The organism is Gordonia sp. DT101 (assembly GCF_049844895.1).
GTDB lineage: Bacteria > Actinomycetota > Actinomycetes > Mycobacteriales > Mycobacteriaceae > Gordonia.
Map to the genome: position 1 here is coordinate 288,120 of NZ_JBNCLX010000004.1, position 111,946 is coordinate 400,065.

Sequence of the window (111,946 nt, forward strand, 5' to 3'; positions counted from 1 at the left end):
TCCTTAGCTCAGTGGTAGAGCACTCGCCTTGTAAGCGAGCGGTCGTCAGTTCAATCCTGACAGGGGGCTCCATCGGATTTCCCGGCGCCGAGCCCGAAGGAAAACGCTTCCCGCGAGCGGTCTCGTTCCCGGTTGTGACGAGACTCATGTATCGCGGATCGCAGATATCAGATCACGCACCGAAACCCCATGTGCGAGGGCGCGGAATCGTCGGATTGGGCCGACCTCGCGGTCGGCCGATACGGCCGCCGGTCGCCCAGGTCCACCGGGACCGTTGTCGGGGTGAAGGCCGGTGATCCGGGTACCGGTTCGGCCGGATCGGCTCCCGGGAAGTCGGCGGGATCGATGGGCTTCTCGGGGTGGTCGTGGTCCGAGCCCATCCGGAACGTACCGCCGGGCAGCGGGACCACATCGGTGAGCGGCACACCCCGACAATAGGACGTGTCTCGGACGTCCGGCGGTCTCGTGGGCGAAGTTCCGTGCGGTCCCGGGAGCAGCGTGCCCCGAATGGGGACACCATGGACGGATGCCGACAGCGGAAAGACCAGTCGTCCCCACCGGCCACGGGCCTGTCCGCGGGACCGCGGGCCCTGCGGTCGATGTCTGGAAGGGCATCCGGTACGCAGCACCGCCGCTCGGTGATCTCCGATGGCGTCGTGCGCGTCCGCCGGAGCCCCACGACGGCGTCGTCGATGCGGATGCGTTCGGCGCCGTCTGTCCGCAGGAACGGAATCCGGCGATCCTGCTCCGCAAGGACGTCCGGATGGACGAGGACTGTCTGTTCCTCGACGTCTGGTCGCCGAGCGGCGCAGCAGCCGACGCGGCCCGGTTCCCGGTGATGGTCTGGCTGCACGGCGGTGCGTATGTGTTCGGGAGTGGCAGTCAAGCGCTCTACGACGCAACCGACCTCGTATCGGGAGGTGACGTTGTGGTGGTCACCCTCAACTACCGGATCGGTGCGCTCGGCTTCGCCGATCTGACCTCGCTCAACCATCCCGACGCCGACCCGCGCTTCGAGTCGAACGCCGCGCTCAGCGACGTCCTGCTCGCGATGAGCTGGGTCCGCGACAACATCGCAGGCTTCGGCGGTGATCCCGACAACGTCACCGTGTTCGGGGAGTCGGCCGGCGCCGGTCTGGTCACCACGCTGCTGACGATGCCAGCCGCCGACGGCCTGTTCCACAAGGCGATCGCGGAGAGCTCGCCGGCCACCTCGATGTACGACCACGAGCGTTCGGCCGGCATCGCACAGCGATTCCTCGACGCGATCGGTATCGGATCGGATGACGCCACCGAGTTGGACACCGTCGGCGTCGACCGCATCACGTCGGCCACCATGGCGGCTTTCACGGCCGTTCCCCTCGACAACCCCGGCACCATCGCGTTCGCGCCGGTCATCGACAGCGATCTGGTACCTCGTCACCCGATGGACGTGTTCCGGGCGGGTGAGTCCTTGTCGGTTCCCCTGCTGATCGGCACCAACAAGGACGAGGCGTCCGCGTTCAAGTGGATGAAATCGCCGTTGATGCCGATCACGCCCGCCGACATCGAGCGCATGTTCGCGGCGATGATGACCGAGTACCCGGAGATCGCGTTGCCGGAACGTGCACAGATCACCTCGGCCTACTCCGGGATGCGTCCCAAGGTCGCCGGCCTCGGGGTCGCGCGCGACATCGCCTTCCGGATGCCGACCCTCTGGCTCGCCGAGTCGCACAGCCGCCACGCGCCGGTCTTCCTGTATCGATTCGACTGGGCGACGCGGATGCTCCGGGCACTCCGGGTGGGGGCGACGCACGCAACCGAACTGCCCTATGTGTGGGGCAACCTGGTGTTGGGTCCGGCCGACATCACGTTCAAACTCGGCGGCCGCAAGACCGGGGAGGAGATCTCGGCGCGCATGCAGAGCCGATGGACGTCGTTCGCCCATCACGGCGATCCGGGTACCGGTGCGGCGCCGGCCTGGCCCGCGTTCGACGAACACACCAGGTCGACACTCGTCATCGACGAGACCGACCGCGTCGTCGACGACCTCGACGCCGAGATCCGCCGCGCCTGGGGCGACGAGGTGCTCAGCTTTCGCTAGGGCGGTCGGCGGTCAGACTGCCGTTCGCCCGCCGTCGACGGGTACCACGGCGCCATGGATGAGAGCCGCCGCCGGACCGGCCAGGTAGCAGATGGTCTCGGCGATGTCGTCGGGTGCGGCCACCCGACGGGCCGGTGCGGTGCGCGCGAGTTTCTCGAGTCCGGCCTCGCCCCAGACCTCGACGGTTCCCTCGGTGAGGGTGGGACCGGGTGCCACCGCGTTGACCCGTACACCTCGGGGGCCGAATTCGGCCGCCCACGACTTGGTCAACAGGTTGAGGGCGGCCTTGCTGGACCCGTAGACCGCGCTGCCGGCGCTGCCGAACGACGCGACCATGGTGCTCACGTTGACGATGACGCCGTCGCCGCGTTCGGCCATCGCCGGTGCGAGGGCGCCGACGAGGTAGAACGGGGCCTTGACGTTGGTGGCGAAGCACGCGTCGAACACGTCCTCGGTGATGGACGTCGTCGGTCCCAGTGGTCCGACGGCGGCATTGTTGATCAGGATGTCCACCCGGCCCGCGGTCGCGATCGCCTGCTCGGCGAGGGCCTGACAACCAGCCGCATCCGAGAGGTCGGCAGCCGCGAAGTCGGCCGTTCCGCCATCGTCGCGGATCGCGTCGACCACCGACCGGCCCCGCCGGACGCCTCGACCGGTCACCACGACCCGGGCCCCGCGCGCCGCGAGCAGCATCGCCGTCGCCCGCCCGATGCCGCTCGTCGCTCCGGTGACCAGCGCCACCTGACCCTGAAATGTCATGTGTCTCACCGTATAGCGGGACGCGGGCGCTGGGAACTGACCATGCGCATCGCAGCTGTCGAATCGGAGATGTGCGTTCGTGACGACGATTAGGTGCGTCGTGGCGACGGATGTTGTGAATTGACCATGTCGACGCGTGCCGACCGTCGCCGACCGCATACATTGGAGCACTGCAGACATTCATCACGACTTCCGCGTGGTGCGGGGGAAAGGCGGTCGACGACATGGACCGGAATATCAACAAGGGGTCACGGCGGCGTTCGGCTCGGGTCACACGGCGGGTGATCGGCGCGAGCATCGCCGGAGCGGCGATGGCGGGTGCGCTCGCGTTTGCCGCGGCACCCGCGAACGCGGCACCGCTGCCGAAGGTCGAGCCGACGGTCGAGAATGCCGCGCCGACCCTCGACAACATCAAGCTGGGGATCGACCGCGCGGTCGCCACCAATCCGAAGCTGGCCCCGGCAGGCGAACTGGCGCTGTCCTTCTTCCCCAAGTACTGACCACCGGCCTCCAGACGGTCGACGACTTCGAGCCCTGCCGGACAGATCCGGCGGGGCTCGACGTCTCTCGGGGCCGTCGGATCGCCGACGTAGGATCGGCCCATGTCGCGAGTTCGCCTGAACGGTTCGTCCGCTCTGCACGACGGGGGTTTCGCCTACAGCGCGACCGTCGCGCCCGGTCCGCTGCTGTTCACCGCCGGGATCAGTCCACTCACCACCGACGGTGCCGTGGACGCCCCGGGTGACGTCGTCGGTCAGACACGGAAGTGCCTGCAGAACCTGGCGGTGGTCCTCACCGAGCAGGGCGCATCGATGTCGGACGTCGCCAAGCTGACCATCTACGTCGCGGAGCAGTTGCAGGCTGATCTCATGGTCGCCTGGGACGCGGTCGTCGAGCAGTTCGGCGACGCGGTCCCACCGGCGATGATGTTGGGCGCCACCGTCCTGCCCTACGACGGACAGGTGGTCGAGATCGAGGCGATCGCCGCACTGCCAGCCTGATGGGCGCTCGTCCCGCGATCAGTGACGTGCAACGGCGCGCCCGGCTGGTCCACCGGCATCGTCTCGCCGCCGGAGACCACGCCTCATCGGTGGCCGAACTCGCGGACTCCCTTGTCGGCTATCACGCGACCACTCCCTCGACCGTCTATCTCTCGGCCTGGGCCCGTATCGCGGGATTCCGGCCGGACCAGATGGACGCCGCCCTGTATCGGGACCGCAGCCTGATCAAGCAGCTCGCGATGCGCCGCACCCTGTTCGTGTTCACCCGACCGGTCCTCGCCGACGCCGTCGGGGCGGTGGGTCCGCGAGTCACGGCCTCGGAGCGCACCAACATGCTGCGCGATCTCCGGCGCAGTCCCGGCTTCGACGATCCGGACCGATGGATCGACACCGCACGCGCCGCCGTTCGCGACGATCTCGCCGACGGCTCGCTGCGCACCTCCACGCAGCTCCGCGAACGTCTGCCGGCCCTCGACGGTTACGTGGTCCACGGCGTCGGCACCAAGTGGGAGGCGCGAGCCCCGATGGGACCGAGGGTGCTCAACATGATGAGCGCGGCCGGCGACATCGTGCGCGGGCCCAATTCCGCCGGCTGGCATCTTTCGAGGCCGTCGTGGTCGTCGATGAGCACGTGGCTCGGTGAGCCGTTGCCGGGCGTGACGGTCGAGGACGGGCACCGCGCGATGATCGAACGCTGGCTGCGTTCGTTCGGGCCGGGCACCGAGACCGACCTCGTCTGGTGGCTGGGCTCGACGAAGCGCGCGGTGCGTACGGCCCTTGCCGCGCTCGCCGTCGTCGAGGTCGACCTCGACGACGGGAACGTCGGCTACGTCCTCGTCGACGACGTGCCCGGCGACGGATCCGTCGATGACCCGGCCGAACCGGCAGCTTTTCTTCTGCCCGAACTCGACCCGACGACGATGGGCTGGAAACAGCGCGACTTCTATCTGGGGCCGCATGTCGGGCACGTCTTCGACAGCAACGGCAACGGCGGTCAGACCGCGTGGTGGGACGGCCGGATCGTGGGCGGTTGGCGACAACACAAGGACGACGGCCGGATCGAGATCCACCCGCTCGAGAAATTGCCGCGGGCCGCGACACGCGCCCTGGCGGAACGGGCGGCGCAATTGGAGGCGTGGCTCGGCGAGGTACGCCCCTCACCCGGATATCCCGCCCCGTTCATGCGCGCCTGACCGCCGACAGCAACCCGTTTCTCGCCGACGGCAACCGGTTTTCCGCCGACAGCAACCCGTTTCTCGCCGACAGCAACCGATTTTTCGCCGGCAGCAACCATCACCGCAGGTCGGCACTCACAGAAATCTCACAGCAATGATCCAGACTCATGGCAGCCTGGTGGGAGAAGGTGATTCCATGAGCGAAGCTGTGAAGGGTCAGGGAGCCGGTCAGGGCGCCAAGGTGCTCGTCGTCGACGACGAGGAGAACATTCGCGAACTGCTGTCGGTCTCCCTCAAGTTCCAGGGCTACGAGGTCTCGACCGCAGAGAACGGCCCCGCGGCGATCGACCGCTGCCGCACCTTCAAGCCCGATGTGCTGATCCTCGACGTCATGATGCCCGGCATGGACGGCTTCGGTCTGCTCCGCCGTCTGCGCGCCGACGGTGTCGCCGCCCCGGCGCTGTTCCTCTCGGCGCGCGACTCGATCGAGGACAAGATCAACGGACTGACCATCGGCGGCGACGACTACGTCACCAAGCCGTTCTCCCTCGAAGAGGTGGTCGCGCGTCTGCAGGTGCTGTTGCGACGCAGCGGATTCGACGAGCAGGCCAAAGAGTCGGCGCGGATCACCTTCGCCGACATCGAGCTCGACGACGAGACCCATGAGGTGTGGAAGGCAGGCGAACTAGTGTCGCTCTCGCCGACCGAATTCACGTTGCTCCGGTATTTCATGGTGAACGCGGGCACCGTCCTGTCCAAGCCACGCATTCTCGACCACGTGTGGAACTACGACTTCGGCGGCGAGGTCAATGTGGTCGAATCGTATGTGTCCTACCTGCGGCGCAAGCTCGACACCGGCGACAAGCGGCTCATCCACACCCTGCGGGGTGTGGGCTACGTGATGCGCGAGCCCCGCGGGTGACCAGCCCACCCACCACCGCACCTTCCGACCGACGGCCTGCGCCGCCGGCGCCGGACACAGGTCACACGCCCAAGAGGGGCATACCACTGCGGTTGTCCCTGGTCGGGCTGACTCTCGTGCTGGTCGTGCTGGGGCTGCTCGCTTCGGGCCTCGCGGTGACCTCGGCGATGAAGCAGGATCTGCTCTCCCGCACCGACGACGGGCTCACGAACGCCGTCCAGACCTGGGCGCGCCCACGCGACCCGGCGAGCGCCCCAACGCAGGGGATGCCGCCCGGTCCCCGGCGCCCACCGTCGCAGTACTACTCGATGATCACCATCGGTAGCGGCGACACGATCGTCAACAACGACTTCTCGGACGAGCCGGACATCGACGGTCTCCCGCCGGGGAACACCGGGCCGACCACCGTCGGGTCGGCCGACGGTGACGGCCCCGACTGGCGGGTGGTCAAGGCCTCGACGCCGTTCGGCGAATCCGTCGTCGCGACCCCGCTCGGAGACGTGCACGCCACGTTGTCGCGCCTGATGTGGTTGCAACTCGCGATCGGGGCCATCGTCGTGGTGGCCATCGGGGTGCTGAGCTATCTGCTGGTGCGGTCCAGTCTGCGGCCGCTGCGTCGCGTCGAGGAGACCGCTCACGCGATTGCGGCCGGCAATCTGAACATGCGGGTGCCGCCCGCGCCGCCCAACACCGAGGTCGGGAGTCTGTCCGGTTCGCTGAACGCGATGCTCGGTCAGATCCAGCGGGCCTTCGCGCGGACCGCGGCGTCCGAGCAGCAGGCACGCGCCTCCGAGGAGAAGATGCGGCGGTTCATCGCCGACGCCAGCCATGAGCTGCGTACGCCGCTCACCTCGATCAAGGGTTTCGCCGAGCTGTACAAGCAGGGAGGTGTCCCCGATGCGACCGACGCGATGGGACGCATCGACGCGGAGGCCGGCCGGATGGGCCTGCTCGTCGAAGACCTGCTGATGCTCGCCCGTCTCGATGCACACCGGCCGATCTCTCATCAGCCGGTCGACCTGCTGACCCTGGCCGCCGATGCGGTCCACAGCGCGAAAGCGGCTGCGCCGCAACGAGCGATCCGCATCGAGGTCGGGGACGCGGCGGAACCGCCGGTGGTCTCGGGTGACTCGCCGCGTCTGCTGCAGGTGCTGCGGAATCTGATCAACAATGCGATCGCCCACACGCCTGCCGAGGCGTCGATCACCATCGGCGTCGGGGTCGACCAGACCAACGGCCGTGACGACGTGCTGCTCACCGTCACCGACACGGGGCAGGGGCTCACTCCCGAGGAGGCCTCACACGTCTTCGAGCGCTTCTACCGCGGCGACACGTCTCGTCACCGAGGGGACGGCGGCGGCGGTAGCGGCCTGGGGCTCTCGATCGTGGCGGCGCTGGTCGACGCTCATCAGGGCACGGTCGGGGTGGACTCGACACCAGGGGAGGGCTCGACCTTCTGGGTGCGGCTCCCGCGACTGGCCGGCTGAGCCGGAACGCAGCGGGAACCCGCCGGGAACCCAGCCGAACCGATGATTACCCGGCGCCGGGGCGGTCAGTATGGGGAGAGGACGAAAGGAACTCCCCATGTCTGATGCCCTGCCACCCGTGGTCGATGACCAAACCTGGCGCGATGCGCTGTCCGACCTGCGAGTCCGGGAGAAGGCCGCCACCCGCGAACTCGACGCCATCGCCGCTCAGCGCCGACGACTGCCCATGGTCGAGATGCCGGACTACACGCTGACCGGGCCGGAGGGGCAGACCCGGCTGGTCGACATCTTCGCCGGCCGGTCCCAGCTCATCGTCTACAACCACATGTGGTCGAACGGCGCCGAGTTCCAATGCGGCGGTTGCACGAGCTTCACCGCGCAGTTCACCCGGCTCGACTTCCTCGACAACTACGACGCCCGGTTCGTGATCGTCACCAACGGGCCGATCGACGAGGCGTTGGCGTACAAGGCGAGAGTCGGCAACGCGATGGAGTGGTACTCGTCGGCCGAGAGCGCGTTCGGCACCGACGTCGACGCCGCTCCCGGTGAGGGATTCGGTCTCAATGTCTTTTTGCGCCAGGGTGATACCGTCTACCGCACCTGGCACACGTCGGGCCGCGGAGTGGAACAGCTTTCGCATACGTTCCCGTTGATCGACACCCTGCCGCGAGGTCGTCGCGAGGAATGGCAGGACATGCCCGACGGATGGCCGACCACACCGACATACGCGGGCTGGCTCGATTCACCGGACGTCGCGCGGCTCTACGGGGAGTGACCTGACCTGGCAGCCGCGACGGTTCCCGACATCCGCGACCCCGAAAACCCGTCGCGGATGTCGGGAACCGTCGCGGCTGCGTCAGATCAGGCGTCGCAGAGCCGCGAACTCGCGGACGTCGTCGCGGAAGCGGTCGAGGCTGACCAGCGTGTACATCCCGTCGATCTGACGATCCGCCCACAGTTGATGAATACGGCGGAGATCGGATTGGCGTGACTTCCAGCCGATGCCGTCGATCACCGCGAGCACCAGTTGTTTCGGTAGACGCACCTCGGCCATCTCCTCGATCTCACGGACGGCATCGGTGAGTTTGCTGCCCGTCGAATCGAAACCCTTTGCTGCGACGACGATGTCGGCTGTCTCGGGGTCGCCGATGATCAGATCCGCCGGCGCGGTGCGACCATTGCGCCCGGTGAACCGGGATCGGGTGACGTAGTCGAGGCCGAGATCGTGTGCGATGGCCTCGATCTCGTCTTCGATGTGGCGCCCCGACGCCCCCGCCCGGGTGGCGGTCACCCGACTACCGGCGCGTGCCACCAGGATGTCGGCGAAGGTGTAGGTGCGTTCCAGCTGGGTCCGGAGCATCCGCACCAGATCGAATTCGGTGTCCAGCCAGGTGATCAGATCGACCGGCTGGGAGCGCGCGACGCCGTGCCAGCCGGTGGTGCCGAAGCGGTCGCGCAGCACGTTCTTCAACTTCTCCTGCGAGAGCCCGACTGCCAGGCCGAGCACCGGGACGTCCGCGGGGTGGTCACGTACCCAGGCCGCCAGCCCCGCGACATCGGTGTCGAGCATGTCGCCCAGAGTGCCGGTGGCCTGGATGATGCGTTCCGCCTCCGGTGTCGACGCGGTCGGGTCGACATGAGAGGTCAACCGGCCCAGCGTCTTCAGATATTCGTCGAATGATCCGGCGTCACTCATCGTGCTGAGCACATCTGTCGTTCAGTCCCGCCCGATGAACAGGTACTCGCTCACGTCGCGCCGAGTCGCGGCGACGTGCGTGCCGAAGCTGTACTTGTGATCGATGGCCACCACCTCCACCGACGGTTTGACCTTGCCGAGCAGGTCGACGATCCGATCGGCGCCGGGCAGCGCGTTGGACGAGTACGACAACACGATCGCGCCCGACGCCTCGAAGTGCTCGAAGGTCCGGACCAGCGCGTCCTCGATGGTGTGCTTGTAGGCGAACGGCGTGTAGCGCTTGGTCAGCTTCTTGGTCTTGGTGTGTTCCATGATCGTCATACCGCGCCAGTATGCGCTGAGCCCCTCCAGGAAGTGATAGCGCTTGATGTAGTCGTTGTCGTCGGTGGGCGGCGCGTAGGGCGGGTCGAGGTAGACGAGATCGGGAGCAGTACCCAGGCCGCTGATGTCGAGATCGAAGATGTCGCCGCTGACGCTGCGGTTCGACTGCCCGTTGCTGAACACGGTGGAGTTGTACTCGTCCACCGCGCGCAGCCGGAAGTGGTCGCGCAGCGACATCCGTAGGTCACGGCGTCCATCGGCGTACCGGGACGAATCGGTGAAGGTGAACACCCCGCGCGGCTGCTTGCGTGCGGCCGACAACACGAGTGCGGAGATGGCGAGGTCGCGCCGATATCCGCGCAGCCGGTCGATGTGCGACCACGCCGAGTCCAGGAAGGCGCGGTCCTCGGCGGTGAAGTACAGACCGTCGAAGGTGGTCTGGATGAAGTCCCGGTCGTCGGCGGGCGGCCCGCAGATCTCCTCGACGAGGTCGGGTTCGAGGTGCACGCTCGAGTTGGCGACCGTCGCCCTGGTGATGATGTGCGGGAAGTTCAGGAAATCGTTGCTGATGACCTGGAAACCCTGTCGCTTGAGCAGATACGACACCACGCCGGACCCGGAGAACGCATCGACCGCCGTGGTACCGCCGATCTCGGCGAAGGTCCGTTCGAGGTGGGGGAGGAGCCGGTACTTGGAACCCATGTACCGCAACCGCGGAAATCGCTGGGCCATCGCGACGACGTCCGTCGACACGACGGTCCTGGTGAACTCTGGGCGACTCACACGAAAAGAATGTCATGGACCCCCGACAGCCACCGCGACAACACGTCGGGCGGTGTCATGTCAGCACCTACACTGACTGCCATGGCATCGGTCTTCAGCATGATCATCAACGGAGAACTGCCCGGACGGTTCGTGTGGCAGGACGGTCAGGCCGTCGCATTCCTCACCATCAACCCGGTGACCCCGGGGCACGTGCTCGTCGTGCCCCGCAAGGAGGTCGATCACTGGGAGCAGATGGACACCGCGTCCTACGCGCACCTCGCCGACGTCTCGCAGAAGATCGGTCGCGCGGTCAAGCAGGCGTTCGGGGTGTCGAGGGTCGGCACGATGATCGCCGGGCTCGAGGTCCCGCATGTGCACCTCCACGTCTTCCCGCTCGAGAGCATGGACGCCTTTGACCTCGGCAACGCGGAGAAGGATCCCGACCCGGCCGAACTCGATGCCGTCGCCGAGAAGATCCGCACCGCCCTGCGTGACACCGGCTACGGCGAGTACGTCGCCGACGCCTGACCTCCCCGATTTGTAGCAACAATCCGCGCCCACCGCGGATTGTTGCTACGTCCTCGGGCTACACCGTGCGATGGATGAGCAGCGGGAGGACGGTGTCGGCGCCTGCCTCGCGCAGCGCCGCGGCCGCGAGGGTGATCGGCCACCCCGACGACGTCTCGTCGACGACCAGCAATACGTTCTGACCTGTGACGTCGGGCATCTCGCCGAGATGATCACGCCAGTACACCGCTTCGGTGGCTCCGGTCGCGTCGCGGCCCGGGCCGTGTTGATTCGGCCCGCTCGCTGCGCTCCCGGCGCCGTGTTGATTCGGCCCGCTCGCTGCGCTCCCGGCGCCGTGTTGATTCGGCCCGCTCGCTGCGCTCCCGGCGCCGTCGCCTGACCTCACCGGGACGGTCAGCCGAGGTCGTCGCCCGACCTCGCAGAGGTGATCGGCGACCTTGTCGGCGAGCACGGTCCCGGTCAGCCGCAGGGACGCGATGACGTCCGGCCGGATACCGCTCTCGCGCACCCACGACGACAACGTGGCCACGGCGGCATCACCGAGATCTGTCAGCGCCTGCCCATCACCGCGCCGAGCGGCGGCGAGCAGATCGGTCCATTCCGGGGCGTCGGCGTGCGCCAGGACGCGTCCAGGCTCGGCGGCAAGGCCGGCGGGAATGCGGCCGCGGGTCCCGAATGCGCCGCCCGGCCACATCTTTCGCGGTTCCAGGGTCAGCGCGGATCGGCGGAGCGACCCGGTGATCGTGCGGACGAGTTCCGGTGACACCTCCGACGACAACGGCTCGGTGAGCTTGCCGCGACACACCGAGCAGCGACCACACGGTTCTGCGGCCGGATCGTCGAGCGACGACGTCAACAGCTGCATGAGGCATTCGCGGCCCGCCACGTAGGCGCGCATGATGTCGGCCTCGCGGCGCCGGACGGCCAACACCCCGTCGTAGTGCTCCTGGTCGTAGGTCCAGGGCCTGCCGGTCGACTCCCAGCCGTCGGGACCGCGTTCGGTCGCACCGTCGACGGCGAGCTGCTTCAACATCAATTCGACTCGGCCCCTGCGGAATCCGGTCGAAGATTCCAGCTGCGGCACCGACACCGGGCCGTCGGCGGCACCCAGTGTGTCGAGCAGAACCTGCATCCGATCCGGGTCCGGGATGGTCGCGGTGGCGAAATGCTCCCAGATCGCGTCGTCGGCCCGCGAGGCCAGCAGCATCACCACCGCGTCGTCGAGCGCACGGCCGGCGCGACCGACCTGCTGGTAGTAAGAGACCGGTGACGGCGGAGAACCGACGTGCACCACGAACCCGAGATCCGGTTTGTCGTAGCCCATGCCCAGTGCCGACGTCGCCACCAGGGCCTTGACCTCGTTGCGCAGCAAGGCATCCTCGAGTCGATGACGACTGTCGCCGTCCAGTTGCCCGGTGTAGGCGGCGATCGGGTAGTCGGCGCCGTGTACCGCACGAATCGCATCCACCAGCCGGTCGGCATCCGCGACCGTGAGCACGTAGACGATGCCCGACCCGGGCAGGCTCGGCAGATACTGTGCCACCCAGCCGTATCGTTCGATCGGCGACAGGTCGTCGATCACGTTGAGGTGCAGTGATTTCCGCGCCAACGAACCGCGTAGCACGAGGGTATCGTCCCCCAGCTGCGCCGCCACGTCCTCGGTCACCCGCGCATTCGCGGTCGCGGTGGTCGCGAGCACCGGCGTCTGCGGATTCAGCGTCTGCAACACATCCGATACCCGGCGATAGTCGGGCCGGAAGTCGTGACCCCAGTCCGAGATCGCATGCGCCTCGTCGATCACCAGCAGGCCCAGCTGACCGGCCAGCGCGTCCAGCACACGCCGTCCGAACCCGGGATTGGCCAGCCGTTCCGGCGAGACGAGCAAGACGTCGAGCTCACCCGACCGAAGCTCACCCTCGACCGCCGACCACTCGTCGAAGTTCGACGAGTTCAACGTCGCGGCCCGCAGCCCGGCCCGTTCGGCCGCGCTGACCTGATCGCGCATCAACGAGAGCAGCGGAGACACGATCAGGGTCGGCCCGCCGCCACCTTCTCGGCGGATCGCGGTCGCAGACCAGTAGACCGCCGACTTCCCCCAGCCGGTCGCCTGCACCACCAGGACTCGTGCGGCGGGAGTCACCAGCGCCGACACCGCCGTCAGCTGGTCGTCGCGCAGGTGCGCGCCGGGCCCGGCGAGACTCTCGATCACCCGGTCGGCGGCCTCCCGCTGCTCGGTGGACAGGGCGGCCGATGTGGATGAAGAGGACATGACGCCAACCTATCGGGCCGCGGTGACACCGGCACGTCGTCGTCCACAGGCTCGAAATCGCTCACAGGAACCTGACAGCGTCGACGCAGAGTGGGTGAAGTTTGACACCCGATTCTTGGATCATGACAACAGACGCCCTCCCGATGGCCGCCTCGCCGTCGACGATCGTCGCCGACAGTTCGACGCCGGCGCCCGTCCTCGACATCGTCGTGCCGGTCTACAACGAACAGGCCGACATCGCCGGTTCGGTCCGTCGCCTGCGCGACCATCTCCGCACCCATGTGCCCTACCCGTCGCGCATCACCGTCGCCGACAACGCCAGCACCGACTCCACGCTGGCGATCGCCGCTCAGCTCGCCGGCGAGATCGACGGAGTGCGCGTGGTGCATCTCGATCAGAAGGGTCGCGGGCGTGCCCTCAACGCGGTGTGGCGGGCCAGCGATGCCGAGATCGTCGCCTACTGCGACGTCGACCTCTCCACCGACCTCAATGCGTTGATGCCCCTGATCGCGCCGCTCATCTCCGGGCACTCCGACATCGCCATCGGCACGAGGCTCTCGCGGGCGTCGCGGGTGGTCCGGGGTCCGAAGCGCGAGTTCATCTCCCGTTCCTACAACCTGATCCTGCGGACCACGATGCGTGCGAAGTTCTCCGACGCGCAGTGCGGGTTCAAGGCGATGCGCACCGGGATCGCCCGGCAGGTGCTGCCGTACGTCGAGGACACCGGCTGGTTCTTCGACACCGAGCTCCTGGTGCTCGCCGAGCGGATCGGGCTGCGGATCGCCGAGGTCCCGGTCGACTGGGTCGACGATCCGAACAGCACGGTCGACATCGTGTCGACCGCCGTCGCAGACCTGAAGGGCTGCGCCCGCGTCGGGTATGCGCTGACCACCGGACGGTTGCCCATCGCCGAACTGCGCGACACGATCGGACGGGACCGGGCTCCCGGTCCGCAGCTCGAGGGTGTGCCGTTCGGCCTGGTCGGCCAGTTGGCCCGGTTCTGCGTCATCGGCGTCGCGTCCACCATCGCCTACGCGGTGCTCTACCTGTTGCTGCACTCGTTCCTGGGAGCGCAGGTGTCGAACTTCGTCGCGTTGGCCGTCACCGCGGTGCTCAACACCGCGGCCAACCGTCGCTTCAGCTTCGGCATAGAGGGTCGGGAGGGCGCCGTCCGGCACCAGTTGTTCGGACTCGGGGTCTTCGTGTTCGGCTGGCTGGTCACCTCGGGAGCCCTGGTCGCGCTCCACGCCTTCGCCCCCGAATCCACGAAGCATCTGGAACTGGTGGTGCTCGTGGTCGCCAACCTGGTCGCCACGATGACCCGCTTCGTCGGGCTACGGTGGGTCTTCCGCGGACACCTGGCCGCAGCCAACCCCAAACCCATCGCCGAAGGGGCAGCCGAATGAGTACTGTCGTCGACAGTCCCGCATCCGCCTCCGTTCCGCCCGACGCTCCCGCGTCCGGGCGGAACGCCCATGTGTGGCAGCGTGTCTCGCTCGCGCTGCTGCTCGTCGGCACCGGGGTGCTCTACATCGTGAACCTGTCGGCCAACGGCTGGGCGAACTCATTCTACTCGGCGGCCATCCAGGCCGGATCCGAATCCTGGAAGGCCTGGTTCTTCGGGTCGTCGGACATGGCCAACTCCATCACCGTCGACAAACCCCCCGCCGCACTGTGGATTCCGGGGATCTCGGTGCGGATCTTCGGGCTCAACTCGTGGTCGATCCTGATCCCCGAGGCCCTGATGGGTGTCGCGTCGGTCGCGCTTCTCTACGTCATCACCAAGAAGTACTTCGGGCATTGGGCCGGCATCCTGGCCGGTGCGACGCTGGCGGTCACACCTGTCGCGGCGCTCATGTTCCGCTTCGACAACCCGGAGGCATTGCTGATCCTGCTGATGGTCGCGGCCGTCTGGGCGACTCTCAAGGCCGTCGAGGACGGCCGGCTCCGGTGGATGATCCTGACCGGTGTGTTCATCGGGTTCGGCTTCCTCACCAAGCAACTACAGGTGATGCTGATCGTGCCGCCGCTGGCGATCACGTATCTCGCGTTCGGACAACACTCCTGGGTGAAGCGCCTCGGGCATCTCTTCGCGGCGCTGGGCGCGATGATCGTCAGTGCCGGGTGGTGGATTCTCACCGTCGAACTGTGGCCGGTGTCGTCGCGCCCGTGGATCGGTGGCTCGCAGAACAATTCGATTCTCGAACTCACCTTCGGTTACAACGGTTTCGGGCGACTCAGCGGCAACGAGACCGGCAGTGTCGTCCCCGGCGGCGGGCGCGGAGACGGCGCCGGTGCCGGCCTGAACGCCTACGCGGGCGCGATGGGCGGGCCGCCCGGCGGCGGCCCGGGTGGTGGTCCCGGCGGAGGCGGCGGCATGTGGGGTGAGACGGGGTGGCTCCGGATGTTCGAGCCGGCCCAGGGCGGTCAGATCGCGTGGCTGATCCCGACCGGCCTGGTGCTGGCCATCGCCGCGCTGTTCGTGATCGGCAAGGCCCGCCGCACCGACCTGCGGCGCGCCTATCTCGTCGTGTGGGGACTGTGGCTGCTGGTCACCATGATGGTGTTCAGCTTCATGGCGGGTATCTTCCACAGCTACTACACCGCTGCGCTGGCACCGGCGGTCGCGGCGGTGGTGGCCGGCGGCGCCGCGGTGTGCTGGTCGGCCCGTGATCGGCTCTGGGTGCGCGTCGTGCTCGCCGCCGCGGTGTGGATCGCGGCGATCTGGGGCTTCGCGCTGCTCGCTCGGTCGCCCGAATTCGTGCCGTGGTTGCGCTGGATGGTGCTGATCGTGGGCATCGTCGGCGGTGCCGCGATGCTGGTCGCGCATCGGCCGTACCTGTCGGCACTGGCGGTGATCACCGCGCTCGCCGCGGCACTCGCCGGCCCCGTCGCCTACACGATCGACACGGTGTCGACACCCAAAGAGGGGTCGATCATCTCGGCCGGCCCGCGCGTCAGCGGTGAATTCGGTCCCGGTGGCGGTGGACCGGGCGGTCACCATCGGTGGGGTGCGATGCGCGGCGGCATGCAGGCCGGCGGCGGGGGTGCGCCGGGCATGATGCCCGGTGGCGCGGCGAACAGGCCCGGCGGGATGCCGGGAGGCGGCGGCATGGGCATGCCGGGCGCTATGGCGGGCCCCGGCGGCATGGGCGCCGAGGGCGGACCCGGCGGCATGGGCGGACCCGGCGGCCTGCTGAACGGCTCGAAGCCGAGCGAAGAACTCGTCGCGATGCTGCGGACCGACGCCGACCAGTTCACCTGGGTGGCCGCGGCGGTCGGCTCGAACGAGGCGTCGGGTTATCAGCTCGAGTCCGGTCACTCGGTGATGCCGATCGGCGGGTTCAACGGCACGGATCCGTCGCCGACCCTCGAGCAGTTCCAGAAGCTGGTGGCAGAGAAGAAGATCCACTACTTCATCGGGGGTGGGCGCGGTTTCGGCAGCTCGGACACGACGCAACCGTCCGCCCAGATCGCCGCGTGGGTGCAGGAGAACTACACCGCGACGACGGTCGATGGCACCACGGTGTACGACCTGACGGCGGCGCCGGACTGACCCTGACCCGACAGCGCCGCTGATGGACCTCACCCGTCGTCGGAGACCTCTGTCCCGCAGAAGGTCTCTGACGGTGGGTGAGGTCTCTGCGTCCACGCGGTGCGCACGTCGCCCGATGCGCCCCCAAATGTCGTTAGAGTTCCGATCGTGAGCTTCACGATCGGACACCCCATACGGCGGATGACCGGACGCGACCCCCATGAGGAGGGCCGCGCCGCCACCAGTCTCGAGCTGTTCTACGACCTGGTCTTCGTGGTCGCCTTCTCCACAGCGGGGACGCAGGTCGCCCATCAGCTCGCCGAGGGGCACTATCAGGTCGCCATCTTCGGCTACCTGCTGTGCACGTTCGCGGCGATCTGGGCGTGGATCAACTTCGCCTGGTTCGCTTCGGCATTCGACACCGACGACTGGTTCTTTCGTCTGGTGACCCTGGTCCAGATGATCGGCGTCGCCATCATCGCGCTCGGCATCCCGCCGATCTTCGAGTCACTCGGCCATCACGAGCACGTCGACAACCGGGTCCTGGTCATCGGATACATCGTGATGCGCGTCGGGATGGTCGCGCAGTGGCTGCGTGTCGCGGTGCAGAGCGAGCAGCATCGGCGCGTAGCTCTGATCTACGCCGCGATGACCCTGCTCGCACAGATCGGGTGGGTCGGCGTGCTGATCGCCGACATGCGGCCGCTGGCGACCCTGTTCGCGATGATCGGCTGCATCCTGGTCGAACTCCTCGGGCCCTACCTCGGCGAGCGCAAAGGCGGTGGAACACCCTGGCATCCCCATCACATCGCCGAGCGCTACTCGTTGCTGACGATCATCACCCTCGGCGAGGGTGTGGTCGGCACGGTTGCGGTCCTCGGGGCGCTCATCGAGGTCGAGGGTTGGTCCGTGGAGACAGCGGTTCTCGGCCTGGCCGCCATGGGTGTCACCTTCGCGATGTGGTGGATGTACTTCATCATCCCGGTCGGCGATGCGCTACATGCGCATCGGGAGAAGAGCTTCGTCTGGGGGTACGGGCACATCGTGATCTTCATGGCTGCCGCCGCGGTCGGAGCCGGTCTGCATGTCGCGGCCCTCTACATCGAGCACGAGGCCCACATCGGCCCGGGTGCGGTGGTCGCCACGCTCGCCGTGCCGCTGGGGATCTACTGTGTCGGTCTGCTCGCGCTGTACGACTACCTGCTTCCGTTCGACCCGCTGAGCGTGATCCTCGCCCTGGGAGCGGGCATCTGCCTCGTCGCCGGTGTCTGGCTCGCCGCCGCCGGAGTGTCGGTGGTGGTCGCGGTGGTCGTGACGACCCTGGCGCCCGTGCTGATCGTCGTCATCGACGAGGTCATGGGTGTGCCGAGACGTGCCGAGGTGTTGGCGTCGATGGGGGTCGAGGTGGTTCAGTGAGCGGATCCGCGGCAGGGCGTCATTTGGTCGGCGTACTTCCAGCGCACCCGACTGCGGCCGGCCTGGATCTCGACGCCGTCGCCTGAATCAGAGACGAGAATCTGGGCCGACGCCATTGATATGACAAGCGGGGGAATCATGGGTGATTTGTGGGTCGATCGGGGGATCTTGCGCGCGTTCGCAGGGTGCGTGGACGAGTGTGCGTCGACGATCGAATCGTCAGATCTGCCCGCCACATTTGGCCGACTGGCAGCGTTGATGCCCGGCTCATCGACAGCCTTTGTTGCTGCAGCGGCGGACCCCGTGCTGCAGAAGTCTGTTGACGAGATGGCAGCGGGGTACCACTCGATGGGCTCGGCCGTCCGCGTCGGCGCTGACACCTATCAGGCGCGCGACGACGAACTGGCAAGCGAGCTGGATGCGATAGTTCCGGAATCGCGATGATCCCGAATCGATCAACACTGGCATCGTGGCGGGTCGACGGGTTGCTCGCGGCAGGCGATGAGATTGCCAAAGCTGGGAAGCGCATCAGTGCAACCTCGTGGGATGCGGGAGCCAGGTTGCTGAAGCTGACAAACGCCAAGGAGTGGTCGGGATCTGCAGCCACGGCGGCCAACGACGCTTTCAGTCGAGCGGACACGGTTGGTAGCCATTTTGATTTGCTGGGCGAAACGACAAACGAATCCGTCCAGCAGGGATCGAGCAGCTTGACTGTGTCCAAACACGCGATAGACCGGCTCGTGGCGACGATCGAGTCAGGCCCGTTATATGTTGACAACGAGTGGGTGGTCTTGCTCCGCCCTCAGGCTATGTCGCGTGCGATGGCACGACTCATGGCGCTTGCCGCACAAGGGTTTCAAGACCAACTCAATCCATTGGTCACGGCAGTGGGGCGCGCAGATCATGACTTGGCGATTGAGCTGTCGAAACATCTGGAAGGTGTCTCGCTGTGGCTCAGCGCCGCAGATCTCGAGAGCACCGCTGCTCCGAGAGACCAAGTGATCGATCCGTCCACAACCGAGGGTGGCGATCACCAGAGACTCGTTCGGTCGGTGACGATGTCGGAGACCGTGGCCGAGAAGACGGTCTCCGACGAAGGTGGCAAGAGAATCACAACGGTCACCATGCAGGATGGCACGACTCAAGTGTTCACCCATTGGGAGAAATACGACGCCCAGTGGCGTACTTTGCCAAGCGGAGTGCAGATGCCCGTTTTTGGCGGGCCTCCGAACGGGGTGCCTGCCGACCAGGTCGAGATGTTTGACTCCGACGGACAAAGGATCTCCACCTTCACCTCGTGGCACGGCGGATACGATCTCGGCATCCGGAGCGACAAGGGTTGGGTAAACATCGCTCGCGGAAGCGGCGGTGAGACACTGGTTTTCGAGAATGGGCGCAGTGACAATTCCCGAAAGGTGCCTGACTTCTTTTCCCATCCATATCTAGCAACCGTTGGAGGTGGGCTTTCGGCGCTTGAAACCGGCGCCAAAGAGGGCGGTGTGATTCCGCATGTCAGCCAAGATGCTGTGGCGAATATTCATGCTGGTGCAAAGTTCGCCGGGCCTGCTCTGACGCTGGCGACTGCCGCCTACGATGTCATGGCGGCACAAGACGCGCATGACCGGTGCGTGGCAGGAGTGTCGGCCGGCGTGGGTGCGGTCGGTGGATACGCGTCGGGGGCCCTGGCCGCTGCCGGCGGAACAGCGCTCGCCGGGCCCGCGGGCGCGGCGGCCGGCGCTGCGACAGGATCTACCTTCGGTGGCTTTTACTTCGGATACGTGGGCTCCAGAATCGGTGAAGCGGTGTGCAATTGACGGGCGAAAACCTGCGAGTCGCCCGTTATCCGGTGCCGACATCAGAACTCGGCGCGACTGATTGGCGGACCATTCTGTCCGCCGGATTTGTCATACCGGTGATACTCGGTGTCGGGGTATGGCTGACGGTCGGGGGTCTCTTCAAGGGCGACTATTACCGATGTGCGCTCGGTGTGTGCGCGATGATCTCGTTCTCCGCGCTGGGTGTCCAACTGTTCGAAGTGTCCAGACGGTGCACTGTGCCAACTCCGGACATGGGCAGTGTGAGCGTGGATGGCCGAGGCGTCGCAATTCGTGTATATCGTCCAATGGTGATCTCCGGTTCGTTGGCGATGGGATTCATGGGGCTGGGCTCTATCATGCTCGGACTCGGTCTGAGGACCGGATGGGGTCAGCTCGCTCCGACGGCAGGGCAAGTGCTGATCTTTTCTATTGTGTTGCTACCGTTCGGATTTGCTCTGCTGGTTATTGTCCTCACGGCGATGATCCGATCGATGGGCGAGGCTGTCCTCATTACTTCCCGAGCTATCAGGGTTATGGGTGTGTTCAGCAGTTTCGAGATCGATTGGGCGAGTGTTGACCGTGTTGTGATCCCCCATCGCGCCGGATCGTCGAGGCGGGGGTATATCGAGGTTGTGCGTAAGCACGTCGGTTCCCGTATGGTTCGCGCGGATCGGTTGGGCCTCGGGTTGCCCGCGATGTTCTGGCTCCTTGACTTCTATTCGCGAAACCCAGAACTTCGGGAGGAGCTCGCCGACCAGCGAGTTCTGGGACGACTTCGCGACGGCAGTCTCATCGATCGCCCAGGCTGGATCAGTCGTGCGTGACGAGATCCGTGGATTGCCCCGCGAGTATCTGTGTTTGCTGCGTTACTTGTCTCAGGACCCGGAAATGGTTGGGAACTTCCCCGCGGGGGCGATCGAGGAGATCGCAAGGAAGATCGCCGGTGACCAGGCGCCCGCCGACCCAATCGACATGTCGTACCAGCGGTGCTGCGCGGATCGAATTGCACGAAACCGTGAGATCGAGCGCCGAGTCCAGAACTCCGTAGATGAATGGTTTGCAGAGCCGCACAACTCAGTGGGCAGGATCCACGGCACGCCCAGATCGGTGTACGCAGATATCCGTGCATACGAAGAGCATGCGTTTCTCGCTGAACTGACAGAATGGCGGCGTCGGCACCCGCACGTGCCATTCGACGTCTGAGTTGAAGCGAATGATCAAGGACGGGTTCGATGACGGTGCCACCGGGGAACTAGAGTCGACACCGTGCGCGTACTCGTGATCGGCTCGGGCGGCCGCGAACATGCCCTGCTCATCGGACTGTCGGCGGACCCGTCGGTGACCGCCCTGCATGTCGCGCCCGGCAATGCCGGGACCTCCGCGATCGCCACCAATCACGACGTCGACGTCGCGGCCGCAGAGGCGGTGGTGGCGCTGGCGACGAGCATCGCTGCCGACCTCGTGGTCATCGGCCCGGAGGTGCCACTGGTCCTCGGAATCGCGGATGCGTTGCGCGACGCCGGTTTCGCCACCTTCGGCCCGGGTGCGGAGGCGGCTCAGATCGAGGGATCGAAGGCTTTCGCCAAGGACGTCATGGCGGCCGCGGGGGTGCGGACCGCGCACAGCGAGATCGTCGACAACCCGGCCAAGCTCGATGCGGCCCTCAACCGATTCGGCCCGACCTGGGTGGTCAAGGACGACGGACTGGCGGCCGGCAAAGGCGTAGTGGTGACCACCGATCGGCTGACCGCGCGCGACCATGCGGCCGAACTACTGGAGAATGGCCATCCGGTCCTGTTGGAGAGCTTCCTCGACGGCCCCGAGGTGTCGCTCTTCTCTCTGGTGGATGGAGACACGGTGGTGCCACTCATCCCCGCGCAAGACCACAAGCGGGTCGGCGACGACGACGCCGGGCCCAACACCGGCGGGATGGGCGCGTACACGCCGCTGCCGTGGCTGCCCGACGAGGTGACCCAGCAGATCGTCGACGACGTGGTGAAGCCCGTCGCCGCGGAACTCGCCAAGCGTGGGACCCCGTTCTCCGGTCTGCTCTATGCCGGCCTGGCGATCGGCAAGGATGGCCCGGCCGTCGTCGAGTTCAACTGCCGGTTCGGTGATCCCGAGACCCAAGCCGTCCTCGCATTGCTGAAATCCCCACTGGGGCAGGCGCTCAACGCGACCGCCACCGGAGCGCTGGACAAGTTGCCGCCGCTGGAATGGGCCGATGGTGCCGCCGTGACGGTGGTCGTCGCGGCCGAGAACTACCCGGGTAAGCCGCGCACCGGCGACGTGATCGCCGGCGCCGAGGGCGACGGGGTGCTGCACGCGGGTACCGCGCGCAACGATGATGGCGCGGTGGTCTCCGCCGGCGGGCGGGTACTCGCCGTCGTCGGGACGGGTGCCGACCTCGCCGAGGCCCGCGCTCAGGCCTACGATCGCATCGCGAACATCAAACTCCCCGGCTCGCACTACCGCACCGACATCGGGAAAGCCGCCCTCGACGGCCGCATCACCCTCTGACCCACCCAACTCTCCCTCCCACCCCAGCCCCCTTCCCGCCAGCCGCGACGGTTCCCGTCATCCGCGACGGCATTCAGGGGGCGCGGATGACGGAAACCGTCGCGGCTGGCGGGGCGGGGCTGGGGTGGGAGGTGCGCGCGGGGGTGCGGAGTGAGGGTGCGGGAGGGGGAGTGGGGGTGTGCGGTTACCGGGCGAGGTTGCGGCCGAGGAACTCGACCTGTTCGGGGAGCGCGCTGCGCCAGTAGCGATTGGTATGCCCGCCCGCAGACGTGCCGAACGCCGCCGGCGGATGGAGTCCGGCCGCCCATTGACGCGTGTAGGTGAAGAACTGGTCGGACGAACCGATATCGATCAGCAGGGGGATCCTGGCGAACGCGGCCTGCTGGCCGAAGAGAGAATTGGCCTGGTAGTCCTCGAGCGAGTCGAAGGCGCGGGGCGGATAGTTGCGCGGGTCTGCCCACAACGCCGGAGAACACACGGCGACGGCGGCCACGCGTGGAGCTCCCAGGAGCGCGGCCAGCCGCAACGCGCCGTATCCGCCCATGGACCAGCCGAACAGTCCGATTCGCTCGGTCGACAGATCGAGTTGCGGGTTCGACGCCAGCATCGGCAGGAATTCGTCGAGGATCATCGCCGCAGCATCGGTGCCGTCGGCGCGGGGGTGATAGTAGTTGCGCGCGGCGTCGGCAGCGGCCAGCGCGAACGGTGCATTGCCGGCGTCCACGTACTTCTGCAGCACGTTCTGCATCTCGAGCTTCGAGGAGAAAATGGACTTCTCGTTCGTGTTCAGCGCGTGCAGCACGACGACGACGGGGAGTCGGCCCGAGACACCGCTCGGCCGGGCGACGGCCCATCGGGTCTGCCGTCCGCCCATCTTCGCCGAGACGAAACTGCCGGTGACCAGCGGGGGGCCGCTCGCAATATTTTGTGGGCTGGTCTCCGACGGCAGCTCGTCGTCGGCGGCGCGAGTCTCCAGCTTGCGGGGCTGGACCTTGGTGGGTTGCTCACCTGAGCACGCCGCGAGGCCGCCGATCAGGGCGGCACCGAAGCCCCCGGCCAGCACCGAACGCCGAGTGACCCGGCCGAGACGGAGCTCGGTCGGGTCAGTCGGACGTCTCGGTGAGTCGCGTTGGGGCTTCATCGACTCCACAGATTACTGGTGCGGGGCGACCGGATCGAAACACGCCGGATCCGCCACGCCGAGGTGTGTGACGGATGTGGCGCAACAAGACTCGGTGATGCGTACTGCCCCGGGTGATGCGCATCACCCGGGGCAGTTGCGTCGCATCCGGATCAGGCGACGCGACGACGGTCGTAGGTCCGGAGAGCGGCAACGCAGCAGACGGCGGCGATCCCGAAGCTCCACGCCAGCGCGGCGACGGCGGTGCCGGTTCCGATCGCGGTGCCGGTGAGCAGGCCGCGCAGGGTCTCCGCGACCGGCGTGAACGGCTGATACTCCGCGAACTGACGCAGACCGGGTGGCATCGACTCGGTCGGCACGAAGCCGCTACCCAGGAATGGCAGCAGGGTAAGGAACATCGGGGTGTTGCTGGCGGTCTCCACACTCTTCGCCGAGAGCCCGAGATACACCGCGAGCCAGATCAACGCCACCGAGAAGAGGGTCAGCAGGCCGAATGCTGCCAGCCACTCGACCACTGTCCCCGACGGGCGGAAGCCCAGCGCGAGGGCGACGGCGAGTACCACGACCAGACTGGCCAGGGTCTGGAGCAGGCTCCCGATCACGTGCCCGGTGAGCACCGACGACCGACTGATGGCCATCGTCCGGAACCGGGCGATGATCCCGGAGGTCATGTCCATGGCAACGGAGATCGATGTGCCCTGCACCGCCGCTGCGACCGTGATCAGCAGGACGCCGGGTACCACGTAATCGAGGTAGGCGGCGCGTCCTGTGTTGCCCGATGGCGTGACCATGTCGGCGCCCAACTGCCCGCCGAACACATAGACGAACAGCAACAGGAACACGACCGGCATGCCGATGAGCAGCACCGTCATCGACGGGTAGCGGATGATGCGACGCAGACTACGGCGCAACATCGTCGTCGAGTCCTCGACGGCGTAGGTGAGCGTGGACATCAGGCGGCTCCTTCGTGCGGGGTGGGTGCGTCATCGGCTCGCGGTTCGGCGCGGCCCGTCAAGGCGAAGAAGACGTCGTCGAGGCTGGCGGTGTGCACCGAGACGTCGATGAGGTCGAGCTGCTCGGATTCGATGCGCCCCAGTGCTTCTCGTAGGGAACGGACGGTGTCGTCGGTGGACAGGTCCAGTCGGCGTGCGGTGGGAACGGCGGCGGCGTCGGCAAACACTGTCTGAGCGCGGTGGAAGGTCTCGTCGTCGGCGAAGACCAGGTGGATCGACGATCCGGGGACGAGGCCCTTCAGCTCGGACGGCGTCCCCTGGGCGACGATCGAGCCCTGGTCGAGGACGGCGACGCGGTCGGCGAGACGATCGGCCTCTTCGAGGTATTGCGTCGTCAAGAAGACCGTCACCCCGTTGCGCGCCAACCCGCTGATGGTGTCCCACAAGGTCCGCCGGCTGCGCGGGTCGAGTCCGGTGGTCGGCTCGTCGAGGAAGATCACCTCCGGTGTCGACACCAGGGTCATGGCGAGATCGAGGCGTCGGCGCATGCCGCCGGAGTAGGTGGACACCGCGCGGTCGGCGGCGTCCACCAGGTCGAATTCGGCGAGCAGTTCATCGACGCGGGCACGGCCGGGGCCGCGGCCGAGATGATTCAGATCGGCCATCAGCTGCAGGTTCTCGCGTCCGGTCAGCAGGTCGTCGAGGGCGGCGAACTGCCCGGTGACGCCGATGACGGATCGGATGCCATTGGGGTTGTCGGCCAGGTCGTGGCCGCCGACGACGACACGTCCGGCATCGGCGTCTATCAGGGTCGACAGAATGTTCACCGTCGTCGTCTTGCCCGACCCGTTGGGCCCCAGCAGCGCGAAGACCTCGCCCCGCGGGATCGTCAGGTCGAGCCCGTCGAGGACGACCTTGTCGTCGTAGCGTTTCACGAGTCCCCGGGCCTCGATCGCCGTGTCGTGCACACTTCGTGGATTCATTTCCGGTCTCCGTCCTCGTCGGATGTGCTGTCGGCGTTCGGGTCGTAGAGGTCACCCGACATGACCAGAGCTGCCCGGTGTTTCTTCCATTCCTCGTAGAGCGCAGGAATCCGGTCGACGAGGAAGTCGGCGAGCGCCGCTGTCTCGGACAGCGCTGCTCGACGTTCTGCGGGCGCGTCCCCGACGATCTCGAGGCCTTCGCGGGCGAGGTCGGCCAACTCCTCGTACTCGGTCATGTCGAAACCCAGCGATCGCGGTGTGGACAGGTCGATGGCGATGCGGTCCATACGTTCGCCTGCCGTCCGGGTGCGTTTGACGACGCCGAGGTTCTCGAGGTTCTCGATGGCGCCGGTGATCGCGCTGCGGCTGGCGAGCAGTGCCTCGCTCAGTTCGGCGATGCTCTGTCCCGGCGCGTCGCATACGGACAGATAGCCGATGACCCGTCCGACCATGGGCGGAAAGCTGAATCGTCGTGCGTAGTAGCGGGCCATGTGGTCGGCGAAGGTGAGCTGTGCGTCATCGGGCATGAACCAACTATGCACCGATGACTGAGATAACACAAATTTGTGTCATTTCAGTCATCGGTGCACTCGTCAGGCGGACCTGCGCGGAAGTCGGGTCTCGGTCAGCTGGTCAGTGCCGCGATGGCGGCCTGCAATTTCTCCGCTGCGGCGGCGGCGACGTCCCCCAGGCCCGGTGCATCGGTGACCTGGACCATGATGTCGGGGTTCATCGCCTCGACGATTACGGTGCCCGCGTTGTCGGTGTCGTCGCGGACGACGACGTTGCACGGCAGGAGCAGCCCGATCTGCCGGTCGACGTCGAGGGCACCATGGGCCAGGGACGGGTTGCATGCGCCGAGGATGAGGTACTTCTCCATGTCGGCGTCGAGCTTCTGCTTGAGGGTGGCCGTCACGTCGATCTCGGTGAGAACGCCGAATCCCTGTTCGGCCAGTGCATCTCGTGTTCGGGAGACTGCGTCGTCGAAGGTGGTGGTGAGGGTTGTCGAGTATCCGAGCTGCATGAGCATTCCTTTTCGATGGCGGTTGTCAGGCGAGTGCGAGAAACAGCTTCTCGAGCTGCTCCTCGGTCATCGGTTCGCTGTTCCCGGCGTCCTCGCCGGTCAGGCACTCCCGCAGGCCGGTCGCCACGATCTTGAAGCCGGCGCGATCGAGCGCACGAGACACGGCAGCGAGTTGGGTGACCACATCCTTGCAGTCGCGGCCCTGTTCGATCATCGAGATCACGCCGGCCAACTGGCCGTGTGCGCGGCGTAAACGGTTGAGTACCACCGTGATCGATTCCTCATCGCCGACCATGCGTCCGCCCCTTCAGCTGCTGTGCGCGATACCCGCAGGGGTATCCTCATTCGAGGATACCCCTGGGGGTATAGGTCGGCAAGCAAGCGTCCGGACCGCAGGGTGTCGACCTGGCGGTGGTGAGGGGTCAGTGTGCTGCGACGTCTCGCATCTCGTCGAGACAGGTGCGGATCAGGTCTGCCAGCGAGCGGTCGTTGGCTCGGTCGATCCAGCTGCCGAAGGCCACCTTGAATGCGGCGACGGCCATCTCGGCCGCGAGTCGGGCCGCGATATCGGGGGTGTCCCGGGATTCCAGAGAGTCACGGATGGCATCGACGAGCGACGCCATCTTGAGCAGCTCGCGCTCCTGGAGTTCTGGGTTCGCGTCGATCACGGATTGTCGCTGTCTGGCGAAAGGTAGTCTGCCGGAGAAGAATTCGGTGGCGGCGTGCACAAGGGCGTGCTCGGCGGCCTCAAGTGGCCGCTCCTCGGCGGGTGATGTGGAAAGGTGCTCGGTGATGGTGAGCTCCAGTGACTTCCCGCCATCGAAGAGCACTTCGCGCTTCTCGCCGAACTGACGGTAGAAGGTTCGTTCGGTCACGCCGGCCCGTGACGAGATGTCGGCGACCGAGGTCTGATCGAAGCCCTTCTCCACGAACAGGGTCAACGCCGCCCGCTGCAGCCGCTCGCGTGAGCCCGTCGGCCATCGTCCCATGCGTCCGAGGATACGTGATGACACAACCTGACATCAGGCGTAGAGTCAGTGATGTCAGAACATGACATCACGGCACGTGGGTCACGAACTCACGAAACGAGGGCCTAGGAGGGTCTCATGCGGGTATTCATCACCGGCGCGTCCGGGCACATCGGATCTGCGGTCATCCCGGAGTTGTTGCAGGCCGGGCACCAGGTCGTCGGCCTCGCGCGCTCGGATGCCGCTGCCGCCGCGGTGGCCGAACAGGGCGCCGTCGTTCGTCGCGGCGACCTCGACGACCTCGAGGGTCTGGCCGACGCCGCACGCGACGCCGACGGGGTCATTCACCTGGCGTTCAAGCACGACGCGATGGCAGCGGGGGACCTGGCGTCGGCGGCGGCCGCGGACCTGGCGGCTCTCGACGCACTGGGGAACGCGCTGATCGGAACGGGCAAGCCGCTGGTCGGGACATCGGGAACCGCGATGATCCCGATGATGGGCGTCACCGGCCGGCCGGGAACGGAGTCGGATGCGTTCGACGGCGGCTATCGCATCGACGCCGAGAATGCACTCGTCGGCTTGGCGGAACGCGGCGTCAGGTCGTCGGTTCTCCGGCTGCCGCCATCGGTGCACAGCGATCTCGACCACCACGGTTTCGTGCCGTCGCTGATCGGATTCGCGCGCGAGAACGGGTTTTCCGGATATCCGGGTACCGGGGACAACCGCTGGCCGGCCGTCCACACCCGCGATGCCGCACGTCTTTATCGGCTCGCGCTGGAGGGTGCCCCGGCGGGGACTCGGTTGCACGCGGTGGGCGATGAGGGTGTCCCGTTCCGGGAGATCGCCGAAGCCATCGGTCGCGGTGCCGGAATTCCTACGCGCACAGTGAGATCCGAGGACAACGAAGAGGTGTTCCGGTTCCTGGCCGCCTTCGTCTCGGTGGACAACCCGACATCGGCGGCGATCACCCGCGAACTGATGGACTGGAAGCCGGAACTGCCCGGCCTGATCGAGGACCTCGATGCGGGGCACTACTTCGCCTAGAGCGTGTCTCCTCCGATTCGGAGCTGCCTCACATCACGATGCTCGCCAGAATCCCGCATGGACCTCACGTGCGGCCGGGATGTCGAACGGGCCGCGTACCGAGGTCGGGCGGGCGCCGCGTGCGAACACCTCCCGGCACGGCAGGTCCAGCGACGGGTTCTTGGGGTCGTCGCCGGTCATCGACCGTAGATCGGCCTCACTCAGCGCGAACACGACTGTCGGGATCGAGGCCCAATAGATCGCGCCGGCACACATCGCACATGGTTCGGTACTGGTGTACAGGGTCATCGAGCGCCGCTCGTCGGAGGTGAATCGGCGGCCGGCGGCACGCACCAGGTTCGTCTCGGCGTGGGCCGTCGGATCGTCGTCGGTCTCGATACTGTTCTGTGCGGTCAGGATCACCTCGCCGGTGGTGTCGGTGAGCAACGCCCCGAACGGGTGGTCGCCGCGGGCGCGGGCGGCGGCGGCGAGATCGATCGCGTGGTGGAGGAGTGCATCGTCGTCCATCAGGCCATCGTCCCAGGGAGCGGTGCGGGCGGCGCATGTTCAAGCCTCCGGCAGCGTCCACCCGTTCGTCCGGCGTTCTCGAATTCGTTGACCGCGTTACGGCTTTTGCCAAAGCAACCCGTGGCAGGTTACGCCTTTGGCAGCATGATTCCATGACGTCGGCGGCAACCCCGAAGGGACTGCGACGGCGGTCCCGACTGATCGAGGCCGCCGGCGAGTTGCTGCTCGACGGCGGATTCGATGCGGTCCGTCATCGGGCCGTCGCCGACCGTGCGAAGTTGCCGCTCGCCTCGACCACTTACTACTTCGGGTCGCTGGAGGATCTGATGGCGGAGGCGGCCGCCTATGTGTGCCGCAACGACGAAGAGTGCATCGCCGCGCGCCGCGATGCCCTACCGCGACGACGACGCGGTGGGCAGGCAACCGCCGACGCGCTCGCCGAGGTCTTCATCGGGCCCGACACGACCATCCAGACACTCGCCGCGCGGTACGAGACCATCGCTCTGGCGGCACGGTATCCGCGGTTGCGTGAGGTGGTGATCGACCGCCGGGTCCTACTGGCAGAGATGCATTCGGACGTTCTGCAGAAATCATTCCGGCTGGCCGAGCCGATGCACGTCCGTCAACTGATCGCCGTGGAGGATGGCGCCGTCGTCGGTGCGCTCGGTCAGCGGCAGGTCAGCCCGTATGCCGCCGCACGGGAAGCGCTGCACGAGGTCATCGACGTCCTCGCGCCGCGGGAATGACGATCGAAGCCACCAGTGGAGAGGGAGCCGTGTCGACGCAGCACACAGTGAGGCGACGCAGGAAGACTGTGCTGTCCGGGGCTCTCGCAACGGGTCTCGCGACAATCGGGTTGACGATGGTGTCACCGGGGTCGGCCGGGGCCGTCCCGGTCGGCAAGATCGACGCGGGCGTACCGTTCTCGTCGGTGGTGTACGGCACCGGATGTCTTTACGACCTGACCGTCGACGTCAACGCGTCGGGACCCGTCACCTTCTGGGAACGCAAGCAGGGGTACCCGGAGCGGTTCATCGGTGCCGCGCAGGCCGACGGGGCCATCGCGACGATCCGATGGGTGCCCCGACGGATCGGCGATCGCTTGCTGTACGCCAAACAGGCCGGGGTTCAGGGGCCGGTCGCGGTGATGCGTGTGCACCAGGGATACGGCTCCGGATGGGCGTGTTTCGCGCTCTGACCTGCGGCTTTCACCAGGCGGGGGCGGCGTTGTCGGTCGCGCCCGCGAGCTCGATCCCTTCCGAGAGATTCGAGAGCCGTTCGTCTAGCGTGTCGCCTGCCGGATAGAGCCTCACAGTGGTGACGCCTGTCGCAGCCCAGTCGCGTAACCGCTCGGCCACCATGGGGCGTGTTCCGATCAGCGTTGTCGCCAGGACCATCTCGTCGGAGACGAGTTTCACCGCACCCTCGCGATCGCCGCCCTGCCAACGACTCTGGATCTCACCGGTCACCTCGGACCATCCCTGCCGTGCGTAGGCGGCGTTGTAGAAGTTGGTGTCGGCGTTACCCATGCCGCCGATGCTGAATGCAAGTTCTTTTTTCCGACCGTTGACGTGCTCCGCCAGGCGGTCGGCATCGTCGAAGATGGCAATCTCGGCGCCCTGACACACATCGATGTCGGCTCTGGTCCGTCCGGCTGTACGTAATCCTGCGTCGAGATGGTCGAAGTAGGCGGCGGACCCTTCGGGCACGAAGCTCGTGCCGAGCCAGCCGTCGGCGATCTGGCCGGTGAGTTCGAGCATCTTCGGCGACATCGATGCCAGGTAGATGGGTATGTCGTCGCGGCCCGGGATCGACAGTCTCATCGGTTTGGAGTCCTCTGTGCGCGGTATGCGCACAGTCTCGCCGGCATAGGAGATCCGTGCCCCGGAGAACGCCTCCCGGATGACGTCGACGGTCTCCCGCATCCGGGTCATCGGGCGCCGGAACTCGACTCCGTGCAGGCCCTCCATGACCTGTGGTCCCGACGGTCCGAGACCGAGCAGGAAGCGACCCTCCGACAGTTCGGCGACCGTCAGCGCCGCCTGTGCAATCGACACCGGAGTGCGCGTGCCGATCTGAATGATCCCGGAGCCCAGCAGGATTCGGTTGGTTCGAGCAGCCAGGTAGCCGAGGTAGGAGGGCGCGTCGGAGCCCCACGCCTCGGCGACCCAACAGATGTCGAGTCCGAGGCGCTCGGCCTCCAGCACGAAAGTGGTCGTCTCGGCGGCGTCCCGGGAGACCTCGACGGTTGTCGCCGTCCTCATGGCCGCGCCTCCGGCGTCGTCGTCGCGCCGGCGGCGTCCTGTGCGAGACGTTCGGCGCGGTCCTTGATCTGGTCGAGGGTCGCGGTCATGTTCGTCTCGAACTCACGCATCCGTACGAAGACGATCTTCTGCTCCTTGTCCGGCATGGCGTCGATGGCGGCGGAGAGCCCGGACCTGCCGGGTCCCATCTGCACCCACTGGGTCAGCACCGTTTCGTCACCGTCGGGATCGAGGGTGAACCGCCAGGTGGCAGACGGGGAGTCCACATCCTCGACGGCCCACGCGAATGACGTGGGGGGATTCCATTCGACGACGTGGGAGGTGGTCGACCATTCGCCCATCGCCGGATGCCGGCTCGCGCCGATGAAGGTGACCCCGACCCCCGGCTCGGCAGCCGGGTCGGTCCAGCGGACCGACTGCAACTCCGAGCTCATCTCGGCCATCGACTCGACATCGGTGACGACCTGCCACACAACGGCGGGCGGCGCCGCCACCCTGATGTGCACCTCTGCGGTCGGCCCGTCGGCGTACCGGGCTCCTGTCCACTCCATGTTGCCGGTCCCATCTCTCGCGATCACTTCTAACACAACAGATGGTTGCATGATGAGACCGTGGAGTTCAAGACGTTGAGAGTGCGGATCCCTCGAGAGCATGGATCCGAGTGTCAGTCGCGGGACATGCGGTCGAATCGGGCCTTGACGTCGGGACGCTCCCGCAGCCGCACCGGGTAGCCGGGGCCGAAGGACATCCGGGTCTCCTCGATCGGCATCGCCTCGCCGCAGTGTTCGCAGACCACCCGCGCTCGGGTCTCGTGCCCGCAGGCGGTGTGACGCATTGTCACCGGCGGGCCGGCGTCGTCGGCCAGCCAGCGGTCACCCCACGCGGACATGGCCAGCAGGACGTTCCAGAAGTCGGCGCCTTTGTCGGTCAGGACGTACTCGTGGCGGATCGGTTCGTTTGCATAGAGGTGGCGCTCCAGCATGCCCTCGTCGACCAGGCGTCGGAGGCGGTCCGTCAGGGTGTTGCGGGCGATGCCGAGCTCACGGCGGAACTCGTCGAACCGTCGGGTTCCGTAGAAGGCCTCACGGAGAACCAGTGAGGTCCAGGGATCGCCGACGAGGTCGGCGGTCCGAGCCATTGAGCAGGGCCAGTGCGAGAAAGACGCGCGACGCATTGCGCGATTGTACGTCTCATCACGAGACCGAGCCGATCAGCCGCCGTTCCGGTTACCGCGATTCCAGGGGTCCACGCACTCGCGACTACACTGTGCACGTGTCGAAGCCTGCCATCTCCAACGTTCTGGCCAGTCGTTATGCCTCCGCTGACCTCGCGGAGCTCTGGTCCTCGCGCCACAAGATCGCTCTCGAGCGCCAGCTGTGGATCGCCGTCCTCAAGGCCCAGCGCGACCTGGGCATCGACGTCCCCGACGGTGCGATCGCCGACTACGAGAAGGTCGTCGGTCAGATCGATCTCGAGTCCATCGCCGAGCGTGAACGGGTCACCCGCCACGACGTGAAGGCGCGGATCGAGGAGTTCAATGCCCTCGCCGGGCATGAGCAGATCCACAAGGGTATGACCAGTCGAGACCTCACCGAGAACGTCGAGCAGCTGCAGATCCTGCGGTCGCTCGAGCATGTGCACGCGCACGGTGTCGCGGTGCTCGCGCGCATCGTCGAGCGGGCCGCGCAGTATTCGAGCGTGGTGATGGCCGGGCGCAGCCACAACGTGGCCGCCCAGGCCACCACGCTCGGCAAGCGGTTCGCGAGTGCCGCCGACGAACTGATGATCGCGCTCACCCGGTTGCGTGAGCTCATCGATCGTTATCCGCTGCGGGGCATCAAGGGGCCGATGGGAACCTCGCAGGACATGCTCGACCTTCTCGGCGGCGACGCCACGAAGCTCGCCGATCTCGAGGCCCGTGTCGCTGGTCATCTCGGTTTCGCGCGTTCCCTGACCTCGGTGGGCCAGATCTACCCGCGCTCGCTCGACCACGACGTGGTGTCGGCCCTGGTGCAGGTTGCCGCCGGGCCGTCGTCGCTGGCCCACACCATCCGCCTGATGGCCGGCCATGAATTGGTGACCGAGGGCTTCCAGCCGGGTCAGGTCGGCAGCTCGGCGATGCCCCACAAGATGAACACGCGCAGCTGCGAACGGGTCAACGGACTGCAGGTGATCCTCCGTGGCTACGGTTCGATGGCCGCGGAACTCGCCGGCGCGCAGTGGAACGAGGGCGACGTCTTCTGTTCGGTCGTGCGTCGGGTCGCGTTACCGGATGCCTTCTTCGCGATCGACGGCCTCATGGAGACCTTCCTGACCGTGCTCGCCGAGTTCGGCGCCTACCCGGCCGTGATCGCCAACGAGCTCGATCGCTACCTGCCGTTCCTGGCCACCACCAAGGTGTTGATGGCGTCGGTGCGGGCGGGCGTCGGCCGCGAGACCGCGCACGAGGCGATCAAGGAGAACGCCGTCGCGGTCGCCCTCGCCATGCGTGAGCAGGGTCGGGAGCCCGATCTGCTCGACCGGTTGGCGGGCGATGACCGCATCCCGCTCGATCGTGCGCAGCTCGACGAGCTCCTCGCCGACAAAACGGTGTTCGTCGGTGCCGCGGAGCAGCAGGTGGCCGACGTTGTCGCCGCCGCCGAGAAGATCATCGCCGATTACCCGGACGCCGCCGGTTACGGGCCTGCGCCGATTCTCTGACGGTTCGCCGCGCTGCGTTCCTCAGGGACCGCGATGCGAGCGCTGCGCCCTGAGGAGCGAGCTTGCGAGCGTCTCGAAGGGTCTCGAACGGTCACGATGGGCCCGCCGACCGATCCGCGTGCCCCAGATTCCAGTCCGGTAGCGCGCTGTCGCGGACGAGGCGCTTGAGCGTCACCACATCGGGGAACCCGCCATCGCGTTTGCGTTCCCAGACCTGCTGTCCATCGACGTCGATGTGGAACACACCCCCGGTGCCCGGAACCAGCGTCACCGAGCCCAACTCGGTGCCGAACGTGTTGAGCAACTCGCTGGCCATCCACGACGCCCGCAGCAGCCAGTTGCATTGCGTGCAGTAGGTGATGGAGATCAACGGACCGGACATGCGATGCAGGATGTCATACCTCTAGGGTCGAAGCCATGCGTCCTGAACTGCAGTCGTACATGCACCTGGCGTCAGGGAAGGTCCGTGAGATCTACGAGATCGACGCGAACACTCTTCTCCTCGTCGCCTCCGACCGGATCTCGGCGTACGACCACATCCTCAGTCCGGCGATACCGGACAAGGGCCGCATCCTGACCGCGATGAGCTTCTACTGGTTCGACGTGCTCGGGGTCCCGAACCATCTCGCCGGCGGACCGACCGACGAGCGGATCCCGGCCGAGTGCGTCGGGCGTTCGATGGTGGTCCGCAAGCTGCCGATGGTGCAGGTCGAGTGCGTGGCGCGCGGATACCTCACCGGCTCCGGTCTGCTCGACTACCGTGCGACCGGCGCCGTGTGCGGGGTCGAATTGCCGACGGGGCTCGATGAGGCGAGCGAGCTGCCCGAGCCGATCTTCACCCCGGCCACCAAGGCTGCGCAGGGCGACCACGACGAGAACATCAGCTTCGGGCGGGTGGTGGAACAAGAAGGTGCCGAACGCGCGGAGCGATTGCGTGCGACGACGCTCGACATCTACGGACGCGGCGCCGGCATTGCTGCCGAGCGTGGAATCATCTTGGCCGACACCAAGTTCGAATTCGGTCTCGGCGGCAGCGGTGAGCTCGTGCTGGCCGACGAGGTGCTGACCCCGGATTCGTCACGGTACTGGGAGGCGGCATCGTATCGGCCCGGTGAGGTGCAGCCGAGTTTCGACAAGCAGATCGTCCGGAATTGGCTGACGGGACCGGAATCCGGCTGGGATCGGGTGGCCGATCAGCCGCCACCGTCGTTGCCGGATTCCGTGGTGGATCGAACCCGAGAACGCTATATCGAGGCCTACGAGTGGATTTCGCAGAAGTCCTTCGCCGACTGGCCGGATCACGAGTAGGAGATGATTGTGAAGTCCGACGTCGCCGCCCCGGTGGCCAAGAAAGTGCCGAGCGAACGTGTGCACCATGGTGACACCTTCGTCGACGAGTATGAATGGCTGCGGGACAAGGAAGATCCCGAGGTCGTGGCCTACCTCGAGGCGCAGAACGTGTTCACCGAGTCGCACACCGCGCAACTCGACGGCTTGCGCAAGCAGATTTTCGGCGAGATCAAGAGTCGCACACAGGAAACCGACATGTCGGTGCCGAGTCGCCGTGGTCGGTATTGGTATTACGCCCGGACCGAAGAGGGCAAGCAGTACGCGATCCGGTGTCGCTGCCCGATAGCCGCCGACGACGACTGGACTCCGCCGGAGATCGTCGCGGATGCGACGCTCACCGGTGAAGAGGTACTTCTCGACGCCAATGTCGAGGCTGAGGGTCACGACTTCTTCAGCCTCGGTGGACTCTCCGTCAGCGACGACGGCGACTGGCTGGCCTACAGCACCGACACCGTCGGTGACGAGCGGTATCTGTTGCGGTTCAAGAACCTTCGCACCGGCGAACTCCTCGACGACCAGATCGCCGATACCGCGGGCGGCGCGGTGTGGTCGTCGGATGCCCAGCACGTCTTCTATCAGACTGTCGACGACGCATGGCGCCCGGACACGGTGTGGCGTCACGACATGGGCGCCGGCACCGACGACGTGCGCGTGTTCCACGAGCCGGACGAGCGCTATTGGGTCGGAATGGGTTCCACTCGGAGTGACAAATACCTGATGATCGGCGTGGGGTCCAAGATCACGTCCGAGGTGTACGTGCTCCCCGCCGACGACCCGACCGGCGAGTTCCGCAGTGTGGCACCGCGGGTCGAGGGTGTCGAGTACAGCGTCGAGCACGTCGTGATCTCCGGCGACGACTATTACGTGATCGTGCACAACGACATTCGCGACGGGGTGAAGGCGGAGAACTTCGCCATCGACATCGCTCCGGTCGACGACCCGTCGGACCGACGCGAGTTCATCGCGCACGATCCGGAACGCCGGATCGAGGATCTCGACGCGTTTCGTGACTACCTCGTGCTGTCGTACCGGTATGCGGCACTTCCGAAGCTCGCCATTGCCGATCTGCGCGGCCTCGACGGAATCCCCGCGCCTGCAGACTTTCACGAGGTCGAGTTCGACCAGGAACTGTCGTCGTCAGGGCTCGGCGGCAATCCTGAGTGGGTCACGCCGAAACTGCGCATCGGATACGCCAGTTTCATCGAGCCCACCGAATTGCTCGATCTCGATGTCGCCACCGGCGACCGCACCCTGCTGAAGCGGCAACCGGTTCTCGGCGGGTATGACCCGGCCGATTACGTGCAATCACGCGAGTGGGCGACCGCGGCAGATGGCACCAAGATCCCGTTGTCGATCGTGCGGCGCAAGGGTGTCGACGACAACCGTCCCGCCCCCCTCCTGTTGTACGGCTACGGGTCGTACGAGACGAGCATCGATCCCGGGTTCTCGGTGTCGAGGCTGTCGATGCTCGACCGCGGGGTGGTGTTCGTTCTCGCCCACATCCGTGGTGGCGGCGAGATGGGTCGATACTGGTACGACAACGGAAAGACCCTGACCAAGAAGAACACCTTCACCGACTTCGTCGATGCGGCCGGGTACCTGGTCGATACCGGCTGGACCACGCCGAAACAGATGGTGGCCGAGGGTGGTTCGGCAGGTGGCCTGCTGATGGGTGCGGTCGCGAACCTGGCGCCGGAGCTCTTCAACGGCATCCTCGCCTCGGTGCCGTTCGTCGACGCTCTGACGTCGATCCTCGACCCGTCGTTGCCGCTCACGGTGATCGAATGGGACGAGTGGGGAGATCCCCTGCACGACCCGGACGTCTACGCCTACATGAAGACGTACTCACCGTACGAGAACGTCGGTGCCAAGCCCTATCCGCCGATCCTGGCCCTCACCTCGCTGAACGACACCCGCGTGCTGTTCACCGAGGCGGCGAAATGGGTGGCACGTCTTCAGGAACTGAGCACCTCCGACAACCTGGTGCTGCTCAAGACGGAGATGTCGGCAGGCCATGGCGGTGTCAGCGGCCGCTACAAGCAGTGGGAAGAGGTTGCCTTCGAGTTGGCATGGATTCTCCAGCAGACAGGCGCCTACGTCCCCGACTGACTCAGCACCACACGCAAAACTCCCACAAACACCGGATGCATTCCGGGTTTGTGGGAGTTCTGCGTGTGGGAGTGACGAGTTAGTGCATGACGATCGGCGCGCGATCCATGTCTTCTTCGGTCAGCGACGATGCGATCTTCTTGCGGGGCAGGAAGAACGCGGGGATCAGCGTGAGCGCGATCAGGACCGCGCCGACGACGAAGGTCGAACCGAAGGCGTTCGCTGCGGACTCGAAGAACGAAGTCGGGACCGGTGCGCCCTGCATGTTCGCGGGGAGCTTGTCCGGTGCCGTGTTGGACACGATGGCGAGCATTCCCTCTGGTGCGTTCTTGAGATTCGTCGCCAGGATCACTGCGATGACGGCCGAACCGATCGAGGAGGCGGTCTGCTGGACCACGTTCACCAGCGTGGAGCCGTCGGGCACCTGCGAATTGGTCAGGGTCGCCAGGGCGGCGGTCATGATCGGCATCATCGTCATGCCCATACCCAGGCCCTGGACGAACAGCGCGCCGCACAGGATCAGGTAGGAGGTCTCCGCACCGACGAACACGAATGTACCCATGCCGAGGAACATCAGGACGATTCCGGACAGCACGAACTTTCCGGGACCGATCTTGTCGGTCATCCGCCCGGCGATCGGCATGGTCAGCATCGCACCGATACCCTGCGGGGCCAGCAGCAGACCGGCGGAGAGTGTCGTCTCACCGCGGACGCCGATGAAGTACTGCGGGAACAAGAGTGACGCGCCGAAGAACGCGATCATGAACAGCGTCATCGAGATCACCGCGACGGTGAGCGTGCGGTTGCGGAACAGACGCAGGTCCAGGAGCGGGTTCTTGGCACGCAGTGCGTGAAAGACGAACGCGACGATCAGGACCGCGCCGACGATCGCGGGGATCAGCACCTTGGCCGTGATGAATGTGCCTGCCTCGTTGCTCGACGAGATGCCGTAGAGGAACAACGCCAGTCCTGGTGACAGCAAGAGCAGACCGATGAAGTCGAATGATGGACGCGAGGTCGTCTCGTTGTCGCCACGCAGGGCGAACCACGAGTAGATGATCGCGACGACGCCGATCGGCACGTTGATCAGGAACACCCAATGCCAGGAGGCCTTCTCGATGAGCAGGCCGCCCAGGATCGGGCCGGCGATCGGGCCCAGCAGCATCGGGATACCGAGAACAGCCATCACCGAACCGACACGTTCCGGTCCGGCGGCCTTTGTCAGGATCATCATGCCGATCGGCATGAGCATTCCGCCGCCGAGGCCCTGGATGACGCGGAACGCCACCAGCGAACCGATGTTCCAGGCCAGCGCGCACAGTGCCGAACCGACCACGAACAGCACCAGTGAGGTGAGATAGACCTTCTTGGTGCCGAAACGGGCTGCAGCCCAGCTGGACAGCGGTATGACTGCGGCGAGCGCCAGCGTGTAGCCGGTCATCGTCCAGGCGGCGCCGGCCGCGTCCGTGCCGAACTCCTGCTGGAAGGTGTTCTGCGCCACCGACACAACGGTGACGTCGAGGATGGACATGATCGCACCGAGCACGACGACGCCGGCGACGATCAGGACGTGTCGGTCGAGCTTGGTGTCCGGCGGGCCCGCGTGGGCGTGCGCCGGCGTTGACGAGGAGGTCATGAATTGGCTTTCTGTGAACTGTCCGATGAGGGGGCGGGATCGGAGGCCGGGGGCGGATCGCCGATACCGGAGAAGTAGTCGACCTCGTTGTCGACGATGGGGTTCAGGGCGCCGCACAGGCCCCGTCGTAGCGGCTCGGGGAGTCGACCGATGAAACCGCGGATCAGATCCTGTTTGATGCTCAGCTGGGAGTCGACGATCTGCCGGCCCTCGGTGGTCAGTGATACCCGCTTGACCCGACGGTCGGTCGCGTCCTCGCGACGATCGACGAGCCCGGTACCGACGAGTTTGTCGACCGTCCGGCCGGCTGCCGCGAGCGAGAGATTGACCTGATCGGCGATCTCGTGGACCGACATGCTCTCGACACCGACACCGTGCGCTCCGAGCGCGAACAGAACGCGTAGTTGGGAGAACGTCAGCTCGGTGGCGGCGAGGGTGTCCATGGTGTGCGCCTTGCCCATGCAGGCTAGCCGGTCGAGGAAGCCCGTGAGCATGTCGCAACCGACGTCGACGGAACCCGCGGGAGCGGGGGACGAGTCGTGGTTCTGCGTCTGGGTTTCGGCCACGGGTATAAAAGTAACGCCTACGCAACTATTTCGGAAACGCAAGTAATGGTGAGATCCGGCATAACGGGTGCCGCACAGTGACGGCGGTCATACCGGGGGTGATCTCCGCCTCCGATCTCCGGGCTGCGATAGCGTCGAAGGGGTGAGCAACGTCAAAGACATCCCAGTCAAGGCGCTCGATGGCAGCGCGCTCGATCTCTCCGCCCTCCCCGGACCGATGCTGGTCGTCAACGTGGCGAGCAAATGTGGCCTGACCCCGCAGTACACGGGGCTCGAGGAGATCGCGAAGAGCTACGGTGACCGCGGTCTGACCGTCGTCGGCATGCCGTGCAACCAGTTCATGGGCCAGGAGCCGGGCACCGCCGAGGAGATCGCGACCTTCTGCTCGACCAGCTATGGCGTCTCCTTTCCCCTCCTGGAGAAGGCCGACGTCAAGGGCGACGGCCAGCACCCGCTGTATGCGGAGCTGACCAAGACGGCCGACGCGGACGGCGAGGCGGGCGACGTGCAGTGGAACTTCGAGAAGTTCCTCGTCGGCGCCGACGGCACGGTGATCAACCGTTTCCGTCCCCGCACCGAGCCGAATGACCCCGCGGTTATCTCCGCCATCGAAGCGGCGCTCTGACGCAACACCAGGCAGGGTCACCGACCTCGCCGACCGGGTGCAACTTCCCGCCGAGCGGGCGCAGTTCCTCGTCGACCGTGCACATGAGTGCACGGTCGACGAATTTCTGTGCCCGGTCGACGCGGTCGAGGGCCCGATCGATGAATCTGTGCGCCCGGTCGGTGCAGTACGGGTGGAGTGATCCGGACACCGTGTGGGCGGCGACCACCCGGTAAGGTGATCGCTGAACAGCGCACCAGCGAGAACGGAGCAAGTGCCCATGGCGCGAGTGGTGGTCGACGTGATGCCGAAGGCCGAGATCCTCGACCCGCAAGGGCAGGCGATCGTGGGAGCTCTGGGTCGGCTGGGATTCTCCGGGGTTGCCGACGTCCGACAGGGCAAGCGATTCGAACTCGAGGTCGACGACTCGGTCGACGACGTGGCGCTCGAACGTATCGCGGAGGAATTGCTCACCAACACGGTGATCGAGAACTTCAACGTCTCGCGCGTCGCGGACTGAGGGCCGACTCATGACTGCTCGTATCGGGGTCATCACCTTCCCCGGGACGCTCGATGACATCGACGCCGTCCGCGCTGCGCGACTGGCCGGTGCCGAGCCGGTGGAACTGTGGCACGGCGACGCCGACCTCAAGAATGTCGACGCGGTGATCGTGCCGGGAGGCTTCTCCTACGGCGACTACCTGCGTGCCGGCGCCATCGCCCGATTCGCGCCGGTGATGGGTTCGGTTCTGGAGGCGGCCACCAAGGGGTTGCCGGTCCTCGGGATCTGCAACGGTTTCCAGGTGCTGTGCGAGGCGGGCCTGCTGCCGGGCGCGCTGACCCGCAACGAGGGCTTGCATTTCGTCTGCCGCGACGAGTGGCTGAAGGTCGAATCGAACACCACGACGTGGACGAGCCGCTTCGAGCGGGGCGCCGAGATCCTCATCCCGCTCAAGTCCGGCGAAGGCCGCTATGTCGCCCCGCAGGCCAAACTCGAGGAGCTCGGGGGCGAGGGCCGCATCGTGTTCACCTATTCCGGTGGCAACCCGAACGGCTCGGCACTCGACATCGCCGGGATCTCCAGCGCCGACGGCCGCATCGTCGGCCTGATGCCGCACCCCGAGCATGCGACCGAAGCGCTGACCGGACCCAGCGACGACGGTCTGGGACTCTTCTATTCGGTGATCGATTCCGTGCTCGCCGCCGCCTGATGACCTCTCTGATCATGGTGGCCACCGGGGTCGCCATGCTCGGGTTGTGCAACGTCTCGCTCCGTCCGCGAGCGCGGGTCGGCGGGATCGCGGTGGCCGTCGCGATCGGTGTGGTCGAGGAGATCGTCCGGGGCAGGCTGCCGCTGACATCCGCAACTGTAGGAGGTGCCCGTTGATCACGACCACTGCCACCGCCGAGGGGCTCGGCGAATTCATCGACGCTTCACCGTCGCCGTTCCACGTGTGCGCCACCGTCGCAGCGGAATTGGAGGCGGCGGGTTACGTTCGACTGCACGAGCACGAGGAGTGGTCGACCGCCTCGAGCCGGAACTACGTCATCAGGGGTGGTTCGCTGGTCGCGTGGGATACCGGCGACGGCAACGCTTTTCGTATCATCGGCGGACACACCGACAGCCCGAACCTGCGGGTCAAGCAGCATCCGGACCGGACGTCGGCCGGCGTGGGGATGGTGGCACTCGAGCCGTATGGCGGGGCGTGGCTGAATTCGTGGCTGGACCGCGACCTCGGGCTGTCCGGTCGGTTGGCCCATCGCGTCGGTTCCGCCGTCGAACATGTGCTGGTCCACGTGACCGAGCCGGTGGTCCGGGTGCCGCAGTTGGCAATTCATTTGTCCGAGGATCGCAAAGGGGTCACCCTCGACCCGCAGCGGCACGTGGACGGGCTCTGGTCGGCGAGCCCGGAGGAGCCCGGTGTCCTCGAGTGGGTGGCTTCGTACGCAGGCATCGAGCCGTCGTCATTGCTGGGCTGGGAGTTGATGACCCACGACGTCACGCCGTCTCGACTCATCGGTCCACGCGACGATCTGCTCAGCGCTCCGCGCCTCGACAATCAGGGGACGTGCTACGCCGGGTTGCGCGCGCTGCTCGATTCGGAGCCCTCGATCGAGACCCGGATGGTGGCGCTGTTCGATCATGAGGAGGTGGGCAGCGGATCCGAACGCGGCGCCGCCTCCGACTTACTGGCGACCATCTGTGAGCGGATCGTGTTGGCCCGCGGTGGTTCTCGATCCGAATACCTACAGGCGATGGCGGCAAGTGTCTGTGTGTCCGGTGACATGGCGCACGCCACCCATCCCAACTACCCGGACCGGCACGAGCCTTCGCACCGGATCGACATCAACGGCGGCCCGGTACTGAAGGTCAACCAGAACCTGAGGTACGCCTCGGATGCGGTGGGCGAGGCCGTGTTCGCGATCGCGTGCGATTCGGCGGGCGTGCCGATGCAGCGCTACACCCACCGCGCCGACCTGCCGTGCGGGTCGACCATCGGCCCCATCACGGCCGCGCGGACGGGTCTGACGACCATTGATGTCGGGGCGCCGCAGTTGGCCATGCACAGCGCACGCGAACTCATGGGCGCCGACGACGTACCGATGTATTCAGCTGCGCTGCAGGCGTTCCTGAGCGGATCGTGACGGCCCGGCGTTGGTGATGGCGTCGCAGTCGGGTCAGTAGCTCCGAGCGAAGCCCAGCACGTTGTCGACGTAGGTCATCGAGTTGTTGTATCGGAGGATCGCGGATACCTGTTCGGCGGTACTGCGAAGGTTTTTGTGCCCGTCGCAGAGATAGCGACCGGTGGTGAGCGCGGCGTCGTAGATGTTCTGCGGGTCGCTCTTGCCGTCGCCGTTGCCGTCGGCGCCGTAGTGCTCCCAGGTCGAGGGCAGGAACTGCATCGGGCCAACAGCACGGTCATAGGTGGAGTCGCCGTCTAGACGCCCGCCGTCGGTGTCGGTGATGACCTCGTTGGCTGCCAGGCTGCCGTCCAGTGTCGGACCGTAGATAGGAGTGCGTAGCTCGCCCGTGGCGGGGTCGACGTCGCCGTTGTTGGCGTGATGGGACTCGACCTTGCCGATACCCGCGATGACCGACCAGGGAATCCCGCAGCTGGGGTTGGTCTTGGCCAGGATGTCGGCGGCCCTCTGGTAGGCGTCGTAATTCGGAGCGGGCACCTCGCCGTCGGCCACCACGGCCGGTGGGCGAGGCGGGGGTGGCGGCGGGAGTGGAGCCGGCAAGCGGAAGGTTGCTGCGGCCCGTCGGACCGTGGCCTCTGCGTCTCCGGTGAGCGGCTGCGCGGAGACCTCCGACGACGAGGCGGTCGCCTTCGGGGTGGTGGAGTGCCCGGCACCGGTGGCGCTCGCGGCGATGACGCCGATGGGGACGATGGCGGCCGCCAGGATGGGGGCGCGCACCTTCCAGACCTCCCGGCGCGCGTGCCTGGTCGGAACTCTCGGTGTCTTCGGTGTCTTGGGGCCGGTGAGTGTGATCGGTTCGCTGGGCCAGAGCGGATTGGTCTGCTCGAACGGATTCCACTCGATCGACGGCCTGACAGGGTCCCAGTCGACCGGCGGTGGGGGCGGGGGAGCCAAGGTGAACGACGTTGCACCCAGCGTGGATGCGGAATGCTTCCCCAAGACGAATCAACCTCGCGAACAACACATCGGTGGACTGCTTACCCGGTGTGGTCCCCCCCCCAGAGCGACCATCGACCGTCGCCGACCGTACACCAATTCTTGGGTGCACCGTTATCTTGCTGTTATCAAATCTGAGATATTCCTGAAGGCGTTCGGAGTGGCGCAGTTCAGCGCTCTGGAACCGGATTCGGTGTGACGCCACGCACAGTCGCGGCCGACGATTCAGTGGGGCCGCAGGACCGTGATCGAGGTGCCTTCGTGAAGGACGAGGTAGCCTTCCACGGCCTCGGTGGTGCCGATCACCGACCGCGTCCAGGAGATCTGTCCGGTCGTGGTGTCGATGGCCGTGACCTGGTCGGGGTCGGCGAAGATCATGGTCGTGCCCGACGAGCCGACGCACGACAGGTGGTCGATGTTGCTCTCCGGTCTGTCGAACGCGGGAGGGTCCATCCGGCCGATCCGCTTGCCGTCCGCGAGGGTGTAGAAGAGCCGGGTCCGATCCTTGAGGGCGAACGCCACCTCGGTGCCGCAGGGCTTGGTGTTCGCCTTCGACAGTTCCGGGTCGGTGATCTGCCAGAGCGCATCCTCTCGCGCCGGGTCGCGGATCTCGTATCGGCCTTGGGTGGCCTGGACCTGACCGTCACCGGTGCCGGTCAGGACGGGCAGCGTCGACTTACCTCCGAGAACCCGGAGTCCGTCGGAGACGGCGACCGGGGGAGTCTGTACGTCACCCTCGGTGACCGCGTACGTGGCAACCCGCTCGCGGCCGAACTCGTTGTACTGCACGGTGATACCGGTGTCGAACGAGGTGATGTCGCACTGGCTGCACGAGAGGCGGTCGGCCCCGGTGGCCGGGTCGAGGACGAATCGTGTGCCGTCCGCGGTGCTGACGATCAGAACGCCGTCGGGTCGGGTCCTCGCCTGAGCCGAGGCGGCGAAGGTGCGCGACCAGATCTCGCGGCCCGTCGGGTCGCGGAGGGTCGCGCGATATCCGGCCTGGTCGATGCGGAGATAGTCCGTGCCCACACCGACGACGTGCTCGGTGTCGTCGAGGTCGGTACCCGAAGTGGGAGTGCCGGTGTCGTCGATCAGATAGAAGCCGTCGGGGACCCCGCCGAGCTTGATGGCGCAGCCGACCTGCCCGAGATCGTTGAGTCCGCAGCCGCCGAGTCCGGCGACCACGGGATCTTTCCACAGCGGTGAGCCGGACCTCGCGTTCACCAGGACGAAGGCGCGGCCGAGTCCCGACGGATACGCGAGGAGCCATTCGTCGCGCCACGTGTCGACCACCTCGACGCCGGAGTCGGCGCGATAGCCGGGCAACGTGTCGCTCGACTGTGTCCACGCGACGTCGGGCTCGGTGGCGTAGCCGCGCAGGTGGCCGTCGCGGTACTCGGTCGAGTTGTCCGCCGGTGTACCGATGGCGAGGATCGCCGCGACCGACGCGACCATCGCAGCTACGAGAAGCATCGTCACCGTGCCGATGCCGAAGGGCATGCGCCGCACGAGACCGGCGAGCGACGAGCGGATGGACATGGCCATCAGTGAACCATGAGCCCCGCTGCTGTCGCGTCGTCGCCGTCGGTCATCTGTGCACGGTAGGCGGCCGGGCTCACCCCGCGCCGACGTTTGAAGGCGGCGCTGAACGCGAACGGGCTGCCGTAGCCGACGTGGCGGGCAATCGAACTCAGGGATGTGGTGCGGTCTGCCAGGAGATCTGCGGCCAGCGACAGCCGCCACTCCGTGAGGTAGGTCATCGGCGGCTCGCCGACGAGGTCGGTGAATCGCCGGGCCAGCACCGCGCGCGACACCCCGGTTGCCGAGGCCAGGGAGGCGACCGTCCACTGTTGGTCGATGTTGTTGTGGAGCAACCGAAGTGCATGTCCAATCACTGGATCTGTGTGCGCGCGGTACCACTGCGCGGCCCGAACCCGACCCGATTCCATCGATTGACGCAGGCCGGTGATCAGCACCAGATCGAGGAGGCGGTTCAACACGGCTTCCTGTGCGGGGGAATCGCGGACGATCTCGGTTTCCATCATCGACACCAACGGGTGATCGTGCATGGGAATCACCGTGAACCTGTCGAGGGCGGCGAGCAGGCGCTGGCTGACCTCCCCGCTCGCGTAGGTGCCGATGAGCATGATGGCGTCGGCAGCCGAGTCGTCGGCGCAGTTGCCCCACGACCGGACGCCGAAGCACATGTCCTCGGCGACGCTGTGCGTGCCGGTGGGATCGAAACAGTCGCCGTTGGCGTCGATCCGGGCGACCCAATGGTGTGCAGGGTCGTGGGCGATCGTGTACGGGTGGGTGCCGCGGATGAGCGCGACGTCGCCGGCCGCGACGGGGTGTTCGGTGCCGTCGTCATAGGTGAGCGTCGAGGTTCCGCGGGTGACCGCGACGACGGTCAGTGGGGCGGTGTCCTCGATGCGCACCGACCATGGCGCCCTCATCGCCATCCGCAACAGCATCGGGCTCTGGGCTCGAGGTCCGTTGAGGAGACTGCCGAGTGCATCCATGGCCTCGAGCATACGACCCGACGAGACGATCTCGTATGTATCTGAGCCAATCAGCTATGGAACGTCTCGATCCGACGCTGTGAACTGAACGCATGAACCACCACACGACCCAACCCGAATCAGTACCCGTTCTCGTCATCGGGGCGACCGGCAAGACCGGCCGCCACGTCGCCGACCAACTCGAGAGGCGGGGCCGGCTCGTGCGCAGGGCCGGCCGGTCCAGCGCGACGAGATTCGATTGGTCCGAACGCTCCACGTGGGCACCGGCGCTCGCCGGAGTCGGGGCCGTCTACATCGCGTATCAACCCGACCTCATCGTGCCCGGCGCCATCGACGACATCGCGGAGCTGGTCCGTCTCGCCGATGCCGCCGGGGTGGGGCGGCTGGTTCTGCTCGCCGGACGGGGTGAGGGGGAAGCGCAGGAGGCCGGACGCATCGTGCACGCCGCTCGCGCGGAGTCGACAGTCCTCTCATGCGCCTGGTTCGATCAGAATTTCTCGGAGGGCGGCTTTGCGCCGGAGATCGCCGAGGGCTCACTGACTCTGCCGGTCGGCGAGGTGGGTGAGCCGTTCGTGGACACCCGTGACATCGCCGAGGTGGCGGTGGCCGCCCTGCTCGACGAGACGTCGCAGGGTGTCAGTCCTCACGCCGGGCAGACCTACGAGCTGACCGGACCGCGCCTGCTGACCTTCGCCGAGGCGGCCGCCGAGATCGGTGCCGCGCGTGGCCGGGCCGTCTCGTTCAATCATGTCGGTGCACAGGATTATCGCGATCTGCTCCGCGACGTCGGCGTGGCCGACGATGAGGTCGATCTGTTGTCGTCGTTGTTCGGCACGTTGTTCGATGGGCGCAACGCGCGCTTGTCGGGCGACGTCGCCCGCGTCCTCGGTCGCCCGCCGACGGACTTCGCCGACTACGTGAGTTCCCTTGTCGGTGAGTCGGTGTCGCGATGAACCAGCTCCGTGACGGAATTCTCGTCCTGACGGTCACGACCATGGGCCTGAGCGCGGGCCTGTTGTCGGCGTTCGCGTACGCGGTGATGCCCGGGCTGAATCGTGCCGGCGCACAGGTCGCGGTGGTCGCGATGGCGCGCATCAATGCCGCGATCCTCAATCCTGTGTTCGCGCTGATCTTCTTCGGCGGGCTGGTATTCGGTGCGCTCGGTATCGCGATGTGGTGGCGGGAGACGTTGCGATGGTGGCTGATCGTCGCGGTCGTCCTCTACGTCGTGGCCCTCGTCATCACCATGGGTGTCAACGTTCCGCTCAACACTCGGCTCGACGATGCCGGATCGGTGTCGCCTGCCGACGCACCCACGGTCTGGGAGGATTTCGTGCGACCGTGGGTGCGGTGGAACATCGTCCGGGCGTTCGCGGCGGTGGCCGGATTCGTGGTCATGCTCGTGGGTCTGGTGCAGACCCGTGGCTGATCGGTCCTCAGACGCGAACGGCGAGCCCGGCATTCAGGACGTCGGCGAGCGGCACCAACGGTCGTCCGAGCAGCTCGGTTAGGTCGGTCGAGTCGGAATCGAGTGCGCCGACCCCGATGCCCGCATCGGAGTTCGCCAGGATGCCCGCGAACGGCGCCGGGATTCCGTTCCCCTCGAGCGCGGCCGCGTACGCCTGCTCGGGCAGGTTCTCGTAGCGGACCGGTGTGCCCGAGATCTTCGCGATCGTCGCGGCGATCTCGGTGTAATCGAGCCGCTGGGAACCGGCGAGTTCATAGATCGGGCGCGGGTCGTCGCTCAGGAGTACGGCAGCGGCTGCCGCGGCGTAGTCGTCGCGGGCGGCTCCGGCCACCTTGCCGTCGCCGGCCGCACCGTAGAGGATGCCGGATTCGATGGCAGCGCCGGCACCGGCGACGTAATTGTCCCAGTACCAGTTGTTGCGTAGGAATGAGTACCGCAGTCCACTGTCGGCGATCAGCTTCTCCGTCTCCAGATGCTCGGCCGCCAACGCCAACGGGTTGGTGTCCGCGTCGAGGATGCTGCTGTATGCGACGAAGCCGACTCCGGCCGTTTTCGCTGCGGCGATCACGTTGGTGTGCTGCGGAGTTCGCTGTCCCACCTCGGAGCCGGATACGAAGAAGAGCCGGTCCACGCCGGTGAGGGCACTGGTCAGCGCATCGACGTCACCGTAGTCGGCGACGCGGACGGTGACGCCGGCGTCGCGCAGGGCCTCCGCCTTCTCGGGCGAACGCACGATCGCCACGACGTCAGCTGGGGCAGCGCCCCGCTCGAGCAGGGAGCGGACGGCGCTTCCGCCGAGTCCGCCGGTCGCGCCGGTTACCGCGTATGTGGTCATCGAGTTTCCTCCTGGGATTGTGGTGGTTCCGTGACAGCATGCACTTACTATTCGTATGGTGCAAGCGTGAGAAGAAGCACACGCTCTCACGTGGCCTACACTGGCGGTATGGCTGCCACCGAACCCGCGTCTTCGATCAAGGAGGTCGCGGGCGATCCGACCCTCGAGGCGGATGTGTTCGCCCGCGATTGTCAGTCCCGCGACGTCTTGCAGAACGTGACGAGCCGATGGGGGTTGCTCGCGCTGGCGGCGCTCAACGAGGGCGACCTGCGTTTCAACGCACTACGACGCCGGGTCGACGGGGTCAGTGAGCGGATGCTGTCGGTCACCCTGCAGACGCTGGAGCGCGATGGATTCGTGAACCGTGCTGTGCTGCAGACGATCCCGCCGAAAGTGGAGTACTCGCTCACCGACCTCGGGGCCGACGTCGCGGCCCGCCTGATGGGCATCATCGAACTCGTCGAGTCACGCGTTCCCGACGTTGCCGTCTCCCGGACCGCCTACGACGCCGCCCGAGATCAGAACAGCTGACCCAGGTAGAACTCGGTGCCCTGATCATCGGCACACAGGGCCATCAGGCCGTACGCCTGGCCAGCGGGTTCGGTGATGACCCGGCCGCCTGCCGCGACGACCCGCTCGACCGCCGCATCCATGTCGGCGACGTTCCACATCGGTACGGCCACCGCCTTGTCGGACCCGCCGGCGATACCGACCTGCGGGCGGACGTCGTCGACCTCCCATCCGTCGTCGATGCGACCGCCATGGAAGGTCCAGCCGAGCACGGCGCCGTAGAAGGCGCGATAGCGCGAGCTGTCGGCGGTGTGCACGGTCAGATACGACATCTCTCCGATTCCGCGGGGATGTTGGTCTGGCCGCTGCTCGCCGGGGGCGGCGACGTGGACCGAGAAGGCGACTCCCGAATCATCGGTGGCGTCGAGGACCTGTGTGCCGTCGCGAGAAACCTCGGTGACCACGGTCGCCTGGCCACCTGCCGCAACGATCGCGTCCCGCGCGGCGTCGAAGTCGTCGACCGCGTAGACGCAGTAGAGCGTGCCCGAGCCGTATCCGCCGGCGTCCGAGATGCCCAGACGGTGACCGAGGTTGGTGACCTGCCGGGATTCCGGATCGTAGTTCCAGCCGAGCACGGCGCCGTAGAAGCGCGCCGCGCGTCCGGCGTCGGGGGTCTGCAGCGACATGTGGACAATGTCGCCCGTGTGGATGCCGTTGTCGATCGGTGCGCCCGCCGTCGACGGCCCGGCCAGCATCCACCGATGGCCGAATGGGTCGACGATCGTCCCGCTTCGCATGCCGTAGCCGTCACGTGGTTCCAGGGTGACCGCCGCGCCACCGCGCTCCGCTGTGGCGACCGCGGCATCGGCGTCGTCGACCGGCAGCATCAGACTGACCGACACCTTGCCGGCCTGTGGTCGGGTGAGTCCCATCTCGGCGAACTCGTCCGCGAGGTAGATGGCACCACCGCCGATCTCGAGCTCGGCGTGCCCGACGCGTCCGTCGTCCATGATGATCGGTTCACCGCGCAGACGGGCGCCGAGATGTGCGACGTACCAGTCGATCGCGGCTCGCGCGTCGGCGACATTCAGGTAGGGGAGGGCGCCCGGCCGTTCGACGGCGGGCGGGGTCGGCGACGCTGCGTTCGACAATGCTGCGTCTGTCTCCATGGTCGATGTACTCATGACAACTCCTGTCGGAAGGGTGGCCCCGCGCTCGAGTCGGTCCCGCAGCGTGCGGGCGAAGTCGGCGTCAGGCGCGACGGGTTCGGTCCAGCCGGGGGTATCGGAGGACCGCAGGACGACGAGCGGATCGGACGGCGTTGCGCGGCCGCGATTCTCGGTGCTGTTGTACTCGCTCATGCGTGACCTCCTCCCCGGGTGTGGTGGGGTTGGCCGGGCCGGGATTCGGTATCCGGATAGGCCGCGCGAAAGGCCCGCTTGGCCCGGGTGAGCAGCGCTTCGGTCGCACCGACGGTGCGACCGAGGACGGCGGCACAGTCGCCGACCGTCAGGTCGTCGACATACCGCAGGGTCAGCACCGCCCGGTGCGTCGGCGACAGAGTGCCCAGCGTGTAGTGCGCCACCATCCGGTCGAGGTGGATCTCCCAATCGTCGTCGACCGATTCCGGGAGTTGCTCGACGGGTTCGGGCGTCCGCTGCATGGCGCGCCAATGGTCGGCGAGTTTGTGTCGCGCCACCCCGATCAGCCATGGGGTGGTCGGACGGGCCTCGTCGTCGCGGCGCACGGTGTCCATCGCGGCCAGGAAGGTCTCCGAGGTGAGATCCTCGGCCACCCGGCGATCCGAACACCGGCGCAGCAAGTAGCCGTACACGGCCGGCAGTGCATCGTCGTACACCGCCAGCAGTGCCGGCGCTCCGCCCTGGGGCGGACCATCTTGTTCGCCGCTCACATCTTCATCGTCGTTCGTCGGAGGCGTTTTCCGACGCCTGATCCGAAAAGAATTCTTCGCAGCGACGTGCGAGGCGTCAGATTCTCGCGGTGGTCGAGGCGATCGCGTCGGCGACCGCACGCGGCTGGTCGAGTGGCACAAAGGTGCGCGCATTCGGGACGTCGATGAAGCGCGAGTTCGGGAAGACCGCCGCGAAGCGCCGACCGTGCGCTGGGGTGAAGCACCGATCGTCGGCGCCCCACACCATGGTCACCGGCCGGTCGGTGCGTGCAAGTCGCGGTGTCACCGCGGCGAGTTCGGCCGGGTCGATCTCCTTGAGGAAGGCGATGAAGTCGTCTCGGATGCGGGCGTCGGTACGCATCGGCTCGAAGACCGAGAGCGTGAAGTCGGGATCGGGATCGGCGAGCAGCAGACCGACGCCCAGCGACGAGTGTCGTAACGCCTTGACGCGCATGCTCTCGACCATCGGCTTGAGCAGAGGACGCTGACGCATCAGGGCGAAGACGAAACCGAACGGTTGTGGCGGGAACAGTTCGAAGGCATCGCAATTGGTGAAGACCAGAGCGCGGACGAAGTCCGGGTCGGCATCGAGGGCGAACTGGGTCACCGCGCCCCCGGTGTCGTTCGCGACCAATGTCGCGTCGGAGAGGCCGAGTTGCGCGACGAGCTCACGGACGAGTCGCGCGGCTCCCTGCGGACTGCGGTCGGCCGCCGGCCCCCACGGTATGTGGTGGGATCCCAACGGAAGGGTCGGGGCATGGCACCGGTAGCCGGCCTGCGCGAGGAGTTCGGCGACCGGTCGCCACAGTCGATGGTCGACGACCGCGCCATGGACGAAGACGATCGGCGGGTACGGCGAGTCCTCGGGACCGTAGGTCGTGTGCTCGATGGTTCCGGAAGGCAATTCGATGGTTGTCGTCGTGCCGGTCATGAGCTCTCACCCTCTCGACTAGGCTTGTCGTGAACTTACGAACACTCTGTATGAAAGTTACGTGCAACCTGTATGAAAGTCAATCGTCGAACACAGGCCGAGCGCACCGCCGCCACCCGATCCGCGCTGGTCTCGGCCGGCCGCGCGCTGTTCGGTGAGCTCGGATATGCCGATGTCGGCACGCAGGCGATCGTCGACAAGGCCGGTGTCACCCGCGGTGCGCTGTACCACCAGTTCAAGGACAAGCAGGGCTTGTTCGCGGCGGTGTACGACGACGTCGAACAGGACATCACCGCCGAGGTCGCCGTGCGTGTCGGCGACCTTGCGATCACTGATCCGCTCGCTGCGCTGAAGGCCGGTGTCCGCGTGTTCCTCGAGCGGGTGACGGACCCGGCGATCCACATGATCTCGTTGGTGGATGCCCCGTCGGTGCTCGGCTGGAGCGAGTGGCGGGCGCGTGGCGAAGAGTTCGGGTTCGCGCTGATCGAGGGCATTCTGCAGGCGGCGATCGCCGCGGGGCAGATCGACGACCAACCCACGCGACCCCTCGCGCATGTCGCCATCGGGGCCCTCGACGAGTCGGCGCTGTATGTCGCGAGTGCAGCGGACCGGGACGCCGCCACAGGAGAGGTGCTCGTCGTCCTCGACCGAATCGTCGATTCGTTCGGGGGACGGTCAGAGCAGCGGTGAATCCGAGACGCGGTGGCCTGCGATTTCGGCCGTACCGATGAAATCCGCGTGGACCCGTCGTCGATACCTCTGGACCGACCGACTGACAGGGGCCCGGACATGACGAAGCCGTTTCGATTCGGGGTGGTTGCCCCGCTCAGAACCGACCTGCCGACGTGGCGCGATCGCGTGCGCCGCGTCGCCGACAGCGGCTACTCGACGCTGCTGGTACCCGACTTCCCGCAGATGCAACCGGCTCCCGGTCCGATGCTGGCCACGGTCGCGGCCCTGACCGACCTGCGCGTGGGCACGTGGGTCTACGCCTCGCCGCTACGCCCGGCCTGGCTGACCGCGTGGGAGGCGCACTCGTTGTCGCTGGTGACCGAGGGCCGCTTCGAGATGGGCATCGGCACCGGCAGGCCGGGAATCGAGGATGAGCTCCGCGACAAGAGAATGCCTCCGGTGCCGCCGCCGAGCGGGCGGCTGGCCGGGGTACGTGAAACCGTCAGGGCGCTGCGGGAACTCGACGGTCCCGACCACCACACGCCTGTGGCGATGGCCGTATCCGGTTCTAAGGCGCGGGCGTTGGCGGCCGAGGTTGCGGACACGGTCACGTTCGCACTGGGCGATCAGCCTCGAGGCGACGTCGAGCGGTTGGCGCGTGACTTCCGCGCCGCTGGGAAGATAGAGCTCGCGCTCGCCGTGCCGGTTGTCGGTGACCACGTCGCACCGCACATGGCGTCGCCCGACACCGACCCGGCTGTGCTTCGCGCCGCGGACGCGATGACCGTGCTCCCGGATGATCCGGCGGCGGCCGTCGAGGAGATCCAGCGGCGACGGGAGGAGATCGGCTTCTCGTACTTCATCTTCGGCGCCGACGTGGCCGACAGGTTTTCTCCGGTCGTCGCCGAGCTCGCCGGACGTTAGCCGGGCGTCGGGGCATGGGAGGGGCAGGGCGGCGCGTTCGGCCTCAGCGGTCACCTTCGGTCGCCGCGGCAGCGACCAGCTCCGCGCACCGCTCGCCGACCAGCATCACGGTGATGTTCGGGTTGACCGTCGTGTGTGCGGGGAACACCGAGGCATCGGCAACCCGCAGTCCCGACACGCCTTTCACGCGCAGGTCCGGGTCCAGTGGTGACGTCGGGTCGTCGGCGGGCCCCATCCGGACTGTCCCGACCGGATGGTAGACGGTGTTGTGCGTCCGGCTGATGTAGTCGGCCAGCTCGGTGTCCGTCGTGGCATCCGCGCCCGGATACAGTTCGCGTGCAATCCAATCCGACAGCGGCGCGGCCGCCGCTATCTCGCGCGCCTTACGGATGCCGGCGATCATCACCCGCATGTCATGGCCGTCGGGGTCGGTGAAATAACGAGGATCCACCCGCGGTTTGTCGCGGAAGTCGAGGGAGCGCAGACGCACGGTGCCGCGCGACCGCGCGTGTGTGACATTCGGCGTGAGGCAGAAGGTGTTCTCGCTGGTGGGATATCCCTGGCGCAGTGTGTGCATGTCGAACGGCACACTGCCGTAATGCATCATCAGGTCGGGGCGGTCGAGGCCGTCGACGGTGGAGGTGAAGATGCCCGCTTCCCACCACTGGGTGGACTCGGTCGGCATCGGCCGTGTCGTCTCGAAGCCGATCACACCCTCCGGGTGGTCCTGCAGATTCGCGCCGACCCCCGGCGAGTCGACCAGCACATCGATCCCGTGCTCGCGCAGGTGGACGGTCGGCCCGATTCCCGACAGCATCAGCAGTTTCGGCGTGTCGATGGCGCCCGCCGATACGATCACCTCGCGTGTGGCGTGCACCGTGGTGGTGCGACCGAAGGCGTTGTCGGTGATGTCGACACCGCTCGCACGCAGACCGCCGCCGGATTGCTCGACGACGATCCGCTTGGCCCATGAGCCGGTGCGGACCGTGAGGTTCGGGCGGTCCAGATTCGGGTGGAGGTAGCTGACCGACGAGGATGCTCGTACGCCGTCCGGACGTCGGTTGATCTGGAAAAAGCTGGCGCCGTTGATCACCGTGGTGCCGCTGTTGAACTCGACGCGCGGGATGCCGACGGCCTCGCAGGCGTCGAGTACCGCCACGCCACACGGGTCGTTCGGCGGCACGGTCATGATGTGCACCGGACCCCTACGACCGTGGTGATCGCCAGGCGCGTCGTTGGTCTCGATCTGGGGATAGAGTCGATACACCGATTCGGACCCCCAACCGGTGCAACCGAAGTCGCGCTCCCAGGAGTCGAGGTCCTCGCGCGGTGCCCAGAACGCGATACAGCTGTTGTGGGAACTGCATCCGCCGAGCACCTTCGCCCGGGCATGGCGCATGAAGTCGTTACCGTTCTCCTGCGGCTCGATCGGATAGTCCCAGTCGTATCCGGACTCGAGTAGTTCCATCCACCGGTCCAACCGCAGGATGGCGTCGTCACCGATATCCGACGGCCCGGCCTCGATGAGACAGACGGTGACGGCGGGATTCTCGGACAGCCGTGATGCGACGGCTGCGCCTGCCGAGCCACCCCCGACGACGACGTGGTCGAAGGTGTCGGTCATCGGTTTCTCCCTCGGTCGGCGAACCAGCCGGTCACGCCCGGCCGGAGATTCTCGTAGACGTGTTTGGCCTCTCGATACTCGGCGAGGCCCGATGGTCCGAGCTCGCGGCCGACGCCCGAGTGTCCGAATCCGCCCCATTCTGCCTGCGGCAGATACGGTCCGAACTCGTTGACCCACACGGTGCCGTGCCGCAATCGAGCCGCGATGCGACGGGCACGTGCGGAATCGGCGGACCAGACCGCGCCCGCCAGTCCGTATTCGGTGTCATTGGCGATGGCGACGGCTTCGTCCTCGTCGGTGAAGGTCTCGACGGTCACCGTCGGCCCGAAGGCCTCATCGTGTACGCACGCCATCTCCCTGGTTGCTCCGTCGATGATCGTGGGCAGGTAGAACCAGCCGTCGTCGAGACTTCCGGAGCCGTGGTCGCCGGTGCCGAATGCCCCGCCGGTTCGGATCACCGCGCCGTCGGCGCGGGCCTGCTCGACATACGCGTGCACCTTGTCGCGGTGCGCCGACGAGATCAGCGGGCCGGTCTCGGTGCCGTCGGCGAACGGGAGGCCGAGCCGGATCTGCTCTGCCCGACGGACGAGTTCGTCGACGAATCGGTTGTGCGCGGAATCCTCGATGACGAGACGTGCTCCCGCCGAACACACTTGACCCGAGTGCAGGAATGCGGCGTTGAGTGCGTTGTCGACCGCGGCGCCGAGCCGGTCGTCGGTGTCGCAGGCGTCGGCGAACACGACGTTCGGGTTCTTGCCGCCGAGCTCGAGCGCCACCTTCTTCACCGTCGCGGCCGCCTGCCGTGCGATCACCTTGCCGGTGACGAGACCGCCGGTGAAAGAGACGAGATCGACATCGGGGTGGGCCGACAGCGGCGCCCCGGCATCGGCTCCGGCGCCCAGGACAAGGTTCGCCACGCCAGGAGGCACCCCCAGGTGTTCGAGCACCCGCATGATGAGGATCGAGGTGTGCGGGGTGAGTTCGGCGGGCTTGAGTACGAAGGTGTTGCCCGCGGCGAGGGCAGGTGCGATCTTCCACGCCGCCTGCAGAAGCGGATAATTCCACGGTGTGATCAGGCCGCAGACGCCGACCGGCTCGTAGACGATCCGGGAGTCCACGTCCGCGGAGCCGGCGTCGACCACCCGACCGGCATCCTCGGCGGCGAGCTTGCCGAAATAACGGAAGCAGTTGGCGATGTCGGTCATGTCGAGGTCCGACTCGTACGGTCGCTTGCCGGTGTCGAGCGTCTCGGCGCGCACGAACTCGTCGCGGCGTGTGTCGATCTCGGCCGCGACACGCAGCAGGAGATCACCTCGCTCGGCCGCACCGGTCTGCCGCCAGGGACCGTCGTCGAAGGCGTGTCGTGCCGCGGCGATGGCGGACTCGGTGTCGACGGACCCCGCCTCCGCGACCACGCCGACGAGTGAACCGTCTGCAGGACAGCGGATCTCACGTGTCTGACCGGAGGCCGCGGGGCGCCACCGGCCGTCGATGAAAAGCGTGTCGCTCATGGTTCCGGGATTCCTTGGGGTTCGGCATCGGGTCTGTCGACCACAGGGATGGCGTGGCTGTCGGTGGCCGATCGTCGCAGATGAAGGTAGCCGAGGTGACGCTCGTACTGGTCCAGGATGTCGCCGATGACCTGTTCGCGATTGTAGGCATTGAGTGAATAGCCTTGTGACCCTTCGGTCAGGTACACCTCGCACCGGAAGTAGCGATCGTCGGACCGCTGCGACAGCACGGCGTAAGTCGGGGTCGGCGCCGACACCGGCCACACGCAGTATTCGAACCGCGGCTCCTGCGCGAGTTCGACGATCAGCCGGGGTGACGGCAGACCCTCGTTGCTCGCCGATTCGTCGACCCGGGCTGCGATGCCGCCCTTCGTGAACTCGTCGGCGACCTCACGCATCGCGGGGACGACGGATTTGGTGATGAACTTGCGCGTCGTCGACGGCCCCGGATAGCGCAGGGTGCCCACGAGGCGTTGCCGCCAACTCCCGTGTTCCGACGAGCCGCGGCCCGCGGCGATCACCTTGGGCAGTGTCGTCCGGAAACTGTCCAGCTTGTACGACTCGTTCCGGACCGCTCTCAGCAGCGAGATGCAGATGAGGCCGAGCACGAACGAGAACGGCAGTCCCATGATCACCGTCGCGGCCTGCAACGTGAGGATCGATCCGTCACCGCCGCCGGCGAACAGCATCGACAGCGTGAGCAGTCCGATGGCCACGGACCAGAAGATGCGCACGGATCGCGCGCAGTCGGCCATCGGATCCGGCAGCCGCGAGGTGAAATTGCCCATCACGAGTGAACCGGAGTCGGCGCTGGTGACGTAGAACAGCAGACCGGTGATCGTGGCGATCCCGATGAGCAGCGTGGACCCGGGATACTGCTCGAGCAGCGAGTAGAACCCGGCTTCGGGGGTGGAGGCAGTGGTCTCGGCGAAGCCCTGGTCGCCGCGCGCGACCTCGAGCGCGCTGTTCCCGAAGATGGAGATCCACAACAGGATGAAGCTGAACGGCACGACGAGGACGCCGAACACGAACTGGCGCATGGTGCGTCCGCGGGAGATTCGCGCCAGGAACAGGCCGACGAACGGCGCCCACGCCACCCACCACGCCCAGAAGAACAGCGTCCAGCCGTCGACGAACCCGCGGGCGTCGTTGCCCGGCGTCGGATTGACCTGATCCCAGGCGAACGTGTCGAGCGTGCGGTCGGCGAAGGTGGACACGTAGTCCCCGGCGTTCTGTGTGAGGCCGTTGAGCAGGAAGTCGGTCTTGCCCGCCACGAGGATGTAGACGAGCAGGACGATCGCGAGGATGACATTCAGCTCGGAGAGTCGGCGGATGCCCTTGTCGACACCCGAGGTGGCCGAGGCGGTCGCGATGACCACCGACAGCACGATCAGACCGATCTGGGCGGCCTTGCCCTGCGATATCCCGAAGATCTCGTTGAGACCGTAGTTGAGTTGCACCACACCGATACCCAGTGACGTCGCGATCCCGAAGATGGTCCCGAGGACCGCGGCGACGTCGATGGCGTCGCCCCAGCGCCCCTCGACCCGTTTCCCGAAGATCGGGTACAGCGCGGCACGGATGGTCAGCGGCAGGTTGTGGCGGAACGCGAAGTAGGCCAGGGCGCCGCCCATCAGTGCGTACATCGCCCATCCGGTGACGCCGTAGTGGAACACCGTCCAGGTGACCGCCTCGCGGGCGGCGGCATTGGTCTCGCCCGGTCCGGTGGGGGGATTGAGGAAGTGGGTGACCGGTTCGGCGACCGAGAAGAACATGAGGTCGATGCCGATCCCGGCCGCGAAGAGCATGGCGGTCCAGGTGAACAGGCTGTACTCGGGTCGGGATTCCTCGGGGCCGAGGCGATACCGGCCGTATTTGCTTGCCCCCAGGAAGACGACGACCCCGAGGATCGCCGTCGCGAGGATGAAATACCACCAGCCGAACCATCGGGAGATGAACTCGCGGACGTCGTTGATCACACTCGCGGCCGTGTCCGGTGAGACCAGGGCCCAGATCGCGAACGCGAGCACGATCGTCGCACTCGTGATGAAGACCGCGAGATTGACCGAGCTGCGGCCTGCCTCGGGATGTGGCGGATCGCTCGGGGAGGGGTCGATGATGTCGCCGGTGCTGTCGTGGTGAGGCCGAGCGTCATCACTCATGTGACGGAGGCTACCCGGCGATGTCCGAATTTTCGCCGGATGCTGTGGGCGACGATGACCTCGCCGTCCGCCCGTTGGTGGACGATGACTCTGCCGTCCGCCCGTCGCTACCCTTTGGCCATGTCGCTCGCGTTCTGGATCTGTGCCGCAGTTACTGCGATCAGTGCCGCCGTCAGCCTCGGCTACTCGGTCGCCGGTCTGACTTCGTCCGAGGCGGCTGAGCGCGCACCCTCGATGTATGCGTGCGCGCGGAGCTTGGCGCTGGCTGCCGTGGCGTTGGCTGCGCTCTTTGCCGGCTCAACGCCGTTCTTGGTGGCGGTCGCCGTCGCGATGGTGACCGTCCAGGCTGTGGACGCCGTGATCGGCGGCGTGATCCACGACCGATTCAAGACCATCGGCCCGGCCGTCACGGCGGCCGCCAACCTGGCAGCCTTGGTCTGGCTCTGGATGGCGGCCTGAAGATTCATGCCTGATCGGCAAACGGGCGGAGTTGCTGCAGCTCGGCGCCTTCGAGCAGGCCGCGCGCGGCATCGCGCGAGGTGGCGGCAACGGCCCGGAAATCGCGTCGTTCGCTGATCCGTCCGGAAACGTCATCGCGGTGCGCCGGAAACGAGCCGTTCGCTCTCGGCGTAGCGTCGATGGAACAGAGCGCCTACGTGCACGGTTGTAGTGCGCAGACCCCCGGCATGACCATCACGGATATCGTTGACGACCGACGTTAACGGTAGCTGCACTCCAAGCGACCACTAGAGTGGAGGCAGGCTGGTCGTCATGTATACGGACACCGCTGCAGTTGTCGACGCTGTGGTTGTCACCGACGGCCGGGGCGCTAGCTAACGAGGGAGAACAATGTTCGAACGGTTCACCGACCGCGCACGTCGTGTCGTCGTCCTGGCGCAAGAAGAAGCGCGGATGCTCAACCACAACTACATCGGCACCGAGCACATCCTCCTGGGTCTCATCCACGAGGGTGAAGGTGTCGCCGCCAAGGCACTCGAATCTCTCGGGATCTCTCTCGAAGGTGTTCGCAGCCAGGTCGAGGAGATCATCGGCCAGGGGCAGCAGGCACCCTCGGGGCACATCCCGTTCACGCCGCGTGCCAAGAAGGTCCTGGAGCTCTCGCTGCGCGAGGCGCTGCAGCTCGGCCACAACTACATCGGCACCGAGCACATTCTCCTCGGCCTCATCCGCGAGGGCGAGGGTGTGGCCGCCCAGGTGCTGGTCAAGCTGGGTGCAGACCTCAACCGGGTCCGCCAGCAGGTCATCCAGCTGCTCTCGGGCTACCAAGGCAAGGAGCCGCAGGAGGCCGGCACCGGCGGACGCAGCAGCGAGGCGGGCACACCGTCGACGTCGCTGGTCCTCGATCAGTTCGGTAGAAACCTGACCGCCGCGGCCGCCGAGGCCAAACTCGACCCGGTCATCGGGCGTGAGAAAGAGATCGAGCGGGTCATGCAGGTGCTGTCCCGCCGCACCAAGAACAACCCGGTGCTCATCGGTGAGCCCGGCGTCGGCAAGACCGCCGTCGTCGAGGGGCTCGCGCAGGCCATCGTCAACGGCCAGGTGCCGGAGACGCTCAAGGACAAGCAGCTCTACACCCTCGACCTCGGGTCGTTGGTGGCCGGCAGCCGCTACCGCGGCGACTTCGAGGAGCGCCTGAAGAAGGTGCTCAAGGAGATCAACACCCGCGGCGACATCATCCTGTTCATCGACGAGCTGCACACGCTGGTCGGTGCGGGTGCCGCCGAGGGCGCGATCGACGCCGCGTCGATCCTGAAGCCGAAGCTGGCCCGCGGTGAGCTCCAGACCATCGGTGCCACCACCCTCGACGAGTACCGCAAGTACATCGAGAAGGACGCCGCCCTCGAGCGCCGTTTCCAGCCGGTGCAGGTCGGCGAACCGTCGGTCGAGCACACGATCGAGATCCTGAAGGGTCTGCGCGACCGTTACGAGAGCCACCACCGGGTGTCCATCACCGACGGTGCGCTCGTCGCGGCGGCGACGCTGGCCGACCGCTACATCAACGACCGGTTCCTGCCGGACAAGGCGATCGACCTCATCGACGAGGCGGGCGCGCGCATGCGTATCCGCCGGATGACCGCGCCGCCAGATCTCCGCGAGTTCGACGAGCGCATCGCCGACGCCCGCAAGGAGAAGGAATCCGCGATCGACGCGCAGGACTTCGAGAAGGCCGCCAATCTCCGCGACAAGGAGAAGCAGCTGGTCGGCGAGCGAGCCGAGCGTGAGAAGCAATGGCGCAGCGGCGACATGGACGTCGTGGCCGAGGTCGACGACGAGCAGATCGCGGAGGTCCTCGGCAACTGGACCGGTATCCCGGTGTTCAAGCTCACCGAGGAGGAGACCACCCGTCTGCTCCGCATGGAGGACGAGCTGCACAAGCGGATCATCGGCCAGGAGGACGCCGTCAAGGCCGTCTCCAAGGCGATCCGCCGTACCCGCGCCGGTCTGAAGGATCCGAAGCGTCCGTCCGGCTCCTTCATCTTCGCCGGCCCGTCCGGTGTCGGTAAGACCGAGCTGTCCAAGGCGCTGGCGAACTTCCTGTTCGGCGAGGACGATGCTCTCATCCAGATCGACATGGGCGAGTTCCACGACCGGTTCACCGCGTCGCGCCTGTTCGGTGCCCCTCCCGGCTACGTCGGATACGAAGAGGGCGGCCAGCTCACCGAGAAGGTGCGCCGCAAGCCGTTCTCGGTGGTGTTGTTCGACGAGATCGAGAAGGCGCACTCGGAGATCTACAACACGCTGCTTCAGGTGTTGGAGGACGGTCGTCTGACCGACGGTCAGGGACGCACGGTCGACTTCAAGAACACCGTGCTGATCTTCACCTCGAACCTCGGTACCAGCGACATCTCCAAGGCGGTCGGCCTCGGCTTCACGCAGGGCAACAGCGACGGCTCGCAGTACGAGCGGATGAAGCAGAAGGTCAATGACGAGCTGAAGAAACACTTCCGCCCCGAGTTCCTCAACCGCATCGACGACGTCATCGTCTTCCACCAGTTGACGCGCGACGAGATCATCCAGATGGTCGATCTGATGATCAACCGTGTGGAGACACAGTTGAAGGCCAAGGACATGGCGATCGAGCTGACCGACCAGGCAAAGGCGCTGTTGGCCAAGCGTGGCTTCGATCCGGTGCTCGGTGCTCGGCCGCTGCGTCGGACCATCCAGCGTGAGATCGAGGACCAGCTCTCGGAGAAGATCCTGTTCAACGAGATCGGCGCAGGCCAGATCATCCTGGTCGACGTCGAGGGCTGGGACGGCGAAGACGACGGCGAGGACGCCAAGTTCGTGTTCTCCGGCTCCGAGAAGCCGCGCGAGGTGCCCGACGCACCTGCCGAGCTGACCAAGGCCGGCGACAGCAACGGCGAGTCGAGCTAGTCGCTCACACAACCGAACACAGACGGGCCGCCGCGACAGTCATTGTCGCGGCGGCTCGTTCGTGTCGGTCGCCTTCGTTCCCTGCGTAGTTTTTGTTCCCTGAGGTGCGAGGCGCCAGCCGAGCGTCGAAGGGGCCCGGCGTGCCCTTCGAGACGCTCGCAAGCTCGCTCCTCAGGGGTCGGGGGCCGTTCGCAAGCTCGCTCCTCGGGGGCTGGGCGCGTCAGGCCCATCACCGGTCCCTGAGGAGCCTCGCGAGGTACGAGCGATGCGTCACGAAGGGCCGGCGCCGAAGGTCGCTCACAACGCCGCGATCTTCTCCTCGAGTACCCGACGTTGAGCACCGTTGGCGGTGAGGTCACGGGCACGTTCGAGCTCGGTCCGCGCCTCGTCGGTTCGGCCGAGCAGCGTGAGCAGTTCGCCGCGGACACTCGGCAGGAGGTGCGATCCGGCAAGTGCCCTCTCGTCGACCTCTGCGTCGAGTAGCTCCAGCGCCGCGCCGGCGCCCGAGGCCATGGAGATCGCGACGATCTTGTTGAGGGTGACCACGGGGTTCCGGGTCAGTTGCTCCAGCGCCTCGTAGAGCACGACGATCTGGGGCCAATCGGTTGCGTCGACGTCCGGCGCACCTGCGTGGCAGGCGGCGATTGCCGCCTGCAGGGCATACGGTCCGCGACCGCGCCCGAGCGCGTCGGACCGCTCGAGTGCGGTGAGTCCGCGGGCGATCTGCCCCCGATCCCACCGACGCCGGTCCTGGGCGGCGAGCAGTACCGGTCGCCCGTCGGCGGCGACACGAGCCGCGAAACGGGAAGCCTGCAGTTCCATCAGCGCGAGCAGTCCGTGGACCTCGGGCTCGCGGGGCACCAGGGCGGCGAGAACACGCCCGAGACGTACCGCTTCCTGCGCCAGATCGCGACGCATCCAGGTGTCACCCGCAGTCGCGGCATACCCCTCCGTGAAGATCAGATAGATCACCCCGAGCACACCGGAGAGGCGTTCTCGCCACTTCGGTGGCTCCGGGACCTCGTAGGGCACCCGGGCCGCCGAGAGTGCCTTCTTGGCACGGACGATCCGCTGCTGCATCGTCGGCACCGACGTCAGGAACAACCGAGCGAGTTCCTCGGTGCTGAGCCCGCCGACGACCCGTAGCGTCAAGGCCACCTGCGCCTCTCGTCCCAGTACGGGGTGGCATGCGGTGAACACCAGCTTGAGCACGTCATCGCGGACCGGTTCCCATTCCTCCTCGGTGACCGTCCCGAGATCGCGTGCGATGACCTCGTATCGCTGATCGAGACGTTCTTGTCGCCGCCACCCGTCGATCGCGCGCCGTTTCGCGACGGCCGTCAGCCAAGCGCCCGCATTCCGCGGGACACCCGACTGCGGCCACTGCTCCAGCGCCTCGGCGACCGCTTCTTGCGCCACGTCTTCGGCAAGTCCGACATCACCGACGACGCGGGCGAGTGTCGCGACGATCCGGGTGCCCTCGATACGCCAGACCGCGTCGACCCTCCGCCGTATCTCGACGTCGCTCACTCCGAAGCGAGCTGTTCCCGCCAGCCCTTCTCCTTCTGGACGTACTCGTTGTCGGCGAACTCCGCGAAGTCGGTCTCGTCGTTGATGCGCCGGACCTCCAGTTTGGAACCGGCCCCGAGCGGGGCCTTCTTCGCCCACTCGAGCGCCTCTTCGCGGCTGGAGACCTGCAGAATCCAGAATCCGTTGAACAGTTCGTGGACCTCGCCGTACGGGCCGTCGGTGACCAGCGGTTCGTCGTCGTCGGAAAAAGCCACGACGAAGCCTTCGGATGCGTCGCTCAGACCCTCGCCGGCCGCGAGGACTCCGGCGTTGATCATCTCCTCGTTGTACCGGCCCATCGCGTTGATGATCTCGGTGAAATCGACCTCTGCAGAGGCGGCGATCGCTTCTTCTGTTGCTCGCATGATCAGCATGTACTTCATCGTCGTGCCTTTCGTCGCGGGGCCGCGGGGTCGAGGCCCTCTATCCATGCGTCGAACGGGCTCGCGACAGATCGACACAGTTCTGAGAGTAGTTTTCCGCCAGCGTTAGTATCGCGAACGTGACTTCAGATCAGACCTCTTCCGGCTTGTCCGCTGCCGAGTCGGAGGCTGTCATCTCCGTGGAGCTCGACGACGAGATCGCAGTGATCCGTCTCAACCGTCCCGACCGGCTCAACGCCTTCACCTACCAGATGGGGGAGGAGATCAAAGCCGCGCTGGACAGGTGCGACGCCGACGACTCGATCCGGGCAGTGGTGATCACCGGGAACGGCCGGGCGTTCTGCGCGGGCGCAGACCTCGGTGGAGGAGCCACGACGTTCGAACTCGAGGAGCCCGCTCCCGGCGAGATCCCACCGGATTCGGGCGGACAATTGACCCTCCGGATCTTCGAGTCGTTGAAACCCGTCGTGATGGCGATCAACGGCGCGGCCGCGGGCGTCGGCGTGACGATGACGCTGGCCGCCGACGTCCGTATTGCATCGGAGGATGCCAAGTTCGGATTCGTGTTCGCCCAGCGAGGGTTGGTCCCGGAGGCGTGCTCGACCTGGTTCCTGCCACGACTCGTGGGACTGCCCACCGCGCTGCAATGGACGATGGGCGCACAGATGGTGCCGGTGGCCGAAGCACACGAACGGGGGCTGGTGCAGCAGGTGGTGCCCAAGGCGGACGTGCTCGCCACCGCGATCGGGGTGGCGAGGAAGATGACGTCCGGCACCGCGCCGGTGTCGGTCGCGCTGACGCGCCAATTGCTGTGGCGGATGGCCGGTGCGCCGAGCCCCCGGGTGGCCCACGAGGCCGATTCGAAGGCCATCTACTTCCGCGGCACCATGCCTGACGTCGCCGAGGGGGTCACGTCCTTCCTGGAGAAGCGACCCGCCACCTTCACCGATCGGGTGTCGACGGATCTGCCGCAGATCTTCTGATCGCCGAGCGCGCACAACAGCCTTCGGCATGCTCGGCGGGGTCTGTGCGCCAAGTGAGCGGCCCTGTGTGAGACTGTCCGTCATGAGGCGTGAACTCGTGACCCGCGCGGCGACCATCGCCGCGTCTGCGGCCGCTGTGGCCGCCGTCGTCGTCCCCGGCACCGCGATCACCGAGACGGTCAGCCCGCCGGTGAAGGCGAGTGCGGCCGGCTCCGGGCACATTCCCAAGACGTATGTGGCACTGGGAAGTTCCTATGCCGCCGGTCCGGAACTGTCGTCGGCGCCGCGAACGCCCTGTATGCGGTCGGCCGACGACTACCCGAACCAGGTGGCATCGGCGCGTGGGATGCGACTGATCGACGTGACCTGTTCCGGCGCCACGACAGTCGACATCGTGGACCGCGCGCAGCGGGGCAAGACGAGCGAGCCGCAGGTCGCCGCGGTCACCCCGAAAACGGCCCTGGTGACCATCACGACCGGCGGGAACGATCTCGACTACATCGGCCGATTGACCTCACTCAGCTGCGGCAACGCCGTGCAACCCGCGGTTGCCGGGGTGGCCCGACGAGTCTGCGGCGCAGGGCGCCTCCCCGCGCCCGAGCCGGGCCCGGCCGCCTACCGCAAGGTCGAGCGGACGATCGCCCGAACCGTCGATGCCGTCCGTGCGCGGGCCCCGCATGCCAAGGTCGTCCTGGTCGACTACCCGCCGGTGATCGGGACGACCTCGACATCGTGTTCCGAGCTGCCGCTCACCTACTCCGAACGCGCGGAGACCAAGCGTGTTTTCGACGGGCTGGCCGAGGCCACCGCCCGCGCCGCGCGGTCGACCGGAGCTGTGCTGGTCACCGCATCGAAATCGGGTGCTGCCCACGCTGTCTGTTCACAGCGCCCCTGGGTGGACGGGTTCGAACGCGGGGTCTTCTATCACCCGAATCGCACGGGCAAGAGGGCTGTCACGCAGCTGATTCTCAGAGCGCTGCAGTAGCGGCGCGGCGCTGACGCCAGAACGCGAGACCGGCGGAGACGAGCAGAAGAGCACCCGTGGCGACGATGAGATCGCCCACGAGAGCAGCGAACACGACGCGCAGGAGCACGCCCAGAGCGATGGCAATGGTCGCCACGGCCATCGATCTGCCGGCATTCTGGGTTCGCCAATCGATGGTGCTGCGGCCGGTCGTGATCAGACTGATCGGGCTGCGGCGCAACACCTCCACGATGAAGATCGTCAACGCGACGGTGCCCACGTAGGCGACCAGGATCAGCGGCCAGGTCGGTAGATTCCGATGCTCGGAGATGATGGGCATCAATTCGCTGAGTGCGAGCGCGTGCGCCAAGTAGATGCCGAACGACCGGTCGGCGGCGGTCCGCATGAAGTTGTCGGGTACGGAGCCCTTGGTGCGACGGCTCTGCCAGACCGTGCCCAGGCAGTAGAGGATCGTGATGATCGCGATGTAGGCGAATGTGTTGTGCACCATGAACACGTTGGTGGCCCGGAAGATGGTCTCGCCCATGTGCGTCTCGTGCAGGTAATAGAGCAGCGTCAGGACGATCACCACGGCCGCGCCGGCGATCAACTGCCGGCGCCACCGGATCATGAAACCTTGGAACGCCGGGTAGTGCATCGCTGCAACACATCCGGCGAGCACGAAGAACTGATAGGGCAGGATCGTCGCGACGAGGTGCGACCACAGCATGTGCTGCGGGCCATGGGTGAAGAAGTCGAGCGGAGGCCGGACCATGAAGTACAGCAATGTGGTCTGCGCCGCGAAGCTCGCGAGCAGTAGGTACCGGTGATATCCCCAGGTCTTCCGGAGCACGATCAGGATGAGGGGGAAGACCGCGTAGATCTGCATGCTCACCGACAGGAAGTACAGGTGATACCACGCGTTGCCGGTGATGAGGTCGTAGCAGATGCTCTTGAGTGACACCGCGATCGAGTGGGGCGAATCGACCAGATCGCCCAGAGCGGACATACCGCCCGCGCGGTAGCGTCCGTACACCCAGTAGAAGAGGCTCCACACCACGAACGGCAGGCCGATCAGCTTGTATCGACGTCGCCAGAAGGTGAGGGGTTTCAGCTCACGGTCGCGGTACTGGTACGTCAGGACGAAGCCGGTCAACGCGAAGAACGAATACCGGGTGTAACGCAACAGGAGGCCGAGCGCCCCGGCGCCCACATCGGTGCCCGTCGCGATGCCGAGGAGGACATGGTCGAGGATGACCGCCGCGAACGTCACCAGCCGGACGAAATCGATCTGGTAGAGGTGCCGATCCGGCTTCTTGGTCACCGGCGTGGTCACCGGCTCCGCAGGGGCTGCGAGTTGGACTGTGGCACTGTCCGATTCGTCCGGATTCGGCGGAGGCTCGGGCGGTTGTATCTGTTGTTCCTGCGTAACGATGCCCCGGCCTCCCGCTTCACTTCGGCCGCCTCGGACACCAGATGTCCGAGGGACCCGCGCAGAGGCTACTCCTCGAACCTGAGAGTTCTCGGCTCGACCCGCGGTGCGGCGGGTCGAGCGGATCGGTGAACCGCCCCGAACACGTCCGATGCTGGGCTAGCGTGATTCGCGAATACCACCGACGACGGGGTCGGGACCTGTAGAGGAGCGCACCATGGCCGAAACCTTCACCGTGACCGCAGGCGACGGAAGCCCGCTGCTCGCCCGGCGGTGGGTGCCGGCCGCCGACGCCCGCGCGGCAGTGGTGCTGGTGCATGGCATGGGAGAACACTCACAGCGGTATGCGGAGACGGCCGAGTCGCTCGTCGATGAGGGGTTCGTGGTGTACGCCTACGATCACCGCGGCCACGGCGGGTCGGTGCTGCGGGGACGCGAGCCCGGTGACCTCGGGCCCGACGGCTGGCAGCGACTGGTCGCCGACATCGGCGTCGTCGTGGGTGGCGTGCACGCCGAATACCCCGGATTGCCGGTGGCGATGATCGCCCACAGCATGGGCTCGTTCGCCGCGCAGCAGTTCCTCCTCGACCACAGCGACACCGTCGACGCGGTGGTCTTGAGTGGGACTGCTGCGCTCGACGGCCTCGAACCCGCACTAGACCTCGACACCGAAATCGATCTGTCGGGATTCAATGCTCCGTTCGAGCCGGCCCGTACCGAGTACGACTGGCTGAGTCGCGACGACGCGATCGTCGACGCCTACGTCGCCGATCCCCTGTGTGGCTTCGGTCTCGATGCCGAGTCGGGGAAGGACATGTTCGTGCAGGCCCGGGCGATCGCCGATCCCGAACGCGTGGGCGGCATGGTCTCGTCGTTACCGATCCTCATCGCGGTCGGCGATCTGGATCCCGTCAACGGAGGACTCGCCCTGTCGACTCTGCTCGCCGATCACTATCGGGCGGGTGGCCTGACCGACGTCACCGTGAAGGTGTATTCCGGTGCGCGGCACGAGATCCTCAACGAGACCAATCGTGACGAGGTGCGGCGCGACCTCGCCGACTGGATCGAACGCACGGTGGTCGACCGGGATTGATCGTGGTCGGCCGACTGCTCAGGTGGGCAGTGGCAACGCATCCCGGGCGCGGAGCAGCAAGGTCATCTGCCCGATCTCGTCCCCCTCGTCACTGATCATCGTCAGGGCGAGCTGCTTCGTCACAGAGCTCGCCCGGGCATCGTTGTGCGCTGCCGCGGCCATGTCGATCCCACCGCGGTGGTGGCGGATCATCAACTGCAGGAAGAGGATTTCGGCGGCACGGCCGTGGGCGGCCGACAGCCGGGTGATCTCGTCGATGCTCGCCATCCCGGGCATCGGCGGACCATCGCCCGAGGGCGCGTCGTGATGATGGCTCCGCGGGTGGTCCATCCACGACATCGGATGATCCGAGGTGACCGGGAGACCGAACCACGTCAGCCACCCGCGCATCGTCGACGTCTCCGCGGTCTGCGCCACGACGATCCGGTCCGCCAGCCCGCGGATCTCGGGTGCCGTGTCGGCAGAGAGGCTCTGCGCCATGAGGATCGCCTGGTCGTGATGGGTCGACATGTCCTGGGCGAACCCGATGTCGGTGACGCTCGGGCGGTGCGAGGTGTCGTTGCCGTCGCGGGTGCTCTGCCATGCCACGCCGGCCACCACCCCGATCGAGATGAGCAGGACCGCGACACCTGCGGTCGCGACCGCGCGGATGGTGGTGATCATCCGATCGTCGACTGCTGGTCGGCGGGCGGCGTGTAGACCTTCGGACTCAGGGCGAGTGCGTAGAACCCGCCGTCGGCGCAGGTCGTCCAGAGCTCGTTGTCGTGGAACTCGGGTGGCGAGAGGCACCAGTCGGTGGACATGTCGCCGCCGACCACCATGCCGGAACGTGGGCCGATGATGTCGCCCAGCTTCACCTTCCCATGGGCCATCGACATCCCGAGACTCAGGAAATCGACGGCCGGGACTCCGATGACGGAGCCGAGGACGTGCGGCGAGTTGGGTGCATCGGCGAGGGTGGCGCCCTTGCGGGCGGGCGGATTGAAGTAGGCGAGCTCTCGGATTCTCGTGAAGTCGCGGATGTCGAAGACCCGGATTCCGGACGACTCCCATCCACACGCCAGGGTGGTTGGATCGGTGGGGCGGTCGACGGCGCAGTAGTGCGGATTGCTGCTGAACAGCGAGCCGCCCATCGACGAGCGCAGATTGCGGTCGAGATTGTCGGGGAGATTGATCTCGAGTTTGATCTGTGCGGCATATCTCGGCCGGTCGACCGAGCTGACGTCGAAGATCTTCACGCCGCCGGAACCGCCCTCGTCGGCGGTGATGATGTACGGACGGGATCGGTGGGTGACCGGGATCGAATGTTGATTGAGCTGGCCGTCCGGCCACAGATACGCGGCGAGATGTGGGACCTGCGGATAGGGGGCGCGCCGTTGCACGTCGCTGATGTCGAGGACGGTGATCCCCGCCATGTTGGAGAGGTACATGCGGTTGCCGTCGGGGGAGATGCCGAAACCGTGCCCGAGCAGACTGTGCAGCCCCTGCCAGATCACCCTGGGCCTGCTCGGATTCGAGACGTCGATCGCCGACAGGTGCCCTGGCGACAGACCGGAGGCCCAGTAGGTGCGGCCGTCCGGGGAGAACCCACCTTCGTGCGAGGTGAACGGCAACGGCGTGGTGATGCCCGGTCCACCGGCGTTGAGCAGTTTGGGGTGTGCGCAATCGGAGATGTCGTAGATGGCGAAGAGGCCGCCGCCCCAGAGCAATGGGACAGCGGTCGCCGCCAAGAGTTTGCGTTTCCGGTTGACCTTCAGCGTTTCCCAGGTGCCACCACGCATGGCGGGATCGGTGAGCGAGCCGACGACCCGTGGGCGCTCGGGATTCGAGGCGTCGACCACCTGGACGCCGGGCTGCTTCACGAAGTTGTCGCCCGGGAACAGACTGCCGGTATAGCTGCAGTGATCGTAGGTGGCGGAGACGATCCCGCCGCCGGCGCCGCGCACGTTGCCGAGCTGCGTCAGATTGCATCGATAGCCGCGTGTACTGCGACCCGAGTTGCGGTCCTCAGCGCTGACCTCACCCTGCAGGCCACGTTCGGGGAGTGACCCCGGGCCGCATTCGGCCTTCGGTACCGACTTCTCCGAGATATCGGGGAAGTAGTGCGTCCCGGCAGTGGCCGGGGCGGTGCCGAGGATCGAGATCAGCACCACGCCCACTGTGAGAACGGCTGACGCGGTGATGAGTGGGCGGACGCCCGACCGACATGAGAACAACGCACGGCCCGACATGTAGCCCCCCAGGTTCGACCGACTTCCGTGTGGCGATCACCCTAGACCGTTTGACGAACTCGGCTCAGTGATTTCCGGTATCCGGTGCGGTAAGGGTGTCGGTGGGAGTCAGGCGCGCCCTTGGTACACGTCGACGGCGCCACACCAGCACGCCCAGCCCGGCGGCCACGAAACACGCGGCGGCACCGACCGCCAGGCCCACACGCGCACCTGCCGATTCGCTGATCGCCCCGATGATCGGCCCGCCGATCGGGGTCGATCCCATGAAGGCCACCGACCACAGCGACATCACCCGTCCCCTCATCCGGGGATCGGCGTTGAGCTGCAGTGTCGCATTGCCGGTGGACATGAACGTCACGCTCAGCCACCCGACGAAGAACAGGGCCGCTATCGCGACCGGCAGGGTGGGCGCCACGGCGGTGATCGCGATCGTCACCCCGAAACCTGCCGCCGCGATCGTCAGCGGCCGCAGACCGGTGGTTCCGCGGGCGGCCACCAGAAGACCGCCGACCACCGCGCCGATTCCCATCGCGGACGTCATGAACCCGAAGGCCTGCGGCCCGCCGTCGAACGTCTCCTTGGCTGCCGCGGGCAACGACACCTGGAACTCGTAGGCGAGGGTGCCGACCAGCGCCATCATCACCAGGGGAATCCACAGCGTCGGCAACCCGGCGACGTAGCGCAGTCCTTCGCGCAGCTGTCCGCGGGCGCGGGCGATCGGTTCCTCGTGTTCGATCGACGCGGTGTTCATCGCGATGAGGGATACGACGACCGCGACGAAACTCCCGGCATTGATGGCGAAGCACCAGCCCGCGCCGACGGCGGCGAGGAGCACGCCGGCGACCCCGGGACCGACGGCGCGTGCGGCATTGACCATCACTGAGTTCAGCGTGACCGCATTGCGGATCAAGGACGCACCGACGATCTGGTGTATGAAGGCCTGGCGAGCCGGATTCTCGAAGGCGTTGTTGAGCCCGAGTAGCAGGGCCAGGACTGCCACGTGCCAGATCTGCACCCGGCCGGCGAGGGTCAGCGCGGCGAGGACCGCGGCGAGCACGCCCATGACGGACTGCAGGATGATCATCAGCCGGCGGCGATCGACGCGATCGGCGATCACGCCCGCGTAGGGCCCGAGGAGTAGCACCGGCAGCGCCTGAAGCGCAACGATGACGCCCAGGATCGATGCCGACCCGCTGAGGGTGAGGACGAGCCAGGCCTGCGCGGTGGCCTGCATCCAGGTGCCGACCAGAGACAGTGCCTGTCCGAAGAAATAGAGCCGGTAATTCGGGTTGGACAAGGAGGCGAAAGCGCCTCTGGATGCCGGCCGCGAGTCCTCGGGTTGCGGAGTACCCGATTCGTAAACGTCGGGCATCCGGTCTTCGGTCATCGACGTCCATCGTATGCCGCCCGATTCGCGCCACCGTGGCCCTACCCGTCGGTCGACTGAGAGCAGCGAGGTCTGATATCGGTTGCGCGGCCAGGACAAGGCACCTTGATCGAACTCGACGTCCTCATGTTCGATGTTGTCAGCGATCGTCGAATCGACTGGTTTCAGGTCATTCTGCGTGCTCGGCCGCGCACCGGTTGGCGTGAATCGTATCGATCTCATGCATGTGTGATTCTGCCCAGTTCCGAAGCGCCGCCAGAGGTGTTGACAACGAATCCCCCAGTGGTGTCAGGCGATAGTGGACGGCAGGCGGCACGCTGTCCTCGACGCGGCGCTCTACCAACCCGTCTGCCACGAGTTGCTTGAGAGTCTGCGACAACATCTTGTGCGTCACCCCGGGCATGTGCTGCTGGAGATGTGAGAAGCGCATCTCTGCCGACGAATCACCGAGAAGTTTGATGATCATCGAGACCCATTTGCCGCCGAGACGATCGAGCAGCCATCTCGTCGGGCACTGGGCGTCCAGAAGGTCGCCGTGTGGAGCGGTAGGCACTGTGCGGTAACCACCTTTCCGGGAAGTGTGTACTTCCACGATCGCTACAGGTTTCCTACGGTGACAGGGTATCCATTGGAAACCATAGTGGAAGGACCATCGATGGAGGTAGACGTCAGGAAGGTGGAGACGTCACGGCTCTCGATCAACGTTGCCACGGCCGGCGAAGGTCGGCCGCTTCTGCTGCTCCACGGATTCCCGCACACCTGGCGCCTGTGGGCCACCACGATGTCCGTACTCGCTCGCGATCGGCGTGTCATCGCGCCGGATTCACGCGGTCTCGGCGACAATGAACGCTCCGCGGACGGCTACGACGCGGAGAACCTGGCGCGAGACATCGTCGCACTTCTCGACCATCTGCTGGTCCCGAGCGTCGACGTGGTCGCAATCGACGCGGGGGTCCCGCCGGCGTTCCTGTTCGCGCTCCACAATCAGGACCGGATCGGCCGCCTCGTCGTGATGGAGTCGCTGTTGGGGCAACTGGCGGGAGCCGAAACGTTCCTGTCATCGGGAGCGCCGTGGTGGTTCGGCTTTCATCAGGTGCCCGGACTGGCCGAACGCGTGGTGGTGGGCCACGAGGCCGAGTATCTCGACTTCTTCTATCGCTCTGGCACTTTCGATGGGCAAGGCATCGACCACGGCATTCGGGATGACTTCGTCAATGCGTATTCCGGGATCGAGTCACTGCGCTGCGGATTCGAGTACTACCGGGCGATGCCCTCGTCGGCAGCGCAGATCGCCACCGCGACCTCGGCGACAAGGCTGGCGACTCCGACGTTGGTCATCGGGTCCGAACCGGTCGGCGACGCACTGTTCGAACAGGTGACCGGAGTGGCCGACAACGTGATCGGCGATCGCATTGCCGAGTGCGGGCACCTGATACCACTTGACCGACCGGCAGAGCTCATCCGCCGGTTGGCATCCTTCCTGGCGTGAGCTGCGTTCACGTATCCGGTCGGCAACTGAGAACGATCAGGCTGCCGGGGATGTCACCCACCGTGCGGTGGCTATCGCGGAGGCCTCTCGCAATCAGGGCGGTATCGCCGGCGGCGATGAGGAAGATGCGTCGTCGTAAGCGTGCCGCGCCATCCCTCGCACCGGCGCCGGCAGTGCGTCGAAATCGAGACCACGCCTCCTCACGCGACCGACCGCACCCATTTCGTCGCATCCCGCCCGGTCCAGTTCGCGAGACGCTCCGTCGGCCCGGCTTCTGGCCGCGGCTCGACGACGGTCCCGAACGGGACCTCGGTGTCGCCACGGATCTCCGACGGGATGAACTGCTGGGCGACGGCCAGCACCGGCTCGACGACGGACGCGTCGGCCTCGGCGGGTTGGCCAGTGGCCACCGCCAGGTCCCAGCCGTGCACAAAGGTCTCGCTGACGTAACCCCACAGCGCACCGGCGCCGGGCACCTCGCCCCATGGCACCCGCACCATCGCGCCGAGCTTGGCGTCGTCGGACCACAACTCGACGGCCCGGCCGACAAGGGCGGCAAAGGACTCGGCGTCGTGGGTCTCGGCAAACCGGGGCACCGCGAGCACGTCGCCGCCTTCGGCCAACACGATGGCGCGCTGTGCGGTCGCGGTCACATGTGCTGCGAGCATGCGGACGTCGAACTCCTCGCACGGGGTCGGCGCAGTGAGCTGGTCGTCGGACACCGCGGCGAGCAGGCCGGTGACCCACTCGGTGGCAGCAGCGTAGGCGGGGCGGGGGTCGGCGGGCTGGTTGCTGGTCATCGCTGTTCCTTCGGTTGTTCGGGCTGGTGATGATCAGTCAATCGCGTAAACACGACACCTTCTGTCATGTTTTCTTGAGAAGATTTCGGCATGCGTGCCGAACGTCTGCTGTCTGTGTTGATGTTGCTGCGCTCGAAAGGCCGCATGACCGCATCCGAACTCGCGGTCGAGTTGGAAGTCTCCGAACGGACGATCCTGCGTGACATCGAGGCGTTGTCGTTGTCGGGTGTGCCCGTGTACTCGGAGCGCGGGCGCAACGGCGGATTCGCGTTGGTCAGTGGTTATCGGACGGATCTGTCGGGCCTCACGCTGCCGGAGGCGATCGCGCTGTTGTCGGGTGGCGGCCGGATCGATTCTGCGGCGGCCGCGAGTGCGAAGCGGAAGTTGGCGGCGTCGTTGCCGGAGGTGCATCGCGGTGGTGTGGCGGAGGCCAGCCAGCGGATTCTGGTGCGGCCGGAGGGTTTTGTGCGTCCACCACAGCAGATCGACGCGTTGGCGCCGGTGCAGGAAGCGGTGTTCGAGGGACGTCGTGTGCGCCTGTTGTACGAGCGGCGGGAAGGCTCGTCGGCTGAGCGGGTGCTGGACCCGATCGGGCTGATCGTGGCCGGCGACACCTGGTATCTGGTGGCGTACTCCGACGGTGTGGAGCGGATGTATCGGGTGTCACGGATGTCAGCTGTGGTGGTGCTCGACGACCCGGCGCAGCGGGAGCCGTCGGTGGATCTCGAGGCCGTGTGGGATCGGCATCGTGATGCATTCCGCTCGACGTTCGACCCGCTCGATGTGGTGATCGACTGTGCTGCAGGCGATGCGGAGAGGGTGTCGGCGTTTGCCGAGGTGCTCGGTCGCGTGGAGTCCGGGAAGGGGATTCGCGTGGGCCTCAGGTTCGCCGACAGGAATCACGCGATGCGGGTGTTGTGGATGGGTTATCTGGAGTCGACGTTCAGCGTCGTCGAACCCGAATGGATTCGGGAGGAACTGCACGATCGCGTTGGTGTGGTGTCGGAGATGACCGCGGCTGGTGACGGGTGAGTCGCCGCTTGCATCTCGACTCGAACGCTCGAGCAGTACCACGGCGGTGAGTTCTTGGACGTCGGCCGCATGGACATCGGACTCCGATCAGGTCGACGAGATCGTGTCGTCGGTGGCTGGTGCGTCCAACATGGGAACCAGGAACTGCCGTGCGACGTCGGCGAGTTGGACATCGTCGTCGAGGTCGATGATCCGGCTCGGGACGGTCAGAAACGAAGCAGAGACGCGAACCATCATCTCGGCCGCCAGTTCGGTGTCGAGGTCGGCTGACACCGTGCCTGCCTGCTGTTCGCTACGGAGCTGCCCGGCGACGAACCCGCGGACCGTGGCGAGGAGGCTCCCGTTGTCGCCGATGCCGATGATCGAACCGATCAGCAGAGTCGGTTCGGTCTCGAGCAGGCCGCCGATGAGCGGATTGTCGGAGATGGCGCGCAGCGAGCTGACGAAGCCGGCCACCACGCGATCCGCGACTGTGTCGGCGCCGGCGATGTCGTCGAGGAACCGGGCGAAGTACCTGCGGAACTCGCGGATGACGACTTGCTCGACGAGTGTGTCCTTTGTGTCGAACTTCCGGTAGATCGTGATGCGGGTGACGCCGGCGCGACGTGCGACTTCTTCCAGTGACGATCGCTGAATTCCCATGCGGCAGAACTGATCATGTGCGGCATCGAGAATTCGGGTCCGAGTCGGATCGTCGCGGTCGCCGTCGTCGTCCTGCGAGAACAATCCGATGTACGCGCGCTCGAGGAGTGATTTGGAGGGCGCTGTCGACGTTGGACGTGATTGCACGATTTCCCTCCTCGACGGCCGCCTTCACCGATCAGCCTATCGATTGGGATCGGCGACCCACCCCTTGTGATGCGGACCACAATCATGGTAGCAATGTTACAGAGTTACATGCATTGTTACATCGCGTCATCGAGTCGGGCGTTCGACGGGAGTGAAGAATGGAAGATCTGAACAGGCGCAGGCTGCTGAAAACCGGGGGAACGTTGGGGGCCCTCGGTGCGGCAGCGGTCGTCGCGCCGGCCACGCCGTGGACATGGTCGCCGGCGGAGTCCTTGCCGGGGGTCGGAAGCGGCGCGGATCCGAAGGGTGGGTGGGATCCGGAGGCCGATGCCGTGATCGCCGCGTTGCTGGATCGAGGCGAGGTGCCGAAGGTCAACAAGATCCTGCGGTCGTGGACCAAGAACGGCCAGCCGCTGCCCGCCGGCCTACCTGCGGATCTGCGGGACTTCATGGAACATGCCCGGCAGTTGCCGTCGTGGACCGATCGCGACAAGCTTGCGGCGGCAGTGCGTTTCAACCAGAAGCGCGGTACGTATCTCGGTGTGCTGTACGGCTTTGCGAGCGGCATGATGAGCACGGTCATCCCCAAGGAGGCGCGCGCGGTCTACTACTCCAAGGGTGGCGCGGACATGAAGGACCGCATCACCAAGACCGCCAAACTCGGATACGACATAGGTTCTCTCAACGCCTATCAGCCGGATGGCGAGATGGTTGTCACCTGTGTCAAGACGCGGATGGCCCATGCGGCGGTCCGGCACCTCCTGCCGCAGTCGCCGCACTGGGTGCACGCGGCGCCGGAGAAGAAGCCGATCAGTCAGGCCGACATCATGGTCACCTGGCACAGCCTGCCGACCACGGTGTGGCGAAATCTGCAGAAGTGGAATGTGCCGATCGCGGCCGATGAGTCCGAGGGTTTCCTGCATTCGTGGCAGGTGACCGCACACATGCTCGGGGTGGAAGATCAATACATTCCGAAGTCATGGAACGCGGCCGATTCGCAAGCGAAGCAGGTGCTCGACCCCATCTTGGCACCCACGCCGGAGGGCAAGAAACTGGCCGACATCCTGCTCGGTCTCGGATACAACCTCGATCTGTCCCTGCTCTCGAGGGGTGTGCTGGGGGCGCTGACCAGGTTCATGCTCGGCGACAAGGTCGCCGACTGGCTCGACATCCCCAGGGAGCCGGTGTGGAGCCCGCTGCTGGAGACCGCGTGGGGGCCCTATGTCGCGGTCCGCGAGGGCGCGCTGAATGTCGGTGTGCCGAAAGAGGCGTACTGGCTCTTCGACGAGTTCCTGCGTCAGTTCGTGCTGCTCTACATGTCCGAGCTGCACATGCCCATCAACATCGAGATCCCGGTCATCAACAATCCGAAGTACCGCTGATGCCTACCACCAGCCGGCGAATGAATGACGAATAGTTCTGTGGTGGAAAGGAGATGGTGATGGGTGCGGTCCAGCCGTGGCATGTCGTCGTGGTGGCGATCGTCTTTCTCGTGTTGTTCGGGTCGAGCAAATTGCCGGCTGCCGCGCGCGGGCTGGGCAGCTCGTTACGCATCCTCAAGAGTGAGGTGCATGAGATGCACGACGACGGCCCCGCCGAGAACCCGCGTGACGACAGATCCGAGGGGGCCTGATTTGATGGACAGGCAAGCACTCGACGACGGTCTGTCGCTCGTCGATCTTCCCGACGACGGATTGACCGTCCGCTTCTACCAGGTCTTGTTCGACCGATATCCCGCAGTCGAGCCGATTTTCCGCCGCGACAACAAGGTTCAAGCCGCCATGCTGAGGACGGCGATCGTGGCGGTACTGGACCATCTCGACGACAATGACTGGCTCACCACCAACCTCCAGACGCTGGGGCGGCGCCATGACGACATGGGGGTCACCGCGGAAATGTATGACGCGGTGGGGGAATGCATGATCGCGACGATGGCCGAGATCGGCGGGGACAGCTGGACGACCGAGATGACCCGTGCCTGGCAGGAGGCACTCGGTGTGGTCTCCGCGCTGATGCTCGACGGCCACCGCCCCGAGGTGACTCCGGAGACGGGAGTCCGCCGCTGAACGCGACCCGCCGCACTGCGACCGCGGATCGGCCGTGGCTACCCTGGCCACCGTGAAACATGCTCCCGATGTCACCTACGCCGACGATCTGCAGGTCGGTGCTCGGTACCCGCTGGACACTTACACCGTCACCGAGGCCGAGGTGATCGACTACGCCACGGCCTGGGATCCGCAGGGCTTCCACATCGACAAGGAGATCGCCGAGGCCGGCGCCTATGGAGGCCTCATCGCGAGTGGGATCCACACGCTGGCCGTCTACCAGCGGTTGGCGGTATCCGGTGTCTTCGGGGGCTGGAGTGTGATCGCGGGTAAGAGCCTCACCGACGTCCGATTCCTGCGGCCGGTCCGGCCTGGTGACACGCTCACCGGTGCGATCGTGATCGATGCGATCGACTTCGACAAGCGGGGCCGGGCGTTGGTTACGACGACGGCTGAGCTCGTCAACCAGGGTGGCCAGGCCGTGCTGAGCCTGCTCGTCGAGGCATTTGTGCGCGTGCGGCCGTAGCCTGACTCGCGACTCCGAGAACCGGCGGAGACCTGCTCTGTACTCCCTTACTAGGATATGCAAGTATTTGATGGACTATCCGACGACGTTCGAGGAGTAAGCGATGGCGGACGAACCATCGGTGCTGTCCGCGCTGGACGGCCGACTGGCGACCCTGACACTGAACCGGCCCAGATCGATCAACGCGCTCGACCATCCGATGGTCACGGCGATGGACGAGTTGTTGCGAGGCTGGGCGGCCGACGGTGAGGTCGGGGCGGTGATGCTGGCCGGCGCCGGTGAGCGCGGGCTGTGTGCCGGCGGCGACATCGTGGCGATCCACCGGGACGCGTCGGCGCTCAGCGGCGACCCGGCAGCCGGCGACGCAGATGCGGCGGGGTGCGCCTCCGCGGAGTTCTGGCGCGACGAGTATCGGCTCAACGCCGACATCGCGCGCTACCCCAAGCCGTATGTGGCCATCATGGACGGGATCGTGATGGGTGGCGGTGTCGGCATCTCCGCCCATGCGAACACTCGGATCGTCACCGACCGCACCCGCCTCGCCATGCCCGAGGTGGGCATCGGGTTCGTTCCGGACGTCGGCGGGACGCATCTGCTCGCGCGGGTGCCGGATGGTCTCGGGGCCTATGCCGCGCTCACCGCCAAATCGCTGTCGGGTGCGGATGCCATCGCGCTCGGCCTTGCCGATCACTTCGTTCCCGCTGGCGACCTCGGCGCATTCCAGCGGGCTCTCCACACGGCCTCGCTCGACGACGCCCTCGCCGAATATGCGCAGCAGCCACCGGAGTCGACGCTCGCCGCACAGCGGAACTGGATCGGCACCGCGTTCGCGGCCGAGACCGTCGCAGAGATCATCGAACGCTGCCGGTCCGTCGGCACCGAAGATGCGGCCAAGGTCGCGGACACGATCGCCGCCAAGAGCCCGATCGCCCTGGCGGTGACTCTCCGGTCGTTGCGAGACGAAAAGCCCACGCTGGAGGAAACCTTGGCGCGCGAGTACCGCGTCTCGCTGCGCAGCCTACTCAATCCCGACATGGCCGAGGGTATCCGCGCCCAGGTGATCGACAAGGACCGCTCGCCGTCGTGGCGTCATCCCGATCACTCTGCGGTGACCGCAGCGGAGGTCGACGAGTTCTTCGCGCCCCTGCCGGACGAGCTGGAATTGACCATCGACACCGCACCACAGGAGGATTCGAGTGTCTGATCTGGAGACGATCATCGTCGATCGCAATGGACGAGTTGGTGTCATCACCCTGAACCGGCCGAAGGCCCTGAACGCGCTCAATACCACCCTGATGAACGAGGTGGTCGGTGCGGCAACTGATTTCGATCGCGATCCGGATATCGGCGCCATCGTGATCACCGGCTCCGACCGGGCGTTCGCGGCAGGTGCCGACATCAAGGAGATGTCGTCGAAGACCTACAGCGCGGTGGTGACGGAATCCTTCTTCGGCGCGTGGGACGAACTGTCCCGGCTGCGCACGCCCATCGTTGCGGCCGTCACGGGCTACGCCCTCGGAGGTGGTTGCGAACTTGCGATGATCTGCGACATCCTCGTCGCCGGCGACAACGCGGTGTTCGGTCAGCCCGAGATCAATCTCGGTGTGATCCCGGGAATCGGTGGCTCCCAGAGGCTCACACGGGCGGTCGGCAAGGCCAAGGCGATGGACATGATCCTCACCGGCCGGAACATGAAGGTCGACGAGGCCGACCGGCTGGGTCTGGTGTCGAGGGTGGTCGCGGCCGAGGACTGTTTCAGCACTGCGAAAGAGGTCGCGGCCACGATCGCGTCGAAGTCGTTCATCGCCGCCTCGCTGGCGAAGGATGCGGTGAACCGGGCCTTCGAATCCGGTCTCGCCGAGGGGGTTCGTGCCGAGCGGGCACTGTTCTACTCCACGTTCGCCACCGACGATCAGACCGAGGGTATGGCGGCCTTCGTGGAGAAACGCGACCCGAAGTTCACGCACAGCTGAACCTCGACCTGCCCGCCCGCTGGTCGAGTAGCGGCGAGCCGCCAGGCGAGCCGTGTATCGAGACCACGGTCGACCGCGTCAGAGGCTGCCGCCCGCGTCGATCACCTGGGTCGTGCCGGTCACATAGCGCCCGGAGTCGGAGACGAGGTAGACGATGGCGTTGGAGATGTCGACCGGGTCGAGCGCGGGGACGGGCAGTCGGTTCATCTCGCGGGCCGCGACTTCATAGTCCTCTCGGGTCGGTGCCGGGAGATCCGGTCGGAAGAGACGGTAGGTCGCATCGTTGAGGACCATATCGGTGGCGACCGTCGTCGGGTGCACGCTGTTGACCCGAATGCTCTGCGGTCCGAGCTCTTTCGCGAGGACCCTCATCAAGCCGACCAGTCCGTGCTTGGCGGCGGTGTAGTGCGCGATGTTCTCGTTCGCCACGAGGGCGGCGAGTGAACTCGTGAGCACCACCGAACCGCCGCGTCCTCCCTCGACGATGTAGGGGACGGCTGCACGTACGGTCTTCCACGCGCCGGTGAGGTTGATGTCGATCATCGTGTCCCACATCTCCTCGTCCATCTCGAGGGTGGGTGCCATGGTGTTGATGCCGGCGTTCGCGAGGACGATGTCGATGCGCCCCAACGCGGCCATGCCATCGGCCGCCGCCTTCTGCAGCCCGGCGAGGTCACGCACGTCGACCTCGGAGGCGATGATGCGGCGGTCGAGCGCCTCGACCTCCTTGACGGTTTGCTCCATGTCACCGGGCCGGGCGGTGTCATACGGGACCGTCGAGACCTGCTCGGTGACATCGACCGCGATGACGTCGGCGCCTTCCTCGGCCAGCCGGATCGCGTGGCTTCGTCCCTGTCCGCGTGCCGCACCGGTGATGAAGGCGACCTGGCCTTCCAATTTGCCCATCTGACGCACTCCCTTTCGCCACGGACGTGTGATCCACGTCTCAAATCGAGGCTATGTCACACAGTGACAAAACACTAGGGTGTCAGTTTCGGTGGCACCGACCCGACGGTGGGACGATGGCCTGATGGGTCACGAGGACACGCCAGGTGGAGCGGGGGTTTCCTCGGATGTCGAGATCGATCGGGGTGGACGTCCCGCGAGTACCAGTGCCCGCGAGCTAGCGGCCGCGGCGCAACGGCTGTTCCTCGGCGACGGCTTCGATCAGACGACAGTGGAGGACATCGCGGCCGCCGTCGGCGTGAGCAGGCGAACGTTCTTCCGCTACTTCGCCACCAAGGCCGACGTGGTGTGGGTCGAATCGAATGCCGAGCTTCGGCATTTCCGCGCGATGATCGCGGAGTCGGCGCCCTCCGCGAATCCGGTGGACGTCGTCGAGGATGCGTTCATAGCGGCGATCGATCACGGCCTTGCGGAGGACGAGTGGGCCCGGCATCGTGCGGAACTGATCCTGCACGCTGCGGCGGTGCAGGCGCAGGCGGGTGCCGTATATCGGCAATGGCGCACCGTGATCGCCGAATTCGTGGCGAAGCGGACCGGCGGTCGCCCCGGCGACGAGTACCCGCTGGCCGTTGCGTATGCGGTGATGGCTGCTTCGTCGGCCGGCCACGAACGCTGGCTGGCCGACCCCGGCGCCCGGCTCGCCGAATGCCTGCGGCCGATGTTCGCGCTCATGGTTCCGCGCCGCCCCGACGTCACAACTGACTAACAAGCCTGTTCCACGACTTGGGGCGGCGATCGCCCACGGCTAGCATCTGTGACAGATGTGACTTTTGTGGCTGAAGGGAATAGTGGTGGACACACGTTGGGGTCCTCGATGGGGTGCGTGGGTCAGTGCCGCGGCCACGGTCGCCGTCGCGCTCACACTGGGATCGGCGGCGGCGTCTGCCGCCCCGGAACCCGACCCGGCTGTGTCCCGGATCGACACGGTGATCCACGACAACAAGCAGCAGGCCACGGCCATCGTCTATTCGGCGTCGATGCGACGCATGGTCCCGATCACCGTCCTCCGGCCACGCGACACGAGCAAGCCGCGGCCGACCTTCTATCTGCTCAACGGAGCGGGTGGTGGTGAGGACTCGGCGACCTGGGCGGCCAAGACCGACTATGTGAAGTTCTTCGCGGACAAGAACGTCAACGTCGTGACCCCGATCGGTGGGGCATTCTCGTATTACACCGACTGGCGGCACGACGATCCGGTGTTGGGGCGAAACAAGTGGCAGACCTTTCTGACCAAGGAATTGCCCCCCTTGATCGACAAGGAATTCGGTACGACGAAGGTCAATGCGATCGCGGGGATCTCGATGGCCGGCACCTCGGTGCTGAATCTCGCGATCGCGGCTCCGCACCTCTATCGGTCGGTCGCCGCATACAGCGGGTGCGCGCGAACCAGTGATCCAGTGGGGCAGGCCTACATTCGCATGGTGGTCGCCGACCGCGGCCAGGGCAACCTCGACAACATGTGGGGGCCCGTCGGCGGACCGGGATGGCGGGAGAACGACCCGTTCGTGAATGCGGCCAAACTGCGTAGTACCAAGGTCTACATGACGTCCGGCACCGGCCTGCCCGGGCCCTACGACCGGCCCGAGGCGCGACTGGTCCAGGGCAATCCGCTGACGTTGGCCAACCAGGTCGTGCTCGGCGGTGTCATCGAGGCCGCGGTCAACTCGTGTACGCAGCAGATGGCCACGCGTCTGCGTGGTCTCCGCGTTCCGATGCAGACCATCTCGCGGCCCACCGGAACGCATTCGTGGGAGTACTGGGAGTCCGACCTGCGGCGTACCTGGCCGATGCTCTCGGCCGATCTGAACCGGAAGGCCGCGCCGGCAAAGCCCGCCGCTCGTTTAGCGCACTGACCGCTCCTCGCCTCGCCTCGCTCCGCCTCGCCTCGCTCCGCCTCGCCGATCGTGCGCAATTCTGCGCCGACCGTGCGCAATTCTGCGCCGATCGTGCGCAGTTTGTCGCTGACTGTGCGCAGCCTGGTGTCGATCGTGCGCAGCCGCGCACGATCGAAGAACGTTCGCGCCCAGTGGTCGAGGAACTGTGCCCGATCGGCGAGGAACTGTGCCCGCTCGGCGAAGGAACTGTGCCCGCTCGGCGAAGGAGGGGTCGGCCCAACTGTGCAGACGGGCGGTGGGTGACTAGTCCGCGCTATCCCTGAGGAGCAGTCGGACGGTCAGCTCGAGTCGGTTGGTGACGTCGGTGGCCGAGGCGCGACGGGTCAGCCACTGCACGAGATTCGACATCCAGACATCCGACAGGACGCGCGCGATGGCGAGGTCTTCTTCACCGGGCTCGCCGTTGCCGACCATGGCGCCCGCCAAGAGGCGATCGATGATGCCGGCCACCTGATCGACCTCGGCGGTCGCGGACGCATCGGCGAACATGAATGCGCGCGTCATGGCCTCGGTGAGCAGGGGATCGCGCTGCATCGCATAAGTGATCATGTCGAGGACATGCCGCAGACGGTCGACTGCGGTGTCGCCGCGCAGTTGTGAGCGATCGACGCGTGCCTCGACCCGCTCGAACTCCCGGGCCAGTGCGGTCACGAGCAGGTGGACCTTGGACGGAAAATACCGATAGAGGGTGCCGACGGCGACGTCGGCCTTGTCGGCGACGGTCCGCATCTGGACCGCGTCGTAGCCGCCCTTGGATGCCAGCGCCAACGTGGCGTCGAGGATGCGTCGGCGCCGCTCGCGCTGGGCCGACGATCCGGTCTCGGTTCCCCCCGACGGTGTGCCGGCCGTCGGGGCGGGGTTCGCCGCCGTGTCGACGGAGGCGCTTGCCGGTGCAGAACGTGCCATGTGGTCGAAGACATCCTCACGTGTTTCGGTTCCTGAAGGGTGCCTACCGGTTGGCAACCACCCATGGCATATTAGAACAGGTTCTAATTGCCCGTCACAACCTGACATACAGAGGAATAGCGTGACAATCGCCACGACAGCCGAACAGATCGCCGTCTGTGACGCGATCGCAACCTGGGCACATGGTGTCCAGACCACCGAACTGGTCCGTGCGGATATCGACAAACCGGGGGATCAATGGACCGGGCTGCTCGCCCAACTCGCCGAGTTCGGCGTGTTCGCGGCGGCGCTGCCCGAGGAACATGGGGGTTTCGGCGCCACCTTCACCGACGTCGCCGCGATGATCGAACAGTGCGGCCGCAGCCTCGTGCCGGGGCCGATCAGTCCCACCGTCGCAGCGGCTCTCGGGCTTTCCCGCAGCACTGACGACCGGGCCGGCGGTCTGCTCGCTCGGCTCGCGGCAGGTGAAGTGGCCGCTGCGGCCCCGGCATCCGCCTTCGCGGGCGTCGGGGCAACGGAACTCCGCGACGGCCAGATCGATCTCGGATCGGTCCCCGGCTATGTCGACGGCTGCGCGTTGCTGATCCCGCTGCAGGTCGACGGTGATCGCGTGTGGCGCATCCTGCCGTCCGGGGTCGGCGTCGTCGACGTGACGCCGCAGGGGCCCGTCAGTGGCACCGAGTCGGTTTCACGGGTTCGCGTTACGTCTGTTGACCCGTCGGAGCTCGTCACCCTCGACGACCCGGATCTCGTGGCGGGCGTGCTGTCCGCGACGCTCGCCGCCTATCAGAGCGGCGTCGCCCGGTGGGCCCTCGATACCGCGGTGGACTACGCGAAGGTGCGGACCCAGTTCGGTGCGCCGATCGGTTCGTTCCAGGCGATCAAACACATCTGCGCCGACATGCTCTGCCGGAGCGAAGAACTCACGGCGGTGGCCTGGGACCTCGCGCGCGCCGTCGACGACGTGCTCGTCAGCGCGGAACCCGAACGCGCGCATGCGCAACTCCGGATCAGCAGATGCGCTGCCGACACCATCGTCGCCGATGCCGCGGTCGCCAACGCCAAGGACTGTGTCCAGGTGCTCGGTGGGATCGGCTTCACCTTCGAGCACGACGCCCACCTCTATCTGCGATCGGCGATGACGGCGCGAGCCGCACTGGGGCAGGCCGTCGAGGCCCGTCGTCAGCTGGGTCGTCTCGGGCTCCAGGGCGTGCGGCGGGATTTCGAGATAGACCTGTCGGCGGTGGAAGAACGTCGCCCCGAGGTACGGGAGGCGGTCGCCGGTATCAAGGCCGCCGAGCCCGACAAGCGTCGTCAGGCGATGGCGGAATCCGGCTATCTGATGCCCCACTGGCCCACGCCGTACGGTCTGTCGGCCGAGCCGGCACTCCAACTCCTGATCGACGGCGAGTTCGAGCGGGCCGGGGTGGACCGCCCGGACCTGGTGATCGGTGCCTGGGCCATCCCGACGATCCTCGAACACGGCACCGACACGCAGCGGGACCGTTTCGTCGGGCCGACGCTCGGCGGCGACATCGTGTGGTGCCAGTTGTTCAGCGAACCCGAGGCCGGTTCGGATCTGGCCGCACTGCGGACCAGGGCCACCCGGGTCGATGGTGGCTGGCAGCTGCAGGGGCAGAAGATCTGGACGTCACAGGCGCACAACGCCACCTGGGGGGTCTGTCTTGCTCGGACCGATCCGGATGCGCCGAAGCACAAGGGCATCACCTATTTCGTCATCGACATGACCTCGGCGGGCATCGACATCCGGCCGCTGCGTGAACTGACCGGCCGGGCCAACTTCAACGAGGTATTCCTCGACGACGTGTTCGTCCCCGACGACTGTGTGGTCGGCGAGATCAACGGTGGGTGGCGGCTGGCACGTACGACGCTTGCCAATGAACGGGTGGCCATGGGCGGATCGGGACTGGGCAAGGAGATGGACGCCCTGCTGCGCCAGATCGTGGACATGCCCAGGACTCTCGAACCCGACGAGATGGCGACCCTCGGTGGACTCGTCGCCGAGGCGCACGTCGGGCAGGTGATCGACGCGCGTGCGGTGACCCAGCGGTTGGCCGGGCACGATCCGGGTGCGCTGTCGAGCGTGCGGAAACTGATCGGCGTCCGGCACCGCCAGGCGGTTCCGGAATTCGCCCTGGATCTTCTCGGTACGGACGCGGTGGTGGCCGGTGATGCCTCGGACGCGTTCCTCCAAAACCGGTGTCTCTCGATCGCCGGCGGGACGACGCAGATCTTGCGCACCGCAGCAGCGGAACGGATTCTCGGTTTGCCCCGCGGTTGATCCCGCCGAATATGCGATTTCGGCATCGAATTGGCAGATGGGGGCCGGTAGCGGACACAGGCGCAAACCCGTCTGATACAACTAGAACAGGTTCTAATTGTCGCAAGGAGGCAGTGGGGTGGACTTTGCCCTCGACGACACGGCGGTCGCGGTACGCGATGCCGCCGCGGAGGTTTTTGCCCGGCACCAGCCGGACTGGGAGACCAAGTTCGGTCAGCGGGGTTTCGGCCCGGAGGTGACGGGTGCGTTCGACGACGTTCTCTGGCGATCGATCGCCGACGCCGGGCTGATGGCGTTGCCGCTCCCGGCCGATCTCGACGGCGACGACGTCGCCGTGATCGATCTCTTGCCGCTGTTGCGGAAGATGGGGGAGTCCGCGGCGGTCACGCCGGCACTCGGAACGCTCACCTCGGCGCTCACGCTGCGCCACGCATCGGCGGCATCGCGCGCGGCGTGGGGCCCAACATTGCAGGGTGCGGCGTGGCATGCGGTGGCCATCGGCGAGCAGGGCGACACCCTGACGCCGACACCGCGCACCACGATCCGTGACGGTCGGCTGACCGGAACGAAGACCGGTGTGCTGCACGCGGACGGCGCCGCGGCTCTCGTGGTGTCGACCGACGGCGGCGTCGTGATGGTTTCCGCCGACAAGCCGGGCGTCACCATCTCGCGGACACCCACCTCGAGCGGGTGGGGCGAGTACACGGTGCGTTTCGATGATGTCGAGATCGATGAGGCCGATGTCCTCACCGCCGATGTCTCGGTGCTGCGCGATCGCTACCGGCTGGTGCTGTCGGCCTATGCCGACGGCCTGGTGGCCGGTGCGACCCGCCTCACCGCCGACCATGTCACCGGGCGTGAGCAGTTCGGCAAGCCGATCGCGCTCTTCCAGGCAGTGGGTCAGCAGCTCGCCGACATCTACGTGATCGAGCGCTCGATGGATCTCGCGACCACGGCGGCAGCGTGGCGGATGGCCGAAGGGCTCGACGCCACACAGGATCTCGGGATCGCGTCGTATTGGCTGGCGGCGGAGATCCCGGCGACCATGCGCACCATGACCCACCTGCACGGCGGGATCGGCGTCGACGTGACGTATCCGCTGCATCGCTACTTCTCCATTGCCAAGGATCTCGCCCGGCTGATCGGCGGTGCCGATGCCCGTCTGGACGAGGTCGCCGACGATTCCGATGCGCGGCTCGATTCGAAAGCGCAGGCAGCACATGTTCATTGATCTCACCCCGGAGCAGAAGGCGCTCCGTGCCGAGCTCCGCGAGTACTTCGCGAACCTGGTCAGCCCGGCCGATGCCGAGGCGATGCTCACCGAGCGCCACGGCGAGACGTACCGCAAGGTCATCCGGCAGATGGGAAAAGACGGTCGGCTCGGAGTCGGCTGGCCGAAAGAGTACGGCGGCAAGGGTTTCGGTGAGATCGAGCAGCAGATCTTCACCAATGAGGCGGTCCGCGCCGATGTGCCGTTGCCTGCGGTGACGCTGCAGACCGTCGGACCCACGTTGCAGGTTCACGGCACACCGGAACTGAAGGACAGGTTCCTGCCCGACATCCTCGCCGGTGAAGTGCATTTCGCCATCGGCTACACGGAGCCGGAGGCCGGCACCGATCTCGCCTCCTTGACCACGAGTGCCGTCCTCGACGGGGATCACTATGTTGTCAACGGGCAGAAGATCTTCACCACCGGTGCGCACGACGCCGACTACATCTGGCTGGCCGTCCGGACCGACAAGGAAGCCCCCAAACACAAGGGCATCTCGATTCTGATCGTCGACACCAAGGACCCCGGCTTCAGCTGGACCCCGATCATCACCGCCGACGGGGCACACCACGTGAACGCGACGTACTACAACAACGTCCGCGTGCCGGTGTCGATGCGTGTCGGCGACGAGGGCGGCGGCTGGAAGCTGATCACCACGCAGCTCAACCACGAACGCGTCATGCTCGGCCCGGCCGGCCGCATCGACGGCCTCGCGGCCCGTATCAGGGCGTGGTCCCAACAGCCCGGTTCCGATGGCACGGTGATCGCCAAGCACCCCGACGTCCGTCGCGCGCTCGCCGAGATCGAGGCCTACGCCCGGATCAACGAGTTGCTGAACTGGCAGGTCGCATCCACCGGAGAGGCGATCTCGATGGCCGATGCCGCCGCGACCAAGGTTTTCGCCACCGAGCGTCTCCAGACCATCGGCCGCCTCATCAACGAGATCGTCGGGCGCTACGGAGATTTCACCGATCCGGAGACCGCGGCGCTGGTCGACTGGTTGGACGTCCAGCAGAAGCGCAATGTGGTGATCACCTTCGGCGGTGGTGTCAACGAGGTCATGCGCGACATGATCGCGACCTCCGGACTGGGATTGCCGAGGGCGAAGCGATGAGCGTCACCTGGTCCCTGAGGGGCGAGCTTGCGAGCGTCCCCCGGTCCCTGAGGAGCGAGCTTGCGAGCGTCACGAAGGGTCGAAGCAATGACTGAAGTGGACATCCGGGCCGCCGCAGAAGCCATCAAGGCCGACGGCCGCAGCGCACCCGTCACCGGACGTGACCCGATCAACCAGCCGATGATCAACAACTGGGTCGAGGCGATGGGGGACGAGAACCCCATCTATGTCGACGAATCGGTGGCGCGTGCGGCGGGCCATCCCGGTGTGGTCGCGCCGCCGGCCATGGCCCAGGTCTGGACGATGCGTGGCCTGCACGGCAAGCGCACCACGGACGATCCGCTCGGTCGCGCCAGCGAACTGTTCGATGACGCGGGCTACACCTCCGTCGTCGCGACCAACTGCGACACCGTCTATCACCGCTACACCGAACCCGGCGAAGAGGTCAGCCTGTCGGCCGAACTCGTCGACGTGGTCGGCCCCAAGAACACCGCGCTCGGTGAGGGATGGTTCTTCACCACCCGCAACGTGTGGTCCGTCGGGGACGAGGTGGTCGCCGAGATGTCGTTCCGCATCCTGAAGTTCCGCCCGCCGTCATCGGAGGCGGAGGCAGATGTGGCCACGACGGTTCCCGAGGATCTCGATCCGACTCGCATGCTCAAGCCGAGCGCTTCGCGAGACACCACGTTCTTCTGGGACGGCGTCGCGCAGCACGAGTTGCGGATTCAGAAAGTGGCCGACGGGACGCTGCGACATCCGCCGATCCCAGCCACCTGGAAGCCGCGCCAAGCGGACGGCCTTGTGCCGGAGACGGATTACGTGGTCTCCACGGGGCGTGGAGCCGTCTACAGCTACGTCGTCCATCACGCGCCGAAGGTACCCGGCCGCCAACTGCCGTTCGTGGTGGCACTCGTCGAGCTCGATGAAGGCGTCCGCATGCTGGGCGAGCTCCGCGGCATCACACCGGAACAGGTGCGGGTGGGCCTGCCGGTCGAGGCGACATATCTCGATTTCCCGACCGACGCCGACACCGAAGCCGACTCGTGGACCCTGTACGCATTCACACCCGTCGAGGAGGGAAAGTCGTGACAGCCCTTGCACCCCAACCGGTTCAGGTGGCAGACACGTTGCCGCCGCTGACGATCGAGGCCACCCCGACGTTCGTCGTTGCGACCGCGCTGGCCACCCGCGACTTCCAGGACGTACACCACGACCGGGATCTCGCACAGGCCAAGGGTTCCAAGGACATCTTCGTCAACATCCTCACCGACACCGGTCTCGTCGAGCGCTTCGTCACCGACTGGGCGGGACCGACCGCGCGGATTCGATCGATCTCCCTGAAACTCGGTGTGCCCTGGTATGCCTACGACTCGGTTACCTTCGCCGGTGAGGTCACCGACGTCACCGACGGCGTGATCACCGTGTCGGTGACCGGGACCAATTCCCTGGGAAAGCATGTGATCTCGACGGTCACCCTCACCCACGGGCAGACCACGGAAAGGAAGTCGTGATGGCCGGGCTCTCCGGACAGGCTGCGATCGCCGGCATCGGCGCCACCGAGTTCTCCAAGGATTCCGGGCGCAGTGAGTTGCGATTGGCCGCCGAGGCCGTGTCGGCCGCCGTGGCAGATGCCGGGCTCACTCCGGCGGACGTCGACGGTCTGGTCTCCTTCACGATGGACACCAACGCCGAGATCGCTGTGGCGCGTGCGGTGGGCATCAAGGAGATGACCTACTTCTCCCGCATCCATTACGGCGGTGGTGCGGCTTGCGCGACCGTGCAACAGGCGGCGATGGCCGTTGCGACCGGAGTGGCCGACGTCGTCGTCGCCTACCGGGCCTTCAACGAACGATCCGGCCTCCGATTCGGTCAGGTCAACAGTGCCGTCGCCAATCAGGAGAACTCGTCGGGCACCGACAACGCATTCTCCTACCCGCACGGCCTGTCTACGCCGGCCGCGTTCGTCGCGATGGTCGCTCAGCGGTATATGCACGAATATGGTGCAACCAGTGAGGATTTCGGCCGAATCGCGGTGGTCGACCGCAAACATGCCGCGGTCAACCCCAACGCGTTCTTTCACGGCAAGCCGATCACGCTGGAAGACCACCAGTCCTCCCGCTACATCGCCGAGCCGTTGCACCTGCTCGACTGCTGCCAGGAATCCGACGGTGGCGTGGCCATCGTGGTGGTGTCGGCCGAGCGCGCCCGCGACCTGCCGCAAGTGCCCGCGGTGATCTCCGCGGCAGCGGCCGGAAGCGCCGACGACCAGTTCATCATGTCGAGCTACTACCGCGACGACCTCGCGGGCCTTCCGGAGATGGGCCTGGTGGGCCGGCAGTTGTGGAAGCAGTCGGGGCTCGGTCCGTCCGACATGGACATGGCCATCCTCTACGACCACTTCACTCCTTACACGCTGATGCAGCTCGAGGAGTTGGGGTTCTGTGGTCGAGGAGAGGCGAAAGACTTCGTCCGGCACCCGGGCGCGCTCGAGGTCGGTGGCGAGCTGCCTCTGAACACCCATGGGGGACAACTCGGTGAGGCCTACATTCACGGGATGAACGGGATCGCGGAGGCGGTCCGACAGATACGTGGCGATTCGGTCAATCAGGTCGAAAACGCCGACAAGATCGTGGTCACCGCGGGTACGGGGGTCCCCACCAGCGGTCTGGTGCTCACGCGGTCTCAGGTCAACTAGGCGAGTTCAGCAAAAGGGAGAAAGACAATGAAGTTCAATCTGGCCGACGTGTTCGAGACGGTCGCCGATTCGGTGCCCGAGCGCATCGCGCTGAGCTACCAGGGGCGTCAGATCAGCTACGCCGAACTCGACGGGCTCGCCAACCAGGTCGCACATATGCTGTCGGGTGCCGGGATCGGCGCCCACGACAACGTCTCGCTGTTCCTGAAGAACAGTGTCGAGCACGTGACCAGCCTGCTGGGGTTGCTGAAGATCCGGGCTGTGCCGGTGAACATCAACTATCGCTACACAAATCCCGAACTGCAGTACATCTTCGATAACTCGGACTCGCGCGCGATTATCGTCGAGCTTCCCGAACACCAGCGCAGCGTGGCCGCGCTGTTGCCCGAGCTGCCCTCGGTCCGCACCGTTCTGGTGATCGGTGCGGTCGAGAACGAGCTGTCGGACGCCGCAGTCGATCTCCCGGGTGACCGATCCGTGGAGATCGTGTCGTTCGCCGATTCGGACACGAAGTCAACCGAACGTGACTTCGAGGCGCGCAACGGTGAGGAGCTGTACCTCCTCTACACCGGCGGCACCACGGGCTACCCCAAGGGCGTCATGTGGCAGCACGACGACTTCTTCCGGAAGCCGCTGTCGGGCGGGAACCCGTACGGCGAGGCTCGGAAAGACCTGGCCGAGATCGCCACTGCGGTCAAGGATTTCCCGTCGATCGCCTTCCTGCTTGCGGCTCCGCTGATGCATGGTGCCGCGTCGTACTCGCTGTTCACCTTCTTCACCCTCGGCGGGCGGCTCGTCATCGAGCGGGACTTCGACCCCGTCGCCATCGTGTCCGCGGTCGAGGCGGAGAAGGTTCAGATCATCCTCATCGTCGGTGATGCCATGGGAATGCCGCTCGTCGAGGAGTTCGAGCGTCGCACCGATGAGGTCGACCTGTCGTCGCTGTTCTCGGTGACGTCCGGTGGCGCGATCTGGTCGCAGCATGTGCGCGACCGCTTCTTGGCGGTGAAGTCGGATCTGGTGTTGCGCGACAACTTCGGTGCATCGGAGTCGGGCAACGACGGCGAGATCATGATGGACGACAACGGGAATCTCCGGGTGCCGCCGACCGATCGGATGATGGTGGTCGACGAGTCGCTCAACAAGATCGAGCCCGGTTCCGGCGATGTGGGCTACATCGCGCGCATCGGCAATGTCCCGCTCGGCTACTACAAGGACGAGGCGAAGACCGCGAAGACCTTCCCGACCCTGCCGGACGGCACCCGGATATCGATCCTGGGCGACATGGGCACGGTGGAGGCCGACGGCACAATCGTGTTCCTCGGTCGCGGGTCGCAGTGCATCAACACCGGCGGCGAGAAGGTGTACGCCGAAGAGGTCGAAGCCGAACTTCATGCGCATCCCGCGGTCGCCGACGCACTGGTCGTCCCGGTGCCCGACGAGCGTTACGGTCAGCGCGTGGCGGCCGTCATCCAGGTGGCCGATGGCGCGATCGAGCCGACGCTGGAAGAGATCCAGGACCATTGTCGAAAGACCCTCGCCCGCTACAAGGTTCCGCGCACCGTCGTGTTCGTCGACGAGGTCAAGCGAACCCCGGCGGGCAAGGCCGACTACCGGTGGGCCAAGAACGCCGCCGCCGACGCCAGCGAGACCGCCGGCGCCGCGACGTAGACGGTCGCCCGGGTCTCAACTCGTAACCCGCCGATCGGGTACAGAATCCCGCCGACCGGGCGCAATTCCACATCGAGCGTGCGCAATTCGTCGTCGATCGGGCACTGGATCGCGTCGACTGTGCGCAGCAGTGAGCAGCATCGACTGATTGCGCACGGTCGGCGGATTTCTGTGCACGATCGGCGGGGTCAGCTGAGTTGCAGACTGATCCACAGTGCGACGACGGCGGTGATCAGGGTGGGCGGCACCGACAACAACCCGAGCTGCAAGTAGCGCCGCGAGGGCGGCGGCAGGGCGTGACGGTGCATCACGTCGCGCCACAGCAACGTCGCCAGCGAGCCGAAGTAGGCGAGGTTGGGTCCGATGTTGACGCCCAGCAGTACCGCGAGTACCAGCGCGGGCTGATGAGCGACCAGTGGTACCAGCAGCAAGGTGGCCGGTAGGTTGTTCAGGACGTTGGCCAGCACGGCGGCCAGCGCCGCGACCGCAAGCAATGCCAACAGGCCTGTGTCAGAGGGGATCAGCTCGGCGACCGCGTCACCGAGCGGGCCCGCACGTACAGGCAGGATGACCACGCCGAGGGCCGCGACAAAGGCGAGGAACGGGATATTGGCCGCCCGGATCACGTGGATCGTGGCCGAGCGTGGGGTCGCGACCAGCAACGGCGCGGCCATCAACACCGCGACTGCGGCCGCGACGGCGGCCAACGGGATGTCAAGGGGTTCGGCTACCACGAATCCGACCAGCAGCAGTCCGAGGCAGGTGAGCGTCCACCGTGGTGCCGGCGGGTCGTCGCGGATATCAACCGAGTCATTGCCGGTAGCGGTCGCGATAGTGGGGCGGGCCCTGAGATCCTTGCCGAAGAAGAACCGGAAGATGAGGAACTCCACCACGATCGCAGCGAGCCATGGTGCGGCCATCGTCGCGGTGAAGGACAGGAAGGTGAGTCCCGTCGCCGAGAAGGCGATGAGATTGGTCAGATTCGACACCGGCATCAGCGTCGAGGCGCTGTTGGCCAGGTGAGCGGTGGCCATGCTGACCGGTGTCACCCGTGCGCCGACGCGGCGGGCAGCGGCGACGGCGAGCGGTGTCAGCAGCACGATGGTCGCATCCAGGCTCAGAATGGCTGTGACCACGGCGGCCACCGCGAACACGATGCGCAACAGTCGGTTCGGCGACCCGCGGCTCCGGCGTGACATGAGCGCGCCCACCCAGGCGAACACACCGGTCCGGGCACAGATATCTGCGACGACCAACATCGCCGCGAGAAAGGCGATCGTCGGCGCCATGAATTCGAGTTCGTCCGCGGCGCTCGACCATGGCGCGAGCCCTGTCGCGACCACCAGAACTGCGGCGGGCACCGCGACGACGGCCGGGGGGAGCCGACGGGCGGTCATGGTGAACGCGATGACCGCGACGAGCAGCGCGATCGACATCCCCGCGCCGAACAGGTTGTCGGCCGAGATCATGGGCGAGCCGGCGGCATTCAGCCGCCTGGCCGCGTATCGACGGTATCGGCGTCGGAGTCAGTGTCCGCGGGGGCGGCACCGTCGGCGTCCGCGAGGCCGGAATCGTCGGTGGCGTCGGGAGATTCCTCGACGATGCGCATCGGCGTCAGCCAGAACAGCAGTAATGAACTGGCGACGATCAATGATCCGAGCACGATGTAGGCCTGGCTCAGGGGACCCATGAATGCCTCGCGGGCCCCGTCGAGGATGCGGGCGGCGAGTGGGCCCGCCTGATCGGCGAGACGGTCGGCGACGGCGCTGGCCTCGGCGAGGGACCGGCGAATGGTGTCGGCCGCGACATCGGCCTGCGCGACCAGTGCCTGCCCGCCGGCAGCGTCACCGGCAGCGATTCTTTGCTGTCCGGCCTCGACCATCTGGTCGCGGGTCGCGTCGGCCACTGGGCCGATCCGCGACGACCAGCCCGCTGCCACGATGCTTCCCGCCAACGCGATCCCGATGGCCGCGCCGACTTCGCGAGATGTGTCGTTGACCGCGGACCCGATGCCCTGGTTGTCCAGGGGAGTGTTCGACATGATCGCGGTGGTCGACGTCGCGTTTGCCAGCCCGATACCGCTGGCGAAGATCCCGAGAATCCATGCGACCGACAGATAGTCGTCGTAGTCGATGGCCCCCATGAGGATGATGCCGACCCCGGAGAGCAGCACGCCGCCGCTGATGAAGTACTTCACCATGTGAAAGCGGACAGCGGCCCAGTTGCCGACCAGCGAAAAGATGCCGACGCCCACGACGAAAGGAAGCAGGGCAAGAGCGGACTTGAGTGGCGAGTATCCGAACACCAATTGGAGTTGCTGCAACAGCAGATAGAACATGCCGAAGGAGCCGAGGAACTGTATGGCCACCGACAGGGATCCCGACCCGAAAGCGCGGTTGGTAAACAGGCGGATGTCGAGCAGCGGCGACTCCCGTCGCAACTCGATGATGCAGAACACCCCGACGAGCAGGATGCCTCCGACGAGGCAGACCAGAACGACCGGATCATCCCAACCGCGATGCGGCGCTTCGAGTAAGCCGAACACGATGGCCGTCACGGCCAGCACCGAGGACATGGTGCCGAGATAGTCGAATGCGCCGGGATTGCGGTCTCGTGAGGTGCCGATGGTGAAGCACAACGCCGCCGATATCACCGACGACGCGGCGAAGGTTATGAAGATCGAGTGCCACGAGAAGAATTCGAGCAAGACGCCGGTCACCAGGAAGCCTGCGATGGCGCCACCACCTGCGACAGCGGCCCAGATGCTGACAGCCATCGCGCGCCGCGACTCCGGCACGCCGGAGGTGATCAACGAGAGGGTGGTCGGCATGATGAGCGCGGCAGCAGCACCGGCAAGGCAGCGAGTCGCGATCAACTCGGTGGGGCTGCTCACCCAGATGGCGATCAGGGATGCGATGCCGAAGATCACGAGACCCACGATCAGCACGCCCCGGCGGCCGAATCGATCACCGACGGCGCCGGCGGGCAACAACAGTGCGGCCAGCGCAAGGGTGTATCCGTCGACGATCCAGGTCATCTGTCCGGCGTCCGCGCCGACGTCGATGGCGATGGCGGGGAGCGCGGTGTTCAGCGCGGCCATCGCCGCGACGACCATGCTCACCGCAGCGCACGCGATCAAGATCAGCCACGCAGACCGGAGGTCGTCTCGACTCATCTTCGGGCGCATCGCCTCACCTCATCAGATCCCTGGCCGCGGTGTTGCTGTTTCGTAATCGAGACACGCGGTGTCGGCGACGTCAACCTGAGCGCAACATGTGACACATTTATCACTGCAGTAACAAATCCCGGCGATGGTCGGCCGTTCGGTCGATGGTGACCCGGACAACCGAAAGTGGGAGATCATGGCGCCATCCCGTGTCGCCTCTTCACAAGGTACCGACTACTCGCCTGTGCGCGTGCACGTATGGCGTGTGCTGTCGATGGTGGCGGCGTTGGTCGCGGTGGTCGTCGGCCTGCTCGTCATCGTCACATCTGCCGCCTGACACGATAACGCGCGCCGCCGAGGAGTTCTCGGCGACGCGCGCGTGGTTGGTCGAATCAGCCTGCGTGCTTCTCGATTGCGGTGCCCACACGAGGGAGCGCTGCAAGGACATAGCCTTTGGCCTTGCCTCGCAACGAGTTGTATGCCTTGGCGAGCGACGGCTTCGCGGTCGCAGCCTGATCATCGGTGACCGTCAACAGCGCCTCGGCGGCAGCATCGCCATTGGCGACCAGATGATCGCCGAAAGCGACCCCGCCCGGCTTCGAGTCCCACAGGGGGGCAAGTGCCGACAGGAAGTCCGGGAGCATCTTGTCGGTCGCCGACGCGGTGACGCCGGGCTTGACCTTCTGGGCGGCCGCGTAGGCCGTCTTCACCGCGGCGCCGCCGAGTCCCTTCTGGTCCGACACCTCGGCGTCGATCACCTCGACAAGGTCGGCGACCACGGCGGGGCGATCGTTGTCGAGCAGGGACTGCAGCGAATCACTCATGAGTTCTCCTCGCGGATGCCCGGCGGCCGGGCAAAGTCGACGTCGGTTGTCCGCGTCGAGATTACTGCCCGGCCGACCAGGTTGGGGTCACACGCACCGCGCTGTGGCGCAGACCACTCGAACTCCTCGATCAGTACTTCTCGGACTGCCCTCCGTCGATGGGGATGACGGTCGCATTGATGAACGACGACTCGTCGGAGAGCAGGAAGGCGACCAGGTTGCCGACCTCCTCGGGGCGACCGAAACGCTTCATCGGGTTGACGCTCACGAACTGTCGGCCCGCCTCTTCCCAGTTCTCCGGGTCCAGCTGCTTGAGTGAACCCTCGACCATCGGGGTCATGATCGCTCCCGGCGCGATGGCCTTGACGGACACGCCGTACTGGCCGTATTCGATGCCCGAGTTGCGGGTCAGGCCGACCACGCCGTGCTTGGCGGCCGCATATCCCGACTGGTTGCCGACGCCGCGGATACCGCCGACCGATGCCGTGTTCACGACACTGCCCGATCCCTGCTCCTTCATGACGGCGAGCACGTGCTTGAGCCCGAGGAACACTCCGCGCAGGTTGATCGAGAGGACCTTGTCGAACTCGTCGGTGCCGAAGTCCTGGGTGAGATCCTGCTTTCCCTCGATGCCCGCGTTGTTGAAGAACGCGTCGATGTGACCGAAGGTCTCGACGGTCCGGGCGACGTAGCCCTTGACCGCATCTTCGTCGGCGACGTCGGCGACGATCTGGATCACCTTCGCGTCGGAGGCGATGTCGGCGATGGCGTCGGCGGTGCCGGCGAGGCCCTGCTCGCTGACGTCCACCAGAGCCAGGGAGGCCCCTTCGCCGGCGACCCGAGTGGCGGCGGCCCTGCCGAGCCCCGAACCTGCGCCGGTGATGAGCACTACCTTGTCGCTGAATCGAGCAGTCATGGTGCGAACCTCTTTCGTGAAAGGCCGGCCCGTCCCATTGGCGGGTCGTACATTCCTAATAACGAGACTTGTCGTTCCGTTATTCCGGAAGCGGGATGAGGAAGCATGGTGAGATGGTCGACGGCGAGGTTTTGCGAGGGCGAGGTCGACCACGCGACGAGCGGCTCGACGAGAAGATCCTGGATGCCACCCGGGGCCTCATCGACGAGGTCGGTTATCACCAGACCACGATGGACGCCATCGCCGCCCGTGCCGGCGTGGGCAAGGCATCGCTGTATCGACGTTGGCCGACGAAGGCCGCGGTCATCACCGACGCCTTCGCCGCTGACCTCGCCGCGCCGCCGGCTCCTGACACGGGTTCGGTCGCCGGGGACGCCCTGAGCCATCTCCGCGACCTCAGGCACACCCTGACGTTGTTGGGCGGGCCGTCCGTGGTCGCCGGAGCGCTCGCCGAGCGCGGCGAGGCCGGGCAGCTCGAATTGCGCGAGCTCCTTCGCGCGTGGAAGGAGCCAGGAGCGGAGATCCTGCGGCGGGGGATCACACGATCGGAATTACCTGCCGTCCTGCCGATCGACGTCATCGTCGACGGCTGGGCGGGATACCTGCTCTATCGGGTCGTATTCGTCCGCGAGGTGCCGTCCGACGACGATCTGCGTGGGCTCGTCGGGCTGTTGCCCGCGGGATGATCTCGATACGACTTCCTCGCTACGCTCGTCGTCTACTCGATCAGCGGTGAACTACCGACCGCGGGTCGGTGGTGACCTGCCGGTCAGCGGGGAGTGCCTACCGCGGGTCGGCGGTGGCCTGCCGATCAGCGGGGAGTACCCACCCCGGTCGGTGGTGGCCTGCCGGTCAGCGGGGAGTGCCCACCGCCGGTCGAGTAGCCGGCGAGCGAAGCGAGTCGGCGTATCGAGACCTCGTGTTACCGAAGGCCTCTCGTACCGTCAGCGCGCGACGGTGAGGACCACGTTCGCGAGTGCAGGCGCGCCGTCGCGGTCGGCCACGGTCGCCGTGACGAGCAGCTGTTCGCCCTCGTCCCAGACGTTCACGTCCAGCGTCTCACCGGGGAACACAACACCGGCGAAGGATGCCGAGTACTCGCGGACCGCGGTGACGTCGCCGCCGAGGACAGCATCCGTGACCGCGCGACAGACCGAGCCGTAGGTGCAGCGGCCATGCAGGATCGGGCGCGGGAAGCCGGCATTCGCGGCGAACTCCGGGTCCGAGTGCAACGGATTACGGTCACCGCACAGCCGGTAGAGCAGCGCCTGCTGCGGCAGTGTCGGCACCGACAGACGATGGTCGGGCTCGCGATCCGGGTAGGCCACCTTGGCGGACGCGCCGCGTTCGCCGCCGAAGCCGCCCTCGCCCTTGGCGAAGATCGACCACTGGGTGGTCCACAGAGGACCAGCGTCGTCGGAGGTCGCTGCCTCCAGGATGACGACGGCCGCGGAGCCCTTGTCCTGGACTTCGACGATCCGCGTCCGGCTCGTCGCCTTGCCGGTCGCCGGCACCGGTCGGTGTGCGGTGATCTTCTCGCTCCCGTGCACCACCTTCGCGAGATCGATGTCGATGCCGGGAAAGTTCACCGTCGGCGGCTCGGTCATGTGGAACGACGCGGCGACAGCGGCGAACGTCGGCAGAACCTTCGGCGCGACGTCGTCGATGTAGGCGAGCCCGGCGGTGTCCATCGGGTCGGCCGCTGCGCCGACGGCAAGGTGATACAGCGCGACGTCAGAGGCCGACCATTCGAACGAGACCTCGCCGAGATCGGCGCCGACGGCTACGGATGGATCGATGGGCACGGTGATCAGGCTCCTGTGGTGCTCGTGGACGGTGCGGCGGTCTGCGCTTTCGCCGCGGCATCGAGGGCCGCGAGATATCCGAAGACCAAGGCCGGGCCGATGGTGGCGCCGGGGCCGGCGTAGGTGTGGCCCATCACCGGTGCGCTGGTGTTGCCCGCGGCGTAGAGGCCGTCGATCACGGAGCCGTCGGCCCGCAGTGCGCGACCGGACGCGTCGGTGTCGATGCCGCCCTTGGTACCGAGGTCGCCGGGAACCATCTTGGCCGCATAGAACGGCGCCTTGGCCACGGCGCCGAGGCTCGGGTTCGGTTTGTTGGTGATGTCGCCGTAGTAGTGGTCGTAGCCGCTCTTGCCGCGTCCGAAGTCGGCGTCCACACCTGACCGTGCGAAGCCGTTGAACCGCTCGGTGGTCGCCGCGAGGGCGTCCGCCGGCAGGCCGGTCTTCTCGGCGAGTTCGGCGATGGTGTCGGCCTTGACCACCACACCCGACTCAAGCCACTTCTTCGGAAGCGGTTGGCGCGCGTTGATTCCCGCGAACAGATAGCGATTACGGCAGGTCTGGTCGAAGATCAGCCACGACGGCACATTGGTGCCGGGCCCCTCGCCCTGACCGAACTCGCCGCCGTACATCTGATGCACCGCCTCCACGTACGGCAACGATTCGTTCATGAATCGCTGTCCCTGCTCGTTGACGATGAAGGTGCCGGGAACGGACCGTTCCGACAGCGCGAACCACGGACCGCGGGGCAGCGGGATCGTCGGGCCCCACCAGGCGTCGTCCATCAGTGAGACCGCAGCACCGATCTTCTGTCCCGCACTGATGCCGTCACCGGTGTTGGAAGGTGCGCCGGTGGTCCAGTCCGAACCGATCGGCTCCCGCTGGTACTTGCGCCGCATCTCGGCATTGTTCTCGAAGCCGCCGCACGCCAGGATCACGCCGTGCCGAGCGTGGATGGGGAAGGTCGCGCCGTCGGACTCGGCGACCACACCGACCACGCGGCCGTCCTCGGTCAGCAGATCGGTGAGACCGGTGTTGAGACGGAGCGGAACTCCGAGCTGACGGACCCCGAGCAGGAGTTCGGCCGCGAGTGCGGCGCCCATCGCGATGAGCTTCTTGCCACGCGAGCGGGCCCAGAAGAACCGGCTGCCGACCTTGGCCATCCGGAGCGGACCCCGCCAGTGCCGGAGACCGGTGTTGAGCCAGCGGTAATCCGACTGCAGGACCACCATGTTCAGCGGCGCCTTGGTGTACTGCGGATGCAGGGTCTTGAGGTCGTCGCCGAGTTTGCGGGCGTCGAACGGGCGTGGCTCGACGGACCGACCGCCGAGGCGGCCGCCAGGGGCCTCGGGGTAGTAGTCGGAGTAGTTCTTCACCCATTCGAGGTCGAGCGGGGCGTTCTTCATGAGGAAGTCCAGCGCCTCGGGCCCACGGTCGATGTAGGCGTCGATGCGCTCGGCGGGTGCGTGTTCGCCGATGATCGCGTGCACATACTCGCGGGCCTTGTCGGTGGTGTCGTCGACACCGTCCCGCTTCAGCACCGAGTTGTTCGGGATCCAGACACCACCGCCCGAGCGTGAGGTCGAGCCACCCCAGTACGGGGACTTCTCGATGATGACGGTCTTCAGGCCGCTCGCGGCGGCCGTGATGGCCGCGCTCAAGCCGGCCGCCCCGGCACCGACGACGATGACGTCGTACGTCTCGCTCTTTGTGGATTGTGCCGTGGTGGTCTGTTCTGCAGGATCGGTCGCGCCGGCCATGGAAGTCCCTTCGTGCGCCGCGGGGTGCAACAAGTTCTTGTTCTGAATTAGAACACGTTGCAGAAATGGTACGCCAGAGGAGGCCCGTAACTCCGGGTCAGTTCGAGCTGCCGCCGTCGAGCGATCCGAACAGCGGAGGGAGCCCGCCACGGCGCAACATCTTCGCCCGGAGGGCCTTCACGGTCACCGCGTCGACGCCCAGTCCGCGATCCAGGAAGCGGTCGAACGAACCATACGACCGGCGGATCTGGTCGAACGACGCCGCGAGGAAATCTCTCTGGACGCCGAGGACCGGGGTGAACAGCGCGGGGTCGGTCACCAGACCGCGGTCGACGAGGTACGTCATCTGCGCCTGATTGCTCGCGGCGAGGCGAGAGTTCGATGCGAGGTAATCCTCGAAGACGGTCCGCTCGGGTACGCCGAGGGCGGTCAGCAGGACAGCCGAGACGAGACCGGTCCGGTCCTTACCCGACGTGCAGTGAAAGAGGAGCGGTGTGGAGGACGTGGCGATGTCACGCAGGGTCGAGCCGACCTGACGGCGGGCGGCCGCATCTGTGATCATCCAGCGGTAGTAGTCCTGCATCATCCGCGCTGCCCTGCCCCCGCCGAGGGCCTGCTGCTGGGCCGCCGGGCCACTACCGATGATCCGGTTGACCGTCAGATAGAAATCGTTGTCGGGATCCCAGATCGGCCGCTTGGTGTATCGGACCGGCGGGAGACTGTCAGGGCTCGCGGCGACCTCGTTGGGTGACCGGACGTCGACGATGTCGGTGATGCCCAGTGCGACGAGCTTCTGGTTGTCCGCATCGGTCAACGTGTTGAGTGCATTGCTGCGATAGACGAAGCCGGTGCGGACGGTGGAACCGTCCCGGGTCGCGTAGCCGCCGACATCACGCGCATTGGCTGCCGAGATCCCGATGCTCGCGCCGGCGACCGGAGCCGCGGATGCCGACGGTGCGGACTCCGGAATCGTGGCGATCCCGACGGACGTCAGGCAGATGCTGACGGCCGCAACGGCGAGGCGGATGCCGTTCCGCCGGCGAATCGTGGTCAACACAGGATTGTTCCCTCTTTCTCGAGTGGATTGTCGATCAGAATCTGATGCGGGCGAAATCACCGTTCGGACGGGCCTGGCACGCCAGGACGTAGCCGGCTTCGAGGTCGTCCTCGTCGAGCACGCCGGTGTCGGTCATCGTCACGTCGCCGTCGACGACGACACACGCGCACGTGCCGCATTGCCCTTCGCGGCAGGAGAAGGGGACGTCGACCCCGTGGGCGAGCATCGCTTCCACCAGGTTCTGCGATCGCGGCCAGTCGATGGTGTGGGTGTCTCCGTCGGTATCGACCTGCGCGGTCGTCGTGGCGAGGGCATCGGACTCCGCGGCCGGTTCCGGTGCGTGTGGTTCCGATGCGCGCTGGGCGAAGGGATCGCCGCGAAGAGATGCGAAGACCTCGGCGTGCACCCGTGACCGCGGTACGCCGAGACTCGCCATCGCGTCCCGCACGGTCGCCATGAATCCCGCGGGACCGCAAATGTACGAGTGTCGGTCGGCGAACGGTTCGGCCAACCGCGCGAGTTGGTCGGCGGTTGGGCGCTCCCGGACGGATTCGAGCCAATGGATCACGACCAGACGATTCGGGTGCCGGGCGGCGAGTACGCGCAGTTGTTCGTCGAAGATGATCGAGTCGGCGTCGTTGTTGGCGTAGACGAGGGCAACCTGCCCACTCCCGGTCGCGAGAGTGGACTTGAGGATCGAGAACAGCGGGGTGATGCCGCTCCCGGCTCCCCAGAGGAGGAGGTCCTCGTCGGCCGACGTCGGCGTGAAGACGCCCGACGGCGGGAGCAGGTCGACGATGTCTCCTTCGGAAACGTTGTCGCACAACCAGTTGGAGCCGTATCCGTTCGCGGTGCGCTTGACTGTGACCATCAATTCGTCGTCGCTGACCGGGCAGCTGGCGAGGGAGTAGCACCGGGCCACCGACCCTGCCGTATCGCTCGGGATGCGCAGGGTCAGGAATTGCCCGGGACGATAGGTGAAGTCGTGCGTGCGGTCGGCGGGCACCTCGAACACGATGGACTTCGCGTGCCGGGTCTCGTCGATGACGCGTGAGACGCGGGCCGACGCGGAACGTGGTGGGGCCACACGGGCGGCAACCGTCGTCATACCAACCTCCTTCGTTGCTCACGACATGGTGTGCGGTGGGTCGGCCCCGCGGAGTGGCGGATTCTGTTGTCCGGGAGAGATCTCGGCGGTGGCCCGCTGAGTGGGAGACAGATGGTTCCAGCGCGATCACCTGACCTTATGGTCGCGGCCATGCACAGGTGTTTCGGGAGAACGAGATGAACCGCATGAGCGATCAGGTGGTCCTGGTCACCGGCGCGGCCAAGGGGATGGGGCGAAGCCACTGCGTGCGGCTTGCCGAGGAGGGTGCGAGTGTCATCGCGGTCGACCTAGAGGCGTCGGTCGACGATCTGGCCGGCACGCTGCGCGAGGTCGACTGGGTGGGCGGGCGCTGCGTCACCGCTTGTGCCGACATCCGTGACTTCGAGAGCCTCGCCGCTGCTGTGCGCGCAGGCGTCGACGAACTCGGTCGCCTCGATGCCGTGGTCGCCAACGCCGGTGTCTACCCGGAGGCCCGCCAATCGTGGGAGATCGACGATGACGACTGGCGACGGGTCGTCGACATCAATCTGACCGGTGCGTGGCACACGGTGAAGGCGACGGTGCCCCTGATGGAAAGGGGCGGGTCGGTGGTGATCATCGGATCGACCAACGGGCTCAAGGGGATGGCGGGAACCGCGCACTATTGCGCGAGCAAGCACGGCGTCGTCGGGCTGACCCAGACATTGGCGAACGAACTCGGCCCGAACGGTATCCGGGTGAACGCTGTCCACCCGGGATCGGTGGGTACGTCGATGATCCTCAATGAACAGGTCTTCGCGAAGCTGCGCCCCGACCTCGAAGCACCCGCCGAAGACGACGCAGCAGTCGCGCTCGCCTCCCGCAACCTGCTCGGCGTGCCGTGGGTCAGCCCAGTCGACGTCAGCAACGCCGTGCTCTTCCTGTTGTCCGCGGAGGCGCGTTACGTCACCGGCACGAATGTCGTCGTCGATGCCGGCCTCGTGGCGAAGGTCTCGTGATGGGCCGCGTGGCAGGGCGCGTGGCTCTGGTGACCGGTGCGGCACGCGGCATCGGGCGAGCGCAGGTGGTGCGCTTCGCCGAGGAGGGCGCCGACATCATCGCCCTCGACATCTGCCAGTCCGTGGAGACGACAGTGACGCCGCCATCGACCTCCGAGGACCTCGCCGAGGTGACGTTGCTTGCCGAGAAGCTGGGCTCACGGGTGATCTCCGCAGTTGTCGACGTCCGTGACGGCACATTCCTCCGCGCCACCGTCGACGCTGCTGTCGCTGATCTCGGTGGTCTCGACATCGTCTGCGCCACAGCGGGTATCACATCGAAGGGTGCGGCGGTCGAACTCTCCGACGACGCGTGGAACACGATGATCGACGTCAATCTCACGGGAGTGTGGCAGACCTGCAAGGCGACCGCGCCGCATCTCATTGAACAGGGCGGTGGTGCGATGATCCTGACCAGCTCCATCGCCGGGCTGCGCGGACTGTCCGGAGTTGCCCACTACGTGTCGGCCAAACACGGCATTGTCGGCCTGATGCGGTCGCTGGCACATGAGCTGGCGCCGCACGGCATTCGCGTGAACTCTGTACATCCAACCAACGTCGACACGCCGATGATCCAGAACCCGATGGTCCGCAAGGCGTTCCGGCCGGATCTGGAGAACCCCACCCGTGAGGAGTTCGCCGCGGCGGCCCAGACGATGAACATGCTGCCGGTTCCGTGGATCGAACCGGTCGACGTCGCGAACGCCGCGCTGTTCCTCGCCTCGGACGAGGCGCGTTACATCACCGCGGTCACACTGCCCGTGGACGCGGGGTCCACGCAACGCTGACAACCAGACTCGATTCCGACCGACGACGTGGGCCCGTGTGGAGCGGGACCACGTCGTCGTGTGCGTCGGTGGCTGTGAGATCCGCAATATGGTTGCAGTGCAGAATATTTCGTGACTAGCCCTGCCGGATAATCTGTCCCGAACAGCGGGAGCCTCGGCTGGTGCAGGCAGTTCGGCGCCGGTGTGATGTGACTGGCACCACATCCTGTGGTCGCCGATCACTTCGTACCGGCCCGAGGTCTGTGGGTCGGTGTCCATGGAAGGTATGCGATGCCTGTACAACCCACTCCGAGCGAGGGCTCGAGCGTCACGCCTGGCGCGGCGACATCCGACGACCAGCGGGTCTGGACGCCCCGGCTCGTGCTCGGTCTCGTGTCCATCGTGCTGTTGCTGGAGGTCCTGGCGATCAGCTATCTGATGATCTCGACGGCACTGCCGTTCATCGTCACCCATTACCAGACAACGCAGGGGGCCTGGCTGCTCACGGCATTCCTGCTCACCGGCGCCGTCACCGCGCCCGTCATCGGCCGCCTCTCGGACATGTTCGGTAAACGTCGACTCCTGCTCGTCTGTGTCGCGTTGGCTGCGGCCGGGTGCCTGTTGTCGGCGATCGCGCCCTCGTACGGCGTGATGATCGCCGGCCGTGCACTGGCCGGGTTCCTCGTCCCGTGCCTATTCCTCGGTTATTCGCTGATCCGAGATGTGTTCCCGCCGAAGGCCGTCGCGCTGGCGGTCAGCATTGCGACAACCGGGATGGGCCTGGTGGCGGTGCCGGCGCCGTTCCTCACCGGCTGGCTGATCGACGACTTCGGATTCCGCAGTATCTTCTGGTTTCTCTTCGCCGTCGTGGTCGCGATCGGGTTCGCGATTCTCGTCACCGTCGACGAGTCGCCGCTGAGGGTGCGGACAACCGTCGATCTGGTGGGCGCGGTGCTGCTCGGGGCGGGTCTCGCCGGTGTGCTCATCGGCGTCAGTTTCGGTCCGTCCTGGGGCTGGACCGCAGCATCGACCCTCACCTATCTTCTCGGTGGCGCTGCGTTGCTCGTCGCATGGCTGGTGTCGGCGAGAACGGTTGCCGCGCCTCTGGTGGATCTGGATGTGCTGCGTCGTCGTCCGGTGTATCTCACGACCATCAGCGCTGGTGTCGCGTACGGGATCTCCGGGCTGTTCGCGGTGCTGCTGCCGATGATGGTGATGGTTCCCGGCATGCTGGGCCTCGGGTACGGCTGGGGTCTGTCGGCCGAGGACTTCGCGCTGTTCCAGCTTCCGATGGTGATCGCGATCGTGACCGGCGGACTCTTCGTCGGTGTGTTGGTGAGCCGTGGTATCGCTCCGCGGCTGCTCATGCTCGCAGGCCTCTCGCTGATGGCGCTCGGCATGCTCGTGGTGGCGTTCAACCATTCGGAGAAGTCGACGATCATCCTTGGAGCGGTGATCCTCGGTCTGGGGCAGGGTATGTCGTATGCGGCCGTGCCGAACCTGGTGATCGAGGCCGTGTCGCCGACGCTGCAGGCCAGTACGGCCAGCATTGTCGCCGTGAGTCAGAGCATCTTCCCGGCGGTGCTGTCGGTGGTCGCGTTCACCGTGCTGAACAATTCGCATGTCGCGATGGTTGCGGAAGGCGCCACGTTCTATGACTCGGACGGATTCAAGGTGGCCTTCGTGATCGGTGCGATCGTCTCGGTGGTGGGCGCGCTGACCGCGCTGGCCATGCCACGGCGAGCGAGTGATGAAATCATCGAGACCACTGGGGTTCTCGGCGCCGCCTGATCGGCGACGACGCCCATACGGTGTCGCGTATCGCGCACCACTCAGTTCGGGGTCGGAAGACCCTGATCTGGGTGGCCGTCGGGTACGCGACACCGTAGGGTGCCGCCCGATTCTCACACTATTGAGTTCTCAAGGGACAGATGCGGTCCCGGCCGGGACCAGGTGCGTGGGAAGTCATGTGAATCGTCGCGTCGGATGGTGGGTTCTCGCTGCACCGTTTCGTTCCCGCTGCTTCGACCGAAGGAGCGTGTTCGGAATGGAGGAGCGACGTCGGGTCAGGTGGCGGGGATCGGCCGGGTCAGGCGGCCGAAGGCAGGTTGTCGAAACTCAGTGTGCGTCGGTTGTGAGCCGGTATCGGTTGCCGTTTGGGGTCTAAGGCGGCCGGTGGTATCAGCCAGGGGTGTTTGTCGAATCCCATCACCACGTCCCAGCCGTTGTGGTGAACGTCGGCGTGACAGGACGGGCAGAGTAAACATCCGTTTTCCAGGCAGGTTTCGCCACCGTCGGCCCAGTGATGCAGATGGTGCGCATGCGTACGGGATGCTGGCGCACCGCATTTGATGCAGCACTTGTCGCGCTCATGCAGGGCTCTTCGTATGGGCGGCGGGAACAGTCGTTTCTCCCGGCTGATGTCGAGGGGCACCTTTTCCCCGTCCACGATCATGGTGGTGATGGTGCCGTCGCACGTGAGGGTGTACAGGGTGGCTTCGGTGATCGAGCCCATGAACTCCAACTGCGCCTGTGCGGGTCTCTGCGCCGGCACGGTGATCAATGTTTGAGTCCGCGGTGCGGATGCGGTGTTGGTGCCGCGGGCGGCGATGTCGAGCAGTGTCTCCAGTGCATCGGCTTGGCGGCGCTCAGTCGACCGCGCATCCGGTGACCCGTCGGGTTCCGGCCGGGGTTTGGCGAGTTCTTCGATGGCGGCATGGAACTTTTCGCCGACTTCGACGTTGAGGTCGGCACGCACTTCCAGGCGACCATCGGTATCAATGGATTTCGACAGGGTATTCAGATTACGGTCTTCGGCCGCGGGAACTCCGCCCGTGTCGTCGGCCTGCTGATTACCCAGTGCACGAGCACGTTTGGCGATCTGGGCGGGTGTGGCTCCAGAGAAGAACTGGCCGAGGAGATCTGTCACAAAGGTCAGACGCGTCGCGTCGTCGATCGGTTCCGCAGACCGCGAAGCAGTATGCGCCACCCCTTTGACGATGGCGTCGACGTGTTCACCGGAGATCGCACCGTCGATGGCATGTGCGTGCAGTGTCGGCAACGATGACGAAGCCGCGGCGACGCGTTGTAGCCGGGCGGCGAATGCGGGGGCGAGGCCCATGACGATCAGTAGTTCGGTCATCTTGCGGCCGTGGTCTTTGGCGACGCCGAGGCGGTCGAGGTGGCCGGCCACGGTCGCCATGCGGTGTTCGAGCAGGTTGCGCATCACGATGAGCGCTCTCATGATGTCGAATGCCGACCGCTTGGTCAGATCCGAATCGTCGTCGAAGTGCAGGTCGCTCAGTGAATCGACAACCGTATTGACTGTGGTCATGAGTTCCCCCGAAGTTCTCATGCCATCCAAGGTATTCGAACTGGTGTTCGACGTCAAGGATTTTCTTGGAGATAGCGCAGAGAATTTTCCGGGGTTGGTGCGGGGATCTCGATACGAGCTCGGCTGGCGCCTCGCTCTACTCGATCGGCGGAGGATGCGAGCTCGGCGGGGTGGCGAGCTTGGCGGGGATGGCGGACTCAGCGGGGATGGCGAGCTTGGCGGGGACGGCGGACTCAGCGGGGACGGCGAGCTCAGTTGGGTGACGAGTCTTGGCACGTGTCCCAGGAGTGTGGCGTTGTCAACGCCTTTCGGCCGCAGCGGCGCCGGCGCGTCGGCCGAAGAAGGTGCCGTCGCCGAGCGAGGTGCCACTGATGTAGCCCCAGGAGTGCAGGCCCGACGTCGCGCGCCCGGCCGCGAAGAGCCCTGGTATCGCCTCTCCGTCGAGATCCAGGACCGCCCCGTCGACCGTGGTGCACACGCCACCGAGGGTGAAGACCTCTGCTCCGCCGCCACCGGCGGCACCGTATTCCGGTGGGGCGATGCCCTTGCGGACGTCGATGGCGGCGAATGGAGCCTGCAATGGCCGCAACCACCGGGCGGACTTGTGGAAGTAGGGATCGATGCCCTCGCCGGCATACCGGTTGTATTCGGTCACAGTGCTCTGCAGGGCCCCGTCGGGCATGCCGATCTCGCGTTCGAGCTCCGAGACGGACTCGGCGACGAAATGAGGTACCACGCCCCATCTCTCGTCCTCCGGGACCTCCTCGTACCCCTTCTCGTCGAGAATCACCCAGACTCGCAATCCGTGCTTGAACAGAGCGGCCTGACCGACGAGGCCGGGGTACACATCCTCGTTGATGAAGCGCTGGCCCAGGTCGTTCACGATCATCCCGCGGACCATCATCCCGGGGATCAGCGAGATGCCGACCTGGCCGGCCGACATGTGCCGGATCGCGGCACCGGCCGCTTGTGCCATCCGGATACCGCGACCGTCGTCGCCGCCGTCGCTGTTCACGCCCAGGCCGACCAGCTGGGGAGCGTGCTGGGCGACCATCTCGGCGTTGTCGGCGAAGCCGCCGGTGGTGATCACGACCCCGCCCCGCGCCCGGTAGGTGACGGTCTCGCCGAAATGGCGCGCGGATACGCCGACGACGCGGTTGTTCTCGACGACGAGCCGGTGGACCGCGGTATCGGTGTGGACGGCAACATCCGATTCCGCGATCGCGTCACCGAGCACGGCCATCAGAACCTTGCCACCGAAGCCGTCGGACGTGACCCGGTGGCCGCGGGGTACAGGAGTCGCGACATCGCAGAAGGGATGGGCGTTCTCTCCCATCCACATCAGGCCGTCGTCGGTCGGCGGGACCCAGGTCGGCGAGTCCCACAGCGACGGCTTGAACGGAACGCCCTGTGCGACCAGCCATTCGAAGTGCTCGACGCTCCCGTGGCAGTAGCGTCGGACCTTGTCGGCGTCGGCGTCCGGGCCGAGGGCGGCGAGCAGGAACTTCTCCATCTCCGCAGGCGTATCCGTGAATCCGCACGCCTGCTGGATTCCTGTGCCGCCGCCCAGATAGATCTCGCCGCCGGACAACGCGGCCGATCCACCGCCACCGCTCTGCCGCTCGAGAAGGATCGTGTCGGCGCCGGCAGCGTCCGCCTCGAGAGCGGCAGCCGCTCCGGCACAGCCGAATCCGATCACCAGCACGTCGGTTTGGTAGGTGAACTCGTCGACCTCGGACGCTGCGAGCGGTCGGACGGATCTGGGCGTGCTGGTCATGCCTGGCCTCCTGTGGGGTGACTGTCGCTATCGGGTGCCGCCGACGGCGGGCTCCCGCCGCAGAAACGCCGACACCGCACTCTCGAAAGCCGACTTCTGCTCGATCATCGCCCAGTGCCCGCACTGCGGGAACACGTGCAGCTCGGCGTTCGGGATCGTCCGCATCGGGATGAGTGACATGTCCAACGGGCTGACGCGGTCATCGCGGCCCCAGGTCAGCAGGGTCGGTGCAGTGACCTTGTGCATCGTCGCCCAGGGCGGGGGAGTGTCCGAGTTCTCCATCGCCGCGATCATCGCGGCGAATGCCGTTGACCCGTACATCCGTCGCGCGCTCTCGAGCGTGCCGGGCTCGGTGGCCTGCGCCCAGCGTTCCTCGATGAGGTCGTCGGTGATCAAGGCGGGGTCGTAGACCATCGAGTGCAGCCAGCGCACGAGTCGCTCGCGGTTCGGGTCGTCGGTGAATTCTTGCAGGAGCCGGATTCCTTCACTGGGTCCCGGGCTGAAGAGGTTCTTGCCGATCCCGCCGATCGTGACGAGGCTCCGGACCTTGTCCGGGTGGGCGGCCGCGTAACTCAGGGCGACGCCACCGCCCATCGAGTTGCCGATGATCGCGACATCCGTCAGATCCAGCGCGTCGACGAACTCCTCGACCGCG

110 protein-coding genes and 1 tRNA gene (2 of these 111 only partly in view) are annotated in these 111,946 nt (G+C 66.3%); 60 read left to right on the forward strand and 51 right to left on the reverse strand.

Features of this window, described 5'->3' with window-relative positions:
- Positions 1-72: transfer RNA gene (locus ACLQ3I_RS16160), tRNA-Thr, on the forward strand; it begins 3 nt to the left of the window's first position.
- 95 nt (positions 73-167) lie between these two features.
- On the opposite strand, the gene ACLQ3I_RS16165 is transcribed toward ACLQ3I_RS16160, so the two are convergent.
- Entirely contained in the window at positions 168-425 is a 258-nt protein-coding gene (locus tag ACLQ3I_RS16165; protein ID WP_425803192.1) for a hypothetical protein, read from the reverse strand.
- 101 nt (positions 426-526) lie between these two features.
- Between ACLQ3I_RS16165 and ACLQ3I_RS16170 the strand changes: the two genes are divergently transcribed.
- Positions 527-2,083: a carboxylesterase/lipase family protein gene (locus tag ACLQ3I_RS16170; RefSeq protein ID WP_425803195.1), complete on the forward strand. Its 1,557-nt coding sequence runs from the start codon at positions 527-529 to the stop codon at positions 2,081-2,083.
- 12 nt (positions 2,084-2,095) lie between these two features.
- Here ACLQ3I_RS16170 and ACLQ3I_RS16175 read toward each other — a convergent pair whose 3' ends face one another.
- Complete coding sequence (locus ACLQ3I_RS16175) at positions 2,096-2,842, reverse strand: SDR family NAD(P)-dependent oxidoreductase (protein WP_425803198.1); 747 nt, start codon at positions 2,840-2,842, stop codon at positions 2,096-2,098.
- A 224-nt stretch (positions 2,843-3,066) separates the two neighbouring features.
- On the opposite strand from ACLQ3I_RS16175, the gene ACLQ3I_RS16180 reads away from it, so the two are divergent.
- The 6 genes from ACLQ3I_RS16180 to ACLQ3I_RS16205 all read left to right on the forward strand — a co-directional run bounded on the left by ACLQ3I_RS16180 (position 3,067) and on the right by ACLQ3I_RS16205 (position 8,202).
- Complete coding sequence (locus tag ACLQ3I_RS16180; RefSeq protein WP_425789975.1) at positions 3,067-3,342, forward strand: hypothetical protein; 276 nt, start codon at positions 3,067-3,069, stop codon at positions 3,340-3,342.
- A gap of 102 nt (positions 3,343-3,444) precedes the next feature.
- Positions 3,445-3,843 (forward strand): RidA family protein, encoded by a 399-nt coding sequence (locus ACLQ3I_RS16185; protein ID WP_425803201.1) that lies wholly within the window; start codon positions 3,445-3,447, stop codon positions 3,841-3,843.
- Positions 3,843-5,036, forward strand: coding sequence for a winged helix DNA-binding domain-containing protein (locus tag ACLQ3I_RS16190; RefSeq protein WP_425803204.1), 1,194 nt, complete (start codon positions 3,843-3,845; stop codon positions 5,034-5,036). Before ACLQ3I_RS16185 ends, ACLQ3I_RS16190 begins: the two co-directional genes overlap by 1 nt.
- A gap of 178 nt (positions 5,037-5,214) precedes the next feature.
- Complete coding sequence (locus ACLQ3I_RS16195) at positions 5,215-5,940, forward strand: response regulator transcription factor (RefSeq protein ID WP_425789970.1); 726 nt, start codon at positions 5,215-5,217, stop codon at positions 5,938-5,940.
- Positions 5,937-7,427 carry a sensor histidine kinase gene (locus ACLQ3I_RS16200; RefSeq protein ID WP_425789968.1) on the forward strand — a complete coding sequence of 497 codons (1,491 nt, stop codon included), beginning with the start codon at positions 5,937-5,939 and terminating at the stop codon, positions 7,425-7,427. The genes ACLQ3I_RS16195 and ACLQ3I_RS16200 overlap by 4 nt, the downstream gene beginning before the upstream one ends.
- Before the next feature lie 97 nt (positions 7,428-7,524).
- On the forward strand, positions 7,525-8,202 hold the full coding sequence (locus ACLQ3I_RS16205; protein ID WP_425789966.1) for a DUF899 domain-containing protein: 678 nt from the start codon (positions 7,525-7,527) through the stop codon (positions 8,200-8,202).
- Between the two features lie 81 nt (positions 8,203-8,283).
- Here the strand turns inward: ACLQ3I_RS16205 and ACLQ3I_RS16210 are convergent, their stop codons facing one another.
- Both ACLQ3I_RS16210 and ACLQ3I_RS16215 read right to left on the reverse strand, forming a co-directional pair.
- Positions 8,284-9,123: a hypothetical protein gene (locus ACLQ3I_RS16210; protein WP_425789964.1), complete on the reverse strand. Its 840-nt coding sequence runs from the start codon at positions 9,121-9,123 to the stop codon at positions 8,284-8,286.
- Positions 9,124-9,144: 21 nt separating this feature from the next.
- A complete protein-coding gene (locus ACLQ3I_RS16215) occupies positions 9,145-10,176 on the reverse strand; it encodes a DNA adenine methylase (protein ID WP_425790507.1) in 1,032 nt (343 codons plus the stop codon).
- Positions 10,177-10,308: 132 nt separating this feature from the next.
- Between ACLQ3I_RS16215 and ACLQ3I_RS16220 the strand changes: the two genes are divergently transcribed.
- Positions 10,309-10,737 carry an HIT family protein gene (locus tag ACLQ3I_RS16220; protein ID WP_425789962.1) on the forward strand — a complete coding sequence of 143 codons (429 nt, stop codon included), beginning with the start codon at positions 10,309-10,311 and terminating at the stop codon, positions 10,735-10,737.
- A 58-nt stretch (positions 10,738-10,795) separates the two neighbouring features.
- Here the strand turns inward: ACLQ3I_RS16220 and ACLQ3I_RS16225 are convergent, their stop codons facing one another.
- The gene (locus ACLQ3I_RS16225; RefSeq protein ID WP_425803206.1) at positions 10,796-13,006 is read right to left on the reverse strand and encodes a DEAD/DEAH box helicase; all 2,211 of its coding nucleotides are present in this window, start codon (positions 13,004-13,006) and stop codon (positions 10,796-10,798) included.
- 122 nt (positions 13,007-13,128) lie between these two features.
- Here ACLQ3I_RS16225 and ACLQ3I_RS16230 point away from each other — a divergent pair, with 122 nt between their 5' ends.
- The 8 genes from ACLQ3I_RS16230 to purD all read left to right on the forward strand — a co-directional run bounded on the left by ACLQ3I_RS16230 (position 13,129) and on the right by purD (position 22,294).
- Positions 13,129-14,412 (forward strand): glycosyltransferase, encoded by a 1,284-nt coding sequence (locus ACLQ3I_RS16230; RefSeq protein WP_425803208.1) that lies wholly within the window; start codon positions 13,129-13,131, stop codon positions 14,410-14,412.
- Complete coding sequence (locus ACLQ3I_RS16235; RefSeq protein WP_425803210.1) at positions 14,409-16,562, forward strand: glycosyltransferase family 39 protein; 2,154 nt, start codon at positions 14,409-14,411, stop codon at positions 16,560-16,562. Before ACLQ3I_RS16230 ends, ACLQ3I_RS16235 begins: the two co-directional genes overlap by 4 nt.
- A gap of 180 nt (positions 16,563-16,742) precedes the next feature.
- Entirely contained in the window at positions 16,743-17,957 is a 1,215-nt protein-coding gene (locus ACLQ3I_RS16240; RefSeq protein ID WP_425803574.1) for a low temperature requirement protein A, read from the forward strand.
- 138 nt (positions 17,958-18,095) lie between these two features.
- A complete protein-coding gene (locus ACLQ3I_RS16245; RefSeq protein WP_425803212.1) occupies positions 18,096-18,401 on the forward strand; it encodes a hypothetical protein in 306 nt (101 codons plus the stop codon).
- The gene (locus ACLQ3I_RS16250; RefSeq protein ID WP_425803214.1) at positions 18,398-19,771 is read left to right on the forward strand and encodes a hypothetical protein; all 1,374 of its coding nucleotides are present in this window, start codon (positions 18,398-18,400) and stop codon (positions 19,769-19,771) included. Before ACLQ3I_RS16245 ends, ACLQ3I_RS16250 begins: the two co-directional genes overlap by 4 nt.
- Positions 19,762-20,598: a hypothetical protein gene (locus tag ACLQ3I_RS16255; protein WP_425803216.1), complete on the forward strand. Its 837-nt coding sequence runs from the start codon at positions 19,762-19,764 to the stop codon at positions 20,596-20,598. The genes ACLQ3I_RS16250 and ACLQ3I_RS16255 overlap by 10 nt, the downstream gene beginning before the upstream one ends.
- Complete coding sequence (locus ACLQ3I_RS16260; protein WP_425803217.1) at positions 20,591-20,977, forward strand: hypothetical protein; 387 nt, start codon at positions 20,591-20,593, stop codon at positions 20,975-20,977. Before ACLQ3I_RS16255 ends, ACLQ3I_RS16260 begins: the two co-directional genes overlap by 8 nt.
- 63 nt (positions 20,978-21,040) lie before the next feature.
- Positions 21,041-22,294 (forward strand): phosphoribosylamine--glycine ligase, encoded by a 1,254-nt coding sequence (gene purD / locus ACLQ3I_RS16265; RefSeq protein WP_425803219.1) that lies wholly within the window; start codon positions 21,041-21,043, stop codon positions 22,292-22,294.
- A 184-nt stretch (positions 22,295-22,478) separates the two neighbouring features.
- Here the strand turns inward: purD and ACLQ3I_RS16270 are convergent, their stop codons facing one another.
- From ACLQ3I_RS16270 to ACLQ3I_RS16300, 7 genes are all read right to left on the reverse strand, one after another.
- On the reverse strand, positions 22,479-23,435 hold the full coding sequence (locus tag ACLQ3I_RS16270; protein ID WP_425803221.1) for an alpha/beta hydrolase-fold protein: 957 nt from the start codon (positions 23,433-23,435) through the stop codon (positions 22,479-22,481).
- 152 nt (positions 23,436-23,587) lie between these two features.
- A complete protein-coding gene (locus tag ACLQ3I_RS16275; protein ID WP_425803224.1) occupies positions 23,588-24,388 on the reverse strand; it encodes an ABC transporter permease in 801 nt (266 codons plus the stop codon).
- Positions 24,388-25,371, reverse strand: coding sequence for an ABC transporter ATP-binding protein (locus ACLQ3I_RS16280; RefSeq protein WP_425803226.1), 984 nt, complete (start codon positions 25,369-25,371; stop codon positions 24,388-24,390). Before ACLQ3I_RS16280 ends, ACLQ3I_RS16275 begins: the two co-directional genes overlap by 1 nt.
- Positions 25,368-25,898 (reverse strand): GbsR/MarR family transcriptional regulator, encoded by a 531-nt coding sequence (locus ACLQ3I_RS16285; protein WP_425789946.1) that lies wholly within the window; start codon positions 25,896-25,898, stop codon positions 25,368-25,370. The genes ACLQ3I_RS16280 and ACLQ3I_RS16285 overlap by 4 nt, the downstream gene beginning before the upstream one ends.
- A 98-nt stretch (positions 25,899-25,996) precedes the next feature.
- The gene (locus ACLQ3I_RS16290) at positions 25,997-26,395 is read right to left on the reverse strand and encodes a DUF302 domain-containing protein (protein ID WP_425789945.1); all 399 of its coding nucleotides are present in this window, start codon (positions 26,393-26,395) and stop codon (positions 25,997-25,999) included.
- Between the two features lie 25 nt (positions 26,396-26,420).
- Positions 26,421-26,690: a metal-sensitive transcriptional regulator gene (locus ACLQ3I_RS16295; protein WP_425789943.1), complete on the reverse strand. Its 270-nt coding sequence runs from the start codon at positions 26,688-26,690 to the stop codon at positions 26,421-26,423.
- Between the two features lie 127 nt (positions 26,691-26,817).
- The gene (locus ACLQ3I_RS16300) at positions 26,818-27,384 is read right to left on the reverse strand and encodes a TetR family transcriptional regulator (protein ID WP_425803228.1); all 567 of its coding nucleotides are present in this window, start codon (positions 27,382-27,384) and stop codon (positions 26,818-26,820) included.
- A gap of 117 nt (positions 27,385-27,501) precedes the next feature.
- On the opposite strand from ACLQ3I_RS16300, the gene ACLQ3I_RS16305 reads away from it, so the two are divergent.
- The gene (locus ACLQ3I_RS16305; RefSeq protein ID WP_425803230.1) at positions 27,502-28,407 is read left to right on the forward strand and encodes an SDR family oxidoreductase; all 906 of its coding nucleotides are present in this window, start codon (positions 27,502-27,504) and stop codon (positions 28,405-28,407) included.
- 33 nt (positions 28,408-28,440) lie between these two features.
- Here the strand turns inward: ACLQ3I_RS16305 and ACLQ3I_RS16310 are convergent, their stop codons facing one another.
- Positions 28,441-28,914: a nucleoside deaminase gene (locus tag ACLQ3I_RS16310; protein ID WP_425789937.1), complete on the reverse strand. Its 474-nt coding sequence runs from the start codon at positions 28,912-28,914 to the stop codon at positions 28,441-28,443.
- Between the two features lie 152 nt (positions 28,915-29,066).
- Here ACLQ3I_RS16310 and ACLQ3I_RS16315 point away from each other — a divergent pair, with 152 nt between their 5' ends.
- Positions 29,067-29,660 carry a TetR/AcrR family transcriptional regulator gene (locus ACLQ3I_RS16315; protein ID WP_425789935.1) on the forward strand — a complete coding sequence of 198 codons (594 nt, stop codon included), beginning with the start codon at positions 29,067-29,069 and terminating at the stop codon, positions 29,658-29,660.
- 116 nt (positions 29,661-29,776) lie between these two features.
- Positions 29,777-30,112 carry a hypothetical protein gene (locus tag ACLQ3I_RS16320; protein WP_425789933.1) on the forward strand — a complete coding sequence of 112 codons (336 nt, stop codon included), beginning with the start codon at positions 29,777-29,779 and terminating at the stop codon, positions 30,110-30,112.
- Positions 30,113-30,122: 10 nt separating this feature from the next.
- Here ACLQ3I_RS16320 and ACLQ3I_RS16325 read toward each other — a convergent pair whose 3' ends face one another.
- From ACLQ3I_RS16325 to ACLQ3I_RS16335, 3 genes are all read right to left on the reverse strand, one after another.
- A complete protein-coding gene (locus ACLQ3I_RS16325; protein ID WP_425803232.1) occupies positions 30,123-31,178 on the reverse strand; it encodes an LLM class flavin-dependent oxidoreductase in 1,056 nt (351 codons plus the stop codon).
- Positions 31,175-31,729, reverse strand: a complete 555-nt coding sequence (locus tag ACLQ3I_RS16330; RefSeq protein WP_425803234.1) for an SRPBCC family protein — start codon at positions 31,727-31,729, stop codon at positions 31,175-31,177. Before ACLQ3I_RS16330 ends, ACLQ3I_RS16325 begins: the two co-directional genes overlap by 4 nt.
- A gap of 113 nt (positions 31,730-31,842) precedes the next feature.
- Positions 31,843-32,352 (reverse strand): winged helix-turn-helix transcriptional regulator, encoded by a 510-nt coding sequence (locus tag ACLQ3I_RS16335; RefSeq protein WP_425789927.1) that lies wholly within the window; start codon positions 32,350-32,352, stop codon positions 31,843-31,845.
- Between the two features lie 98 nt (positions 32,353-32,450).
- Between ACLQ3I_RS16335 and purB the strand changes: the two genes are divergently transcribed.
- The gene (purB, locus tag ACLQ3I_RS16340; RefSeq protein ID WP_425803237.1) at positions 32,451-33,878 is read left to right on the forward strand and encodes an adenylosuccinate lyase; all 1,428 of its coding nucleotides are present in this window, start codon (positions 32,451-32,453) and stop codon (positions 33,876-33,878) included.
- Positions 33,879-33,969: 91 nt separating this feature from the next.
- Here purB and ACLQ3I_RS16345 read toward each other — a convergent pair whose 3' ends face one another.
- Complete coding sequence (locus tag ACLQ3I_RS16345) at positions 33,970-34,260, reverse strand: SelT/SelW/SelH family protein (RefSeq protein ID WP_425789924.1); 291 nt, start codon at positions 34,258-34,260, stop codon at positions 33,970-33,972.
- 35 nt (positions 34,261-34,295) lie between these two features.
- On the opposite strand from ACLQ3I_RS16345, the gene ACLQ3I_RS16350 reads away from it, so the two are divergent.
- The gene (locus ACLQ3I_RS16350) at positions 34,296-35,186 is read left to right on the forward strand and encodes a phosphoribosylaminoimidazolesuccinocarboxamide synthase (protein ID WP_425803240.1); all 891 of its coding nucleotides are present in this window, start codon (positions 34,296-34,298) and stop codon (positions 35,184-35,186) included.
- 3 nt (positions 35,187-35,189) lie between these two features.
- Positions 35,190-37,337: a S9 family peptidase gene (locus tag ACLQ3I_RS16355; protein WP_425803243.1), complete on the forward strand. Its 2,148-nt coding sequence runs from the start codon at positions 35,190-35,192 to the stop codon at positions 37,335-37,337.
- Positions 37,338-37,416: 79 nt separating this feature from the next.
- Here ACLQ3I_RS16355 and ACLQ3I_RS16360 read toward each other — a convergent pair whose 3' ends face one another.
- Positions 37,417-38,973 (reverse strand): DHA2 family efflux MFS transporter permease subunit, encoded by a 1,557-nt coding sequence (locus ACLQ3I_RS16360; protein WP_425789919.1) that lies wholly within the window; start codon positions 38,971-38,973, stop codon positions 37,417-37,419.
- The gene (locus ACLQ3I_RS16365; RefSeq protein WP_425803245.1) at positions 38,970-39,539 is read right to left on the reverse strand and encodes a MarR family winged helix-turn-helix transcriptional regulator; all 570 of its coding nucleotides are present in this window, start codon (positions 39,537-39,539) and stop codon (positions 38,970-38,972) included. Before ACLQ3I_RS16365 ends, ACLQ3I_RS16360 begins: the two co-directional genes overlap by 4 nt.
- Before the next feature lie 142 nt (positions 39,540-39,681).
- Here ACLQ3I_RS16365 and ACLQ3I_RS16370 point away from each other — a divergent pair, with 142 nt between their 5' ends.
- The 5 genes from ACLQ3I_RS16370 to ACLQ3I_RS16390 all read left to right on the forward strand — a co-directional run bounded on the left by ACLQ3I_RS16370 (position 39,682) and on the right by ACLQ3I_RS16390 (position 42,789).
- Positions 39,682-40,164: a glutathione peroxidase gene (locus tag ACLQ3I_RS16370; protein ID WP_425803248.1), complete on the forward strand. Its 483-nt coding sequence runs from the start codon at positions 39,682-39,684 to the stop codon at positions 40,162-40,164.
- Positions 40,165-40,423: 259 nt separating this feature from the next.
- On the forward strand, positions 40,424-40,663 hold the full coding sequence (purS, locus tag ACLQ3I_RS16375; protein WP_425789915.1) for a phosphoribosylformylglycinamidine synthase subunit PurS: 240 nt from the start codon (positions 40,424-40,426) through the stop codon (positions 40,661-40,663).
- Between the two features lie 10 nt (positions 40,664-40,673).
- Entirely contained in the window at positions 40,674-41,354 is a 681-nt protein-coding gene (gene purQ, locus ACLQ3I_RS16380; RefSeq protein ID WP_425803251.1) for a phosphoribosylformylglycinamidine synthase subunit PurQ, read from the forward strand.
- Positions 41,354-41,530, forward strand: a complete 177-nt coding sequence (locus ACLQ3I_RS16385) for a hypothetical protein (RefSeq protein WP_425803253.1) — start codon at positions 41,354-41,356, stop codon at positions 41,528-41,530. The genes purQ and ACLQ3I_RS16385 overlap by 1 nt, the downstream gene beginning before the upstream one ends.
- Positions 41,527-42,789 carry a M18 family aminopeptidase gene (locus tag ACLQ3I_RS16390; protein WP_425803255.1) on the forward strand — a complete coding sequence of 421 codons (1,263 nt, stop codon included), beginning with the start codon at positions 41,527-41,529 and terminating at the stop codon, positions 42,787-42,789. Before ACLQ3I_RS16385 ends, ACLQ3I_RS16390 begins: the two co-directional genes overlap by 4 nt.
- Before the next feature lie 33 nt (positions 42,790-42,822).
- On the opposite strand, the gene ACLQ3I_RS16395 is transcribed toward ACLQ3I_RS16390, so the two are convergent.
- The 3 genes from ACLQ3I_RS16395 to ACLQ3I_RS16405 all read right to left on the reverse strand — a co-directional run bounded on the left by ACLQ3I_RS16395 (position 42,823) and on the right by ACLQ3I_RS16405 (position 46,304).
- Positions 42,823-43,563, reverse strand: coding sequence for a lytic transglycosylase domain-containing protein (locus tag ACLQ3I_RS16395; protein ID WP_425790501.1), 741 nt, complete (start codon positions 43,561-43,563; stop codon positions 42,823-42,825).
- Positions 43,564-44,007: 444 nt separating this feature from the next.
- Positions 44,008-45,327, reverse strand: coding sequence for a hypothetical protein (locus tag ACLQ3I_RS16400; protein ID WP_425803258.1), 1,320 nt, complete (start codon positions 45,325-45,327; stop codon positions 44,008-44,010).
- Positions 45,327-46,304 carry an AraC family transcriptional regulator gene (locus ACLQ3I_RS16405; RefSeq protein WP_425789906.1) on the reverse strand — a complete coding sequence of 326 codons (978 nt, stop codon included), beginning with the start codon at positions 46,302-46,304 and terminating at the stop codon, positions 45,327-45,329. Before ACLQ3I_RS16405 ends, ACLQ3I_RS16400 begins: the two co-directional genes overlap by 1 nt.
- Positions 46,305-46,396: 92 nt before the next feature.
- Between ACLQ3I_RS16405 and ACLQ3I_RS16410 the strand changes: the two genes are divergently transcribed.
- Both ACLQ3I_RS16410 and ACLQ3I_RS16415 read left to right on the forward strand, forming a co-directional pair.
- Positions 46,397-47,257, forward strand: coding sequence for an NmrA family transcriptional regulator (locus tag ACLQ3I_RS16410; protein ID WP_425803260.1), 861 nt, complete (start codon positions 46,397-46,399; stop codon positions 47,255-47,257).
- Positions 47,254-47,733 (forward strand): DUF1772 domain-containing protein, encoded by a 480-nt coding sequence (locus ACLQ3I_RS16415; protein WP_425803262.1) that lies wholly within the window; start codon positions 47,254-47,256, stop codon positions 47,731-47,733. The genes ACLQ3I_RS16410 and ACLQ3I_RS16415 overlap by 4 nt, the downstream gene beginning before the upstream one ends.
- 7 nt (positions 47,734-47,740) lie before the next feature.
- Here ACLQ3I_RS16415 and ACLQ3I_RS16420 read toward each other — a convergent pair whose 3' ends face one another.
- Positions 47,741-48,607 carry an SDR family oxidoreductase gene (locus tag ACLQ3I_RS16420; protein WP_425803265.1) on the reverse strand — a complete coding sequence of 289 codons (867 nt, stop codon included), beginning with the start codon at positions 48,605-48,607 and terminating at the stop codon, positions 47,741-47,743.
- Positions 48,608-48,715: 108 nt separating this feature from the next.
- Here ACLQ3I_RS16420 and ACLQ3I_RS16425 point away from each other — a divergent pair, with 108 nt between their 5' ends.
- A complete protein-coding gene (locus ACLQ3I_RS16425; protein ID WP_425789898.1) occupies positions 48,716-49,138 on the forward strand; it encodes a winged helix-turn-helix transcriptional regulator in 423 nt (140 codons plus the stop codon).
- Here ACLQ3I_RS16425 and ACLQ3I_RS16430 read toward each other — a convergent pair.
- From ACLQ3I_RS16430 to ACLQ3I_RS16440, 3 genes are all read right to left on the reverse strand, one after another.
- Positions 49,126-50,478, reverse strand: a complete 1,353-nt coding sequence (locus tag ACLQ3I_RS16430) for a VOC family protein (protein WP_425803267.1) — start codon at positions 50,476-50,478, stop codon at positions 49,126-49,128. The two genes, ACLQ3I_RS16425 and ACLQ3I_RS16430, sit on opposite strands and share 13 nt — an antisense overlap.
- Complete coding sequence (locus ACLQ3I_RS16435) at positions 50,475-51,029, reverse strand: RNA polymerase sigma factor (RefSeq protein ID WP_425803269.1); 555 nt, start codon at positions 51,027-51,029, stop codon at positions 50,475-50,477. The genes ACLQ3I_RS16430 and ACLQ3I_RS16435 overlap by 4 nt, the downstream gene beginning before the upstream one ends.
- 76 nt (positions 51,030-51,105) lie before the next feature.
- Positions 51,106-51,960 carry an alpha/beta fold hydrolase gene (locus tag ACLQ3I_RS16440; protein WP_425789893.1) on the reverse strand — a complete coding sequence of 285 codons (855 nt, stop codon included), beginning with the start codon at positions 51,958-51,960 and terminating at the stop codon, positions 51,106-51,108.
- A 72-nt stretch (positions 51,961-52,032) separates the two neighbouring features.
- Between ACLQ3I_RS16440 and ACLQ3I_RS16445 the strand changes: the two genes are divergently transcribed.
- Positions 52,033-52,650 (forward strand): TetR/AcrR family transcriptional regulator, encoded by a 618-nt coding sequence (locus tag ACLQ3I_RS16445; RefSeq protein ID WP_425789891.1) that lies wholly within the window; start codon positions 52,033-52,035, stop codon positions 52,648-52,650.
- A 99-nt stretch (positions 52,651-52,749) separates the two neighbouring features.
- Positions 52,750-53,556 (forward strand): LLM class flavin-dependent oxidoreductase, encoded by an 807-nt coding sequence (locus tag ACLQ3I_RS16450; protein WP_425803272.1) that lies wholly within the window; start codon positions 52,750-52,752, stop codon positions 53,554-53,556.
- A 43-nt stretch (positions 53,557-53,599) separates the two neighbouring features.
- On the opposite strand, the gene ACLQ3I_RS16455 is transcribed toward ACLQ3I_RS16450, so the two are convergent.
- The 3 genes from ACLQ3I_RS16455 to betT are packed head-to-tail and all read right to left on the reverse strand — an operon-like array spanning position 53,600 to position 58,853.
- Positions 53,600-55,180, reverse strand: a complete 1,581-nt coding sequence (locus ACLQ3I_RS16455; protein WP_425803274.1) for a GMC family oxidoreductase — start codon at positions 55,178-55,180, stop codon at positions 53,600-53,602.
- Positions 55,177-56,691: an aldehyde dehydrogenase family protein gene (locus ACLQ3I_RS16460; RefSeq protein ID WP_425789883.1), complete on the reverse strand. Its 1,515-nt coding sequence runs from the start codon at positions 56,689-56,691 to the stop codon at positions 55,177-55,179. The genes ACLQ3I_RS16455 and ACLQ3I_RS16460 overlap by 4 nt, the downstream gene beginning before the upstream one ends.
- Positions 56,688-58,853 (reverse strand): choline BCCT transporter BetT, encoded by a 2,166-nt coding sequence (gene betT / locus ACLQ3I_RS16465; protein WP_425789882.1) that lies wholly within the window; start codon positions 58,851-58,853, stop codon positions 56,688-56,690. Before betT ends, ACLQ3I_RS16460 begins: the two co-directional genes overlap by 4 nt.
- A 120-nt stretch (positions 58,854-58,973) precedes the next feature.
- Between betT and ACLQ3I_RS16470 the strand changes: the two genes are divergently transcribed.
- Together ACLQ3I_RS16470 and ACLQ3I_RS16475 are read left to right on the forward strand one after the other, a co-directional pair.
- On the forward strand, positions 58,974-59,312 hold the full coding sequence (locus ACLQ3I_RS16470; protein ID WP_425789880.1) for a hypothetical protein: 339 nt from the start codon (positions 58,974-58,976) through the stop codon (positions 59,310-59,312).
- 390 nt (positions 59,313-59,702) lie between these two features.
- Entirely contained in the window at positions 59,703-62,249 is a 2,547-nt protein-coding gene (locus tag ACLQ3I_RS16475; RefSeq protein ID WP_425789878.1) for an ATP-dependent Clp protease ATP-binding subunit, read from the forward strand.
- A 297-nt stretch (positions 62,250-62,546) separates the two neighbouring features.
- Here ACLQ3I_RS16475 and ACLQ3I_RS16480 read toward each other — a convergent pair whose 3' ends face one another.
- On the reverse strand, positions 62,547-63,779 hold the full coding sequence (locus ACLQ3I_RS16480) for an RNA polymerase sigma factor (RefSeq protein WP_425803276.1): 1,233 nt from the start codon (positions 63,777-63,779) through the stop codon (positions 62,547-62,549).
- The gene (locus ACLQ3I_RS16485) at positions 63,776-64,201 is read right to left on the reverse strand and encodes a YciI family protein (protein WP_425803278.1); all 426 of its coding nucleotides are present in this window, start codon (positions 64,199-64,201) and stop codon (positions 63,776-63,778) included. Before ACLQ3I_RS16485 ends, ACLQ3I_RS16480 begins: the two co-directional genes overlap by 4 nt.
- 119 nt (positions 64,202-64,320) lie before the next feature.
- Here ACLQ3I_RS16485 and ACLQ3I_RS16490 point away from each other — a divergent pair, with 119 nt between their 5' ends.
- Together ACLQ3I_RS16490 and ACLQ3I_RS16495 are read left to right on the forward strand one after the other, a co-directional pair.
- Positions 64,321-65,184 carry an enoyl-CoA hydratase-related protein gene (locus ACLQ3I_RS16490; protein ID WP_425789872.1) on the forward strand — a complete coding sequence of 288 codons (864 nt, stop codon included), beginning with the start codon at positions 64,321-64,323 and terminating at the stop codon, positions 65,182-65,184.
- A gap of 82 nt (positions 65,185-65,266) precedes the next feature.
- The gene (locus ACLQ3I_RS16495; protein WP_425803281.1) at positions 65,267-66,169 is read left to right on the forward strand and encodes an SGNH/GDSL hydrolase family protein; all 903 of its coding nucleotides are present in this window, start codon (positions 65,267-65,269) and stop codon (positions 66,167-66,169) included.
- Here the strand turns inward: ACLQ3I_RS16495 and ACLQ3I_RS16500 are convergent.
- Positions 66,153-67,484 carry an acyltransferase gene (locus ACLQ3I_RS16500; protein WP_425789868.1) on the reverse strand — a complete coding sequence of 444 codons (1,332 nt, stop codon included), beginning with the start codon at positions 67,482-67,484 and terminating at the stop codon, positions 66,153-66,155. The genes ACLQ3I_RS16495 and ACLQ3I_RS16500 overlap by 17 nt on opposite strands.
- A gap of 313 nt (positions 67,485-67,797) precedes the next feature.
- Here ACLQ3I_RS16500 and ACLQ3I_RS16505 point away from each other — a divergent pair, with 313 nt between their 5' ends.
- Positions 67,798-68,673, forward strand: a complete 876-nt coding sequence (locus tag ACLQ3I_RS16505) for a lysophospholipase (protein ID WP_425803283.1) — start codon at positions 67,798-67,800, stop codon at positions 68,671-68,673.
- Positions 68,674-68,691: 18 nt separating this feature from the next.
- Here ACLQ3I_RS16505 and ACLQ3I_RS16510 read toward each other — a convergent pair whose 3' ends face one another.
- From ACLQ3I_RS16510 to ACLQ3I_RS16525, 4 genes are all read right to left on the reverse strand, one after another.
- The gene (locus ACLQ3I_RS16510) at positions 68,692-69,336 is read right to left on the reverse strand and encodes a DUF305 domain-containing protein (RefSeq protein WP_425789865.1); all 645 of its coding nucleotides are present in this window, start codon (positions 69,334-69,336) and stop codon (positions 68,692-68,694) included.
- Positions 69,333-70,811, reverse strand: coding sequence for an LVIVD repeat-containing protein (locus tag ACLQ3I_RS16515; RefSeq protein WP_425803577.1), 1,479 nt, complete (start codon positions 70,809-70,811; stop codon positions 69,333-69,335). Before ACLQ3I_RS16515 ends, ACLQ3I_RS16510 begins: the two co-directional genes overlap by 4 nt.
- 157 nt (positions 70,812-70,968) lie before the next feature.
- On the reverse strand, positions 70,969-72,291 hold the full coding sequence (locus tag ACLQ3I_RS16520; RefSeq protein ID WP_425803286.1) for an MFS transporter: 1,323 nt from the start codon (positions 72,289-72,291) through the stop codon (positions 70,969-70,971).
- 169 nt (positions 72,292-72,460) lie between these two features.
- Positions 72,461-72,883, reverse strand: a complete 423-nt coding sequence (locus ACLQ3I_RS16525; protein WP_425803288.1) for a winged helix-turn-helix transcriptional regulator — start codon at positions 72,881-72,883, stop codon at positions 72,461-72,463.
- Between the two features lie 63 nt (positions 72,884-72,946).
- On the opposite strand from ACLQ3I_RS16525, the gene ACLQ3I_RS16530 reads away from it, so the two are divergent.
- The gene (locus ACLQ3I_RS16530; protein WP_425803291.1) at positions 72,947-73,780 is read left to right on the forward strand and encodes an alpha/beta fold hydrolase; all 834 of its coding nucleotides are present in this window, start codon (positions 72,947-72,949) and stop codon (positions 73,778-73,780) included.
- A gap of 200 nt (positions 73,781-73,980) precedes the next feature.
- Here ACLQ3I_RS16530 and ACLQ3I_RS16535 read toward each other — a convergent pair whose 3' ends face one another.
- A complete protein-coding gene (locus ACLQ3I_RS16535; protein WP_425803294.1) occupies positions 73,981-74,580 on the reverse strand; it encodes a TIGR03086 family metal-binding protein in 600 nt (199 codons plus the stop codon).
- A 90-nt stretch (positions 74,581-74,670) separates the two neighbouring features.
- On the opposite strand from ACLQ3I_RS16535, the gene ACLQ3I_RS16540 reads away from it, so the two are divergent.
- Positions 74,671-75,612, forward strand: a complete 942-nt coding sequence (locus ACLQ3I_RS16540; RefSeq protein WP_425803296.1) for a helix-turn-helix transcriptional regulator — start codon at positions 74,671-74,673, stop codon at positions 75,610-75,612.
- 87 nt (positions 75,613-75,699) lie between these two features.
- Here ACLQ3I_RS16540 and ACLQ3I_RS16545 read toward each other — a convergent pair whose 3' ends face one another.
- The gene (locus ACLQ3I_RS16545) at positions 75,700-76,401 is read right to left on the reverse strand and encodes a TetR/AcrR family transcriptional regulator (protein WP_425803298.1); all 702 of its coding nucleotides are present in this window, start codon (positions 76,399-76,401) and stop codon (positions 75,700-75,702) included.
- Between the two features lie 158 nt (positions 76,402-76,559).
- On the opposite strand from ACLQ3I_RS16545, the gene ACLQ3I_RS16550 reads away from it, so the two are divergent.
- The 6 genes from ACLQ3I_RS16550 to ACLQ3I_RS16575 all read left to right on the forward strand — a co-directional run bounded on the left by ACLQ3I_RS16550 (position 76,560) and on the right by ACLQ3I_RS16575 (position 80,945).
- A complete protein-coding gene (locus ACLQ3I_RS16550; protein WP_425803300.1) occupies positions 76,560-77,783 on the forward strand; it encodes an oxygenase MpaB family protein in 1,224 nt (407 codons plus the stop codon).
- Between the two features lie 59 nt (positions 77,784-77,842).
- Positions 77,843-78,034 carry a Sec-independent protein translocase subunit TatA gene (gene tatA / locus ACLQ3I_RS16555; RefSeq protein ID WP_425789847.1) on the forward strand — a complete coding sequence of 64 codons (192 nt, stop codon included), beginning with the start codon at positions 77,843-77,845 and terminating at the stop codon, positions 78,032-78,034.
- A gap of 4 nt (positions 78,035-78,038) precedes the next feature.
- Complete coding sequence (locus ACLQ3I_RS16560) at positions 78,039-78,467, forward strand: globin domain-containing protein (protein ID WP_425803302.1); 429 nt, start codon at positions 78,039-78,041, stop codon at positions 78,465-78,467.
- 52 nt (positions 78,468-78,519) lie between these two features.
- Positions 78,520-78,972: a MaoC/PaaZ C-terminal domain-containing protein gene (locus ACLQ3I_RS16565; protein WP_425803306.1), complete on the forward strand. Its 453-nt coding sequence runs from the start codon at positions 78,520-78,522 to the stop codon at positions 78,970-78,972.
- Positions 78,973-79,075: 103 nt separating this feature from the next.
- Positions 79,076-80,176: an enoyl-CoA hydratase/isomerase family protein gene (locus ACLQ3I_RS16570; protein WP_425803308.1), complete on the forward strand. Its 1,101-nt coding sequence runs from the start codon at positions 79,076-79,078 to the stop codon at positions 80,174-80,176.
- Positions 80,169-80,945, forward strand: coding sequence for an enoyl-CoA hydratase (locus ACLQ3I_RS16575; protein ID WP_425803311.1), 777 nt, complete (start codon positions 80,169-80,171; stop codon positions 80,943-80,945). The genes ACLQ3I_RS16570 and ACLQ3I_RS16575 overlap by 8 nt, the downstream gene beginning before the upstream one ends.
- A gap of 78 nt (positions 80,946-81,023) precedes the next feature.
- On the opposite strand, the gene ACLQ3I_RS16580 is transcribed toward ACLQ3I_RS16575, so the two are convergent.
- A complete protein-coding gene (locus ACLQ3I_RS16580) occupies positions 81,024-81,851 on the reverse strand; it encodes a mycofactocin-coupled SDR family oxidoreductase (RefSeq protein WP_425803314.1) in 828 nt (275 codons plus the stop codon).
- Between the two features lie 124 nt (positions 81,852-81,975).
- Between ACLQ3I_RS16580 and ACLQ3I_RS16585 the strand changes: the two genes are divergently transcribed.
- Both ACLQ3I_RS16585 and ACLQ3I_RS16590 read left to right on the forward strand, forming a co-directional pair.
- Entirely contained in the window at positions 81,976-82,617 is a 642-nt protein-coding gene (locus ACLQ3I_RS16585) for a TetR family transcriptional regulator (protein ID WP_425789837.1), read from the forward strand.
- Positions 82,618-82,702: 85 nt separating this feature from the next.
- On the forward strand, positions 82,703-83,764 hold the full coding sequence (locus ACLQ3I_RS16590; protein ID WP_425803316.1) for an alpha/beta hydrolase: 1,062 nt from the start codon (positions 82,703-82,705) through the stop codon (positions 83,762-83,764).
- A 285-nt stretch (positions 83,765-84,049) separates the two neighbouring features.
- On the opposite strand, the gene kstR is transcribed toward ACLQ3I_RS16590, so the two are convergent.
- Positions 84,050-84,712, reverse strand: coding sequence for a cholesterol catabolism transcriptional regulator KstR (gene kstR / locus ACLQ3I_RS16595; protein ID WP_425789835.1), 663 nt, complete (start codon positions 84,710-84,712; stop codon positions 84,050-84,052).
- A 121-nt stretch (positions 84,713-84,833) separates the two neighbouring features.
- Between kstR and ACLQ3I_RS16600 the strand changes: the two genes are divergently transcribed.
- The 7 genes from ACLQ3I_RS16600 (at position 84,834) to ACLQ3I_RS16630 (ending at position 93,764) form a co-directional block, all read left to right on the forward strand.
- Entirely contained in the window at positions 84,834-87,014 is a 2,181-nt protein-coding gene (locus ACLQ3I_RS16600) for an acyl-CoA dehydrogenase family protein (protein WP_425803318.1), read from the forward strand.
- A gap of 118 nt (positions 87,015-87,132) precedes the next feature.
- Complete coding sequence (locus ACLQ3I_RS16605) at positions 87,133-88,245, forward strand: acyl-CoA dehydrogenase family protein (protein WP_425789831.1); 1,113 nt, start codon at positions 87,133-87,135, stop codon at positions 88,243-88,245.
- Positions 88,235-89,398, forward strand: a complete 1,164-nt coding sequence (locus ACLQ3I_RS16610; RefSeq protein WP_425789829.1) for an acyl-CoA dehydrogenase family protein — start codon at positions 88,235-88,237, stop codon at positions 89,396-89,398. Before ACLQ3I_RS16605 ends, ACLQ3I_RS16610 begins: the two co-directional genes overlap by 11 nt.
- Positions 89,399-89,485: 87 nt before the next feature.
- The gene (locus ACLQ3I_RS16615; protein ID WP_425803321.1) at positions 89,486-90,487 is read left to right on the forward strand and encodes a bifunctional MaoC family dehydratase N-terminal/OB-fold nucleic acid binding domain-containing protein; all 1,002 of its coding nucleotides are present in this window, start codon (positions 89,486-89,488) and stop codon (positions 90,485-90,487) included.
- Positions 90,484-90,909 (forward strand): MaoC family dehydratase, encoded by a 426-nt coding sequence (locus ACLQ3I_RS16620; protein ID WP_425789826.1) that lies wholly within the window; start codon positions 90,484-90,486, stop codon positions 90,907-90,909. The genes ACLQ3I_RS16615 and ACLQ3I_RS16620 overlap by 4 nt, the downstream gene beginning before the upstream one ends.
- Positions 90,909-92,093, forward strand: coding sequence for a lipid-transfer protein (locus ACLQ3I_RS16625; protein ID WP_425803324.1), 1,185 nt, complete (start codon positions 90,909-90,911; stop codon positions 92,091-92,093). The genes ACLQ3I_RS16620 and ACLQ3I_RS16625 overlap by 1 nt, the downstream gene beginning before the upstream one ends.
- A 27-nt stretch (positions 92,094-92,120) precedes the next feature.
- On the forward strand, positions 92,121-93,764 hold the full coding sequence (locus ACLQ3I_RS16630; RefSeq protein ID WP_425789822.1) for an acyl-CoA synthetase: 1,644 nt from the start codon (positions 92,121-92,123) through the stop codon (positions 93,762-93,764).
- Positions 93,765-93,952: 188 nt separating this feature from the next.
- Here ACLQ3I_RS16630 and ACLQ3I_RS16635 read toward each other — a convergent pair whose 3' ends face one another.
- Positions 93,953-95,233: an SLC13 family permease gene (locus ACLQ3I_RS16635; RefSeq protein ID WP_425803327.1), complete on the reverse strand. Its 1,281-nt coding sequence runs from the start codon at positions 95,231-95,233 to the stop codon at positions 93,953-93,955.
- Positions 95,234-95,250: 17 nt separating this feature from the next.
- Complete coding sequence (locus tag ACLQ3I_RS16640) at positions 95,251-96,951, reverse strand: MFS transporter (RefSeq protein ID WP_425803330.1); 1,701 nt, start codon at positions 96,949-96,951, stop codon at positions 95,251-95,253.
- 175 nt (positions 96,952-97,126) lie between these two features.
- Between ACLQ3I_RS16640 and ACLQ3I_RS16645 the strand changes: the two genes are divergently transcribed.
- Positions 97,127-97,267, forward strand: a complete 141-nt coding sequence (locus ACLQ3I_RS16645) for a hypothetical protein (protein WP_425789817.1) — start codon at positions 97,127-97,129, stop codon at positions 97,265-97,267.
- Between the two features lie 55 nt (positions 97,268-97,322).
- Here ACLQ3I_RS16645 and ACLQ3I_RS16650 read toward each other — a convergent pair whose 3' ends face one another.
- Positions 97,323-97,754: a DUF6918 family protein gene (locus tag ACLQ3I_RS16650; RefSeq protein ID WP_425789815.1), complete on the reverse strand. Its 432-nt coding sequence runs from the start codon at positions 97,752-97,754 to the stop codon at positions 97,323-97,325.
- A gap of 130 nt (positions 97,755-97,884) precedes the next feature.
- Positions 97,885-98,670, reverse strand: coding sequence for an SDR family oxidoreductase (locus tag ACLQ3I_RS16655; RefSeq protein ID WP_425803333.1), 786 nt, complete (start codon positions 98,668-98,670; stop codon positions 97,885-97,887).
- Positions 98,671-98,765: 95 nt separating this feature from the next.
- On the opposite strand from ACLQ3I_RS16655, the gene ACLQ3I_RS16660 reads away from it, so the two are divergent.
- Positions 98,766-99,356, forward strand: coding sequence for a TetR/AcrR family transcriptional regulator (locus tag ACLQ3I_RS16660; protein ID WP_425789811.1), 591 nt, complete (start codon positions 98,766-98,768; stop codon positions 99,354-99,356).
- Positions 99,357-99,614: 258 nt separating this feature from the next.
- On the opposite strand, the gene ACLQ3I_RS16665 is transcribed toward ACLQ3I_RS16660, so the two are convergent.
- The 4 genes from ACLQ3I_RS16665 to ACLQ3I_RS16680 form a co-directional block, all read right to left on the reverse strand.
- A complete protein-coding gene (locus ACLQ3I_RS16665) occupies positions 99,615-100,475 on the reverse strand; it encodes a MaoC/PaaZ C-terminal domain-containing protein (RefSeq protein WP_425789809.1) in 861 nt (286 codons plus the stop codon).
- A 5-nt stretch (positions 100,476-100,480) separates the two neighbouring features.
- A complete protein-coding gene (gene kstD, locus ACLQ3I_RS16670) occupies positions 100,481-102,232 on the reverse strand; it encodes a 3-oxosteroid 1-dehydrogenase (RefSeq protein WP_425803336.1) in 1,752 nt (583 codons plus the stop codon).
- Between the two features lie 97 nt (positions 102,233-102,329).
- Entirely contained in the window at positions 102,330-103,286 is a 957-nt protein-coding gene (locus ACLQ3I_RS16675; RefSeq protein WP_425803339.1) for a tyrosine-protein phosphatase, read from the reverse strand.
- A gap of 37 nt (positions 103,287-103,323) precedes the next feature.
- A complete protein-coding gene (locus tag ACLQ3I_RS16680) occupies positions 103,324-104,397 on the reverse strand; it encodes a 2Fe-2S iron-sulfur cluster-binding protein (protein ID WP_425803342.1) in 1,074 nt (357 codons plus the stop codon).
- Positions 104,398-104,573: 176 nt separating this feature from the next.
- Here ACLQ3I_RS16680 and ACLQ3I_RS16685 point away from each other — a divergent pair, with 176 nt between their 5' ends.
- The 3 genes from ACLQ3I_RS16685 (at position 104,574) to ACLQ3I_RS16695 (ending at position 107,971) form a co-directional block, all read left to right on the forward strand.
- A complete protein-coding gene (locus tag ACLQ3I_RS16685; protein ID WP_425803344.1) occupies positions 104,574-105,374 on the forward strand; it encodes a mycofactocin-coupled SDR family oxidoreductase in 801 nt (266 codons plus the stop codon).
- Positions 105,374-106,201: a mycofactocin-coupled SDR family oxidoreductase gene (locus ACLQ3I_RS16690; protein ID WP_425803346.1), complete on the forward strand. Its 828-nt coding sequence runs from the start codon at positions 105,374-105,376 to the stop codon at positions 106,199-106,201. The genes ACLQ3I_RS16685 and ACLQ3I_RS16690 overlap by 1 nt, the downstream gene beginning before the upstream one ends.
- 270 nt (positions 106,202-106,471) lie before the next feature.
- On the forward strand, positions 106,472-107,971 hold the full coding sequence (locus tag ACLQ3I_RS16695) for an MFS transporter (RefSeq protein ID WP_425803349.1): 1,500 nt from the start codon (positions 106,472-106,474) through the stop codon (positions 107,969-107,971).
- A gap of 298 nt (positions 107,972-108,269) precedes the next feature.
- On the opposite strand, the gene ACLQ3I_RS16700 is transcribed toward ACLQ3I_RS16695, so the two are convergent.
- The 3 genes from ACLQ3I_RS16700 to ACLQ3I_RS16710 form a co-directional block, all read right to left on the reverse strand.
- Positions 108,270-109,571, reverse strand: coding sequence for a DUF222 domain-containing protein (locus tag ACLQ3I_RS16700; RefSeq protein WP_425803352.1), 1,302 nt, complete (start codon positions 109,569-109,571; stop codon positions 108,270-108,272).
- Positions 109,572-109,812: 241 nt separating this feature from the next.
- Positions 109,813-111,291 (reverse strand): FAD-dependent oxidoreductase, encoded by a 1,479-nt coding sequence (locus tag ACLQ3I_RS16705; RefSeq protein ID WP_425803355.1) that lies wholly within the window; start codon positions 111,289-111,291, stop codon positions 109,813-109,815.
- A 27-nt stretch (positions 111,292-111,318) separates the two neighbouring features.
- Positions 111,319-111,946: the 3' portion of an alpha/beta fold hydrolase gene (locus tag ACLQ3I_RS16710; protein WP_425803358.1), read on the reverse strand. The gene runs 230 nt beyond the window's last position; only the last 628 of its 858 coding nucleotides appear in the window; its start codon lies beyond the right edge, outside the window; its stop codon occupies positions 111,319-111,321.

Bases quoted from the DNA above. Each gene is read 5' to 3' on its own strand.
- ACLQ3I_RS16290 (WP_425789945.1), bottom strand. From the start codon at position 26,395: ATGCAGCTCGGATACTCGACAACCCTCACCACCACCTTCGACGACGCA.
- ACLQ3I_RS16690 (WP_425803346.1), top strand. From the start codon at position 105,374: ATGGGCCGCGTGGCAGGGCGCGTGGCTCTGGTGACCGGTGCGGCACGC.
- ACLQ3I_RS16495 (WP_425803281.1), top strand. From the start codon at position 65,267: ATGAGGCGTGAACTCGTGACCCGCGCGGCGACCATCGCCGCGTCTGCG.
- ACLQ3I_RS16330 (WP_425803234.1), bottom strand. From the start codon at position 31,729: ATGGAGTGGACAGGAGCCCGGTACGCCGACGGGCCGACCGCAGAGGTG.
- ACLQ3I_RS16185 (WP_425803201.1), top strand. From the start codon at position 3,445: ATGTCGCGAGTTCGCCTGAACGGTTCGTCCGCTCTGCACGACGGGGGT.
- ACLQ3I_RS16440 (WP_425789893.1), bottom strand. From the start codon at position 51,960: ATGACCGGCACGACGACAACCATCGAATTGCCTTCCGGAACCATCGAG.
- ACLQ3I_RS16240 (WP_425803574.1), top strand. From the start codon at position 16,743: ATGACCGGACGCGACCCCCATGAGGAGGGCCGCGCCGCCACCAGTCTC.
- ACLQ3I_RS16415 (WP_425803262.1), top strand. From the start codon at position 47,254: ATGAACCAGCTCCGTGACGGAATTCTCGTCCTGACGGTCACGACCATG.
- ACLQ3I_RS16580 (WP_425803314.1), bottom strand. From the start codon at position 81,851: ATGGGCAAATTGGAAGGCCAGGTCGCCTTCATCACCGGTGCGGCACGC.
- ACLQ3I_RS16550 (WP_425803300.1), top strand. From the start codon at position 76,560: ATGGAAGATCTGAACAGGCGCAGGCTGCTGAAAACCGGGGGAACGTTG.
- ACLQ3I_RS16450 (WP_425803272.1), top strand. From the start codon at position 52,750: ATGACGAAGCCGTTTCGATTCGGGGTGGTTGCCCCGCTCAGAACCGAC.
- ACLQ3I_RS16355 (WP_425803243.1), top strand. From the start codon at position 35,190: ATGATTGTGAAGTCCGACGTCGCCGCCCCGGTGGCCAAGAAAGTGCCG.
- ACLQ3I_RS16655 (WP_425803333.1), bottom strand. From the start codon at position 98,670: ATGACTGCTCGATTCAGCGACAAGGTAGTGCTCATCACCGGCGCAGGT.
- ACLQ3I_RS16680 (WP_425803342.1), bottom strand. From the start codon at position 104,397: ATGACGACGGTTGCCGCCCGTGTGGCCCCACCACGTTCCGCGTCGGCC.
- ACLQ3I_RS16430 (WP_425803267.1), bottom strand. From the start codon at position 50,478: ATGAGCGAGTACAACAGCACCGAGAATCGCGGCCGCGCAACGCCGTCC.
- ACLQ3I_RS16535 (WP_425803294.1), bottom strand. From the start codon at position 74,580: ATGACCAGCAACCAGCCCGCCGACCCCCGCCCCGCCTACGCTGCTGCC.
- ACLQ3I_RS16640 (WP_425803330.1), bottom strand. From the start codon at position 96,951: ATGCGCCCGAAGATGAGTCGAGACGACCTCCGGTCTGCGTGGCTGATC.
- ACLQ3I_RS16280 (WP_425803226.1), bottom strand. From the start codon at position 25,371: ATGAATCCACGAAGTGTGCACGACACGGCGATCGAGGCCCGGGGACTC.
- ACLQ3I_RS16345 (WP_425789924.1), bottom strand. From the start codon at position 34,260: ATGTCCGGTCCGTTGATCTCCATCACCTACTGCACGCAATGCAACTGG.
- ACLQ3I_RS16245 (WP_425803212.1), top strand. From the start codon at position 18,096: ATGGGTGATTTGTGGGTCGATCGGGGGATCTTGCGCGCGTTCGCAGGG.
- ACLQ3I_RS16445 (WP_425789891.1), top strand. From the start codon at position 52,033: ATGAAAGTCAATCGTCGAACACAGGCCGAGCGCACCGCCGCCACCCGA.
- ACLQ3I_RS16235 (WP_425803210.1), top strand. From the start codon at position 14,409: ATGAGTACTGTCGTCGACAGTCCCGCATCCGCCTCCGTTCCGCCCGAC.
- ACLQ3I_RS16305 (WP_425803230.1), top strand. From the start codon at position 27,502: ATGCGGGTATTCATCACCGGCGCGTCCGGGCACATCGGATCTGCGGTC.
- ACLQ3I_RS16460 (WP_425789883.1), bottom strand. From the start codon at position 56,691: ATGAGCGACACGCTTTTCATCGACGGCCGGTGGCGCCCCGCGGCCTCC.
- ACLQ3I_RS16615 (WP_425803321.1), top strand. From the start codon at position 89,486: ATGACTGAAGTGGACATCCGGGCCGCCGCAGAAGCCATCAAGGCCGAC.
- ACLQ3I_RS16570 (WP_425803308.1), top strand. From the start codon at position 79,076: ATGGCGGACGAACCATCGGTGCTGTCCGCGCTGGACGGCCGACTGGCG.
- ACLQ3I_RS16325 (WP_425803232.1), bottom strand. From the start codon at position 31,178: ATGAGGACGGCGACAACCGTCGAGGTCTCCCGGGACGCCGCCGAGACG.
- ACLQ3I_RS16425 (WP_425789898.1), top strand. From the start codon at position 48,716: ATGGCTGCCACCGAACCCGCGTCTTCGATCAAGGAGGTCGCGGGCGAT.
- kstR (WP_425789835.1), bottom strand. From the start codon at position 84,712: ATGGCACGTTCTGCACCGGCAAGCGCCTCCGTCGACACGGCGGCGAAC.
- ACLQ3I_RS16210 (WP_425789964.1), bottom strand. From the start codon at position 9,123: ATGAGTGACGCCGGATCATTCGACGAATATCTGAAGACGCTGGGCCGG.
- ACLQ3I_RS16510 (WP_425789865.1), bottom strand. From the start codon at position 69,336: ATGATCACCACCATCCGCGCGGTCGCGACCGCAGGTGTCGCGGTCCTG.
- ACLQ3I_RS16385 (WP_425803253.1), top strand. From the start codon at position 41,354: ATGACCTCTCTGATCATGGTGGCCACCGGGGTCGCCATGCTCGGGTTG.
- ACLQ3I_RS16610 (WP_425789829.1), top strand. From the start codon at position 88,235: ATGTTCATTGATCTCACCCCGGAGCAGAAGGCGCTCCGTGCCGAGCTC.
- ACLQ3I_RS16695 (WP_425803349.1), top strand. From the start codon at position 106,472: ATGCCTGTACAACCCACTCCGAGCGAGGGCTCGAGCGTCACGCCTGGC.
- ACLQ3I_RS16300 (WP_425803228.1), bottom strand. From the start codon at position 27,384: ATGGGACGATGGCCGACGGGCTCACGCGAGCGGCTGCAGCGGGCGGCG.
- ACLQ3I_RS16285 (WP_425789946.1), bottom strand. From the start codon at position 25,898: ATGCCCGATGACGCACAGCTCACCTTCGCCGACCACATGGCCCGCTAC.
- ACLQ3I_RS16635 (WP_425803327.1), bottom strand. From the start codon at position 95,233: ATGATCTCGGCCGACAACCTGTTCGGCGCGGGGATGTCGATCGCGCTG.
- ACLQ3I_RS16540 (WP_425803296.1), top strand. From the start codon at position 74,671: ATGCGTGCCGAACGTCTGCTGTCTGTGTTGATGTTGCTGCGCTCGAAA.
- betT (WP_425789882.1), bottom strand. From the start codon at position 58,853: ATGAGTGATGACGCTCGGCCTCACCACGACAGCACCGGCGACATCATC.
- ACLQ3I_RS16705 (WP_425803355.1), bottom strand. From the start codon at position 111,291: ATGACCAGCACGCCCAGATCCGTCCGACCGCTCGCAGCGTCCGAGGTC.
- ACLQ3I_RS16320 (WP_425789933.1), top strand. From the start codon at position 29,777: ATGGTGTCACCGGGGTCGGCCGGGGCCGTCCCGGTCGGCAAGATCGAC.
- ACLQ3I_RS16685 (WP_425803344.1), top strand. From the start codon at position 104,574: ATGAACCGCATGAGCGATCAGGTGGTCCTGGTCACCGGCGCGGCCAAG.
- ACLQ3I_RS16190 (WP_425803204.1), top strand. From the start codon at position 3,843: ATGGGCGCTCGTCCCGCGATCAGTGACGTGCAACGGCGCGCCCGGCTG.
- ACLQ3I_RS16660 (WP_425789811.1), top strand. From the start codon at position 98,766: ATGAGGAAGCATGGTGAGATGGTCGACGGCGAGGTTTTGCGAGGGCGA.
- ACLQ3I_RS16310 (WP_425789937.1), bottom strand. From the start codon at position 28,914: ATGGACGACGATGCACTCCTCCACCACGCGATCGATCTCGCCGCCGCC.
- ACLQ3I_RS16220 (WP_425789962.1), top strand. From the start codon at position 10,309: ATGGCATCGGTCTTCAGCATGATCATCAACGGAGAACTGCCCGGACGG.
- ACLQ3I_RS16400 (WP_425803258.1), bottom strand. From the start codon at position 45,327: ATGGCCATGTCCATCCGCTCGTCGCTCGCCGGTCTCGTGCGGCGCATG.
- ACLQ3I_RS16650 (WP_425789815.1), bottom strand. From the start codon at position 97,754: ATGAGTGATTCGCTGCAGTCCCTGCTCGACAACGATCGCCCCGCCGTG.
- ACLQ3I_RS16560 (WP_425803302.1), top strand. From the start codon at position 78,039: ATGGACAGGCAAGCACTCGACGACGGTCTGTCGCTCGTCGATCTTCCC.
- ACLQ3I_RS16215 (WP_425790507.1), bottom strand. From the start codon at position 10,176: ATGGCCCAGCGATTTCCGCGGTTGCGGTACATGGGTTCCAAGTACCGG.
- ACLQ3I_RS16420 (WP_425803265.1), bottom strand. From the start codon at position 48,607: ATGACCACATACGCGGTAACCGGCGCGACCGGCGGACTCGGCGGAAGC.
- purQ (WP_425803251.1), top strand. From the start codon at position 40,674: ATGACTGCTCGTATCGGGGTCATCACCTTCCCCGGGACGCTCGATGAC.
- ACLQ3I_RS16410 (WP_425803260.1), top strand. From the start codon at position 46,397: ATGAACCACCACACGACCCAACCCGAATCAGTACCCGTTCTCGTCATC.
- ACLQ3I_RS16250 (WP_425803214.1), top strand. From the start codon at position 18,398: ATGATCCCGAATCGATCAACACTGGCATCGTGGCGGGTCGACGGGTTG.
- ACLQ3I_RS16520 (WP_425803286.1), bottom strand. From the start codon at position 72,291: ATGACCGAAGACCGGATGCCCGACGTTTACGAATCGGGTACTCCGCAA.
- ACLQ3I_RS16455 (WP_425803274.1), bottom strand. From the start codon at position 55,180: ATGACCGACACCTTCGACCACGTCGTCGTCGGGGGTGGCTCGGCAGGC.
- ACLQ3I_RS16360 (WP_425789919.1), bottom strand. From the start codon at position 38,973: ATGACCTCCTCGTCAACGCCGGCGCACGCCCACGCGGGCCCGCCGGAC.
- ACLQ3I_RS16230 (WP_425803208.1), top strand. From the start codon at position 13,129: ATGACAACAGACGCCCTCCCGATGGCCGCCTCGCCGTCGACGATCGTC.
- ACLQ3I_RS16630 (WP_425789822.1), top strand. From the start codon at position 92,121: ATGAAGTTCAATCTGGCCGACGTGTTCGAGACGGTCGCCGATTCGGTG.
- ACLQ3I_RS16180 (WP_425789975.1), top strand. From the start codon at position 3,067: ATGGACCGGAATATCAACAAGGGGTCACGGCGGCGTTCGGCTCGGGTC.
- ACLQ3I_RS16195 (WP_425789970.1), top strand. From the start codon at position 5,215: ATGAGCGAAGCTGTGAAGGGTCAGGGAGCCGGTCAGGGCGCCAAGGTG.
- ACLQ3I_RS16205 (WP_425789966.1), top strand. From the start codon at position 7,525: ATGTCTGATGCCCTGCCACCCGTGGTCGATGACCAAACCTGGCGCGAT.
- ACLQ3I_RS16470 (WP_425789880.1), top strand. From the start codon at position 58,974: ATGTCGCTCGCGTTCTGGATCTGTGCCGCAGTTACTGCGATCAGTGCC.
- ACLQ3I_RS16585 (WP_425789837.1), top strand. From the start codon at position 81,976: ATGGGTCACGAGGACACGCCAGGTGGAGCGGGGGTTTCCTCGGATGTC.
- ACLQ3I_RS16175 (WP_425803198.1), bottom strand. From the start codon at position 2,842: ATGACATTTCAGGGTCAGGTGGCGCTGGTCACCGGAGCGACGAGCGGC.
- ACLQ3I_RS16645 (WP_425789817.1), top strand. From the start codon at position 97,127: ATGGCGCCATCCCGTGTCGCCTCTTCACAAGGTACCGACTACTCGCCT.
- ACLQ3I_RS16505 (WP_425803283.1), top strand. From the start codon at position 67,798: ATGGCCGAAACCTTCACCGTGACCGCAGGCGACGGAAGCCCGCTGCTC.
- ACLQ3I_RS16350 (WP_425803240.1), top strand. From the start codon at position 34,296: ATGCGTCCTGAACTGCAGTCGTACATGCACCTGGCGTCAGGGAAGGTC.
- ACLQ3I_RS16475 (WP_425789878.1), top strand. From the start codon at position 59,703: ATGTTCGAACGGTTCACCGACCGCGCACGTCGTGTCGTCGTCCTGGCG.
- ACLQ3I_RS16530 (WP_425803291.1), top strand. From the start codon at position 72,947: ATGGAGGTAGACGTCAGGAAGGTGGAGACGTCACGGCTCTCGATCAAC.
- ACLQ3I_RS16275 (WP_425803224.1), bottom strand. From the start codon at position 24,388: ATGTCCACGCTCACCTACGCCGTCGAGGACTCGACGACGATGTTGCGC.
- ACLQ3I_RS16485 (WP_425803278.1), bottom strand. From the start codon at position 64,201: ATGAAGTACATGCTGATCATGCGAGCAACAGAAGAAGCGATCGCCGCC.
- ACLQ3I_RS16405 (WP_425789906.1), bottom strand. From the start codon at position 46,304: ATGGATGCACTCGGCAGTCTCCTCAACGGACCTCGAGCCCAGAGCCCG.
- ACLQ3I_RS16335 (WP_425789927.1), bottom strand. From the start codon at position 32,352: ATGCGTCGCGCGTCTTTCTCGCACTGGCCCTGCTCAATGGCTCGGACC.
- ACLQ3I_RS16270 (WP_425803221.1), bottom strand. From the start codon at position 23,435: ATGAAGCCCCAACGCGACTCACCGAGACGTCCGACTGACCCGACCGAG.
- tatA (WP_425789847.1), top strand. From the start codon at position 77,843: ATGGGTGCGGTCCAGCCGTGGCATGTCGTCGTGGTGGCGATCGTCTTT.
- ACLQ3I_RS16225 (WP_425803206.1), bottom strand. From the start codon at position 13,006: ATGTCCTCTTCATCCACATCGGCCGCCCTGTCCACCGAGCAGCGGGAG.
- ACLQ3I_RS16625 (WP_425803324.1), top strand. From the start codon at position 90,909: ATGGCCGGGCTCTCCGGACAGGCTGCGATCGCCGGCATCGGCGCCACC.
- ACLQ3I_RS16295 (WP_425789943.1), bottom strand. From the start codon at position 26,690: ATGGTCGGCGATGAGGAATCGATCACGGTGGTACTCAACCGTTTACGC.
- purS (WP_425789915.1), top strand. From the start codon at position 40,424: ATGGCGCGAGTGGTGGTCGACGTGATGCCGAAGGCCGAGATCCTCGAC.
- ACLQ3I_RS16170 (WP_425803195.1), top strand. From the start codon at position 527: ATGCCGACAGCGGAAAGACCAGTCGTCCCCACCGGCCACGGGCCTGTC.
- kstD (WP_425803336.1), bottom strand. From the start codon at position 102,232: ATGGCCGGCGCGACCGATCCTGCAGAACAGACCACCACGGCACAATCC.
- ACLQ3I_RS16315 (WP_425789935.1), top strand. From the start codon at position 29,067: ATGACGTCGGCGGCAACCCCGAAGGGACTGCGACGGCGGTCCCGACTG.